At 34.2% G+C, this 115,343-nt stretch carries 103 protein-coding genes (1 of these 103 running past the window's edge); 72 read left to right on the top strand and 31 right to left on the bottom strand.

From position 1 onward, the window contains the following. A protein-coding gene (locus AA088_RS09190) for a hypothetical protein (RefSeq protein ID WP_046744697.1) crosses the window boundary here: on the top strand, positions 1–225 show its 3' portion. 81 nt of this gene lie to the left of the window's left edge; the window shows 225 of its 306 coding nt (coding positions 82–306); its start codon lies off the left edge, out of view; the stop codon is at positions 223–225. On the opposite strand, the gene AA088_RS09185 is transcribed toward AA088_RS09190, so the two are convergent. The 6 genes from AA088_RS09185 to AA088_RS09160 all read right to left on the bottom strand — a co-directional run bounded on the left by AA088_RS09185 (position 226) and on the right by AA088_RS09160 (position 5,565). After that, positions 226–753 carry a DUF6787 family protein gene (locus AA088_RS09185; RefSeq protein WP_046744696.1) on the bottom strand — a complete coding sequence of 176 codons (528 nt, stop codon included), beginning with the start codon at positions 751–753 and terminating at the stop codon, positions 226–228. A 38-nt stretch (positions 754–791) separates the two neighbouring features. After that, positions 792–1,226: a DUF6146 family protein gene (locus tag AA088_RS09180; RefSeq protein WP_046744695.1), complete on the bottom strand. Its 435-nt coding sequence runs from the start codon at positions 1,224–1,226 to the stop codon at positions 792–794. A gap of 186 nt (positions 1,227–1,412) precedes the next feature. Beyond that, positions 1,413–2,075 carry a DUF937 domain-containing protein gene (locus AA088_RS09175; RefSeq protein WP_046744694.1) on the bottom strand — a complete coding sequence of 221 codons (663 nt, stop codon included), beginning with the start codon at positions 2,073–2,075 and terminating at the stop codon, positions 1,413–1,415. Between the two features lie 280 nt (positions 2,076–2,355). After that, positions 2,356–3,315 (bottom strand): D-2-hydroxyacid dehydrogenase, encoded by a 960-nt coding sequence (locus AA088_RS09170; protein WP_046744693.1) that lies wholly within the window; start codon positions 3,313–3,315, stop codon positions 2,356–2,358. A gap of 40 nt (positions 3,316–3,355) precedes the next feature. Then, positions 3,356–4,420, bottom strand: coding sequence for a 3-phosphoserine/phosphohydroxythreonine transaminase (gene serC, locus AA088_RS09165; protein ID WP_046744692.1), 1,065 nt, complete (start codon positions 4,418–4,420; stop codon positions 3,356–3,358). Between the two features lie 86 nt (positions 4,421–4,506). Next, complete coding sequence (locus AA088_RS09160) at positions 4,507–5,565, bottom strand: acyl-CoA reductase (RefSeq protein ID WP_046744691.1); 1,059 nt, start codon at positions 5,563–5,565, stop codon at positions 4,507–4,509. Between the two features lie 135 nt (positions 5,566–5,700). Here AA088_RS09160 and AA088_RS09155 point away from each other — a divergent pair, with 135 nt between their 5' ends. Continuing rightward, positions 5,701–6,054, top strand: a complete 354-nt coding sequence (locus AA088_RS09155; RefSeq protein WP_046744690.1) for a 4Fe-4S dicluster domain-containing protein — start codon at positions 5,701–5,703, stop codon at positions 6,052–6,054. A 191-nt stretch (positions 6,055–6,245) separates the two neighbouring features. On the opposite strand, the gene AA088_RS09150 is transcribed toward AA088_RS09155, so the two are convergent. Beyond that, on the bottom strand, positions 6,246–6,623 hold the full coding sequence (locus AA088_RS09150) for a PUR family DNA/RNA-binding protein (protein WP_046744689.1): 378 nt from the start codon (positions 6,621–6,623) through the stop codon (positions 6,246–6,248). Between the two features lie 80 nt (positions 6,624–6,703). Continuing rightward, a complete protein-coding gene (locus AA088_RS09145) occupies positions 6,704–8,458 on the bottom strand; it encodes an ABC transporter ATP-binding protein (protein WP_046744688.1) in 1,755 nt (584 codons plus the stop codon). Positions 8,459–8,601: 143 nt separating this feature from the next. Between AA088_RS09145 and AA088_RS09140 the strand changes: the two genes are divergently transcribed. The 4 genes from AA088_RS09140 to yajC all read left to right on the top strand — a co-directional run bounded on the left by AA088_RS09140 (position 8,602) and on the right by yajC (position 11,659). Further along, positions 8,602–9,705 carry a Glu/Leu/Phe/Val family dehydrogenase gene (locus AA088_RS09140; protein ID WP_046744687.1) on the top strand — a complete coding sequence of 368 codons (1,104 nt, stop codon included), beginning with the start codon at positions 8,602–8,604 and terminating at the stop codon, positions 9,703–9,705. A gap of 92 nt (positions 9,706–9,797) precedes the next feature. Further along, positions 9,798–10,739: a transcription antitermination factor NusB gene (gene nusB / locus AA088_RS09135; RefSeq protein ID WP_046744686.1), complete on the top strand. Its 942-nt coding sequence runs from the start codon at positions 9,798–9,800 to the stop codon at positions 10,737–10,739. Between the two features lie 41 nt (positions 10,740–10,780). Next, entirely contained in the window at positions 10,781–11,368 is a 588-nt protein-coding gene (locus tag AA088_RS09130) for a DUF1573 domain-containing protein (protein ID WP_064972164.1), read from the top strand. A gap of 18 nt (positions 11,369–11,386) precedes the next feature. Beyond that, on the top strand, positions 11,387–11,659 hold the full coding sequence (gene yajC / locus AA088_RS09125; protein WP_262494933.1) for a preprotein translocase subunit YajC: 273 nt from the start codon (positions 11,387–11,389) through the stop codon (positions 11,657–11,659). Between the two features lie 66 nt (positions 11,660–11,725). Here yajC and AA088_RS09120 read toward each other — a convergent pair whose 3' ends face one another. The 3 genes from AA088_RS09120 to pepT form a co-directional block, all read right to left on the bottom strand. Next, positions 11,726–12,319 (bottom strand): YdeI/OmpD-associated family protein, encoded by a 594-nt coding sequence (locus tag AA088_RS09120; RefSeq protein WP_046744684.1) that lies wholly within the window; start codon positions 12,317–12,319, stop codon positions 11,726–11,728. A 280-nt stretch (positions 12,320–12,599) separates the two neighbouring features. Beyond that, positions 12,600–13,430: a mechanosensitive ion channel family protein gene (locus AA088_RS09115; RefSeq protein WP_046744683.1), complete on the bottom strand. Its 831-nt coding sequence runs from the start codon at positions 13,428–13,430 to the stop codon at positions 12,600–12,602. A gap of 124 nt (positions 13,431–13,554) precedes the next feature. Beyond that, positions 13,555–14,799, bottom strand: coding sequence for a peptidase T (pepT, locus tag AA088_RS09110; protein WP_046744921.1), 1,245 nt, complete (start codon positions 14,797–14,799; stop codon positions 13,555–13,557). A 173-nt stretch (positions 14,800–14,972) separates the two neighbouring features. On the opposite strand from pepT, the gene AA088_RS09105 reads away from it, so the two are divergent. From AA088_RS09105 to guaB, 7 genes are all read left to right on the top strand, one after another. After that, positions 14,973–15,992, top strand: a complete 1,020-nt coding sequence (locus AA088_RS09105; protein WP_046744682.1) for a quinone-dependent dihydroorotate dehydrogenase — start codon at positions 14,973–14,975, stop codon at positions 15,990–15,992. A gap of 2 nt (positions 15,993–15,994) precedes the next feature. Then, positions 15,995–16,615 carry a LysE family translocator gene (locus tag AA088_RS09100; protein ID WP_046744681.1) on the top strand — a complete coding sequence of 207 codons (621 nt, stop codon included), beginning with the start codon at positions 15,995–15,997 and terminating at the stop codon, positions 16,613–16,615. Between the two features lie 147 nt (positions 16,616–16,762). Next, positions 16,763–16,987: a hypothetical protein gene (locus AA088_RS18000; RefSeq protein ID WP_082106657.1), complete on the top strand. Its 225-nt coding sequence runs from the start codon at positions 16,763–16,765 to the stop codon at positions 16,985–16,987. A gap of 339 nt (positions 16,988–17,326) precedes the next feature. After that, entirely contained in the window at positions 17,327–17,542 is a 216-nt protein-coding gene (locus AA088_RS09095; protein ID WP_046744680.1) for a hypothetical protein, read from the top strand. 131 nt (positions 17,543–17,673) lie between these two features. Beyond that, positions 17,674–17,895, top strand: a complete 222-nt coding sequence (locus AA088_RS09090; RefSeq protein WP_046744679.1) for a hypothetical protein — start codon at positions 17,674–17,676, stop codon at positions 17,893–17,895. Positions 17,896–18,043: 148 nt separating this feature from the next. Next, entirely contained in the window at positions 18,044–18,907 is an 864-nt protein-coding gene (locus AA088_RS09085; RefSeq protein WP_046744678.1) for a hydroxymethylglutaryl-CoA lyase, read from the top strand. 133 nt (positions 18,908–19,040) lie between these two features. Then, positions 19,041–20,516 carry an IMP dehydrogenase gene (gene guaB, locus AA088_RS09080; RefSeq protein ID WP_046744677.1) on the top strand — a complete coding sequence of 492 codons (1,476 nt, stop codon included), beginning with the start codon at positions 19,041–19,043 and terminating at the stop codon, positions 20,514–20,516. A gap of 73 nt (positions 20,517–20,589) precedes the next feature. Here the strand turns inward: guaB and AA088_RS09075 are convergent, their stop codons facing one another. The 4 genes from AA088_RS09075 to AA088_RS09060 form a co-directional block, all read right to left on the bottom strand. Beyond that, on the bottom strand, positions 20,590–20,778 hold the full coding sequence (locus AA088_RS09075; RefSeq protein ID WP_157547129.1) for a hypothetical protein: 189 nt from the start codon (positions 20,776–20,778) through the stop codon (positions 20,590–20,592). A gap of 182 nt (positions 20,779–20,960) precedes the next feature. Then, positions 20,961–21,482 (bottom strand): OmpH family outer membrane protein, encoded by a 522-nt coding sequence (locus tag AA088_RS09070; RefSeq protein WP_046744675.1) that lies wholly within the window; start codon positions 21,480–21,482, stop codon positions 20,961–20,963. A 93-nt stretch (positions 21,483–21,575) separates the two neighbouring features. Beyond that, a complete protein-coding gene (locus AA088_RS09065; RefSeq protein WP_046744674.1) occupies positions 21,576–21,809 on the bottom strand; it encodes a hypothetical protein in 234 nt (77 codons plus the stop codon). 35 nt (positions 21,810–21,844) lie between these two features. Then, complete coding sequence (locus tag AA088_RS09060) at positions 21,845–22,195, bottom strand: T9SS type A sorting domain-containing protein (RefSeq protein ID WP_046744673.1); 351 nt, start codon at positions 22,193–22,195, stop codon at positions 21,845–21,847. A gap of 249 nt (positions 22,196–22,444) precedes the next feature. On the opposite strand from AA088_RS09060, the gene AA088_RS09055 reads away from it, so the two are divergent. The 9 genes from AA088_RS09055 to AA088_RS09015 all read left to right on the top strand — a co-directional run bounded on the left by AA088_RS09055 (position 22,445) and on the right by AA088_RS09015 (position 37,665). Then, the gene (locus AA088_RS09055) at positions 22,445–24,430 is read left to right on the top strand and encodes a peptidylprolyl isomerase (protein WP_046744672.1); all 1,986 of its coding nucleotides are present in this window, start codon (positions 22,445–22,447) and stop codon (positions 24,428–24,430) included. A gap of 7 nt (positions 24,431–24,437) precedes the next feature. Continuing rightward, on the top strand, positions 24,438–25,286 hold the full coding sequence (locus AA088_RS09050) for a peptidylprolyl isomerase (protein WP_046744671.1): 849 nt from the start codon (positions 24,438–24,440) through the stop codon (positions 25,284–25,286). 4 nt (positions 25,287–25,290) lie between these two features. Then, a complete protein-coding gene (locus tag AA088_RS09045; protein ID WP_241483399.1) occupies positions 25,291–26,712 on the top strand; it encodes a peptidylprolyl isomerase in 1,422 nt (473 codons plus the stop codon). A gap of 9 nt (positions 26,713–26,721) precedes the next feature. Further along, on the top strand, positions 26,722–27,675 hold the full coding sequence (locus AA088_RS09040; RefSeq protein WP_046744669.1) for an AAA family ATPase: 954 nt from the start codon (positions 26,722–26,724) through the stop codon (positions 27,673–27,675). 241 nt (positions 27,676–27,916) lie between these two features. Beyond that, positions 27,917–30,184: an aconitate hydratase gene (locus tag AA088_RS09035; protein WP_046744668.1), complete on the top strand. Its 2,268-nt coding sequence runs from the start codon at positions 27,917–27,919 to the stop codon at positions 30,182–30,184. Between the two features lie 384 nt (positions 30,185–30,568). Then, on the top strand, positions 30,569–31,882 hold the full coding sequence (gene pabB / locus AA088_RS09030) for an aminodeoxychorismate synthase component I (RefSeq protein WP_046744667.1): 1,314 nt from the start codon (positions 30,569–30,571) through the stop codon (positions 31,880–31,882). A gap of 93 nt (positions 31,883–31,975) precedes the next feature. Beyond that, the gene (tilS, locus tag AA088_RS09025; protein ID WP_046744666.1) at positions 31,976–33,286 is read left to right on the top strand and encodes a tRNA lysidine(34) synthetase TilS; all 1,311 of its coding nucleotides are present in this window, start codon (positions 31,976–31,978) and stop codon (positions 33,284–33,286) included. An 83-nt stretch (positions 33,287–33,369) separates the two neighbouring features. Next, positions 33,370–35,817, top strand: a complete 2,448-nt coding sequence (locus AA088_RS09020; protein ID WP_046744665.1) for a protein-disulfide reductase DsbD family protein — start codon at positions 33,370–33,372, stop codon at positions 35,815–35,817. A gap of 15 nt (positions 35,818–35,832) precedes the next feature. Further along, entirely contained in the window at positions 35,833–37,665 is a 1,833-nt protein-coding gene (locus tag AA088_RS09015; protein ID WP_046744664.1) for a DUF885 domain-containing protein, read from the top strand. A gap of 222 nt (positions 37,666–37,887) precedes the next feature. Here the strand turns inward: AA088_RS09015 and AA088_RS09010 are convergent, their stop codons facing one another. The 3 genes from AA088_RS09010 to AA088_RS09000 form a co-directional block, all read right to left on the bottom strand. Then, positions 37,888–38,856 carry a T9SS type A sorting domain-containing protein gene (locus AA088_RS09010; protein ID WP_046744663.1) on the bottom strand — a complete coding sequence of 323 codons (969 nt, stop codon included), beginning with the start codon at positions 38,854–38,856 and terminating at the stop codon, positions 37,888–37,890. Between the two features lie 82 nt (positions 38,857–38,938). Beyond that, entirely contained in the window at positions 38,939–39,517 is a 579-nt protein-coding gene (locus tag AA088_RS09005; protein WP_046744662.1) for a phage tail protein, read from the bottom strand. 52 nt (positions 39,518–39,569) lie between these two features. Further along, entirely contained in the window at positions 39,570–40,148 is a 579-nt protein-coding gene (locus tag AA088_RS09000) for a phage tail protein (protein ID WP_046744661.1), read from the bottom strand. Positions 40,149–40,381: 233 nt separating this feature from the next. Between AA088_RS09000 and AA088_RS08995 the strand changes: the two genes are divergently transcribed. The 32 genes from AA088_RS08995 (at position 40,382) to AA088_RS08840 (ending at position 83,467) form a co-directional block, all read left to right on the top strand. Beyond that, positions 40,382–40,732, top strand: a complete 351-nt coding sequence (locus AA088_RS08995; protein ID WP_046744660.1) for a hypothetical protein — start codon at positions 40,382–40,384, stop codon at positions 40,730–40,732. 8 nt (positions 40,733–40,740) lie between these two features. Beyond that, entirely contained in the window at positions 40,741–41,379 is a 639-nt protein-coding gene (locus AA088_RS08990) for a hypothetical protein (RefSeq protein WP_157547128.1), read from the top strand. Positions 41,380–41,385: 6 nt separating this feature from the next. Continuing rightward, positions 41,386–42,180 carry a sensor histidine kinase gene (locus tag AA088_RS08985; protein ID WP_046744658.1) on the top strand — a complete coding sequence of 265 codons (795 nt, stop codon included), beginning with the start codon at positions 41,386–41,388 and terminating at the stop codon, positions 42,178–42,180. A 12-nt stretch (positions 42,181–42,192) separates the two neighbouring features. Then, complete coding sequence (locus tag AA088_RS08980) at positions 42,193–42,873, top strand: response regulator transcription factor (protein ID WP_046744657.1); 681 nt, start codon at positions 42,193–42,195, stop codon at positions 42,871–42,873. 132 nt (positions 42,874–43,005) lie between these two features. Beyond that, a complete protein-coding gene (locus AA088_RS08975) occupies positions 43,006–43,194 on the top strand; it encodes a hypothetical protein (RefSeq protein ID WP_157547127.1) in 189 nt (62 codons plus the stop codon). Positions 43,195–43,238: 44 nt separating this feature from the next. Then, on the top strand, positions 43,239–43,427 hold the full coding sequence (locus AA088_RS08970; RefSeq protein ID WP_046744655.1) for a hypothetical protein: 189 nt from the start codon (positions 43,239–43,241) through the stop codon (positions 43,425–43,427). 91 nt (positions 43,428–43,518) lie between these two features. Beyond that, positions 43,519–44,145 (top strand): dTMP kinase, encoded by a 627-nt coding sequence (tmk, locus tag AA088_RS08965; protein ID WP_046744654.1) that lies wholly within the window; start codon positions 43,519–43,521, stop codon positions 44,143–44,145. Positions 44,146–44,401: 256 nt separating this feature from the next. Continuing rightward, a complete protein-coding gene (locus AA088_RS08960; RefSeq protein ID WP_046744653.1) occupies positions 44,402–44,968 on the top strand; it encodes a DUF4255 domain-containing protein in 567 nt (188 codons plus the stop codon). Next, positions 44,961–45,515: a hypothetical protein gene (locus tag AA088_RS08955; protein WP_046744652.1), complete on the top strand. Its 555-nt coding sequence runs from the start codon at positions 44,961–44,963 to the stop codon at positions 45,513–45,515. The genes AA088_RS08960 and AA088_RS08955 overlap by 8 nt, the downstream gene beginning before the upstream one ends. A gap of 77 nt (positions 45,516–45,592) precedes the next feature. Continuing rightward, on the top strand, positions 45,593–47,689 hold the full coding sequence (locus AA088_RS08950; protein ID WP_046744651.1) for a phage tail sheath C-terminal domain-containing protein: 2,097 nt from the start codon (positions 45,593–45,595) through the stop codon (positions 47,687–47,689). Positions 47,690–47,727: 38 nt separating this feature from the next. Continuing rightward, positions 47,728–48,165, top strand: a complete 438-nt coding sequence (locus AA088_RS08945) for a phage tail protein (protein WP_046744650.1) — start codon at positions 47,728–47,730, stop codon at positions 48,163–48,165. 5 nt (positions 48,166–48,170) lie between these two features. Beyond that, a complete protein-coding gene (locus tag AA088_RS08940) occupies positions 48,171–48,629 on the top strand; it encodes a phage tail protein (RefSeq protein WP_046744649.1) in 459 nt (152 codons plus the stop codon). Then, on the top strand, positions 48,629–48,784 hold the full coding sequence (locus AA088_RS18300; protein WP_157547126.1) for a hypothetical protein: 156 nt from the start codon (positions 48,629–48,631) through the stop codon (positions 48,782–48,784). Before AA088_RS08940 ends, AA088_RS18300 begins: the two co-directional genes overlap by 1 nt. Positions 48,785–48,786: 2 nt before the next feature. Continuing rightward, on the top strand, positions 48,787–49,542 hold the full coding sequence (locus AA088_RS08935) for a CIS tube protein (protein WP_052752840.1): 756 nt from the start codon (positions 48,787–48,789) through the stop codon (positions 49,540–49,542). Then, on the top strand, positions 49,539–51,281 hold the full coding sequence (vgrG, locus tag AA088_RS08930; RefSeq protein ID WP_046744648.1) for a type VI secretion system tip protein VgrG: 1,743 nt from the start codon (positions 49,539–49,541) through the stop codon (positions 51,279–51,281). Before AA088_RS08935 ends, vgrG begins: the two co-directional genes overlap by 4 nt. A gap of 12 nt (positions 51,282–51,293) precedes the next feature. Next, a complete protein-coding gene (locus AA088_RS08925) occupies positions 51,294–51,584 on the top strand; it encodes a PAAR domain-containing protein (RefSeq protein WP_046744647.1) in 291 nt (96 codons plus the stop codon). A 4-nt stretch (positions 51,585–51,588) separates the two neighbouring features. Beyond that, positions 51,589–52,002, top strand: coding sequence for a GPW/gp25 family protein (locus tag AA088_RS08920; protein WP_046744646.1), 414 nt, complete (start codon positions 51,589–51,591; stop codon positions 52,000–52,002). 2 nt (positions 52,003–52,004) lie between these two features. Next, positions 52,005–55,238, top strand: coding sequence for a baseplate J/gp47 family protein (locus AA088_RS17645; RefSeq protein WP_052752839.1), 3,234 nt, complete (start codon positions 52,005–52,007; stop codon positions 55,236–55,238). Next, entirely contained in the window at positions 55,232–58,087 is a 2,856-nt protein-coding gene (locus AA088_RS17640) for a hypothetical protein (RefSeq protein WP_052752838.1), read from the top strand. Before AA088_RS17645 ends, AA088_RS17640 begins: the two co-directional genes overlap by 7 nt. A gap of 181 nt (positions 58,088–58,268) precedes the next feature. Further along, positions 58,269–63,464, top strand: coding sequence for a hypothetical protein (locus tag AA088_RS08905; protein ID WP_046744645.1), 5,196 nt, complete (start codon positions 58,269–58,271; stop codon positions 63,462–63,464). Positions 63,465–63,472: 8 nt separating this feature from the next. Next, positions 63,473–65,125: a contractile injection system tape measure protein gene (locus tag AA088_RS08900; protein WP_046744644.1), complete on the top strand. Its 1,653-nt coding sequence runs from the start codon at positions 63,473–63,475 to the stop codon at positions 65,123–65,125. 28 nt (positions 65,126–65,153) lie between these two features. Further along, positions 65,154–69,047: a phage tail protein gene (locus AA088_RS08895; protein WP_046744643.1), complete on the top strand. Its 3,894-nt coding sequence runs from the start codon at positions 65,154–65,156 to the stop codon at positions 69,045–69,047. A 44-nt stretch (positions 69,048–69,091) separates the two neighbouring features. After that, complete coding sequence (locus AA088_RS08890; protein WP_046744642.1) at positions 69,092–70,441, top strand: hypothetical protein; 1,350 nt, start codon at positions 69,092–69,094, stop codon at positions 70,439–70,441. Between the two features lie 104 nt (positions 70,442–70,545). Further along, positions 70,546–71,850 (top strand): ATP-binding protein, encoded by a 1,305-nt coding sequence (locus AA088_RS08885; protein WP_046744641.1) that lies wholly within the window; start codon positions 70,546–70,548, stop codon positions 71,848–71,850. A gap of 200 nt (positions 71,851–72,050) precedes the next feature. Continuing rightward, the gene (locus AA088_RS17635; RefSeq protein ID WP_052752837.1) at positions 72,051–75,587 is read left to right on the top strand and encodes a T9SS type A sorting domain-containing protein; all 3,537 of its coding nucleotides are present in this window, start codon (positions 72,051–72,053) and stop codon (positions 75,585–75,587) included. Between the two features lie 174 nt (positions 75,588–75,761). Beyond that, complete coding sequence (locus AA088_RS08875; protein ID WP_046744640.1) at positions 75,762–77,300, top strand: YifB family Mg chelatase-like AAA ATPase; 1,539 nt, start codon at positions 75,762–75,764, stop codon at positions 77,298–77,300. 65 nt (positions 77,301–77,365) lie between these two features. Next, complete coding sequence (locus tag AA088_RS08870; protein WP_162199680.1) at positions 77,366–78,295, top strand: LytTR family DNA-binding domain-containing protein; 930 nt, start codon at positions 77,366–77,368, stop codon at positions 78,293–78,295. A gap of 154 nt (positions 78,296–78,449) precedes the next feature. After that, positions 78,450–78,665, top strand: a complete 216-nt coding sequence (locus tag AA088_RS08865) for a hypothetical protein (RefSeq protein WP_046744638.1) — start codon at positions 78,450–78,452, stop codon at positions 78,663–78,665. 140 nt (positions 78,666–78,805) lie between these two features. After that, complete coding sequence (locus tag AA088_RS08860; protein ID WP_046744637.1) at positions 78,806–79,954, top strand: DUF2891 domain-containing protein; 1,149 nt, start codon at positions 78,806–78,808, stop codon at positions 79,952–79,954. Beyond that, a complete protein-coding gene (locus tag AA088_RS08855) occupies positions 79,938–81,128 on the top strand; it encodes an Nramp family divalent metal transporter (protein WP_046744636.1) in 1,191 nt (396 codons plus the stop codon). Before AA088_RS08860 ends, AA088_RS08855 begins: the two co-directional genes overlap by 17 nt. Before the next feature lie 42 nt (positions 81,129–81,170). Next, the gene (gene pxpB / locus AA088_RS18800; RefSeq protein WP_316931679.1) at positions 81,171–82,622 is read left to right on the top strand and encodes a 5-oxoprolinase subunit PxpB; all 1,452 of its coding nucleotides are present in this window, start codon (positions 81,171–81,173) and stop codon (positions 82,620–82,622) included. After that, positions 82,619–83,467 carry a 5-oxoprolinase subunit C family protein gene (locus tag AA088_RS08840; RefSeq protein WP_046744635.1) on the top strand — a complete coding sequence of 283 codons (849 nt, stop codon included), beginning with the start codon at positions 82,619–82,621 and terminating at the stop codon, positions 83,465–83,467. The genes pxpB and AA088_RS08840 overlap by 4 nt, the downstream gene beginning before the upstream one ends. On the opposite strand, the gene AA088_RS08835 is transcribed toward AA088_RS08840, so the two are convergent. Further along, positions 83,445–83,702 carry a hypothetical protein gene (locus tag AA088_RS08835; RefSeq protein WP_046744634.1) on the bottom strand — a complete coding sequence of 86 codons (258 nt, stop codon included), beginning with the start codon at positions 83,700–83,702 and terminating at the stop codon, positions 83,445–83,447. The genes AA088_RS08840 and AA088_RS08835 overlap by 23 nt on opposite strands. Before the next feature lie 254 nt (positions 83,703–83,956). On the opposite strand from AA088_RS08835, the gene AA088_RS08830 reads away from it, so the two are divergent. From AA088_RS08830 to AA088_RS08815, 5 genes are read left to right on the top strand one after another with little or no spacing between them, the layout of a single operon-like run. After that, complete coding sequence (locus tag AA088_RS08830; protein ID WP_052752836.1) at positions 83,957–84,349, top strand: hypothetical protein; 393 nt, start codon at positions 83,957–83,959, stop codon at positions 84,347–84,349. A 6-nt stretch (positions 84,350–84,355) separates the two neighbouring features. Further along, a complete protein-coding gene (locus AA088_RS08825; protein WP_046744633.1) occupies positions 84,356–85,033 on the top strand; it encodes a hypothetical protein in 678 nt (225 codons plus the stop codon). 3 nt (positions 85,034–85,036) lie between these two features. Beyond that, a complete protein-coding gene (locus AA088_RS18295) occupies positions 85,037–85,186 on the top strand; it encodes a hypothetical protein (RefSeq protein ID WP_157547124.1) in 150 nt (49 codons plus the stop codon). Positions 85,187–85,209: 23 nt separating this feature from the next. Beyond that, the gene (locus AA088_RS08820; RefSeq protein ID WP_046744632.1) at positions 85,210–85,983 is read left to right on the top strand and encodes a sensor histidine kinase; all 774 of its coding nucleotides are present in this window, start codon (positions 85,210–85,212) and stop codon (positions 85,981–85,983) included. Between the two features lie 5 nt (positions 85,984–85,988). Further along, entirely contained in the window at positions 85,989–86,645 is a 657-nt protein-coding gene (locus tag AA088_RS08815; protein ID WP_046744631.1) for a response regulator, read from the top strand. Between the two features lie 22 nt (positions 86,646–86,667). Here AA088_RS08815 and AA088_RS08810 read toward each other — a convergent pair whose 3' ends face one another. From AA088_RS08810 to AA088_RS08780, 8 genes are all read right to left on the bottom strand, one after another. Beyond that, positions 86,668–87,402 carry a nitroreductase family protein gene (locus AA088_RS08810; RefSeq protein ID WP_046744630.1) on the bottom strand — a complete coding sequence of 245 codons (735 nt, stop codon included), beginning with the start codon at positions 87,400–87,402 and terminating at the stop codon, positions 86,668–86,670. Positions 87,403–87,417: 15 nt separating this feature from the next. Next, positions 87,418–88,797: an aldehyde dehydrogenase gene (locus AA088_RS08805; protein WP_046744629.1), complete on the bottom strand. Its 1,380-nt coding sequence runs from the start codon at positions 88,795–88,797 to the stop codon at positions 87,418–87,420. Then, positions 88,767–89,228, bottom strand: coding sequence for a DUF4252 domain-containing protein (locus tag AA088_RS08800; protein ID WP_046744628.1), 462 nt, complete (start codon positions 89,226–89,228; stop codon positions 88,767–88,769). Before AA088_RS08800 ends, AA088_RS08805 begins: the two co-directional genes overlap by 31 nt. A gap of 110 nt (positions 89,229–89,338) precedes the next feature. Continuing rightward, positions 89,339–91,711 carry a penicillin acylase family protein gene (locus AA088_RS08795; protein ID WP_046744627.1) on the bottom strand — a complete coding sequence of 791 codons (2,373 nt, stop codon included), beginning with the start codon at positions 91,709–91,711 and terminating at the stop codon, positions 89,339–89,341. A 100-nt stretch (positions 91,712–91,811) separates the two neighbouring features. Continuing rightward, the gene (locus tag AA088_RS08790) at positions 91,812–92,867 is read right to left on the bottom strand and encodes an endonuclease/exonuclease/phosphatase family protein (RefSeq protein WP_052752835.1); all 1,056 of its coding nucleotides are present in this window, start codon (positions 92,865–92,867) and stop codon (positions 91,812–91,814) included. A 176-nt stretch (positions 92,868–93,043) separates the two neighbouring features. Then, a complete protein-coding gene (locus tag AA088_RS18290; protein ID WP_157547123.1) occupies positions 93,044–93,232 on the bottom strand; it encodes a hypothetical protein in 189 nt (62 codons plus the stop codon). Positions 93,233–93,461: 229 nt separating this feature from the next. Then, on the bottom strand, positions 93,462–93,857 hold the full coding sequence (locus AA088_RS08785; protein ID WP_046744626.1) for a RidA family protein: 396 nt from the start codon (positions 93,855–93,857) through the stop codon (positions 93,462–93,464). 45 nt (positions 93,858–93,902) lie between these two features. After that, positions 93,903–96,584 carry a putative LPS assembly protein LptD gene (locus AA088_RS08780; protein WP_394332088.1) on the bottom strand — a complete coding sequence of 894 codons (2,682 nt, stop codon included), beginning with the start codon at positions 96,582–96,584 and terminating at the stop codon, positions 93,903–93,905. A 278-nt stretch (positions 96,585–96,862) separates the two neighbouring features. Here AA088_RS08780 and AA088_RS08775 point away from each other — a divergent pair, with 278 nt between their 5' ends. From AA088_RS08775 to AA088_RS08750, 6 genes are all read left to right on the top strand, one after another. Beyond that, positions 96,863–97,996, top strand: a complete 1,134-nt coding sequence (locus AA088_RS08775) for an N-acetylmuramoyl-L-alanine amidase (RefSeq protein ID WP_046744624.1) — start codon at positions 96,863–96,865, stop codon at positions 97,994–97,996. A gap of 64 nt (positions 97,997–98,060) precedes the next feature. After that, the gene (locus AA088_RS08770) at positions 98,061–99,029 is read left to right on the top strand and encodes an MlaD family protein (RefSeq protein WP_046744623.1); all 969 of its coding nucleotides are present in this window, start codon (positions 98,061–98,063) and stop codon (positions 99,027–99,029) included. A gap of 27 nt (positions 99,030–99,056) precedes the next feature. Beyond that, positions 99,057–100,367: a (Fe-S)-binding protein gene (locus AA088_RS08765; protein ID WP_046744622.1), complete on the top strand. Its 1,311-nt coding sequence runs from the start codon at positions 99,057–99,059 to the stop codon at positions 100,365–100,367. 39 nt (positions 100,368–100,406) lie between these two features. Next, positions 100,407–101,186 carry a (Fe-S)-binding protein gene (locus AA088_RS08760; RefSeq protein ID WP_046744621.1) on the top strand — a complete coding sequence of 260 codons (780 nt, stop codon included), beginning with the start codon at positions 100,407–100,409 and terminating at the stop codon, positions 101,184–101,186. A 2-nt stretch (positions 101,187–101,188) separates the two neighbouring features. Beyond that, positions 101,189–101,818 carry a hypothetical protein gene (locus AA088_RS08755; protein WP_046744620.1) on the top strand — a complete coding sequence of 210 codons (630 nt, stop codon included), beginning with the start codon at positions 101,189–101,191 and terminating at the stop codon, positions 101,816–101,818. A 6-nt stretch (positions 101,819–101,824) separates the two neighbouring features. After that, positions 101,825–102,307 carry a hypothetical protein gene (locus AA088_RS08750; RefSeq protein ID WP_046744619.1) on the top strand — a complete coding sequence of 161 codons (483 nt, stop codon included), beginning with the start codon at positions 101,825–101,827 and terminating at the stop codon, positions 102,305–102,307. A gap of 617 nt (positions 102,308–102,924) precedes the next feature. Here the strand turns inward: AA088_RS08750 and AA088_RS18285 are convergent. Continuing rightward, positions 102,925–103,095, bottom strand: coding sequence for a hypothetical protein (locus tag AA088_RS18285; RefSeq protein WP_157547122.1), 171 nt, complete (start codon positions 103,093–103,095; stop codon positions 102,925–102,927). A 381-nt stretch (positions 103,096–103,476) separates the two neighbouring features. On the opposite strand from AA088_RS18285, the gene AA088_RS08745 reads away from it, so the two are divergent. Next, positions 103,477–106,392 (top strand): glycoside hydrolase family 3 N-terminal domain-containing protein, encoded by a 2,916-nt coding sequence (locus AA088_RS08745; protein WP_046744618.1) that lies wholly within the window; start codon positions 103,477–103,479, stop codon positions 106,390–106,392. A gap of 11 nt (positions 106,393–106,403) precedes the next feature. Next, positions 106,404–107,531 (top strand): N-acetyl-alpha-D-glucosaminyl L-malate synthase BshA, encoded by a 1,128-nt coding sequence (gene bshA / locus AA088_RS08740; protein ID WP_046744617.1) that lies wholly within the window; start codon positions 106,404–106,406, stop codon positions 107,529–107,531. Positions 107,532–107,729: 198 nt separating this feature from the next. On the opposite strand, the gene AA088_RS08735 is transcribed toward bshA, so the two are convergent. Beyond that, on the bottom strand, positions 107,730–108,830 hold the full coding sequence (locus tag AA088_RS08735; protein ID WP_046744616.1) for a caspase family protein: 1,101 nt from the start codon (positions 108,828–108,830) through the stop codon (positions 107,730–107,732). Positions 108,831–108,950: 120 nt separating this feature from the next. On the opposite strand from AA088_RS08735, the gene AA088_RS08730 reads away from it, so the two are divergent. Continuing rightward, positions 108,951–109,697, top strand: coding sequence for a hypothetical protein (locus AA088_RS08730; protein WP_046744615.1), 747 nt, complete (start codon positions 108,951–108,953; stop codon positions 109,695–109,697). Next, complete coding sequence (locus tag AA088_RS08725; RefSeq protein WP_046744614.1) at positions 109,697–111,565, top strand: sensor histidine kinase; 1,869 nt, start codon at positions 109,697–109,699, stop codon at positions 111,563–111,565. Before AA088_RS08730 ends, AA088_RS08725 begins: the two co-directional genes overlap by 1 nt. 62 nt (positions 111,566–111,627) lie before the next feature. On the opposite strand, the gene msrB is transcribed toward AA088_RS08725, so the two are convergent. Further along, complete coding sequence (gene msrB / locus AA088_RS08720; protein ID WP_046744613.1) at positions 111,628–112,074, bottom strand: peptide-methionine (R)-S-oxide reductase MsrB; 447 nt, start codon at positions 112,072–112,074, stop codon at positions 111,628–111,630. A gap of 708 nt (positions 112,075–112,782) precedes the next feature. Here msrB and AA088_RS08710 point away from each other — a divergent pair. Then, a complete protein-coding gene (locus tag AA088_RS08710; RefSeq protein WP_082106647.1) occupies positions 112,783–113,487 on the top strand; it encodes a Bax inhibitor-1/YccA family protein in 705 nt (234 codons plus the stop codon). A 232-nt stretch (positions 113,488–113,719) separates the two neighbouring features. Here the strand turns inward: AA088_RS08710 and AA088_RS08705 are convergent, their stop codons facing one another. Continuing rightward, positions 113,720–113,941 carry a hypothetical protein gene (locus tag AA088_RS08705; protein ID WP_046744610.1) on the bottom strand — a complete coding sequence of 74 codons (222 nt, stop codon included), beginning with the start codon at positions 113,939–113,941 and terminating at the stop codon, positions 113,720–113,722. A gap of 79 nt (positions 113,942–114,020) precedes the next feature. Between AA088_RS08705 and AA088_RS08700 the strand changes: the two genes are divergently transcribed. Together AA088_RS08700 and AA088_RS08695 are read left to right on the top strand one after the other, a co-directional pair. Beyond that, a complete protein-coding gene (locus AA088_RS08700) occupies positions 114,021–114,782 on the top strand; it encodes a DUF6261 family protein (RefSeq protein ID WP_046744609.1) in 762 nt (253 codons plus the stop codon). A 231-nt stretch (positions 114,783–115,013) separates the two neighbouring features. After that, positions 115,014–115,319: a GIY-YIG nuclease family protein gene (locus tag AA088_RS08695; RefSeq protein WP_046744608.1), complete on the top strand. Its 306-nt coding sequence runs from the start codon at positions 115,014–115,016 to the stop codon at positions 115,317–115,319. Positions 115,320–115,343 lie beyond the last annotated feature (24 nt).

Raw genomic sequence — 115,343 nt, 5'->3', positions numbered from 1 at the left:
ATACTTCCTGGTTTTGCAGAAGTTTCGGATATTATTTGGGCTCCAGTTTCTGCTTGGTTAATGACTAAAATGTATAAAGGAGTACCAGGGAAGGTTGGTGCTGCGATTGCTTTTGTTGAAGAAATTTTGCCGTTTACAGATATAGTGCCATCATTTACATTAATGTGGTTGTACACGTATGTAATCCGTTCAGAAGAAGAAACAAATACAGTGAAAAAGTATTAATTATTTGATAAGTTTCATGCGTCGGAGCATTTTCTTTTCAAATTCCCAGAAAAATTTGAATTGTCCAAACAAGGTTCCAAAAATAATTAACAATATTTGGTATAATGGAAGGATGATAATGATGCGAATCATCCAATATAAAAAACCACCTAAAAAGCCTTCAGGAAAGATAATTCGTGTAAATCCAATCCATTCTAACAAAGGTTTAGCAATTCGTACAGAACTTGTTCCTGTAAGTGCAAATACAAGAAAAATTGCAATCATTTCCCAACGATAATTGGTTACCCATTTGTGTTCTAGTTTCTTAAAACACCAGAGAAAGAAACGTAGCATACCATAAAAGAATATAATGACCGCCAATAGGACTACGATATAATAAAGTAGTTTGTATTCTTGTCGATCAATGAAAGTACGAATGATTTTTTTTGAAAAAAGGTATGCAGTATAAAGTAACGCTGTGATTCCTAAAAAAGGAAAGATTAGTTGCCAGTTGTTTTTTATTTCCCAACGTTCTTTAAATGTGTTCATTTGCTAAATTTTCGGAGCAAAGATACACAACTTACTTTTTAAATCCGAACAGGAAATACCGCAAGTTTTTGATCGTATTTCTGTTGAAAGAATACAAAATAGTAATACAGTTGATAGTTTACTTCATATCCGTAATCTACATTTGGCTGATAATTGATTTCTTGTTGGTACAGTGAATTATTGTAGCGTGAAGGTTGAATGACACGCTGATTCCATTCAGTGACATACACACGATTTCTTGTTTCTAAAAAGTTTTGAGAGTAATATTGTCTTGGTCGTGCATAACTTTGCATCCAAGCGCTGAAACCAGGCTCAAAAATGATAATTTCGTATTCTAACTCTTCATTTACTATGCGAATCGTATCAGATATTTTTGTGATATCGTCTGATTTTTTAGTGATTGTTTTTCTTTGCCCCGTACAAGAATAGACGATACTTCCTGTTAAGACCAATAGAAAGAGAACTTTTTTCATATAAAATCATTTGATATAAAGATACGATATTTTAAAGAGTTGTCTAGTGAAGTTGGGTGAACTATGCGTAACAATGAGGAACTGTTATACCTCAATTAGCGAGATTTTATAAACGTTGTAAAAAACCATAAAAAAAAAGCATCAACTTTCGTCAATGCTTTTTTAGTTTGTATATTTTTTAGAGGATTATTTACCTCCAAATAATCCACCTAGCAAACCTCCAAGTCCGCCACTTTTACCGCTACCGCTGTTTTTGTCATTTCCTTTAAAAAACATACCCGCAATATCATCAATTACGCTTCCATCATTGTCAGCATCTAAAATTGACTCGATAAAACTTTGTTGTTGAGGAGCTTGATTAGATCCTCCGCCAAGTAATCCACCAAGAAGGTCTCCAAGACCATTTGAACTTTGTACATTTTGTTGACGTTTTTGTTTTCCTAAAACTCCCATTAATATTGGAGCAGCTACTTTTAAAATGTTAGTAATAGAAGACGTATCCATTCCAGATTGCTTACTAATTGCATTTTCTACATTTTGTCTACGATCTCCCAATACGTGACGTAAAATTCCATCACCATCATCTTTTACTTCTTGGTTTACACCACCACCGAATAAACTTCCTAGGTTATCTAAAATACTTCCGTCGTGTTTGTTCTCTAACGCTCTGTTCAATCCTTCAGCTCCTTCAGGAGAACTTGCGTTTCTTTTCATAGCGCCCATAAGTACAGGCAAAGCCATACTAAGAACAGAAGCTGTTTTGCTTTTATCTTCTCCAACTTCATTGCTGACTCCTCCAATAATTTGCTGTCCTAAGTCGCTATTTAATAAATCTAAAATTCCAGACATTTTTCTAAATGGTATTTATTGTTAATAATCTGAAAACAAGATAGGAATATTCTACAAGGAAGTAAAACAGTGTTTGCATTTTTTTTAAGATTCTTACGAAATGCAAAAATATCTGTTAAACGGATTTTTTTAACAAATAAAAACTAAAAAAAGAGGGTATCTGAATTAATTTTTACAATATCTCTGTCTTCATTAGACATATGATTAGTGTTAATCTAATCTTTGTAAAAACTTGTTTTTCAGATAATCTCTTTTTTAAAAAGACTCTTTTAATGAGCTCTTATTTTTCTGTTTTTAGGAGCGAACTGATTTGATCAGCTAATTCCAATCCAATTCTATCTTGTGCTTCATTTGTAGCAGCACCAATATGTGGCGTTAAAGAAACATTAGGATTCATTAATACTTTGATAGCAGGTGTTGGCTCGTTTTCAAACACATCCAAACCAGCAAAACTCAATTTTCCACTATCCAATGCATCAATTAGAGCAACTTCATCAATGATTCCTCCTCGTGCAGCATTGACAATTCCTGCACCGTCTTTCATGCGTTCTATTTCTTTTTTACCGATAATGTATTCTTTTTGAGCAGGAACATGTAACGTAATAAAATCCGCATGTTGTAAAACGTCTTCTACCGGTTCTGTTTCAATTTCGACGTTGATATATTGTCCGTTGTAAAAATCTACTTTTACCGTTGCTTTTCCAATGAATTTATCTGAAGCAATTACCTTCATTCCTAACCCTAGGGCAATTTTAGCTACTTCACGACCAATACGGCCAAAACCGATAATTCCGAGAGTTTTTCCTCGTAATTCAGTTCCTTTAGCATATGCTTTTTTGAGTTCTTTAAAACGTGAATCACCTTCTAAAGGCATATTTCTGTTTGCGTCATGTAAAAATCGAACTCCATTAAATAAGTGACCAAAAACCAATTCGGCCACAGAACTCGATGAAGCTGCAGGTGTGTTAATTACATGAATTCCTTTGGAACGAGCGTACTCAACATCAATATTATCCATTCCAACACCACCACGGCCAATAATTTTTAAGCTTTCACAAGCATCTATAATGTCTTTACGAACTTTTGTAGCGCTGCGTACTAAGAGTACGTTGATTTTATGTTCGTTTATATACTTGATAAGTTGTTCTTGCGCAACTTTTGTAGTTATTACTTCGAAACCGTCTTTTTCTAACGCGTCAATTCCACTTTGAGAAATTCCGTCGTTTGCTAATATTTTCATGGATAATGGAAAATTTAAAATTTGAATGATTGATAGTTTTTTAGGCTCTCTTTTCGAGTTGTTGCATTACGTCAACTAGTACTTGTACACTTTCTAGTGGAAGCGCATTGTACATAGAAGCTCTATAACCTCCAACACTTCGGTGTCCATTAAGCCCATTGACACCAGCTTCTTTCCACATTGTGTCAAATGTATCTTTTAGTTCATCTGTTGCTAAAGTAAATGTAGCATTCATATGACTTCGGTCTTCTGTGGCAACAACTCCATTAAATAACGGATTTCGATCAATTTCTCCGTATAGTAAAGCAGCTTTTTGTTCGTTTATCTTTTCGATAGCCGCAATTCCTCCTAAGTTTTTTAGCCATTCTAACGTTAGCATCGATACATATACAGGAAAAACGGGAGGTGTATTAAACATACTATCTTTACTTATGTGTACTTGATAATTAAGCATAGAAGGTATTGTTCTGCTTACTTTTCCTAAGGTTTCTTCCTTTACAACAACTAATGTAGCACCAGCAGGGCCCATATTTTTTTGAGCACCAGCATAAATTAAATCGAATTTTGAAAAATCAAGCTGACGCGAGAAAATATCAGAACTCATATCACAAACTACAGGAACATTTGTTTTTGGAAAATGCTTCATTTGTGTTCCAAAAATAGTATTGTTACTAGTGCAGTGAAAGTAATCAGCATCTGAAGGAATCGTATAGTCTTTAGGAATGTATGTAAAGTTTTTATCTTTTGAAGAAGCAACTTCTACAATTTCACCAAATAATTTAGCTTCTTTAATGGCTTTATCACTCCAAGTTCCTGTATTTAAATATGCAGCTTTCGTTTCTAGTAGATTATAAGCACTCATCAAAAATTGAGTACTTGCCCCACCTTGTAAAAATAATGCTTGATATCCTTTTCCTTCCAAACCGAGCAATTCCAAAGCCAAACTACGAGCTTTTTCCATTACATTGACAAATGGTTTGCTTCGGTGTGATATTTCAATTAAAGAGAGATTATCATTATTAAAATTTATAATTGCTTCAGAAGCTTTTTGAAGAACTTCTTGTGGTAGTATACAAGGACCAGCGCTAAAGTTATGTTTTTTCATCTTTTAAGGTTTGTCGTGTGTTGTTTTGATATACAAAGTTGCTAAATTATGAACGAATTGTTGTTATGAAAGTGCTAAATATTTTGTCACAAATTTGTGAGAAATTGTAAAGTATCTACACCATCAGCGTAATCATATAATTGTGGATGTTGAGTTTGTCCAAATTTAACCTCATTTGTAAGGTTTAAATCTGCAACAACACATTGAATAGATTCTTCTTCTAAGGTTAATTTTTCTTGTAATGAATCAAGATTGTCGTAATATTCATAAAAAACGGTGGCTATTGGTGACGCATATTGCGTATCTTCTTTAATCATCAAAAAACCATTTTCTAAAATATCGAATAAACTCATTAAATAGACTGCTTTGTTGTAATCGTAGTTATTAGCGTATTTCGCATTGTCCATAATATTACTTTTGGAGTACATTGCTTGAAAAAAGGCATCAAAATTATAATCTCTTGGAACAAAAAGTTTGGAAACACTGCGACAGCCTAAGCCAAAGTATGTGAAAATATCATCACTTAATCCTTCTAGTTGTTCAGTGGTTTCGTTTCCTGTTAGGATGGCAACAGAGTTTCTGTTTTTTCGAATGATACTTGGCTTGTCTTTAAAATAGTATTCAAAATAACGTGCAGTATTGTTGCTTCCAGTAGCAATTACTGCTTCAAAATCAGTTAGTTTTTCTTCTGTAAAAGAAATTTTTCCTTTAAATTTTGGTTCAACATATTCTAAATACTTAGCTAAATAGGGAAGAAGATGCTTATCATTTGATGACTGCTTAACTAATACTTCATGACCTGCAATTAATACAGATAAAAAATCGTGAAATCCTACCAATGGAATATTTCCTGCCATGATAATTGCTACTTTTTTAGAAGTAATAGCATGTATATCATAATTTTGTGTCCATGATTCTAGCGATTCTTTTTGCAATGCATTTGCCCAATTTGCAATAGCAAAGCGTAGATTTTCTTTGGTAAACCAACTATTATGCTCTTCAGCAAGTTTGAGTTGATGTCTCATACCTTCAAAAAAAAGATCATTGTATGCAATTTCTGCTTGCGGAATTAAATTTTCAGTTGAAAATTGCCTTAAAAAATCACTAAGTTTTACAAAAGCGTTAATTCTTTCTGCTAAAGTCATCTGAATTTGTTTATGAATAGTTTTGGCGTTATTTTTGTAAAAGTATCAGCCAATAATTAATTTTTGGCGAATTTATGAAACTTTTACCGCATACGTGGTAGATTGTAATAAGATTGTAAACGAAACGAAGAAAAAATGGCAATAATTATAACCGACGAATGTATCAACTGTGGCGCATGTGAACCAGAATGCCCTAATACTGCAATTTATGAAGGAGCAGATGATTGGCGTTATGCTGATGGAACTTCTCTTGAAGGAAAAGTGGTATTACCTAATGGAAAAGCTGTAGATGCAGAAGAAGCACAAGAACCTATTTCAGATGAAATTTATTACATTGTTCCTGATAAATGTACAGAATGTAAAGGATTTCATGAGGAACCACAATGTGCAGCTGTTTGCCCAGTTGATTGTTGTGTGCCAGATGAAGATGTTGTAGAAACAGAAGAAGAATTGTTATCTAAACAAGCATTTATGCATCCAGAAGACTAATGTTATGTTGTTTTTAGATTAATAATTTTCTTAAATAAAAATATTGAAAAGCTACGCAACCGTAGCTTTTTTTAATGTTAGTATAACGACATAAAGAATAATACTAATTTTTGACATTTAGTACATAAGTAAAAAGCCACTTACGATAATGTAAAGTGGCTTTTTTGGGTTTTGGGTTGGTTGTGGTATGATTAAATATCTTCAAAATTCACATCTGTAAAACTTTCAATATTGGAGTCTTGATCAGATGATTCATCTAAACTATATTCTCTTTTAAAATCTTTTTGGTGACGTTCAGAAATTACTTCTTCCCCTTTTTCATCAACAATATAACCAGTCATTTCGTCCAAAATTTCCGTAAATGCTGAGAAATCTTCTTTATAAAGATAAATTTTGTGTTTTTTGTAGTGGAAAGACCCGTCGTCGTTTGTGAATTTTTTGCTTTCTGTAATGGTTAGGTAATAATCGCCAGCTTTGGTAGCTCTGACATCAAAGAAATAAGTTCTCCTTCCTGCCCTCAATACCTTAGAGAAAATTTCTTCTTTCTCTAGTAATTCTTTTTCACTCATAATCCCTTTTTCTAAAAATTTTAGTTGTTTGTTAATCTCCCTCAAAAATGTAAAAAAAAAATTAACTGAACAACAAAATTTTACAAATCTTTTTCGGAAAGCTGTTTTAAATAAAGCTCTTTAAAGTAACCTTCTTGCTCAATAAGCTCATCATAAGTTCCATTTTGAATAATTTTTCCGTTGTCTAGGACCAGAATTTTGTCTGCATTTTTAGCAGAGGAAATTCGGTGACTTACAATGATAGTTGTTTTGTTTTTTGTAATACGTTCAATATTAGAAAGGATTTCTTCTTCTGTTTCTGTATCTACTGCAGATAAACAATCGTCCAATAAAAGAATATTAGGATTTTTAATAATGGCTCTTGCAATTGACACGCGTTGTTTTTGTCCGCCACTCAGTGTAATTCCTCGTTCGCCAAGAATTGTTTCGTATCCTTTTTTAAATCCGATGATATTATTGTGGACAGAGGCAAATTTGGCAGCTTCTATTACTTCATCATCAGTAGCATCTTCTTTGCCAAATTTTATATTTTCTTTGATACTTTCAGAGAACAAGAAAGCGTCTTGCGGTACTATACTGATAGCTTGTCGTAAACTATTTAAATTAAGTTGTTTGATAGGAGTTTGGTCAATTTCGACACTTCCTTGATTGGTGTCGTACATTCTGCTAATCAAGTCTAATATTGTTGTTTTTCCAGAACCTGTTTTTCCAACAATTGCCAACGTTTCTCCAGAAGAGAGAGAAAATGATACATTTTTTAAAGCAGTTATGTTAGTGTCATCGTAGGTAAACGACACATTTTTGAATTCAATGTCACCTTTAATAGGTGTAATTTCTTTTACTTCATTTCGAATTTCTGGTTTCACTTTTAAAAATTCATTGATACGTTGTTGTGACACTTCAGCTTGTTGTACAATAGATGTAACCCATCCAATAGTTGCGACAGGCCATGTAAGCATATTTACATACATAATAAACTCAGCCAATACACCAAATTCAATATCTCCATTAATAAATTGTCTGCCGCCAATATAAATTACCAAAATATTACTCGCTCCAATGAGTAAAATCATCATTGGGAAAAACCATGCTTGAACTTTAGCCAAATCCATGTTTTTGTTTTTTCCTTCTACAACCATTTCATCAAACGCTTCTTTAGTTTGTGGTTCAATTCCATAGGCTTTAATCACAGAAACTCCAGAAAACGATTCTTGTGTAAATGTGGAAAGTTTTGATAAAAATTGTTGAACAATTGCGCTTCTTTTTTGGATAGCACGGCTCAATTTATAGATTAGAAATGATAAAATAGGAAGCGGGACTAAAGTATAAATAGCAACTTTGGGAGCTGTAATAAACATTAATGGTACTAAACACGCAAAAAGTGTAATGGTACGAATACTGTACATAATGGCAGGTCCGGCATACATACGTACTTTTCCAACATCTTCGCTGATTCGATTCATCAAATCACCAGTTCGATTTTGCTTATAAAAATTTGTAGAAAGATTTTGATATTGTTGATAGACCTCATTTTTGAGATCAAATTCAATATAACGTGAAATATTGATAATTGTTTGTCGCATCAAAAAAGTAAAAAATCCTGCTAGAGCAGAAGCACCTACAATAATCAATATGTTAATTAATAGTTCATTTTTTACAATTGCAAGGTCTGTAATTTCTCCAGAAATATACTTTTCGACTTCTGTAAGTGAATTTCCAATCAGTTTTGGGGTAAAAAGGGCAAATATTTGTGCGATAATAGTAATAATAACTCCTAAAAGTAACTTTCCTTTATACTTTATGAAGTATTTATTTAAATGTTGTAATTCTTTCATGTAACGGTAATTCCTAGCTATTTTTTAAGTCTCTATTTTGAAAAATCTTCATTTTAACAACAAGTTTATTGCATACATTTGAATTATCACTATTTTTGCACTCAATTTTTTATATATTATATAAAAGTAACATAACATATTATATGGTTTCAGATGTCATCAACACCAGCGAATTGCATAAGATAGATCCAGTTTTTGGTCAACTATCATTTGATAATCACGAACAAGTTGTTTTTTGTAACGACAAAGATACAGGATTAAAAGCAATAATAGGAATCCATAACACAGTTTTAGGACCTGCTTTAGGAGGAACGCGAATGTGGCAGTATACAAATGAATGGGAAGCACTAAATGATGTATTGCGCTTGTCTCGTGGTATGACATTCAAGTCAGCAATTACTGGTTTGAATCTTGGAGGTGGAAAAGCCGTAATTATTGGTGATGCAAAAACACAAAAAACACCAGCATTAATGCGTAAGTTTGGAGAGTTTGTACATTCTCTTAGTGGACGCTATATTACTGCTGAAGATGTAGGAATGGAAACGAGTGATATGGATATTGTTCGTGATGTGACTCCTTACGTAACTGGAATTTCTGAGTCTAGAGGTGGCGCAGGAAATCCTTCTCCTATTACAGCGTATGGCGTTTTTATGGGAATGAAAGCTGCTGCTAGATATAAGTTTGGTTCGGATGTATTAGAGGACAAAACGGTTTATGTACAAGGAATCGGTCATGTAGGGGAAGCATTAGTTGAACATTTATCAAATGAAGGAGCGAATGTTGTAATTGCAGACATCAACGAAGAGCGTTTACAAGCCGTAAGTAAGGCGTATGGGGCAACAATTTATAGAGGTTCAGATATTTATGCTGAAGAAATGGATATATATGCGCCATGTGCACTAGGAGCTACAATCAATGACGATAGTATTTCAAAGTTAAAAGCACAAGTTATTGCAGGAGCTGCAAACAATCAATTGAAGGATGAGATTAAGCATGGAGCGATGTTACGAGATAGAGGTATTGCTTATGCACCAGATTTCCTAATCAACGCAGGAGGAATCATCAATGTATACGCCGAATTAGAAGGATATGGAAAGGCTGAGATTATGCGTAAAACAGAAAATATCTATAATACGACATTAGAAATTTTCAAGCACTCTGATGAGAATGATCTTACGTCTCATTACTCAGCATTGCGTATTGCTGTTGATAGAATTGAAGCAAGAAAAAAAGAAGCGAACAAATAGTAGCATTCTTTTAAAATAATTATATTTTTGCGGGGCGAAAGGAAAGATTCTTTTCGCCTTTCATATTTTTTATATTAAAGTTCTTATTTCAGATGCTAACAAGAAGACACATTCGAGTTAAAGTAATGCAATCAATTTACGCATTGTCTCAGTCACAAAGTGATCAAGTTGATAAAGAATTGAAATTCATCAACATGAGTATTGCGAATATGCACGATTTGTATATCCTTACTCTCGATTTGTTTGTAAAATTGAGCGAATACGCTCAAAATCAATTAGAATTGTCGCAAAAAAAATACCTGGCGACTTCTGAGGAAAAAAATCCGAATAAAAAATTTATACAGAATGCGATTATTCGCCATTTGTCGGAAAATGAAGCGTTAAAAGAAGCACTTCAAGATCGAAAATTGGACGACTGGGAATTGAATGATGAATATATTCGTGTCATTTTTGAGGAGATGCTTGCCAGTAATTTGTATAAAAAATATATGGCAGACACTGAAATGAGCTATGAAAATGATCGTTCATTTGCGGCAAAATTATTTTCAGAGATTATTGCGCCAAATGAAAAGTTGTATGAGTATTTTGAAGACAAAAAACTAACTTGGATAGATGACCTTCCTGTGGTAAACACATTAATTCTTAAATCTATCAAACAGGCAAAACAAGGAAAAGAACGAATCTTTCTTTCTGAATTATACAAAGACGATGAAGATAAAGCATTTGTCAAAGAATTATTCACAAAAACTGTATTGAATGATGAAATGCTAACTAAGGAAATTCAAGGAAAAACACCGAACTGGGATAAAGATCGTATCGCAAATTTAGACCTTATTCTTTTAAAAATGGCGATATGTGAATTCTTAAAATTTCCTTCAATACCTGTAAAAGTCACAATTAATGAATATATTGAGCTCGCAAAAGAGTATTCTACTTCTAAAAGTAGTATGTTCATCAATGGAATTTTAGATAAACTCATTAAAGAATATAAACAAGAAAATAAGTTAAATAAAATCGGTCGCGGTTTGATGTAACGAAAACAATTATTAAATTTACCACTCAAATTTTAAATACTATGATCAGAAAAGGATTAATTTTATTAGGAGCTATGTCGCTAGTAATGTTTACTTCATGTAAAGACGACGCAACAAAAAAAGTGAAAAGTGAAAATGTTGCACAAGCACAAGAAAGAGATGCAGTGGCAACTAATTTTGCTGAAATGACTTTTGATAAAACAGAACATGATTTTGGAACTATCAATGAAGGAGACCAAGTAGAAACTACATTCAAATTTACAAACACAGGAAAAGTGCCTTTATTAATCTCAGGTATAAAAGGAAGTTGTGGATGTACTGTTCCAAACGATTGGCCAAAAGAACCAATTGCTCCTGGAGATAGTGGAGAGTTTACTGTAAAATATAACTCTACAAACAAGCCTAACTTAAAAACGAATACTGTAACTATTACTGCCAACACTGAAAAAGGAAGAGAAATGGTTCGTATCAAAGCTTTTGCTACTCCAAATCCAGAGTTGGAAGCAAAAAGAGTAAAGGCTAGAGAAGAAAGAGAAGCACGTATGAAAGCTCAACAAGAAGCTCAGAAAAAAGCGGCTGCTAACAATACAGGATCTACACAAACAGGTCACGAAGGACACAATCATTAATCATATAAAAGCTAAAGATTGGAACAGTTTTTACCATTGTTGTTAATGTTGGTAGTTGTATATTTCTTTATACTAGCGCCTAGCATTAAACGACAAAAAAAAGAAAAGAATTTTATGCAATCTATCAAAAAAGGAGATCGAGTGATCACAAAAAGTGGAATGCATGGAAAGATTGTTGAGCTGAACGATAAAGACAATACTTGTGTGATTGAAACTGGTGCAGGAAAAATTAAATTTGAACGTGCCGCACTTTCAGCAGAAGCGTCTGCGAGACTCAGCAAAACAGTATAAAATACTTAGTTTAAGTAAAAAGCATCGTGAATAACGATGCTTTTTTTATGGAGTAAATCTTAGAAATTAACGATACTGATCACTTAAGCCTTTTCCTTCCATAATCATCGGAATAATTTTTTCTAGACGATTGTGCTTGGTAGCGACTCTTTTGGCAGTTGCAATATATTCAATGTATTCTTTTTGTTTATAATTGGGTAGTTCTTTAAACTTTTGCTCTAAAATCTTGTCTGCTTCAAAAGCAGAAGTCAATTCATTAGGAATAGGTAAGGGTTTCTTTTTTGTAAGTAAAACAGTTTTGTTTTCTAGTTGATTTTGTACAGCTCTATTAATGTAATCAGTAACTAATTTTTGAGGAATTGTTTCTTCAGCACTAAAGCGCCATTGTCGTAATGCTTGTGTTTTTCCTTCTTGCGCATTAATTAATACATTGGCTTGGTCACTTAATAAAGCTCCTTGAAAAAACCATAAACCTGCGTAGGATTTAAAAGCTCCCAAACCTATTACATTTTTACCATTTACAGTATATACTGGTGCTCCCCATTTAATGGTTTCTTTTACAGCAGTATTTTGTAAAATCAATGCGCGTAATGTTTGCAATTGTGATTTCCATTCAGGAAAGTTTTCAATAAATGCTTCAACAGTAGTATTTTTTTTCATTCCATTCAATTTCAGCTAAAATATGAAATTAATGTAAAAAAGGCTTATGCTAAGAGATTCCTCAAGTGTATCGCTATATTTAAATACTTTCAATTAAAATGTTGGTATCAATTTTACGTTCACTCGAAAATCTTGTACAAATTATTTTTTTGAAAATACACTAGTTATGATTTTGTTTAGATGCGTTTGTGTGCTATCATAAAAAGAGCCCAACCTTTTTAGAGTATTCTAAAGTTTGGGCTCTTTTATATTTTATATAGCAAATTTATTTTACTGTATGTTACGATTGTTTCATAGTTACAATTCGTTGCGCATATGGAGCGTCGTAATTAGCAGCTCCTAAAGCTTCTACAATCTTTTGACGTGTATCCCAATACACATCCCAATAGTTGTTACAATCTACATATGGCATGGCTAGTAACTCAACACCATTTGCGCCTAAATTGTTTACTGCAACTCTTGGGGCAGGCTCAGAGAGTACATTTTTATCGCTTTTTAAAACAGTATAAACAATTTCTTTAGCTTTTTCTATATCTGTACCATATTGAATTCCAAAAGGCATATCTATACGTAAGTTTCCTACTTTTGTCAGATTTATAATTTTATTTGCTGTAATTGCTCCATTTGGAATAATAACGGTTTCATTTTGAAAAGTCTCAATCACAGTTACAAATACAGAAATTTCTTTTACAAAACCAAAAGCATCGTTCGATTTGATTAAATCGCCTACTTTGAAAGGTCTAAAAATAAGCAACATAATTCCTGAAGCCAAATGACCTAATGATCCATTGAAAGCGGCTCCAATAGCTATCCCGATTCCAGCAATCAAAGCCGCAAAAGAAGCTGTTGGAATTCCAACAATCCCGGCAATTGAAATTAGTAGTACGAGCTTAAGAATAAACCCTATAAGTGTTAGCAGAAACGGACGTAGTGTTTCATCAATATGACGTGTTTCAAAAGTTTTAGCCACAGCTTTCATGATCATTCGGATGATCCAAAAACCAATAATTAATGCAGCTAATGCTCCAATTAGCTTCAATCCCCAATCACCAACACCTGCTGCAATAGTGTCATAAAATTTACCCAACGAATCTGTAATTGTGTTTCCCATAGTTAGTATGTATTTTAAGGTTATTTCCTTAAAATTAACTACTAGAACACAAGTTCAATTTTCACAAAACTATTAAGTTAAAACTATCGATATAGGATTGTGAAAAATCGATAAAAAGTAGCTTTTACACTTCTTTCTTGTATTTTTTTGCTGTAAGTTCTGCTATTTTCACAATTACTTCAATAGCGCTTAAAATACTTTCTACAGGAACGTATTCATAACGACCATGAAAATTATGCCCACCTGCAAAAATATTTGGGCAAGGTAAGCCCATGAACGAAAGTTGAGACCCATCAGTTCCACCACGAATAGGCTTGATAATTGGTGTAATTCCTAAATCTTTCATTGCCTCTTCTGCAATTTCTACAATATGAAAAACAGGTTCTACTTTCTCTTTCATGTTGTAATATTGATCTTTAAGAGTAAGTGTTACAGGATCATATGTATAGCGACTATTAATATCGTCGGCAATTTTTCCGAGTAATTCTTTTCGAGCTTCAAATTTGTCTCTATCGTGATCGCGAATAATATATTCTAAAGTAGATTCTTCTACACGTCCTTTTATAGTATGTAAATGATAAAACCCTTCACGACCAGTTGTTTCTTGAGGGATTTCGTGTTGTGGTAATGCATTTATAATCTCATTGGCAATCAAAATAGAATTAATCATTTTTCCTTTAGCATATCCAGGATGTACAATTTTACCTTTGATTGTAATTTTTGCACTAGCGGCATTAAAGTTTTCATATTCAAGCTCACCAATCTGACTTCCGTCCATTGTATATGCCCAATCAGCACCAAACTTTTCTACATTGAACTTGTGTGCACCACGACCAATTTCTTCATCAGGAGTAAATCCGACACGAATTTTACCATGTTTTATTTCTGGATGCTGAATTAAATACTCCATTGCAGACACAATTTCGCAAATACCAGCTTTGTCGTCGGCACCTAATAATGTAGTTCCATCAGTTGTAATCAGTGTTTGTCCTTTATAGAGTAACAAATCTTCAAAATAATCAGGAGAAAGAACAATATCTTGTTCAGCATTCAATACGATATCTTTTCCATCGTAATTTGGAATAATTTGTGGTTTTACATTGGCTCCTGTAAAATCTGGAGATGTGTCAAAATGTGATACAAATCCAATAGTAGGTACTTCATGATCTACATTGCTAGGTAATGTTGCCATAATATACGCATTGTCGTCAATTGTAACCTCTTGCATTCCAATTCGTTTCAATTCGTCGACTAACAAATTAGCAAGATTCCATTGTTTTTCAGTACTTGGAGTAGTGTTGGAAGTTGGATCAGATTCCGTATCAATAGTTACATAACTAATAAATCTATCTATAATATGTTGTTGCATTTTGTATCTTTTTTTCAAAAATAACTCTTTCTTAAAAAATATATTGATCGATGAAAATCTTTTTTTTAATACTTCAAATCTTTCTTTTACAACAACCAATGATTCTTTAAAATTACTGTACTAAAATATTTTAGCTTTTAAAAAATCCACTATTTTTGCACAAACTACACAACATGTATCAATTGATTGTAAAGCCTATACTTTTTTTGTTTGATCCAGAAAAAGTACATCATTTTACTTTTTCCCTCATCCGTACACTTTGTAAAATTCCTTTACTGCCTAATCTTTTCAGAAGTCTATATGTGGTAAATGATAAACGATTAGAACGAAAAGTTTTCGGTCTGACATTTAAAAACCCTGTTGGATTAGCGGCAGGATTCGACAAAGATGCCAAATTGTATAATGAACTTTCTAATTTTGGATTTGGATTTATTGAAATTGGAACGTTAACACCCAAACCGCAAGCAGGAAACCCAAAAAAGCGATTGTTTCGTTTACAAAAAGATGAAGCAATCATCAATCGTATGGGGTTTAATAATGGAGGCGTTGAAGAAGCAGTAAAACGTTTAAAAAAGAATAAAGGCGTATTGATTGGTGGAAATATTGGAAAAAATAAAGTCACTCCCAATGAAGAGGCTGTTGAAGATTATAAACTATGTTTTGAAGCATTATTTCCTTATGTTGATTACTTTGTAGTTAATGTAAGTTCTCCAAACACGCCTAATTTACGCGCTTTGCAAGATAGAGAACCTTTGACGAAGTTGTTAAGCACTTTACAAAAACTAAATGCCAAAAAGGAAACGGGCAAACCAATCTTGTTAAAAATTGCTCCTGATTTGACTAATGAACAATTGGAAGATATCATTGCGATTGTTGCAGAAACAAAAATAGCAGGAGTGATTGCTACAAATACCACAATTTCTCGTGAAGGTTTAGAATCTGATGATAAAGAAGAGGTTGGAGGATTAAGTGGAAAACCACTCACAAATCGCTCGACGGAAGTTATTCGATTTTTGGCGGAAAAGAGCAACAAAGCTTTTCCAATTATAGGTGTTGGCGGAATTCATTCAGCAAAAGATGCCTTAGAAAAATTAGAAGCAGGAGCTGACCTTGTTCAATTATATACAGGCTTTATTTATGAAGGGCCACAATTGGTAAAGAGCATCAATAAAGAACTTCTTAAACAAATGTAAATTTGGATCCAGAAAAAATCATAGGATTTATAACGGCAACGTCTTTACTGGCTATTTCTCCCGGACCAGACAATATTTATGTATTAATGCAAAGTATTGTAAATGGAAAAAAATATGGGATTGCTACCGTTTTAGGGCTTATGACAGGCTGTATTATTCACACCTCAATTGTTGCTTTTGGAGCTTCGACTGCCTTACAGCAAAATCCCACATTATTTTTTATCATTAAACTATTTGGAGCTTTGTATTTATTGTATTTAGCTTACAGTGTTTATAAGAGTTCAGGAACTATTGAGCTTAAAAATGATGCAGTGCCACAGAAAACAGTTTTTGAGCTTTTCAAGCAAGGATTTATTATGAATGTATTAAATCCGAAAGTAACCTTATTTTTTTTAGCGTTATTTCCAGGTTTCCTATTTAGTAACACTATGAATGAAGTAGTCCAATTTTATATTTTAGGGCTTCTATTTATACTTGTTTCATTCATAATATTCAGTACAATTGCTGTATTGGCAGGATCTATTGCAGATAAAATAAAGAAAAACAGAAATGTAGGTATCTACATGAAATGGTTGCAAATTATTGTTTTTATAGGAATAGCTATTTTCATTATGATTACATGAATATAGTTGTTTAACTCCTTTCAAAACGTACTCTCTTCATTGCATTTGACTTCTTACAATTCATAAATATAGAGTAGCTCTTCTTTTAAAAATTTCTATTTCTTAATAATTTCAATAACACAAAATTTATTAATACTATTAGAAATTATGAAGAAAAAAACCTTAAAGAGTCTGAAGTTATCTAAAAAGAGAATAAGTAATTTACAGAAATCGCTCCAAGGAGGATTGCAAGATGCACAATCTGAGATTTTATCTTGTTTACCACCGCCACCGCCGCCAGTTACAAAACCTTATGCTGGATGCAACGATACTGTAAACAATTGGTGTGATTCGAGGTTTGGAGGGTGTAATACCTATTACTGTCCAAACTAGATTCATTTATAATTCACATATGATGACAGCTTATCAAAAATTGATAAGCTGTTTTTTTATGAATACTTTTTGGATATAATTATTAAAAAAATAAGCATCTATTTAAGCTAATTTCAGTTGGTTATTACATAAGAAACGAGCTCTTATTTCGCGACAGAATCAAATGAATTCTAAATTGCTATTGTTGATGAATAAATGGTTTTTTTAGTAGGTAAAATTCAGATTATTAGTTTTTTATGAAGTAATTAAAAGAAGTGATATTTTATAAAAACTCACACAAAACAATTTTTTTTCTGCAAATTAAAGTGTTAGTTCGCTACATCAATTAAACATATAATTATGAAGAAAAAAAATCTAAAAGCGTTAACGCTTACGAAAAAAACAGTAAGTAACTTAAAAGAGTTATCATTAAACGGAGGAGCTAATTCAGGATACTTATCATGTAAGCCGCCAGCAGAACCAGTAACAATGGCAAACCAGGCAGGATGTAAAGACACTAAATACAACTGGTGTGATTCTCGTTTTGGAGGATGTCAAAGCTATTATTGTGGATAATAAGGATTAAGAATCCTTTTTTAACAAAAACAGCATTTTAACAGTGAAAATTTTTCACACAAATTGGAGAGTCTTTTTTTTAATACAAATAATCCCTATCTTTTGTTTTTATTAACTAAAATACCTAACCAATGAAAAAAAAGGATTTAAAAAACTTACGATTAACGAAAAAAACAATTAGTGGTTTTAATCAAAGACTAGTAGGTGGAGCTGAACAATCTGGATTTCTGTCATGTAAGCCTGCAGATCCAGAACCAGTGACACAATTAGGACAAACAGGTTGCGCAGATACACGTGTAAATTGGTGCGACTCTAGATTTGGAGGATGTCAGTCTTACTACTGTCCTAGATAAACATATCTTTTTCGAATCATAGAAACACAATTCTATACTGATAGCAGTTCATCAATTATTTGGTGAACTGTTTTTTTGAAAAAAAGACACACGAAATCTTCTAAAAAACGTTTCCTAAAACGTTTTCGTTGTTTATCTTTGGCAGTCTATGGAAAACATTAAATTAATAGAATGTCCTCGAGATGCCATGCAAGGCATCAAAATGTTTATTCCTACAGAAAAAAAGGTACAATACATTCAATCATTATTGCGTGTAGGCTTTGATACTATTGATTTTGGTAGCTTTGTATCACCAAAGGCAATACCACAAATGGTAGATACGGCAGATGTATTGGCTCGATTGGATTTATCAAACACAAAGAGTAAATTATTAGCAATTGTAGCGAATGTTAGAGGAGCTCAAGATGCTAGTAATCATCCCGAAATTCAATACTTAGGGTATCCTTTTTCTATCTCAGAAAACTTTCAAATGCGCAACACACATAAAACGATTGCGCAATCCATAGAAACATTACAAGAAATCCTCAACATTGCAGATAAAACCCACAAAGAAGTTGTAGCTTATTTATCAATGGGATTTGGAAATCCTTATGGAGATCCTTGGAATGTTGAAATTGTAGGAGAGTGGACAGAAAAACTTTCCAAATTAGGAGTAAGGATACTATCACTATCAGATACTGTAGGAACTTCTACACCAGAAGTAATTGATTACTTGTACTCAAATTTAATTCCGAAATATCCAACAATTGAGTTTGGAGCACATTTACACACAACTCCAAGTTCATGGCATGAAAAAATTGATGCAGCGTACAAAGCGGGTTGTAGACGTTTTGACGGAGCTATTCAAGGATTTGGAGGTTGTCCAATGGCAAAAGACGAATTAACAGGAAACATGCCAACCGAAAAGATGGTTTCTTATTTTACAGCTGTAAAAGCCGATTCAGGAATTCAAGCCATGAGTTTTGAATCTTCCTTCAATGAAGCTTCTAAAATTTTTCATCACTATCACTAGAAATAACAGGCGCATAAGTTCTCAAAACAACTAAGACAAGGATAATTATTAATAAATTGTTATCTGTAATTGTTTTAACTGTTAATTGGACAAAAAGTAGTATATTCGCATGCAATTATATTTTAATTGCACCATGACAGCACACAACAACAAAATTTTAGGCGAAGGATTAACGTATGACGATGTCCTCTTAGTGCCTGCGTATTCTGAAGTACTTCCTAGAGAAGTAAATATCCAAACAAAATTTACAAGAAACATAACAATAAACGTTCCAATCATCTCTGCAGCGATGGATACGGTTACCGAATCTGCAATGGCAATTGCAATGGCAAGAGAAGGCGGAATAGGTGTATTGCATAAAAACATGACGATTGAGCGTCAGGCGCAAAAAGTTAGAAAAGTAAAACGTGCTGAAAGCGGAATGATCATTGATCCAGTTACATTACCACTTACGGCAACAGTAGCTGATGCCAAAGCTAATATGCAAGAACATAGTATTGGAGGAATTCCAATAGTTTCGGAAGATGGAACGCTTAAAGGAATTGTTACCAATAGAGATTTACGTTTTGAGCACAATAATCAGCGTCCGATTGTAGAAGTAATGACGAGTAAAAATCTGGTAACTTCATCAGAAGGAACATCTTTAAAAGATGCGGAAGCAATCTTACAAAAAAATAAAATTGAAAAATTATTAATCGTTAACGATCAGTATAAACTGAAAGGGCTCATCACATTTCGAGATATAACAAAAGTAACACAAAAACCAATTGCAAATAAAGATTCGTATGGGCGTTTGCGTGTTGCTGCGGCATTAGGAGTTACCTTTGACGCTGTTGATAGAGCAGAAGCATTAGTAAAAGCTGGTGTAGATGCAGTTGTAATTGATACAGCGCATGGACATACCAAAGGTGTTGTGGAAGTATTAAAAGCAGTGAAAGCAAAATTCCCAACTCTTGAAGTAATTGTAGGGAACATTGCTACTGGATCGGCGGCAAAATACCTAGTAGAAGCTGGAGCAGATGCTGTAAAAGTAGGAATAGGTCCTGGGTCTATCTGTACAACAAGAGTTGTAGCAGGTGTAGGATTTCCTCAATTTTCTGCAGTATTGGAAGTTGCAGCGGCAATCAAAGGAAGCGGAGTTCCTGTAATTGCTGATGGAGGAATTCGTTATACAGGTGATATTCCAAAAGCAATTGCTGCCGGAGCCGATTCTGTAATGTTAGGTTCTTTATTGGCAGGAACTAAAGAATCTCCAGGAGAAACCATTATTTATGAAGGAAGAAAATTCAAAACGTATCGCGGGATGGGTTCTGTAGAAGCTATGAAACAAGGGTCTAAAGACCGTTATTTCCAAGATGTAGAGGCAGATATTAAAAAATTAGTACCAGAAGGGATTGTAGGTCGTGTTCCTTACAAAGGAAACTTAGATGAGAGTATTCATCAATTCATTGGCGGATTACGTGCAGGAATGGGATACTGTGGAGCAAAAGATATTGAAACACTTAAAGAAAACGGACAATTTGTGCGCATTACAGCAAGTGGAATTAATGAAAGTCATCCACATGATGTGGCTATTACCAAAGAAGCGCCAAATTATTCAAGAAGATAATAAAATCAGCGATTTTTTAAATATAAAAAGGCTGTTGTAATTTATACAACAGCCTTTTTCTTTACGCAATTTTCTATGGCTCAGTTGGAGCACATTGAATTGCACAAACGCCTTGATAACTTGTTTGAACACCATAACATAAGTCAACAAAGCGACTTGTGTAAATGTCTGAAAGTGTTCCTCCTTTGATAGCTTTCTCAGAAAGCGTGGAAATAGTTGTTTTTTTCAATTTCAGCGATTGTTGTAACTCTCTTTTTTTCATAATCATTTAAGTTTTGATTCTTATTTAAAGATATTAAACGCCTTATTTCCAATGAAGTACTATAACCTCAAAAGCATAAAAAAAACACCTCAAATTATTTAATTTGTGACTGTGTTGATCAATAAAAAAAGCCTTGTATTGACAATCAATACAAGGCCTTTATATCTTAAAATATAGTTTTTTTACTTTTTTGTTTCTATGTTCAATCCAAGCTTAGTAGCAACTTTAAGTGTAATGTCATATTGAGGATTTACATAGGCTAGCTCATTTCCATCAAGTGTAAATACTTGTGTATATTGCTCTTGTTTTGCAACTTCAGCTACAGCATTACTTACTTTTTGATACAATGGACGCATTAATTCGTCTTGTTTAATTTGAACTAATTGCACTGCATTTTGTCTGAATTTTTGAATATCAGCTTCTAATTCATAGATTTCTTGCTGTTTTTTCTTCTTGTCATCCTCTGTCATATCTTTAAAAGCCTTGTTCGCAGCTTCTACTTCTTTTCCATAGGCTTCCAATTTTGCTTTTAAATCATCTTGCAATTCTTTTTCATATGCTTGCATTCCTTTTTGAACGTCAGCAATTTCAGGCAATTTTGACACAAGAACGTTTACGTTTACAGTTCCTACTTTTGATTGAGCAGAAGCTGTAAAAGCACAACATACAATAGCGAGTGTGTAAAGTAAATGTTTAATTTTCATCGAATTAATTTTTTATTTTCAAAAGTTGGCTAATGTAATGAAAACATCATACCAAAAAACGAAATTTCTCAAAAAAAAGTTTTTATCACAAAATTATATGACACGTTGTCCGCGATGCGGCTTCAGTTTTTCACGCATAAAAGTAACATCTTCTTCATGAATAATCATTGTTGCGCACACATGCATTTCAGATAATTCTTCTACAGAAATCGATTCTCCATGAATTTGTTCAATGGTTATAAACTCTTTCAAATGGATACAATGATGAGCTGCTGTGCGTTGTGCTGCAGGACCTCTAAAGTCCCAAATGAGCTTAACTTTGGACATGATATGATAAAATTTGAGCAAAAATATAACTTTTGCTATTTAGCAACAATTTTAAATGCCTTTGTCAATGCTTTCGTAGAAATTTTTACGATATAAATATTATTTTTCGGCAGCGAAATATATTTAGAAAAAGAACCATTAATAGTCACATTTGTTAGATTGACTACTTGTTTTCCTAACAAATTATAAATTTCAATAGTGGCTTTATTTTTTTGCCCTATAACGATTAATTGCTCATTTGTATAACTCACTTTTAGAGTGTTTTTCTCTTGAAAATAAGTTTCTAAAGAGTATTGAATTGCATCCATTTGATGATTTATCCTTGAGGAAGCAATCATTCCTGTAGAAGTACACAATAGCAACAAAAAAAAGTACATTTGTTTCATCTGCATGGGTTTACAAAGGTTACACTTATTTTTTATACAATTCTTTATTAAGTATAAAATACCAACAATCAAGCCAAAAATTCATTAACATACAATAATCAACTTCGTTATAAGTTGTGAAATATTGATGAATTCTTATTTTTGTGAATCTCAAAAAAAAGAGATTAAAAAAAGTTATCTCAAAAAATAGAGTTGATAACAACAATATTGATAAACTTTTATTCAAAAGCATAAAAAAAAAAATGATCAATGAAAAATAGCATTCAATTTCTCATTTTATTAGTAAGCACATTGACTTGTTTTGCTCAATCTAAAAAAGATAAAGTATTATTTACAATAGAAGATGAGCCAACCTATGTGTCTGAGTTTTCTCGTGTGTACAAAAAAAATCTAGACATTATTGATGAAAAAGATCAAAAAGAGATTGAAGAATACTTTGATCTGTTTGTTGAATATAAATTAAAGCTAAAAGAAGCTAGAAATCTTCAACTAGATGAAAAAGACGCTTACAAAAAGGAGTTGGCGGGCTACAGAAAACAATTAGCACATAATTACTTAACAGATGATAATGCTACAGAAAAATTAGTGAAAGAAGCATACAACCGTATGCAAAAAGAGGTAAAAGCAAGTCACATATTGATAAAAGTCACTTTGGATGCGGCTCCAAAAGATACCATAGCAGCCTATGAAAAAATAATGGACATTCGTAAAAAGGTTGTAAATGGAGGTGATTTTGGAGAATTGGCTGTAAGCTATTCTGATGATCCTTCGGCTAAAGGCAATACACGAATGTCAGGAAATAAAGGAAATCTTGGATATTTTTCGGCCTTTAGAATGGTATATCCTTTCGAATCTGCAGCTTTCAATACCAAAATCGGTGATGTTTCTATGCCAGTGCGTACACAATTTGGATATCATTTAATTAAAGTAGAAGATGTTCGTGAAAATGTAGGCGAAGTTACAGTAGCACATATTTTGTTATTAGACAAAAAAGAAGAAGAAAACTCAGAAAATCCTGAGCAAAAAATCAAAGATATATATAGTCAAATTCAAAACGGAAGCGATTTTGGAACATTGGCCAAACGCTTCTCTGAAGATAGAAGTTCAGGAGTTAATAATGGGCGTTTGCCAAAATTTGGGCGAGGACGTTTGCGTTCTAAAGTGTTTGAAGATATAGCTTTTTCGCTTAAAGAGCCTAATGAAATCTCTAAACCGTTTAAGTCTGAATTTGGATGGCATATTGTTCAGTTGGTTTCTAAACATCCGATGAAAAGTTATGAGGAAGAAAAACCAGTGCTAGAACGAAAAATTAAAAATGATAAACGTTCAAATGTTATCAATTCATCCATACTTAAAAAAATAAAAAAACTCTATACAATAAATGAAGGAGTAACCGCTAGAAGTGATTTTTACCAATTAGCTTCTGACCCCTCTTTTTTTACAAGAAATTGGCAAAAACCTTCGGATACGTCTTTTTTACAAAAAACAGCATTTTCGGTTAAGGATACGGCGATCAATTATGACGAATTTATAACATACCTGTTAAAGCTAAGTGGTCGAATGACAGCTAAAAATCCTGATGCAAAAAGCTTTATCAATCATCACTACAAAGAATTTATGGATGCTCGATTATTAGCATTTTATGAAAACGATTTGGAAAACGTAAACGAAGAATTTGCAGCTATTTATGGTGAATATCGTGACGGACTTTTACTATTTGATTTGATGGAAGATCAAATATGGAATAAAGCAAAAACGGATACGATTGGCTTAGAAAAATTCTTTAATGCACATAAAGAAGATTATAAGTGGAACAAGCGAGTTGAAGCTGTGATTGCGTCTTGTACGCAAGAGACTGCTGCAAAAAAAGTGCAACAATTATTAAAAGAAGGGAAATCATTAGACGAAATCAAGAAAGAAGTAAATAAAAATGGGCAAGTCAATGTTATCTTTTCTCCAGGAGTTTATGAAGAAGGGCATAGAAATCTTCCAGAAGATTTTCAATTCAACATGGGGATTTCTAGTATATTTAAAGACGGTCAAGATGGTTTAACGATTGTTAAAGTGAATAACATCATTCCTGCAAGTTACAAGGAACTTTCTGAAGTAAAAGGGAAAGTAATCAGCGACTATCAGGTTTATCTTGAAAAGGAATGGATAAAAAACTTAAAGAAAAACTATAAAATCAAGATAAATAAAAAAACATATCGCAAACTAGAAAAATTAGTTAAGTAAAGTCAAATTGAAAAAAATAAGTATCATACTTGCTGTATTCTTATGTGTTTCGTGCGAATACTTTCAACCTTCAAATACGGGGGAAGCAATTGCTAGAGTGGGAGAAAGTTATTTGTATAAAAGCGATTTAGAACCATTTCTTTCAGATAATATGTCGCCAGAAGATAGCGCAGTTGTTGTAAATAACTATATCAATCGTTGGGCAAGCCAAGAACTATTCATTCAAGGTGCAAAAATCAATTTACCTCCAGAAAAGCAAGATGCTTTCGAAGAATTGGTAGAAGAATACCGCCGCGATTTATACATTGAAGCGTATAAAGAAGCGATTGTTAAAAAAAATATTGATACAACTGTCACTGCCGCAGATGAAAAAGCGTTTTATGAGGCAAACAAAGAAAACTTCAAACTAAATGAAGAGTTATTAAAATTGCGTTATATCAATATAGGTAAAGACAACTCAAATATCAAAAATATTACAGAACACTTTAAGCGTTTCAATACTGAAGATAAAACAGCATTAGATTCCCTAGCGATTCAATTTAAAAACTACTCATTAAATGATTCAATATGGGTAAAAGAAACTCAAGTGTTCAATAAAATTCCAGTCATTACCAGCGAAAACAAAGAGAAATACTTAAAAAAATCACAATTTTCTCAAATAGAAGATTCATTAGAAGTATATTTGGTGCAAATTGAGGATAAAGTAGGTAGAAATGATATTGCACCACTTGCATATGTACGTCCTACAGTACGGCAGATTATTCTCAACAAACGAAAGTTAGAATATATCAGAAAATTAGAAAAAGACATCACAAAAGATGCAATTAAGCAAAAACAGTTTGAAATATATAAATAATACAATGAAGCTAAGTATTTATGTACTTGTGCTGCTTGTTACATTGGGAATGCAAGCGCAAGAAATGGCAGATGAATCAATGGTAACAACTACCATGGAGGAAGTGAAAACGCAAGTAAAAGATTCTACTCAACCAACTTCTCAACGCATCAAAATTGATGGAGTAGCAGCAGTAGTTGGTGATTTTATCATTTTAGAATCAGATGTTGATAAGACATTCTTAGACTTACGACAACAAGGTCTTTCTATTGAAGGATTGACACGTTGTAAACTTCTAGGAAAACTCATGGAAGATAAATTATATGCACACCAAGCTATTCAGGATAGTATTGAGGTATCTCCAGGAGAAGTACAAGATCGTGTAAATCAAAACATTGAATATTTTAAACAACAAACAGGAGGTATGGAAGAGCTACTGAAATTCTATGCAATGGAAGATGAGGCTACCTTACGTGAACGTTTAACAGAAATTACTAAAATAAATATCTTAACACAGCGTATGCAGTCTAGAGTTGTGGAAGATGTAGAAATTACACCAGAAGAAGTGCGTCAGTTTTTTGAAAAAATTCCTGAAGATCAACGTCCAGTAATTGGTGTAGAGTTGGAAGTATCGCAAATTATTATAGCACCAGAACCTTCTCAAGAAGCAGTTGATAAGGTAGTCAATAAATTAAAAGAAATTAAAGCTGATGTTGAAGCTGGTTCTAGTTTTGGAACGAAAGCAATTTTATATTCAAAAGATAGAGCGTCTGGACGACAAGGAGGATTGATGCCAATCAATAAAAGGATGCCTTTGGCAAAAGAATTTAAAGATATGGCTTTCTCTTTGCAACAAGGCGAAATCTCTGATCCGTTTGAGACTGATTTTGGATGGCACATCGTGATGGTAGACAAAGTTCGTGGACAAGAAAGAGATGTACGTCATATTTTACTAATTCCAGAAATTACAAATGATCGTTTAGAAGCAGCTCGTAAGGAAATCGATACGCTGCGCCAACGAATTGTAGCGGGAGAACTTACATTTGAAGAAGCGGCGCGTTCTTTCTCTGACGACAAAGAAACACGAAACAATGGAGGAAAACTAATCAATCCTGCAACATTCGATACGCATTTTGAATTGACAAAAATGGATCCGGAGCAGTATGCACAAATTGAGCCACTTAAAGGAGATGAGGTTTCTATTCCGTTATTGGATGAAACTCGCACAGGACAAAAACGATTCAAGCTACTCAAAGTAACAAATCGTTATGATGAACATGTGGCGGATTATTCCAAAGACTACATCAAAATTAAAAGCTTGGCACTAAAAGAAAAGCAGTTAAAAGAAGTAGAAAAATGGATTACTCAAAAAATAAAAGATACATACATTAATGTAAACTCAGGAAATCGCGATTGCGAATTCCAAAATAACTGGCTAAAAAAATAAAGATTTCCTATGTCTGATGTTGCTGCTATTGAAAACCTTGTAATGAAACACAAGGAACTCAAAAACGAAATCTCCAAAATAATTGTAGGGCAAGAAACAGTAATAGACCAAATATTACTCTCTATATTTTCAGGAGGTCATGCTCTTTTAATTGGTGTTCCAGGATTAGCAAAAACATTAATGGTAAATACTATTGCAACAACCTTAGGACTAGACTTTAAACGTATTCAGTTTACACCAGATTTAATGCCTAGTGATATTCTAGGAAGTGAAATTTTAGATGAATCGCGCAATTTCAAGTTCATCAAAGGACCTATCTTTGCTAATATTATTTTGGCAGATGAAATCAATCGTACACCACCAAAAACGCAGGCAGCTTTACTAGAGGCCATGCAAGAACGTGCGGTAACTGTTGCTGGACATCATTACAAACTAGACTTACCATACTTTGTATTAGCAACGCAAAACCCAATTGAGCAAGAAGGCACGTATCCGTTACCAGAAGCGCAATTAGACCGTTTTATGTTTGCCATTCACTTAACATATCCAACGTTTGACGAAGAAGTACAAGTAGTAAAAGCCACGACTACTGATGTAGAAGCTTCTGTAAAAGCACTATTCAGCGCGCAAGAAATCATTACAATTCAAAAACTCATTCGTAAAATTCCTGTGGCGGATAATGTAATTGAATATGCAGTTCGTTTGGTATCGAAAACACGTCCTAAAGAAAGTGCAGCAACTGATGTTGTAAAACAATATGTAGATTGGGGAGCAGGACCAAGAGCTTCACAAAACCTCATTTTAGCGGCAAAAGCGCATGCGGCAATCAATGGGAAGTTTTCTCCAGACATTGAAGATGTGCAAGCGGTTGCTATCGGAATCTTATCACACAGAGTCATTAGAAATTACAAAGCCGAAGCAGAAGGCATCACGATTGAAAAGATTATTACGAGTTTATTTTAAAATAATGTTTTATAAATATTGATGTACAATGTTTATTTAAAATCAATTGCATCAAAAAAAAGCTTCAAATTATCAATTTCGTAATTTGAAGCTTTTTTTTTGTTTTATTTTAAATAAAATTCAATAAAATCTAAAAATCAATAAAAATTATAAGCTTAAAATAATGGTATATTGTTGATTTTTAAAAACAAAGATAATTTTGTAATTTCGCAGGACTTTCTAAACACTAAAAAAGAAATATATGGCCTTTGATATTGATATGATAAAAAAGGTTTACGAAACAATAGTAGAGCGTGTAGATAAAGCGCGTGAAATTACTGGTAAACCATTAACTCTTTCAGAAAAAATATTATACGCTCACTTGTGGGATGGAATGCCAAACAAGGCATTTGTACGAGGAAAAGATTATGTAGATTTTGCTCCAGACCGTATTGCATGTCAAGATGCAACTGCGCAAATGGCGTTATTGCAATTTATGCAAGCTGGAAAAAACAAAGTAGCAGTGCCTACTACGGTGCATTGTGATCACTTGATTCAAGCAAAAGTTGGTGCAAGTGCTGATTTACAGTCTGCCATGAACAATAGCAGTGAAGTATTCAATTTCTTAGAGTCAGTATCAAACAAATATGGAATAGGATTCTGGAAGCCAGGTGCAGGAATCATTCACCAAGTAGTTTTAGAAAACTATGCTTTTCCTGGTGGAATGATGATAGGAACCGATTCACACACCGTAAATGCTGGTGGATTAGGAATGGTAGCTGTTGGAGTTGGTGGTGCAGATGCAGTGGATGTAATGGCTGGAATGCCTTGGGAATTAAAGTTTCCTAAATTGATAGGTGTAAAGTTAACAGGAAAACTTTCGGGGTGGACTGCACCGAAAGATGTAATTTTAAAAGTAGCAGGTATTGTTTCTGCAAAAGGAGGAACAGGAGCTATTGTTGAATATTTTGGACCAGGAGCCGTTTCTATGTCATGTACAGGGAAAGGAACAATCTGTAATATGGGGGCTGAAATTGGAGCAACTACTTCTACTTTTGGATACGATGCGTCTATGGAGCGTTACTTGCGTGCTACTGATAGAGCAGAAGTCGCTGATGCTGCAAATGAGGTAAAAGACTATTTAACAGGAGATACTGAAGTATATGCAAACCCAGAGCAATATTTTGACCAAGTAATAGAAATTAACTTATCGGAATTATTACCTCACTTAAACGGACCATTTACTCCAGATTTGGCTACACCAGTAGGAACAATGACTGATAAGGCTATCAAAAATGATTGGCCATTGCAAGTAGAATGGGGATTAATAGGCTCTTGTACAAACTCTTCTTATGAAGATTTGTCTAGAGCAGCTTCTATTGCACAACAAGCATTAGATAAAGGACTAAAAACAAAAGCAGAATTTGGTATAAACCCTGGTTCTGAGCAAGTTAGATATACTGCCGAGCGTGATGGAATTTTAGATGTGTTTGAAAAATTAGATGCAAAAATATTTACCAATGCTTGTGGACCATGTATTGGACAATGGGCACGTTACAGTGATCCGAAAAATGCTCCAAAAAACAGTATTGTGCACTCGTTCAACAGAAACTTTGCAAAACGTGCTGATGGAAACCCAAATACACATGCATTCGTAGCTTCTCCAGAAATCACAGCTGCAATTGCAATTGCGGGACGATTAGATTTTAATCCAATTACAGATAAGCTAATCAACGAAAACGGAGAAGAAGTAATGTTAGATGAACCAACAGGTTGGGAATTACCTCCAAAAGGTTTTGATGTGGAAGATAATGGATACCTTGCCCCAGTTGAAGACGGAAGTAATGTAGTAGTTTCAGTAGCTGATGATTCTGAACGTCTACAATTGCTAACTCCTTTTGAACCAATTGGCAATGATATTACAGGCGCTAAATTATTGATTAAGGCGTTTGGGAAATGTACGACTGACCATATTTCAATGGCAGGACCTTGGTTGCGTTTCCGTGGGCATTTAGATAACATTGCAAATAACACGTTAATTGGGGCAGTAAATGCATTCAATAAAAAGACAAACTTTGTAAAAAGTCAATTAGACGGAGAATACGGAGGTGTTCCAGATGTGCAACGTGCTTACAAAGCTGCAGGAATCAAAACCATAGTAGTTGGAGATCACAACTATGGAGAGGGATCTTCTCGTGAGCATGCTGCAATGCAACCAAGACATTTAGGAGTAGCTGCTGTACTTGTAAAATCGTTTGCTCGTATTCACGAAACAAACTTGAAAAAACAAGGAATGTTGGCACTTACATTTGTTAATGAAAATGATTATAACCTTATTCAAGAAGATGATACTTTTAACTTCTTAGATCTAAATAAATTTGCTCCTGATACACCATTAACCATTGAAGTGGTACATGCAGATGGTAGTAAAGATATGATTAAGGCTAATCATACGTACAATCAAAGTCAAATTGATTGGTACAAAGCAGGTTCTGCATTAAACTTAATTAAAGAACAAAACGCTTCGTAACTAACAAAACACTATATAAAAAAAGCTCTGAATGAAAATTCAGAGCTTTTTTATACTTTTCTTCACCGCAGTACAGTATTCTTACACTGTTGCATAGGGTTTTGTATCATTTTGTGAATTTTTTCTAGTTTTCTATTCAAACTGGAACAGTTACTAAAGCTTTACTTGCATACGGTGCTTTTAAAAAGAGTACTTTTCTTCGGGATTTTAATACTCAATGAAAAATAAGGGCTGTTTTTAAAATATTGAAAATCAATTATTATTTTTTTTTAATGATATGTTGTATCGCCTATTATAAAGATTACATCTATAAAAATTAACTTGCAAACAAACATTTGGCAGTACGGACATTAATTAAGAAATTTGCATTTTAAATGTGCATACTTGAGAGTTACTAAAACAATTTCCCTTCAGAATCCTCAAAAAATAAAGCAGCAGTTACTGCTTTGGAGTCAGCAATTTGATGAAATAATTTGGCTTGATTCTAACGATTATCATTCAAAAAACAGTAACTATGATGCAATCTTAGCAGTAGAAGCGCTTACACTTTTGCAAACAGATTATGTAAACGCTTTTCAAAAATTACAAGAGTATCAACAGTTGACCAATGATTGGATTTTTGGCTACTTATCATATGACTTGAAAAATGATGTAGAAAAGAATTTAGTGTCTCAAAATTATGACGGACTTGAATTTCCAGAATTGTACTTTTTTCAACCTAAAAAATTATTTCTCTTAAAAAATAATACATTAGAAGTTCAGTATTTACCAATGGTTGATGATGAATTGGAAGATGATTTAAAAACTATTCTTTCAAGTGAAATTGACCAGTCTTTATTTTCACATTCTGCTTCCAATAAAGAAGAGCGTCCTAAAATAAAACTTCGTATTCATAAAGATGAATACTATGAGAAAGTGACGCAAATGTTAGCACATATTCATCGAGGGGATATTTATGAAGCTAATTTCTGTCAAGAGTTTTATGCTGAAAACGCTGAAATTGATCCACTTTCAACCTATATTCACTTAAATTCAATCTCAAAGCCTCCATTTGCTACATACATACGTTTAAATAATCAATTCATTTTATCAGCTTCTCCAGAACGGTATATTCAAAAAAAAGGAACCAAAGTCATTTCTCAACCCATTAAAGGAACCGCAAAACGATTGAAAAACCCTATGGAGGATCAAAAAATTGCAACCCAATTGCAGACAGATGAGAAAGAACGTGCGGAAAATATCATGATTGTTGATTTGGTACGAAATGATCTTTCTAAAACGGCAATGAAAGGAAGCGTAAAAGTAGAAGAACTTTGTAAAATATACTCTTTTCCGCAAGTTCATCAAATGATATCTACCGTAGTATCTGAAGTAGCAGAAACACAAAATCCAATAGAGATTCTGAAAACTACTTTTCCAATGGGAAGTATGACAGGTGCGCCAAAAATTTCTGCTATGCAGATTATTGAAAACTTAGAGGAAACCAAACGAGGAATTTACTCAGGTGCAATAGGATATTTTACTCCAAATAATGATTTTGACTTCAATGTAGTAATTCGTACAATTTTATATGACAAAATTAAAAAATATGTTTCCTATTCGGTTGGTGGAGCAATTACAGCAAAGTCTATTCCAGAGAAAGAATATGAGGAATGTTTGTTAAAAGCAAAAGCGATGCGTGAAGCATTAGAAAACTAACATTTCTAAGTCGTTTTATTTGAAAATTCGGCTATTTAATTATCTTTGGGAAACTAAGTATAATAAGGGATTTACTCTGTTAAGCCTATTCGTTTGCTAGAGAATTTTACAAAACATATTACAACACACTTTCCTTTTTTAACACAGAAAAAATTGCTAGTCGCTGTGAGTGGTGGATTGGATAGTGTTGTATTGGCAAAAATATGTTCTGAAGCTACTTTTTCTTTTGCGATAGCTCATTGTAACTTTCAATTGAGAGATGCCGAAAGTGATCAAGACGAAGTATTCGTTGCGACTTTAGCGAACGAACTGAAAGTGTTGACACATATACAAAGATTCAATACAGAAATGTATGCGAATGAGCATAAAATATCTATCCAAATGGCAGCTCGAAAATTGCGTTACGATTGGTTTCAAGAGCTTATCAAAGAATTTAATTATGATTTTATTCTTACAGCACATCATAAAGATGATATGCTAGAGACTTTTTTAATCAATTTGTCAAGAGGAACCGGAATAGAAGGGTTGACAGGAATTCCTGAGCAAAATGGAAATATAATACGTCCGTTATTAGCTTTTTCTCGAAGCGAAATTCAGAAATTTGCAGAAGCGAAGCAGTTATCATGGAGGGAAGATAGTAGTAATGCTTCCACTAAATATGTTCGTAATAAAATTCGTCATGAAATTGTTCCGAAATTAAAAGAATTGCATCCATCATTTTTGGCTAATTTTGAGAAAACTCAAGAGCATCTGCGTGAAAGTGAATTTATTATAAAGGATACAATTACAAAACTCAGAGAAAAACTCGTAAAAAAAATATCTGAAGATATATATCAAATAAAGATTGCTACAATCCATAATTTATCGCATCCTAAAGCGTATTTATACGAGTTGTTAAAAGTGTATGGATTTACTTCTTGGACTGATGTTATAGATTTATTAGAAGGACAAACAGGGAAGCAAATATTTTCAAAAGAATTTCGTTTAATCAAAAATAGAGAGTATTTACTGTTACAAAGACAATCAGAAAATGAACAATCGACGGAATTTTTAATTCCAAATTTAATATCAAGCATACAAAAACCTATTCAGTTACACATTGAAGAAGTAACTCAGATTACTAACACTTCAAACACCGTTCTTTATTTGGATAAAGAGATGTTAAAATTTCCTTTAATCGTAAGAAAATGGCAAAAAGGAGACTATTTTTATCCAGTGGGAATGAAGGGAAAAAAGAAATTGAGCAAGTACTTTAAAGATGAAAAGTATTCACTGATTGAAAAAGAACAACAATGGCTGCTTTGTAACGAAAATGATATTGTATGGATTATCGGGAAACGCTCAGATAATCGATATAAAATAACCCAACCAACTAACACTATTATTAAGCTAACATTGCAATGAAATGAGTCAAAAAGATGTTAAAAAATAAGAAACATGACGATTGACAAATTCCATCTGACAATTAGAAAAAAAAGTATCACCAGATGAAAAAATTACTCACACTTTTACTTTTATGTGTCATAACTTTTACAGTTAAAGCACAAGAAATTGATCCTGTAAAGTGGACTACAGAAATTGAACAACTCTCAGACACAGAATTTAATCTTATTTACAAAGCTGAAATAGATGAAAAATGGAGGTTGTACTCACAATATTTGGAAGAGAATAGTGGGTTTCCAACTGAATTTATGTACGATTCTATTCAGCAAATTAATGACTTTAAATTAATAGGGAAATCTCAAGAAAGTAAAGGTATTACTAAGTTTGATAAGGTTTTTCAAGCAGAGCTAACTTATTTTAAAGGAACAGCCACGTTTACTCAAAAAATAGAAGTGTTAAATCCTAAATTAGCCAGTATTACTTCAGAGGTAATTTATCAATCTTGTGATGACGAAAAATGTGTACTTGGAGATAAAGAATTTACATTTCAACTACCAGGACGCGTAGAGGAGAGCAAAGGACTTTTTCAAAATGAAAAATCCAAAGTATTTGACCCTGTACAGTGGAAAACATCGGTAAAGAAATTATCAGATACTGAATATGAGGTTGTTTTTAAAGCTTCTATAGAAGATAAATGGCACTTATATTCACAACGCAATTATGGAGACTTAGGTCCTTTTCCTACAGAGTTTACTTTTGAAAATACAGGAGAAGCATATGAGTTAGTGGATACTGTTCAGGAATCTCCTACCAAAGATGTATTTGACAAGGTTTTTCAAATGAATATTTCTTTTTATGAAAAGGAAGCTACATTTACTCAAAAAATTAAGCTAAATGATGCCAATACAAAGGTAATTAACGCAGAAGTTGTTTACATGGTATGTGATGACGAAAAGTGTTTACCTCCTACAGGAGTTGAGTTTTCAATTCCTTTAGACAACTCTACAGTTGTTGCTAAACAACATGTAGAACTTACAGAAAAAGACATTCAGTTATCTAATGAGTTAGACTTAGGTGTAACAGGGAAAGAAGATTTTAAAGATGAATCTGAAATAGGAGAAAAGAGTAATTTGACAATTTTCTTCTTAGGATTTTTAGGAGGGTTAATTGCTTTATTGACGCCATGTGTATTCCCAATGATTCCTTTAACGGTTTCATTTTTTACAAAAAGTGGAGCCAATACACAAAAAGGACTATTCAATTCAATGTTGTATGGTTTCTTTATCTTCTTGATTTACTTTTTATTAAGTTTACCATTTCACGTATTAGATTCTTTAGATCCGGAAATTTTGAATAACGTATCGACAAATGCGACACTAAATGTCGTATTCTTCGTGGTTTTTGTAGTTTTTGCATTTTCCTTCTTTGGATACTTTGAACTTACATTGCCAGCTTCGTGGAGTAACTCATTAGACTCTAAAGCAAATACAATTGGTGGCGCAATTGGAATTTTCTTAATGGCTTTGGTATTGGTTATTGTTTCATTTTCATGTACAGGGCCAATTTTGGGAGCTTTATTAGGAAGTACAACGCTTGCAGCAGGAGATCCAGCTATGAAATTGACTATGGGAATGAGTGGATTTGGTTTGGCTTTAGCATTACCTTTTACGCTATTTGCTATGTTTCCTAAATGGTTAAATTCTCTACCGCGTTCTGGAGGTTGGTTGAATTCGGTAAAAGTAGTATTAGGGTTTATTGAATTGGCGTTGGCGATGAAATTCTTATCTAATGCAGATTTAGTATCGCATTGGGGAATTTTAAAAAGAGAAATATTTATAGGAATTTGGGTTGTATTAGGCATTGGCTTAGTATTATACATTTTTGGAAAACTTAAATTCCCACATGATAGTCCTCTCAAAAAGTTAAGCTTTGGAAGAATTTCGTTTGGAATTTTGGTAGTAGCATTAGTACTATATCTAATTCCTGGGTTGACCAATACAAAGTATGCTAACTTAAAATTGCTTAGCGGATTTCCTCCTCCGTTATTCTATAGCTTATACGATCAACAAGCAGGAGTTGAAAACACTGAACATGGCGATTGTCCGTTAGGATTGCCATGCTATAAAGATTTAGACGAAGGAATTGCAGTAGCAAAAAAAGAGAACAAGCCTATTATGCTTGATTTTACAGGTTGGGCATGTGTGAACTGTCGTAAAATGGAAGAACAAGTTTGGAGTCAGCCAGACGTATTCAATATTTTAAATGAAGACTATATATTAATTTCTCTTTATGTAGATGATAGAAAACCATTGCCTGAAGATAAAAAATTCAAGTTTGATAAAGGAAACGGAAATATCAAAAAGATTAAAACATATGGAGATAAACTGTCTACATTACAAACATTAAACTTTAATAACAACTCACAACCCTATTATGTATTACTATCACCAAATATGGAAATGTTGCAAAAACCTGTAGGATACACGCCAGATAGTGAAAAATATAAAAACTGGTTAGAAAAGGGTATTGAGAATTTTGAAAAGAAAAAATAACGAAGCTTCAATTCTATGAAAAATATAATAAAAGGCATAGTTGTATGGTTTGTGTTGATAGGTTTGGCTTCTTGCGAAAAAAAAGTAAAAACAGTTCAGGATACAAACACAAATGATGAAATTGCACAACATTCTGCATTTCTCAATAATTGGTTTCATGAGCAATTTAAAGAAGACCTAAAAGACTCTCCTGAGATGCAAACCAGAATAGGTGATAGGACTGACTATGGTAAATGGGATGATATTTCTCCTGAAGCAGCAGAAAAACATTTGCAAAAGGCAAAAGAACGATTAAAGTGGCTTGATGCAAATATCAATACTGCTAAATTAGATGAATCTTCAGTGTTAAGTTTGCAATTATATAAGCAGCAATTACAAAACCACATTGAAGATGATAACTACAGATTATACAATTATCCTTTGAATCAAATGCATGGAATGCAAGCTGAAATTCCTGCTTTTTTAATCAATATGCATCAAATCAATAGTAAAAGTGATGCAGAAGCGTATATTTCTCGTTTAAATGGATTAAAAGAACTGTTTGCTCAATTAGAACAAAACTTAAAAGCACGTGAAGAAGCAGGGATTATGCCTCCTAAATTTGTATTTGAACATGTAATTAATGATTCAAGAAATATCATTCAAGGAAAGCCTTTCGATACAAGTTCGAAGAACAGTACGCTTTGGGAAGATTTCACCACTAAAGTAGCCAACTTAGATGTGAATGCTATAGAAAAAGAACAGCTTAAAGAAAAAGCTAAAAGCGCATTATTACAGTCAGTACAACCAGCCTATAGCGCTTTAATTTCATTACTAGAAGAGCAAAAAAAGAGAGCTACAATGGATGATGGTGTATGGAAGTTTCCAAACGGAGCGGCATTTTATGAAACAGCGTTGCAGCGTACAACAACCACTGACATGACCGCCGAAGAAATTCACCAATTAGGACTGCGTGAAGTAGAGCGTATTCATCATGAAATGGATCTCATAAAAAATAAGGTTGGATTTAAAGGTTCATTGAAAGAGTTTTTTGCTTTCATGAAAAAGGATTCACAGTTTTACTATCCTGCAACTCTTGAAGGGAAAAAAGCATACATGGATAAAGCTACAGCAATTATTGATAGTATGAAATCTCGTTTAAACGAGTTATTTATTACAAAACCTAGAGCTGATATTCAAGTTAAAGCAGTAGAAGCGTTTCGCGAAAAATCTGCAGGAAAAGCATTTTATCAACAACCTGCATTAGATGGCTCAAGACCGGGAACCTATTATGCAAATATGTACGCAATGGAAGCAATGCCTAGCTACCAAATGGAAGCATTGGCATATCATGAGGGAATTCCGGGACATCATATGCAAATTGCTATTGCGCAAGAACTTCAAAATGTTCCTATGTTTAGAAAATTTGGACGTTACACAGCCTATGTAGAAGGTTGGGGACTATATTCTGAATTGATTCCAAAAGAAATGGGCTTTTACGGTGATCCATATTCAGATTTTGGTCGTTTAGCAATGGAACTTTGGCGTGCTTGCCGATTAGTGGTTGATACTGGAATTCATGCTAAAAAATGGACGCGTCAACAAGGAATTGATTATTATGTAAACAATACGCCAAATGCGAAGTCAGACGCTATAAAAATGGTGGAAAGACACATTGTAATGCCAAGTCAAGCAACAGCCTATAAAGTAGGAATGAATAAAATTATTGAATTGAGAAAGTATGCTAATGAAAAACTAGGTAACAAGTTTGATATTCGTGAATTTCATGAAGTTGTATTAAGCAATGGTGCTGTGCCTCTCAATGTTTTAAGCAATTTGGTAGACGAATGGATTGACAGTAAACAATAATTTCATAAATTTATTAAAACCTCAAAGTGAGTACTGTACATAGATATTGAGAATTCAAATCCTTAAAGCAGCTACAAATTGAGTTTTTTATCTAATTCCTTAATAGGAGGATAAAAGGAAGTAAGTTGCAAGAAATATTAATGAAATCATATAGATATAAAAAAGCGAATCATAAGAGGTGATTCGCTTTTAATTTATATAAATTTTAAAATACTAATATTTTTATTCAATAACCACTTTCTTAGTTACAGAAGCATTATCAGAATTCATTTGCATAAAATAAACTCCAGCTCTAAGGTGTAAATTTATATCCTTATTCTGAGTAATACCCTCCATATCTAAAGTTTTTAAAATACGACCGTTTACATCAGAAATAATAATTTCTTGTAGTGGTATGCCTGTATTTTTAATGGTTATATTTCCATTTGAGGGATTTGGATAAATTGCAAATGGCTCTTCTGATCCAAATACTATAGTCGATAAAGTAGTACATGATAATGTACAAGGAGCAGGTTGATCAAAAGGAGTTGCATTGTCAACTAGCCAATTAGCCTCATTATGGAAAGCAGCTCTTAGCACACTTACATCATCACTTTCTGTAGTAGAACAATCGTAAATAGCGTTATCAATCTCAGTAGTAATTGCAATAGAAGAGTTTGCTAACGTTGAAAAAATAGCTGGATGAGCAGAAGTTGTAGAATCTATAGCATCTGCATCCCATCCACCGTTCATTTGAATAGCAGCAATAAATCCAGATTCATTTCCAGTACTAGGTGTGTTGCTAGGATCGTAAGCAAAAATTTGATCTCCACTTACAGATAAAGCTAATGCAGTTCCAGTTAAATTTCCAGCACTCATACCACCTCCATCTTCAATAGCTACAAAAGGAGTAGCAGAAATTGAAATTTGAGTTCCACAATTTAATGCAGAAGTAAATTCTAAAGTAACAGTATTTTCTCCTGTTCTAAACCCGCCAGCAGCAAACCAACCATTTTCAGTAAAACTGATTTGCTCTCCTGCAGTTACATCTCTTAACAATACAAAAGTAAATTGATCATTTTCTCCACTAGGATTGCCAGTACTATCAGATTGATATCCAGTAAAGGCAATATCTCCAAGTGACCACTGCGCGAAAGATATTTGAGTAGAAAAAGCCATTAAAAAGGCTATAAAAAGTAGTTTTTTATTCATAATTGTGTAGTTTATTTTCGTGCAAAATACGAAAAAAAGTTTGCATTAAGATACTGTTTACAATATCTTAATGCATTTAAAATTAACTTCTAGAAGGAAAAACTCCTTGTAAAGCTATAATATAGTTAATACCCAAAAATGGATTTCTAATATTGAATGGTTGCTGATTTCCTGTTGGTAGAGAATTTACACTTCCGCTTAAGGCAGCAGGTGAAGGAGCAAGATTTGTATCCGCTGCACTAGGAGTAGCGTAAAGCTTGTCTATACCACTTGCTAAGATATTACCAGAAGCTTCATCTGTAGTACCTTCATCAGCTACAGCTGGAAGACTTACCGATGCACTTACAGAAGATCCTCCGAAGGATACCGTATGAAAGTGATTTGGTAATTCAGTAATAGTTAGTGTTTTGGTTTCCATACCACCTCTTTGTCCTAATTTGATGTCTGATAGACCTGGTCCATGACCTTGTTGTATAGGACTTCTTCCTCTTAGGTCAGGTAAAGCAAAGGTTGTTCTGCCATCACCACCATAAGTGGTTCCTAAAAGCGAAAACAGTGCTTGGTTTTGGTTAATTGGCAATAATTGTCCGTCACAAAGAGCCCAACCCCTAGGAGCAAAGTTTCCTGCAAACATGACTATTTGCGCTAAAAATGGATTCATAATATATTTTTTTAATTAATTAAATCGATTTAAGTAAAGCTAATGACTAATTTTAGCTTCTAGATGGATATACTCCTACCATTGCGATGATAAAATTCACTCCTTCAAATGGATTTCTGATATAAAAAGATTGATTTCCTCCCGTAGCTAATGTATTAACACTTCCTGAAATTGCAGCATTTGCTGGTGCTAAAGTGGCATCAGCAGCACTAGGAGAAGCATATAAATTTGTAATCCCACTTGCTAAAATATTTCCTGAAGCTTCGTCAGAAGTACCTTCGTCCGCAACAGCAGGCAAGCTTACAGCAGCATTAACACCACCGCCACTAAAAGAAACAGTATGCGAGTGATTTGGCATTTCCAATACATTCAATGTATGATATTCTGCACCACCTCGTTGACCAAGTTTAATAGTAGATAAACCTGGACCAGTTCCTGGGTGAATAGCGCTTCTTCCTCGTAAGTCAGGCAAAGCAAAAGTAGTTCTACCATCACCTCCGTACGTTGTTCCTAAAATGGAAAACAACGCAGTGTTTTGCGAGATAGCTAATAATTGTCCTTGGCAAAATGCCCAACCTCTTGGTGCAAAATTCCCTCCGAACATAACAATTTCTCCGATAAATGGATCCATAATAATATAGTTTATAAGGTTAAAAGAATAAATATAACATTTTTATGACAAATGATATAACATCAAAAATAGATGCATTATATAAGAGTTTTACTGTGTTATTCACGTAAAATTAAAAACACGTAGAAGTACGTAATTCTAAATGAAAAAGTTTTTTTGAGTAAGAATTGTAGAAAATAGGTTGATATATTTACTATTTTTAAGCCATACTAACTAGAAAATTTATTATTATTATGGATTCAAAATTTGGAGAAGTTAACGGTAAAATTGTTTATCCACCTAACACAATTCCCGTATCAGTAGCTTCAGGTTGGACAGAAGCTTGGAGGAATAGAACAGGAGAAGAACAAATCAATGGTTTTTTTATACCTATGACAGATATTAATGAAGTTATGGTTGAAAAAGGAATTGAAAATATTAGAGGATATTTAGGAATTGATGAAAACGGAACTGTCCATATGCTTATTGTAGGTGTTGATAGTAAAGGAAATGATATGATTGATGAAGCTAGTGGTCAATTCGTATATGATTATACAAAACCATGTCCTCAACAGTGTGGAAATAAAAATGTGTTAAATAGCTAATAAGGTTAATGTCATTATTAGATATTTTTTCTGACTCTTCCACAGTTGTTTTGATTGTAAATGCTGTTTTATACGCAAAGCATAGTACATCGAAGGATTTAGCATATCGATATTTTTCAATATACCTGATTTTGATGGCAATCAATCAAATTTTAGTGACTGTGTTTTTCGAATTGGTAATTGATAATACATTCCTAGCAAATACATACATGATAGCACAATTTGTAATGCTAAGCTTGTTTTATTATGCTATTTTCAAAACCAAGAGTTTACGAAAATATATTCTAATGGTCTTAACTATAGTCTCAATATTACTAGGGGTTCAGTATGCATGGACTCCTAGTTTATTTTTTAATTACAATACCATAGGAATTATTACCACGTCTTCAATACTTATATTTTATTCAATTACTTATTTTTTTCATCATATTGGAGACAAAGAATTGAAATTATACTTAGTTAATAGTGGTATTTTGTTCTACTTATTAGGTACTATATTGTTGTTTTCAATAGCAAAAGCAGGATTAGAAATTGAAGCTAATATAGAAATTGCCTTGTGGATATTGAATGCTTTTATTTTTCTTGTATTCCAAATCACTATTCTCATTCAATGGATATACGATCGTAAAAAGATAAACTCAAAATAACACAGTATGAATTCACTTTTAATTGAAGATAATGGTGTCATCACAGTGGTTATTTTTGGCGTAATACTGTTGTTAGTAATGGCACTAACACTTATTTTATTTTTTTATCTGTCGCGAAAAAAGATTATTCAAAAAGAATTAGAAAAGAAAACATTAGAACTAAATCACCAAAAGGAAATGCTTGAGGCTACAATTGTAGCACAAGAAGCAGAACGCAATCGAATAGCGCAGGACTTACATGATGCAATTAGCGCTAAACTTAATGTAGTATCACTTAGTGCTAATTTTTTATTGGAAGAAGAAAACATTTCATCCAAAGAAACTGAAGAAATCATAACGCACATGTTGCGTGTAACGAATAAAACGATTGAAAGTTCTCGAAAAATTGCTCATAATTTATTGCCTCCAATTTTAGAAAAATTTGGACTCGGAGCTGCCTTAGAAGAATTGTGTGATGAATTTAGCAATAGTAAAAAAGTAAATGTAACTTCTCATATAGAATATAATGTTGGAGCACTCACACAAGATAATGAGTTGCATGTATTCAGAATTGTACAAGAACTTATGAATAATTCTCTGCGTCATGGCAAAGCAAAGAGCATTGAATTGAATTTTAAGGCACAAAACAAAAACTTATCCTTATCTTACAGAGACAATGGAAAAGGGTTTGATGTCAATGAAATTGGCACTCAAAAGGGATTAGGGTTACGAAATATAGAAAGTAGGGTTTCTCTCCTTAAAGGGACCATTGCTTATACAAGTGAACCATCAAAAGGAGTCAACGTAGAAATTACCATATAAAACGAACTTACCATGGAAACACCAATCATTAAAATAGCAATCGCGGATGATGAAGCGCTTTTCAGAGCCGGTATGTCATTCATCCTTACACGAGTCAAAAATTTTGAAATCGTTTTTGAAGCCGAAAATGGTTCCGATCTTATTGATAAATTAAAAAAAGCACCGGAAAAACCAGATGTGGTATTGATGGATTTAAAAATGCCTTTATTAAATGGTGTTGAAAGCACAAAAATTCTACAAAAAGACTATCCTGATATCAAAGTAATCGCAGTAACAAGTTACGACGGAAAGTCATTCATTACAAATATGATTGATGTAGGAGCTTCTTCCTACTTATTAAAAAATACTTCGCCAAAAGTTGTAGTCCATACAATCAATGAAGTATATGATAAAGGGTTTTACTATGATGAACGCGTATTACAAATTATTCATGAAAACCTTCTTTCTGCTAAAAGTAAGCGTATTAAAAGTGATTTAGATAATAATTTACTTACCAAACGTGAAAAAGAGATTTTAGAACTTATTTGCAATCAATATACGACCAATGAAATTGCAGAAAAACTTTTTATCAGTCCTCGAACTGTAGAAGGACATCGAAACAATTTGCTGCTTAAGACAGAGTCTAAAAACGTGGCAGGATTGGTCATATATGGAATTCAGAAAAAATTGATTGAACTTTCTCCTGATTTCTAAATAAAACTTTTTTTTAAAAAAATATTGGGTAACGAATTTTGATTGTCCGAACTCTATCATTGAATTGCGCATTCAATGGTGGTATCCGAAAAACCAATTAATAACAGAGTAGGACTTAAACTCTTTTTAAACATGAAGAAAAAAGAAAATCAAAGATTCGCATTGAAACTTAACAAAAAAGCGGTTGCCAATATTAAAGGTGGTGCTACTAGTGACGCTGATGCAGATGCAGCAGCAGCAGCAGGTTCTGGGCAAGCTAAAAATACATGTCAATGGTCTTCTTGTGACAATTGCCACTCGTGGAAATGTAACATCAGCTAGTAGATTGCTTTAAAAATTAATTTAAAAAACTAAAACCCAATATTATGAAAAAACATAAAAAGCTAAAACTTAATAAAATCAACTTAGCAAAGTTTACTAATATTAACGAATTGAAAGGAGGAGCCGATTCAGCATATTGTTGGACAAAGCCAATTAAATATTGTTTATTATCGGATAAAGATATTGACTGTTCACCACAAGAACCCATCAATCTTTCTTTAAATGGTTGTTAAAACTAAAAATGCAAAGGCTCAGAATTAATTTCTGGGCTTTTTTAGTTTACTAAATATTATCTTTACTTTTGGCGGAGATAATCACACATACATGAAGAAAAATCTTTTCATTGCCATAGAAGGAATAGACGGAAGTGGAAAAAGCACACAAGCCAAAAACATAGCAAAACGCCTAGAAGCTGAAGGGCACAAAGTATACCTTACATTTGAACCTACTGATATGCGTATTGGTAAAATGATTAGAAACATATTGGGAGGAAAAGAAACTGCAGATGAAAAAGTAATTGCAGCACTGTTTGCTGCCGATAGACTAGATCATATTCTTCATGAAACGAACGGGATTCTTAAAAAACTTGAAGAAGGATACACGGTAATTACTGATAGATATTATTTTTCTTCTTATGCATATCATGGAGTACATTGTGATTTGGATTGGGTAATTGATTCAAACAAAATGGCAGCTACAATTTTAAAACCTTCGGTAAATATTTTTGTTGATGTATCTCCCGAAGTTGCGATGAAACGAATCAATGCTAACAGGGAACATGTTGAAATTTATGAAACATTAGATAATTTAAAAGCGGTTCAATCTAAATATTTTGAAGCCTTTGAAAAATTAAAAGAAACAGAAAATATTATATCAATCAATGGTAATAATACACCAACAGATGTAACCGAGGCTCTCTGGCAAGTAATTCAATCGACACTACAATCTTAGTACATACACAAATATTTGATTATCAATCTCTTCTATACGAAGAGATTTTTTTTCATAAGAGTATACGTAGTTTCCAATTAATTATATCATTCAGAAAAAAGAGACAAAAAGAGTGTTTTTCCTGAAAAAAAGTGTTTTTCTCCTAATCTATAAAAAGTGTTTTTCCCATATCAAATTAGCTAATTGACTCTATTAAAAGGCTTGTATGATCCATAGTTTTGTTTTGTATTGAATAAAAGCAATTGAATAAAACAACATGATCAACAAGTTTGTAGATAAATTGAATGCTGACGGATTGGCAACTTACATTAATACCTTAGCAGGAATTACGGTAAAAATTGGTGCGCAAAATGTAGCAGATATTCAATCGGAAGAAAATGATATAGATGGAGACAGTCTATTGGTTACAATTGTGCGAATTGAAGAAGAAAGTACTCTGAAAAACTTTCCTAATCAGCGACTTGTTGAAAATGCAGGAACTTTCAAGTTAGACAAACGGTTTCCCAAAATTCATCTCAACTATTATTTGCTTTTTTCCTGCACACTTCAATATGATAAAGCAGTAGCGGTAATCTATAAAACGATTAAGTTTTTTCAACATCAACGAAAATTTGCCTTTACGGCAGATGAAGACGATATAGAACTCAATATGGAGCTCTGCTCTCCAAGTTTTGAACAACTCAACAATATATGGGGAATGCTTGGAGGAAAACAAGTGCCAAGTGTATTGTATAAAGCGAGAGTTTCAGCTTTAGAAAGAGACATTGAAAAGTTAGCAGCTGTAATTACTACAATAGGATCTGAAAATACACATTATGAGTAGATTTAGTTACACATACGCTCCATTGATCATTGTAAAATTGCAACACGAAAGCGAATTGGAAGCAGCAAAATATGTAACCATATATCCTAATGAGAAAACAGCACAATTAATTGAAAAACACAAGTTAGTGGTAAAAATCATTCCAGAAGGATTTGTGGTATTGTTCAAAAAACAAGAAGAATTTGTTGCAGAAACCGTAGATGAAGTATTGGTAATTGATGGTGTAGAAGTAACAGATAAGCGTATTGTTGGATATGCGTCTACTTTGCCTGATCGAACATTTTCCAATTGGTTGCCACAAGTGATTGATATTGATTTGGAGTTTTATGCTAAAGCAACTCAAAAATATCGAGAAAACACTGCTTGGAATGATTTAGCATTAGACGAATTTGTTGTATACAACGCAGGAGATCTAGAAGGAACAGTCTCTCAAAACACCAACATACGCGAACGGACACAACCAGACGCTATTTTTCAACTCAACATACAAGAAGCTAATATAACGACACCAGTAACGCTCACATTTGAAGTAAATCTAAATACCTAACCGGTTACTTTACAAAGCAGCGTATGAACAAAATATAAAAAACAAACACTAACAAAACTTTTTAAATCATACATATTATGCCTAGTACATTAAAAACACCAGGAGTTTACGTAGAGGAAATTGTTAAATTTCCACCTTCCGTAGCGCAAGTTGAAACGGCGATACCTGCATTTATTGGATACACAGAAAAAGCTACTAAAAAAATTGATGGAGACCTAAGTATGGTTCCTACTCGAATTACATCATTATTAGAGTATGAAACTTTCTTCGGAGGAGCCAGAGCAGAAACTACAATAGAAGTAACTGTAACGGATGATAAAGATGGCAATCAATCGATTGTAGTTTCACAACCAAAAAGCAAAGAGCCATTTTTAATGTATTATTCCATGCAATTATACTTTGCAAATGGTGGAGGTCCGTGCTATATTACTTCTGTAGGAGATTACAGTGGCATTGTAAGTTTAGACGTGCTGGAAGATGGTTTAGATGAGGTTGCAAAAGTTGATGAACCGACGCTTATCTTATTTCCAGATGCGACAAGGGCTAGTGGAGTTACAAGAGACACATTTTACGCTCTTTATGATCAGGCATTAAAACAATGTCAAAAACTTCAAGATCGATTCACTATTATTGATACATTAAGCTATGACGGAACATCTAGTGTTGATCAAAATGTTATTGACTTAAGAGAAAAAATAAGCTCTGAAAAAGATGTTGTAAAATATGGAGCGGCATACTATCCTCATTTAGAAACAATCTTAAACTATACAATTGACCCTGAAAGAATCATAATTACACACGTAGACAATGGAAGTTCTCCTGAAGCTGCAGATACAATTACTGGAAATGTAACAAGTATTGACACAAGTTTTAGTGGAAAAGTAGATGATGTAGTAGCTAACTTGGGAACATTTGCTACAGATGGCTTTACAGGTTTATTAGCAGATGTATTAGACTACCTATATAATGACGATTCAGTTCCAGCCAATGAAGGTTTCAATATTGGAGATGCAGATGATAATAACAAAAATTTTGACGCACCAAGACCAGCTACATTAGTTGAAAAATTAGAAGACTTATTAGATGGTTTAGAAGATTTAGTTACTCTAAAAGATAAAGCGAAAGTTGAAGGGAATGCTACAAAATCTGCTTTAGTTGGAGAACTAACCGTAGGAGAATTAACCACGATTCAAACAAATATTGATGCCTTAGTAAATCTATTTGAAGGAGATGACAAAATAGAAGATAAGATTGAAGCATTATCTAAACTAACGAATTCTCTAAAAAAAGCTATTGCTGATGGAACAGATGCAGAAGGCTTAAAAGATATTATAGAAGACAATGATTCTAATATTTTAGACGCTTTAGAAGGGTTTTTGGATGCAGCTTTTGACTATGAAACACCTGCAGATGCACTTCCTACTTCTTTTGATGACATCATTACTAACTGGGAAACTTTAAGAGATAACATTAATGCGCAAATCATAAAAGACACCAATAATGGGTCAATGCATGGAAGAAGCTTAAGCACACTTGAAGCTGAAGATAACAGTACATATAATTTAATAAAAGTAGCAATTAACAACTTGCCAATGGAATTGCCTCCTAGTAGTGCAATTGCAGGAGTATATGCTCGTATTGACAGTACAAGAGGAGTTTGGAAAGCTCCAGCAAATGTGTCACTTAGCTATGTAATAAAGCCTACAGTGCGAGTTACAAACGACATTCAAGATGGACTAAATGTAGACACTACTGCAGGAAAATCTATCAATGCAATTCGTTCATTTACAGGAAAAGGAGTAATGGTTTGGGGAGCAAGAACATTAGCTGGAAACGATAACGAATGGCGTTATGTTTCGGTAAGACGTTTCTTTAATATGGTAGAAGAGTCTGTTAAAAAAGCAAGTGATCAGTTTGTATTTGAAGCTAATGATGCCAATACTTGGGTAAGAATACGCTCTATGATTGAAAATTTCTTAACCAATCAATGGAAAGCAGGAGCTTTAGCAGGAGCTACTACTGATGAAGCTTACTATGTAAAAGTAGGACTAAATCAAACAATGACCGCAGACGATATTTTGAACGGAATTATGAATATTGAAATTGGAATGGCAGTTGTGCGTCCAGCAGAATTTATTGTGTTGAAATTCTCTCACAAAATGCAAGAATCATAAAAAATAATTGAAACAAAATCATTTAAAAAAATAAAATTATGTCAGCAGTATATCCATTGCCAAAGTTTCATTTTCAAGTAGAATGGGGAGGAACTAAGATTGGCTTTCAAGAAGTTACCGGACTCGATAAAGAATTCGAAATGCTAGAATATAGAGAAGGATCAAGTCCAGAATATAGCAAAATAAACATGCCTGGAATGGTAAAATATACCGACATCGTATTAAAACGTGGTGTATTTAAAGGAGATAACGAATTCTTTGAGTGGATGAAATCCAACAAATTAAATACAGCAGAACGTCGTGATATTACCATTAGTCTGTTAGATGAAACACACGCACCAGTAGTTGTTTGGAAAGTATTAAATGCTTGGGCAAAAAAGATCCAATCGACCGATTTAAAAGCTGAAGCAAATGAAGTAGCAGTAGAATCAATCACACTTGCTCACGAAGGTTTAACAGTTGTTAACGAAGGATAAAAAACATGGCGCTTTTTGATAGTTTTAAATATCCTGTTTCAGGCTTTCACTTTGTAGTCTATTTTAACGGACTCTTACCCAATCCAGTTGACATGAGTTTTCAGTCAGTATCTGGTCTAAGTGTAACCGTAGAAACAGAAAGTTATGCAGAAGGTGGAGAAAATCGGTTTGTTCATGAAATACCTAAAGGACTTAAATTTAGTACGCTAACACTCAAAAGAGGATTAAAAAGTGTTCCATCTTCTGTAGCCAAATGGTGTGAAGATGCTTACGAAAAATTCAAATTCAAGCGGCTTAACTTAATCGTGGTATTATTAAGTGAAAACCATATTCCTATCAAAACTTGGAACGTAGTCGGCGCCTATCCTATCAAATACGAATTGGGAGAATTTAATGCAGAAACGCAAAGTATTCTTATCGAAACCTTAGAACTCAAGTATGACTATTTTAAACTCTTATTATAATGGGAATTGAAATAAAAAACTTGCGTATCAAAGTCAATGTAAATGCTCAAAAAGAAGAAGAGGTATCACTAGTTGAAGAAAAACGAAGCAATTGGTCATCTCAAGAAATCTTAACAGCTGTATCTAACATGATGAAAAACAAAAAAGAACGCTGATTATGTCTATACTGGGTGAATTGGAAAAAATGCTCATCTATAAGTTAGATGATAAAGGGAATAGAAGTGGCGAACCAATTACAGTAACCATTAATCCTGAAGGGTATAAAGAAACGTTTGCGGTTGAATATAACCAAGATCAACCTACAAATTCTAGTGGAACGAAACCCAAATTTGTTAAAGTAAAACCTGGTGATTTTACCTTTAAATTATTATTTGATAGTACAGGCATTTTTGATATTGTAGGGTTAGATATTTCAGAAACACTCGATAGTATAGCAGCTGATATTGCAGGTTTTAATCCTTTTAAAGATGATGAAGCCGACGAAAGTAACATTGTGGATGAAATTAATAAGATAAAAGAACTAGTGACCTACAAAGGTGAAATGCACATGCCGTATGAATTGGAAATCGCTTGGGGATCACTAAACTTAAAATGCTTCTTAATTAAACTTGACATTGATTACAAACTTTTTAACTCAAAAGGATATCCAATTCGCGCCGTTGCAACACTAACGTGTAAAGATAGTACTGCCGATAAATTACGAGAAGCTGAAGTCAACAAACAATCTCCAGACTTAACTCACATTCGACGTGTAAAAGAAGGAGATACGTTACCGCTCATGACATACCGCATTTATGGTGATTCAAAATACTATTTGGAAGTAGCTAGAGTAAACAACTTGCTTAATTTCAGAACACTAGAGCCGGGAACAGAATTATTTTTTCCACCATTAAACAAAACACAAACAGTATGAGTTTAGTCGGAGACATATCGACAGAACAACAAAACTTAGTCACATTTACGGTACTCATTGGTGATGCAGAAGAAGAAGTAAGTGCTACCTATGGTGTTAAAACCATTACTGTAGAACGCACATGTAACCGAATTCCAACGGCAACCTTAGTTATTGTAGATGGTAATGGTGTTACACAAGAATTTGAAGCTAGCAATGCAGCATCATTTGCACCTGGAGAAAAAATTCATATAAAAACAGGATATGACTTTGAAAATAAAACCATTTTTAAAGGAATTATTACCAAACATGCTATTAAATCATCAGGGAATACAAACTATTTAATCATTGAATGCAAAGATGAAGCATTCAAAATGACACAAGCACGAAAAAATAAAATTTTCTATGAAGTAACCGAAAGTGATGTAGTTGATGATATCATTAAAGAAAATGGGTTAAAAGGGGCTATGACAACAACGTCTCATACACATCATGAAATTGTACAGTATCAGGCTACTGACTGGGATTTTATTCAATGTCGCGCACAAATCAACAATATGTTGTGCTTTATAGAAGATGGCTCACTTGACATCAAAGCTCCTGAATTTGGCGCAAGTGTATTAACAGCCACATTTGGAGACAACATTTTCAGTTTTGATGCTGAAATTGATGCTCGCAGTCAATATGAAACATTTGAAGCCTCTGCTTGGAACTATTCCAATCAAGAAATAGTTACCAAAACAGCAGAAAATAGAAATCTAAATACTGCGGGTAACCTCGATGCAGCAACGTTGGCACAAGCAGCAGGAAATAATAGTATCACACTATCACATACAGGAGATATTCCAGACGAAATTCTAACCTCTTGGGTAGAGTCAAAAAGCATGTATCAGCAGCTGGCAAAAATATGCGGAACAGTCAAAGTTCAAGGAAGTGAAGTTGTGTTGCCGGGAACTATGATTACACTAGCAGGAATGAGTGATCGCTTTAATGGAGATGTTTTTGTTTGCGCAGTGCATCACACCATTACCGATGGAAATTGGGTAACAACCATACAATTCGGACTTAATCCAGAATGGTTTGCCGAAACATATGAAGTAAGTCAATTGCCAGCTTCAGGAATGCTCCCTGCGATTAGCGGATTACAAATAGGTGTCGTTTCTGCCTTAGAAGGCGATCCAAAAGAAGAACATAGAATACAAGTGAAGTTGCCTATTATTAGTGCTGAAGAAGAAGGCGTTTGGGCGCGCGTGCTAACGATGCATGCAGGTGAAGAATATGGCGTACACTTTTTGCCTGAAATTGGTAATGAAGTCTTAGTAGGCTTTTTAAATGACGATCCCAATCAAGCAATTGTACTAGGTTCTTTATTCAGTAATACAAATGTTTCTCCTGTGGAATATTCAGATGATAATTATGAAAAAGTCATCAAAACCAAAAGTGAAATTAAGATCACAATGAATGATGAACTGAAAAGCATTACGCTTGAAACACCAGCAGAAAAAATCATCACGATTGATGACGATGAAGGTGTCATCACTCTAAAAGATGAAAACAGCAATACGCTTACACTCAATAGTGATGGAATTACGATAGAATCAGGAAAAGATATCATTATGAAAGCAACGGGCGATATAAAAATGGAAGGTATCAATGTTGAAATTGCCGCTTCCGCAGAATTTAAAGCCGAAGGTGCTACGGCAACGGTAGAAGGTTCTGCTACAACAACCATAAAAGGAGGAATGGTTCAAATCAATTAAAAAAAGAAAGCAATGTCATTAGCAGCAAGAATTACAGATATGCATGTTTGCCCCATGGTAACGGGAGTGGTTCCACATGTAGGCGGACCAATTTTACCACCAGGCGCACCAACAGTATTAATAGGAGGGCAACCTGCTGCAAAAGTAGGAGATATGTGTGTATGTACAGGACCACCAGATACCATTATAGCAGGTTCAGGAACGGTGATGATTGAAGGTATGCCAGCTGCACGAATGGGGGATTCTACCGCACATGGAGGTAGTATTGTACTAGGATGTCCAACCGTACTAATAGGAGGATAAAACTATGGATTCATCAATAGCAACATACTTAGGAAAAGGGTGGGATTTTCCGCCAACATTTCTCGAAAAACAAGGGGAAGTAAAAATTATATCTGACATAGAAGATATTGAAAAAAGCCTACATATCATTATCACAACAAGACAAGGAGAACGCTTGATGCGCCCAAAATTTGGATGTGACTTGACAGATAAAATCTTTGAAAACCTCAGTGCAACACAAACTACAATCATGAAAAATCAAATAAAAGAAGCCATTGTGTTGTATGAACCAAGAATTGAAGTACTCAAAATAGCATTAGATACCCAAAACTTTTTAGAAGGAAAGTTTTTAATAAAAATTGACTATTTGATACGCGCAACAAATACAAGAAGAAATATTGTATTTCCGTATTACATAACTGAAGCAACAGACATATAATCATGCAAAACGATTGTACAGAAAATACACTCATTAAGTCACGCGAAGGCACTACACAGCAAGAACGTTACAAGACTTTACTCAACCCTGAGAATGTACAACTTATGGGATTTGATGTAAAAGATTGGATGCGCTTTGCTGAAGAGTTTTCAAAGCATGTACAATTATTTTCAGGGAAAAACTATACAACGGCTACTGGAACCTGGGAGCCTTTTCACAACGCTTCCGCAGAAATAAAAGAAGTTATTGAAACTTATGCTGAAGGCGACATTACGCCGCAATTAGCACTATTTATTACGTTTTTAAAACTCTTAAACAAAAGCAAAGAACGGTTCAATCAAATTACCAAACGTCATCTAGATTTTTATTACAAAGAAGTATTACAGTTTGATAAAAACGATGAAACTGCCGATCATGCCTACGTCGTTTTTGAACTCGCTAAAAATGCTAATGAACAGTTTCTAAATGATGAAACATTACTAAAAGCAGGAAAAGATGGTGAAGGAAATACAATTCACTACAAAATAGATGAAGAAATCGTTATCAACAAAGCAAAAGTTGCGGCAATACGAAATACCTATGTTACTCCAGATGAAACCAACTGGTACGCATCTTCCATAGCAAACTCTGCCGATGGAGAAGGAGGAACAGATGAAAACGGCGGAACTTCTTGGTTGCCATTCGGCAATACAGATCGCACGTTGGCAAAAAAAGGGTTTTCTGTAAGTTCGCCATCATTGCTATTAACAGAAGGAAAACGAACTATCCATATCACAGCTACATTTAATAATCTTAACGGACAAGAAAACTTACTTTCCTTATTAAACATTGAGCATTCAGGTGAAAAAGGATGGGTAACTTTAGCATCAACAGCAATCAAAAATGCAGAAATAAAAAATAAAAAACTTTTTATAGAACTTGAGCTTTCTGAAGATGATGACAAAATAACCAATTACAATGCAACAATACATGAAGGAGCTTATGACACAACCAATCCAATCATTCGTGTATTATTTTCTCCAGATGAAACTTCGTTGGCAGCCTACAAAACTTATGTAAACATTGCAGAAGCAACACTTATAAGTGTAGATATTGTAACTACTGGCGAATATTCGGAAGGACTTACAGTAAAGAATGATTTAGGAAAAATCAAAACCGATAATCCATTTTATCCATTTGGCCCTTTGGCAAAAAAGCATGCCAAGCTTAAAATAGCTGCAGATGAATGGATTGGGAAACGGATTCAAGATGTATCTGTTTCTCTTAATTGGAAAGAGTATCCAGAAAACTTTGAAGAGTACTACCAACATTACATCAAAGAATACCTGAACATACAACCGCCAAATACGTTCAAATCAATCTACCAAGACAACAGCGCTACCAAAACACCAATAGTAGAAGGAATCAATGGTGCTAAGCGTTTTAGAGTATTAGCGAGTTATATAGGCAATTTTAAATCGATTACTGAAAGCGTTGCAAGTGCAGAAACAGCAGAAGCTATTGCCGCAAAAGAAAACAAAGCCGCTAAGGAAAAAGAATTAGCAGACCAATTTCCAAAAGAAGATATAAAAAGAACAACCGATAAAAGGAAGTTTGGAAGCAAAAAAATGGAAAGACGTGAGCATACAAAAGAAGAAATGCAAGCAATGCGACACGTGCATGAAGAGAGAGAACGCAAAGCAGCATCCGCAGCGGCAAAAAGCGAAACTACTGAAGCATCAGATATTATGCCGGGTTCTATTCCTGCAGATCAACAAATGTTTACGGGTTCTGAAAATGTTCAATTCCAACATTTTTTACCACCAAACACAACGTATGTTCCAAAAACATCTGATGAATATTTTATTCAACTTTCTTTACAAAATAATTTTCTTCACGATGCTTTTGCCAAGCTTTACACGTACTATGCGATTAACGAACTAGCTTTACCAAACAATGCATATGCACCGTTTGCAGAAGACTTAAAAGTTACGATTACCACAAAAGAAACCATATCAGCAAGTAAAAACCAACTTGCTATATATCACGAATCACCTTTTGGAATTGAAAAAATAACACGTTCTAACTTGGCACTTGTACCTACACCAGAAATAGGAGGACAATTGTTTATAGGAATTGATCAGGTAGTTTCAGATCAAAATATCCAATTACTATGTCAAATAGAAGAAGGTTCTGAAAACCCAGATGCAATCGAAATGTATGGAAAGGCAACGGTTACATGGCAATATCTATATAAAAATACGTGGAATAATCTCAAACCAACATACTTACTCAAAGACCAAACCGACGACTTTTTAAAAGCAGGATTGGTAGCCTTTACGGTGCCCAAAACATTTGGTGATACCACACTTTTTGCAGAAAACTATTTGTGGATACGCGCAACAATAGCAACTCCATTTGACACAGTTTCAAAGTTTACAAACATTCATGCACAAGCTGTAGAAGTCGTATTTCAAAATGACAATAATACACTTGAACATTTAGACAATGGAATGCCAGCAGAAACTATTACCAAACTAGAAGATCGCTTGGCAACCGTAAAAAAAGTAATGCAACCGTATGCTTCTTTTGGTGGTGCTCCCAAAGAAAGTGATGTGAATTTTTATAGAAGAGTTAGCGAACGATTACGTCATAAGAACAGAGCCATAACGCTGTGGGATTATGAACATCTCGTACTACAAGAATTCAACTATCTACACAAAATTAAATGTCTAAATCACAGCACAAGCACCAGTTTTAAAGCGCCAGGAGAAGTAGTATTGGTTGCGATTCCAAATATTATCGATCAAAATGTGTATGATATTTATAAGCCAAAACTAAGTCAAACAAAGCTTAATGCAATTGAAAACTATGTGAATAAACTCAATACACTTCATGTAGAAGCTAAAGTAACATCTCCCGTTTATGAACCTGTGAAAATTACAGTAAGTGCTCGTTTTTATGAAGGTTTGGATGCAAACTATTATAAAAAACAACTTAAAAATGATTTGGCGCAATACTTAGCTCCTTGGGCTTTTGATAAAAACCAACCAATATCATTTGGAAATGCACTCTATGCAAGTGAAGTAATTTATTACATAGAAAATCTAAACTATGTTGATTATATCAAAGACTTCAAAATGTTGCACGAAGGTGAAGAAAAAGATGAAATCATCCCAACAGATCAAAAAAGTATATTAACCACGGTTGTACCCGAAACACACGACGTGACCGCATTAACAGGAACCGCATGCTAAATCTAGACGAACATATCACCATACCGAGCAATGTAAGCTATGAAAACGATCTCGATTTTCAACATTTAAGAGACGCGGGACAAACATATATTGAACAACTTAGTCGCAAATTGTGGACAGATTACAATATTCACGATCCAGGAATTACCATCATGGAATTGCTATGCTATGCCATTACCGATCTTGGGTTGCGCATTGATCAACCGATTGAAAATTTGGTCGCTTCCGCAGAAAATAACTTTGAAAAAATGCACGAGCAGTTCAAATCGGCAAAAAATATACTGACGTGTCGACCTGTAACTGCATTGGACTATAGAAAACTCTTTATCGATATAAAAGGAGTAAAAAACTGTTGGTTGACAATTCATAAATTACCATTGTATGCTGAATGTAATGTGTCAGATCCCAAACTGAGTTTTACACCATTTGATGAATCTGAGTACAAATCAGAAACATTCAATATAAAAGGCTTATACACCATTTTAGTCGATTTTGATGATGACGAAGCATACGTAGAAGAAGATATCATTGCTGCGATTTTTACTAAATATCATGAAAACAGAAATCTTTGTGAAGACTTGGTTGAGGTAAAAAAAGTTCCGAAACAATGTATTCGTGTATGTGCCGAAGTACAGTTAGAAAATGATGCGAATGAAGAAAAAGTACATGCAACAATTCAATGGGAAATTGCTCAATACTTATCACCAAGCGTTCGCGCCAATTCACTTACTGAAATGTTAGACATGGGACTTTCGTCAGATGAAATCTTTCAAGGACCTATTTTAGAAAATGGTTTCTTAACGCCAGAAGCACTCGAAAAATCTGAATTACGTACACAAGTTCGTTTATCAGATATCATGAATATCATTATGAAAATTGATGGTGTAAAACTGATTGAAGACATTAGCATTGATAACTGTCCGCCAAAAAAAGAAGAAGGCTCTGATTGCAATGAAGGTATTACCGCAAAAAGTGATGCATGGCTCATTTGTGTTGAAGAAAATCACTTGCCAATTTTATGTGACCAAAGCACATTTAGCTACAAAAAAGGATTCTTACCAGTTGGCTTAAACCAAGAAATGGTAAATGAATTTACGGCAGAATTAGAAGCTGCTGACAAAGCTAGTCAGGAAAAATCGTTTGATGATTTGCCAATGCCGCTAGGTGTATACAGCAAAATTAAATATGACACAGTACAACATCATTTACCAGAAAACTACGGAATTTCAAAATATGGCTTGTCTAATACAGTTTCTGACGAACGAAAAGTAAAAGCAAAACAATTGCAAGGATATTTACTATTCTTTGATCAAGTATTAAGCACCTATTTTTCTCATTTAGAGCATACGAAAACGTTACTTTCTGCTGATGAGAACTTACAACAAACCTATTTTTTTAAGGCAGTAGAAGGAATTAACGGTATAGAAAATTTACTCGACAATTTTTCAGATTACAAAGAAAATGTTGAAAACATTATTGACAAGTTGGAAGATTTCAATGAGCGTAGAAATGAACTTTTAGACCACTTAATTGCTCGATTTGCGGAAGTATTTGAAAATTATACCAACACAATGTATAAGTTGTTCGGGAAAGAGAAAGACAGTGTTGAAAAGAACATCATTACCACCAAAAATAAATTCATAAAAGCATACGATACAATCAGTTCAGAGCGAGGACTAGCCTTTAATTATAGAGAGTCAAAACAATGGAACACCAATAATGTTTCTGGTTTTCAAAAACGAATTGCTCTCTTAGCAGGGTTAGACGATTATTCACGCCGCAACTTGTTCAATGATCATATTAGTATTGACACGCTCAAACGAGTTTCGGTTGAAGATGGGATTTATTTTGAATATCGTTGGAAAATCAAAGACGACTCAAAAGTATACTTATCCTCACAAAAAGATTTCATTTCCAAACAAAAAGCAATCAATGAATTGTTACAGGTCTTAAAACTGGCAACAAATCAAGAAAACTACGTATTGCGTCAAACAGAAACAGAATCACAACGCTATTATGTTGCTTTGGTCAATGAAGAAGGAACAGTAATAGGTCGTCAATACAATCATTACTACGCTTCTCAAGCTACTGCAGAGCAAAAACGATTGGAAACAATTGCATTTATTGACAAATTATTATTTGATGAAGGTTTTTATTTGATTGAAAATATATTAACACTTCCATATCATACACAAAAATTGGACGATTTAAACGATTGCCTGCCATTATGTATTGATGAAGGATGTAATACTTGCCTCAAAATGGATCCTTTCTCTTATCAGGTAACCATCATATTTCCTGGATATACATCGCGATTCTCCAATATCGATTTTCGCATTTTTATGGAAAATTTAATTCGAAGAGAATTACCAGCACACATTTTACCTAGAATTTGTTGGGTTGGACATATTGATGGTGCGCTATCTCGTATTGAAGAAGATACTGTATTAGTAAATGATAATATCAATATGGATGTATCTGTAACAGATGTTGCCATCAGTGATGTTGTAGTAGATATGGCGGCTGAGGAAAAAGAAAAATCAGTAAAGAGTAAAGGAAGTAAAAAAACTATTGAAGAACTCAAAGCAGAAGATTCATACATAATTGTAGATAATGATGCAGATTATGACATGAAACAAATTCAAAAAGTGTGGAAACAATTTTTAGAATCTAAAAAAAGAAAAGCAAACAAATATATGGCTTCACATACAGCAACGAAAGAATTGCTTTGTGCTATGAACCAAATGAATACAATTTACGCTACCGGAACACTACATGATTGTAATGATGATGACGGCGAAAATAAAAATAGAATCATACTGAATAGAAGTGCGTTAGGCTCACTTTAACAGGAAACATGTATAAAAATTATGAAGAATCATTGAACGAACACATAGAATGAAAAAGTTAGAAGCTTTCAAAAGGAATAAATAGTAAATCAAGAAAAGAAGCATGGAATTCCCATATCGAGCTTGCTTGAGCCACAAAACAGAGCATATCTAACAATAGCATCCAAAAAATAGCATACAGATGAAAACAATAGAAAAAAAAGAACCGTTTTTACATACGTTGAATACACAAGGCAATATTTATGAAGAATTTTTGCCAGATCAAGTATTAACACACAAAAATCTAAATAAAGTTGTAAATTACTTCGAAGATCAAGACCGGTTAAGTCGTGTGTATTTAATTGGAGTGGGGATTGGTTGCGGAATTGATATTGTTTCATATTCTGAAAGCGAAATTGTAATTGGACAAGGCGTTGGTATTACCACCGACGGCGATATTATAAAAACAGAAACACGTAGATTTCAATATTATGGCGAACTAACGGATAGAGCGAACTACGCATTATTTGAAGGGAAACAGGTGTATGAGGTCTACGAACAAGAGGAAGCGGGGCGTCTAACAGACGAGCTTCCGCTTTCCTCTTTTACTAGTACAGAACCAGGATCACTCAAAGAGTATATTTTGGTAGCATATGTTGAAAATTACACAGAAGATGAAGGGTTGTGTGGCGGATCTGGTTGTGATGAAACAGGAAATAAAGTGTATAGCAATCTAAAATTCCTTCTCATTCACAAAAATAATTACAACGATCTCATCTCTGAAGACACGATTTATAGAAGTCATGATGTATTGGCGTATTACGATTCGTTACCAGAATTGTGTTTGCCACGCTTATTACTTACAAAAGATAATACGACTTCCGGAATATCCATTCATAATCAATTCAAAGATAGTTTCTTCCTCAAAGCCGATCTCTACAACGGAATTAGTACCATTATCAATAAATTTCAGCATCGTATCAACTTTGCAAAATTTGGTGTTACTATTGCCCAAATAGCCAACTATTTAGACGATATCTTTACTGTTGGAGAAGAACAATTTATCCAATACAAATACGATCTCTTAAAAGATTTAATTGATACCTATCAAGAAATCAGAGATTTGGTTTTGCATACACGATTTGAATGTGTTGCCAACATCAATGCATTTCCCAAACACTTACTTTTAGGAACGCTCGAATCTCAAACACGCTTACAAACGCGCCACAATTTCTATCCATCACCAACAGTTTCTGAAAATGAAGAAAATCTATTGGCAATCAGAGCATTGTGTATTCGTTTTTTTAATCAATTAAAAGAATACAAAATACCAAATGTAAGTACTGCAGCAATCAAAGTTACACCGTCAAGAAGCTACGAATTCAAACTTAGTGAACGAAGCATTCCTTATTATTACGAAACTAAAAATTCGCTAATTTCCAATTGGAACCCAATCGCTATACAACAACGCAAATCAAAACATCAATTAGGGTATCATGTATCTAACTTGGCAAATATTCCATGTGTACAAAAACCTTTAGAATATAATCATTTAGGGAAAGATTTCTATCGAATAGAAGGTCATTTAGGAAAAGACTTTCGCTTGGCATTGCGAAAAATAAACAGTTTAAAATCAAAATATAACTTAGCGTTTGATGTAAAAGCGGTTAGTATCGGTTTTCCTGTAAACAAAGTTACTTTAGACGATGATAAATGTGAAACGAAAGACTATTCCATCTTACTAAAAACTTGGGAGCAAGAATTTAACTGTACTGCAGAAAGCGCAACAGAATTTTTTCAAAAATATCAATACGACAATTTAGGTGATAATGATACAAGTACATCTGTATACTATGGATATGCAAATTACCAACCAATGTATGTACTTGAATTATTGAACAAAAGAAAAAAGAAAGCAAACGCAACCGAAGAAACTACAAATATTGACAAACTTGCAGCTAGAACAATAAACACAAATGTAGCGTCTGCAGAAGCGCAAGTAGAAGCTAGGTATGAATCGTCTATACAATATGCGATGGATCAAGCATACCAATATATTGGAAACCAAAATGTACCAGCAGGATACGTTTCGGGAGTTGCTTTGGGCATTATTGATGAAATTTTAGGGAATGTAAATCGTGACGATGACTATTTTTTCTATACAGAATCTGCCGTAAAAATTGTAGCAGGATTATCTGAAATCAAACGACTCTTTTTACAATCGTTAGATGAAATTTACATCACAGAAAAATGGACCGCACTTAACAATGCAATCGATGTATTATGTGCCGATGTTGACCAAGTATTATTTGCAATCTCTGAAGCTGGAGAAAACTCAACTTTTGGAAGCAGAACGCATGATAAAATGTATGAATATTTTATTTATGACCTTTCTAAATTATGTTGTTTAAAAGACAAATTTGCGTGGTTAAAAACTCAAATTGATGCTATTCGTTATGATATTTACAAAGAATTAATTCTATCTCGACTAATAGAAAAACATCCAGGAGCCGAACACATGGCAGGAGTACCAAAAGGAGGAACCTTTTTAATGGTGTACTTGGGAGGAACAGAAGAACTATTGGAAGATGATAGTATCCTACGTCAATTTAATGGAATTGTACAATTTGACTTTGCGTTACCTTACATGTGTTGCTCAGATTGCCCGCCCGAAACAATTGTATACAATCTAGAGCCCGAAACTACACTTACAATTGCAAAAACAAAGTATTGTTTACCTTTAGACGAAGGTCAAATAGATTTTATAATACAATCTTCAGGTGATGGTGTCGTAACTTCTCCACAAGGAGATGCATTCATCGTTGAAACTGAAAATGGGTACGCTTTTAATCCTGCCGCAGTTCCAGCAGAACTTACAGGAATAGCACTAACCTTTTTAGTTGATGGCAAAACACCTGTTACACCTGTAGAAATATATGTATATAGATTTCCGTCGGATATTGATGCTACCTATACACTCTTAAGTTGGACAGATACTGGGATTAAACTGGATTTATCAGTAGCTCATGAGGCTTTGGCATACCCGTATAATTTTACCTATTATTGGCAGCGTGAAGATGACTCTGAAATAGGTTTTGGAACTCATATTTCAGAACTTTTCTTTGAAACGGTTGACGAAACTTTTGTTGAAACATTCAAAGTAACTATTGGTATTGAAGGTGAACCAGATGCATGTTCTGTATTCGATACAACCACGGTAGAAGAAGCAAGACCTATAGAAATTAGTGTGTCGGTACCAGAAATTATTTGTCACAATTTGATGGAAACATCACCAGAATGGACGCAAGTACTTATTACTCCTTCTAATGGAATACTAACTTCTCCACAAGAAACCGTACAAGGACAAAGCTTTATTCTCCAAAATCAAAACGGAGAATATTTTATTGATCCTGCCAGAGTACCTAATGAATTAGCTGGAGAAGAAATTACATTTGCTGTTAACGGAACCAATGTATCTGGAGTTTCTACTCGTGTGGCAAAATTGCCTGTAGTTATAAATATTGATGAGCAAGGGGCGCCATTACAACCATATCTAGTTCAAGGTTGGGATGATACTGGTGTAAAGGTTAGTATCAGAGCAGCTCATCAATTTCAAGACAAAACATATATTGAATATCGATGGACAAACACTGATACTGGAGAAGTTATAGGGAATACACGATTTATTTCAGATATTATCATTCCAGCAGAAGAAATAGCGACAGCAAACTTAGAGCTACAAATGCGTGTCATTGGATTGGAAGATTCATGTACAGCATCTTTTTCAGTAAACTTTACCATTCCTCGTCCAACGCTAGATATTCCGACGGCAATATGTTTTGGAAGATCCATAAGCCTAGACGTAAGTACCGATACTAATATTACGTCTGAACAAGGAGATTTCTTCGAAAATATATCTGGAACTATCACTTTTGTGTCTACACTAGTACCAGATGAATTAATCGGGCAACCTATAGAAATTTTCATAGATAATGTATCTGTAGCAACAACGATTGTATATAAAATACCAGAAACGGTAACTGCTGACGCAGAAGTCGTAGGATGGGAAGGAACAGATTTAATTGTTAATCTTGTGGCAAATTACGAATTGCCAAACGTAAGTAATCCTGAAAATTATCTAGAGATCATATGGTTGAATGAATCAGGAAATCAACTATCTACAATTAATGAACACCGAATTCCTTCTACCAATGGAAATGTACAGCGAACATATATGGTAAAAGTGAGTGTACGAGCAGACTTAGGCATACAAAATCCTTGTGAAACAGATATGATTCCTGTGACTATCAATGAAGATGTACCTGTTACAATACCACCAAATCTTGGTTTACGAGAGAGTTATTGCTGGCAAAATGGAGAAATAAATGTTACCATTCCTGTAGTTCCAAGTCAATCTAGGATCGTATCTCCTCAAGGAAGTGTGTTTATTCAAGAAAATGCACAATCATACACATTCTTAGGGCATAATGTACCTGATAATTTAGCAGGTGATCCAATTGAATTTAGAATTGAAGGAAGTGTAACTGTTGTAGGCACAACTAGAGTTTATAAAATTCCTACTGAAAACTCAATTCAACATGATCGAGAAAATTCGCTATGGGGAAATGGTGTATACTTGATACGATTGAAGCATACATATAGTTCAGAAAACTATTTGAGCTATGAAGTGATTCGTAATGAAACAGGAGAACCACTAGAGCAAGACGTAAATGGAAGATTTATAATTCCAGCAGATACAAGTATCAACGAATCAGTAAAAGTGAGGGTATTTGTAGAAGGTGAGTGTAGTACAGATTCAATTCTTGTACCAATTGAAGATGCTAGAAATACAGACGAACCAGTAACAGATCCAACAACTCCTCAAGAACGTTTGGATTGTACTAAAACATACCAAGATCGACTTGATATTTTAGAAATATCTTTAGCATTGACCAACATTGAACAAAAGATTAAAAGTACAGCTTTTGAAGGTCAACTCAGAAGAGATATCATCGATCCATTTAATAATCTTAAAAACTTATTAACGAAATCAAGCAACTTGGACGCAGATATAGACAATGCAATCTCTGCAATTAATGAAATGCGTAGACGATTACAAGGAGAATTCCTATCTAAACCTGAGTTAATTAGTTTCAGAAAGCAATTTTTATTATTAGATGAATTAATGGAATTATTAACCTTAGAAATGCTGCGATGCACGGATGCCGTTACCGATAATAATATCGGATTAATTAATGAATTTTTTGACGCCTCTTTAGAAATCAATGGCGCCTATGATACCAACAGTCGAAGCAAAATAAATGATGTATATATTGAAAATTATACTTCAGGTTCTTCATTTGTAAGTGATAGATTCTTATTGAGTTTTAACAAATAAAAATGTAGATGCATACAATCCACGACATCGTATTTGAAGTTGATATTCAGGCAAATAACCACATGAATTCATGGGAAAAATACTATGTTGACTTTTTTCAGGATCAATTATTGCCTCGAGTTGAAGTTATATTTGATCAATGGAGTGCCAAATTCTCTAATATGGATTGTTCTATTGACACGTTGGACATAGCTGTTGAAACCAATAGTTTGAATTTGGAAGAACTACAAAAAGAAATCGTTCAACAAATTACTCAGCAATTACAAGAAATTCAGTTAGATGGGCGCTCATTTGATGGGACGCTTATCGCTGAATTTACTCGCAAAGATTCTCCTTTTGAGGCCTTACTAAGTTATCTTTCTAGTGGAATTTTGCCAAAACACATCTCTGTAAAAAAATTCAAAGAGTGGTTACAAACAATTAATGAATTTTCGGCGGAAGAAAAAACGAAGCTAACAGAATTATTAGCAGATGATTCGCAAGCTACATTGAGGTTACTATCATTACTGCGAAATGATTATGAAAAACTTTTTAAAGTAGTAAAAACAGCACAACAAATCAATTCACAATATGTGCAATTGCAAGAAAGTTTCTTCCTAACATTTATGCAAACCATGTGTAAAGTTCTCCAAATATCTTATTCTTATGAGGAAGCAAAAATTTGGTATATATCATTAGGTAAAAGCTCTTCTCTAAAACAGTTTGTAAACACATGGGTTCAGTTACTTACTTCTAAAGTACAAGTAGAGAATAAACAAATAGTACAAAAAAACACGAGTCAAATTCTAAAAGTATTGGTACAGTCAATAATTTGCTATGAGGTTAAAAAAAGCATCCAAATATCTAATACATCTATTGGGATCACGATTCATGATATTAGCTCGCCATTGAGCAAAAAAGAAGATAAAATTATTACAAAAGCAGTATCATCTGAAGAAATTGTCTCAAAATTAGCAAAAGACAAAATAGAGGATGAAACAAAGCAAAAAGAGGAAAATGCGACTCAAAAAAATACGGAATCATCAAACTCTATTAAGAAAAAAACAACTAGCATATCTTCATTAAAAGAAATACGCAACACTTCTGATTCCCATGCTAACAAAACCATAAAATCACTAGAGGAAAATAAACAAATAAAAAAATATCAATCAACTAGAAGTATGACAAATACTTTGTTAACTACCGAAAAATCAGGACTTATTCTATTGCATCCTTTTCTTGTTACTTTCTTGAAAGGAGCTGAATTAGTATCAGAAGAAAACAAAATTACTCATATAGAAAAGGCTTGTGTGTTGTTACATTATTTGGCAACCGAAAATGAAGAAGTAACCGATGTAGAACTTTCTCTTGAAAAAATCATGTTGGGGATTCCTGTAGAAACAGTCATTAACTATGAAGGAGCGCTATCTGACCAAGACAAAAAACTATGTGTAGAATTGCTTGAAGCTGTATTGCAACATTGGGTGGTTTTGAAAAAAAGTACAATCAATACATTGCGCGATATGTTTTTAAAACGCGAAGGTGAGCTAAAGTATACAAAAGATGATATACACCTAAAAGTTGAACGCGCTGCGCAAGATATTTTACTCGAAAAAATACCTTGGAATATTAGCCTCATCCGACTCAAATGGATGGAAAAAATTATGCACATCGAATGGTAACAAACCCTACTAATACTCTCTAAAATACATGAATACGGCGCGCGCTCAAAAGAAAAATAATACAAATTCGGGAAAATCTACTACTTCCGGAACGTTCATTGCGCCTAAGAAAAAGCAAAAAAAAGAACAAAAAGCAACTGACGATAAAAAAGCAGACATGTTTATCGTTGGAAAAGCAACAACACCTGCAACGACTTCCAAAACAAATGATGCAGTACAATCCAAAGGGAAAAAATCTGCTGGAACAGAAATTAAGGAAAAACAATCAAAAACACCTTTGACTATCGCAACAAAAGGAAAGCAAAATGTTGTTGCAGGAAAAAAGAAAAAAGACGAGCACAAAAAGGGTAAAGACAAAAAAGGAAAAACTCCAGAAGGCAAAGAAGCTGCAAAAAAAGAGTATAAGGTAATCAAAACACCTACAAAACCTGAAAATGACAAGGCATTTAAAGATACCATAAAGCATGTTAAAAATGTCAAAGAAGAACAGGAAACACACCCAAAATCAGAAACAAAAGCAGAAGAGGTAAAAGCTGCGGCTGTGTTACCTGCACAAGATCAGCAACAAGTAAACGATAGAGCAGCACATTATGGAAGCATGGAAGCGACTTCCAAAGAAGCTAGCAAAAAGAAATTTACGAAAGAAACTTTTAAAGAAGCACTCAAAAAAGAATTAGATACTTTAGAATCTAATTTGCCAACAGATGAAGCAAGTGCTAAGGAATTTGAAAAGAAAAAACCACTTGATAAGGTAAAAAATAATGTAAACAGTAATGTTTCTGAAGAAAAAGACAAACTTGCTGGACCATTAGCAGCCAATGCAAAAGACCCAAATCCGCCAAAAAGTACAGCAAAAACGGTAGAAGCAAAGCCAATTCCAGCAGAAAATATTGGAAAAACACCCAAACCAATCAATAAAAAGGCTGCAACGGTAAAACCAAAGCACAAAACGGAAATTTCCATGCAAAAAGAAAGCGATTCGCTCGACGATTACATGGAAGATAATAAAGTTACAGATACACAACTTCAAAAAGCAAACGAACCTAAATTTACCGAAGCACTCGACTCTAAAAACAAAGCAAAGGAAGAAGCTAAAAAAGCACCGCAAACCTATCGTAAAAAAGAAAATGTTATTCTCGGAGATGCGCGAACACAAGCAGAACAAGGAGGACAAGACAAGCTTGGAGCAATGTTCAATACGCGTAAAACCAACTTCAATGACGTTATGTCTGCACAAAATTCCAATGAAAGTGCCGATAAACAAGAACAGAAACGCATCAACAAAGAGTTTACGAAGATTTATGATAAAACCAAAGAAGCTGTAGGAAAACGTTTGGACAAAATATCAACAGATGTAGATGCGTATTTTGATGAAGGTGGCGAAGTGGATAAAGCTAAAAAATCATTCGAAAAACGAGTAGAAAAGAAATTGAGCGACATTTACGGTTGGACAACGATTGATGATAGTATTGCGAGTTTCTTTGCTGGAGAAGATGTCAACGCAGGTGCTGTGGAAGGTGTATTCCAAACGGAGAAAAAAGTATTTATCGACAAGTTAGATAAAATCTTTGATAAGATTTCAGGAGTCATAGCAAAAGGGTTAAACGAATCAATGACCTTAATTGAAAACGGTAGAAAAGAAATGAACGTTTTCTATGAAAGTTTAGACAGCAAACAAAAAGAGCTTGCCAAAGATTCGTTGGATACGTTTAATGACAAATATGCAGACCTTGAAGAAACTGTAGCTTCTAAAGAGCAGGAATTAGCACAAGATTTAGCGAGTAAATACAAGGAAAACGTTGACAGCTTGCGTGAAACGTTTGATGAAATCAAAGAACGTGTAAGTTCGTCGTGGCTAGAAGCAGCATTCAATTTCTTAAAAGGAATTGTAGAAACAATCTTGAAGATTAAAGATATGTTGTTCTCGTTAATAGCTGCGTTAGTTGATGCAATTACCGCAATTATCACAGATCCGATAGGTTTCTTGAAAAACTTATTCATGGGAATCAAACTTGGGTTTGAATATTTCTTTACCAACATCAAAACACATTTAATCACAGGATTAATAGAATGGTTGACAGGTTCGCTTGGCGGCGTTGGTATCACCATTCCAGACAATTTATTCAGCCTCAAAGGTATTTTTAATCTTGTGATGCAAATTCTTGGACTTACATGGGATTACTTTAGAAGTAAAGCAGTCAAACTCCTTGGAGAACCAATGGTTGCTGGTATGGAAAAAGCTGTAGAAGTATTTACAATTGTCAAAGAAAAAGGAGTAGAAGGCTTGTGGGAACATGTCAAAGAACAATTCAACGATCTCAAAGAAGTGGTCATGGATGCCATTCGTGACATGGTCATTACCAAAGTAGTAGAAGCAGGAATCAAGTGGATTATGGGACTATTAAGTCCTGCAGGAGCTTTTGTCAAAGCAGCAATGCTCATAATAGACGTTATTCGATTTTTTGTAGAACGTGCTGCACAAATATTTGAACTTGTTACAGCTTTCATCAATGGAATCAAGGCATTGGCTTCTGGTGGTATTGAAACCCTAGCAAAATCTATTGAAAAAGCTTTGGCAAAAACACTACCAATACTCATCGGTTTCTTAGCCGCTTTAGTTGGAATCACTGGCCTTACAGGCAAAGTACAGAAGATTATCAAGCGTATCCGCAAACGCATTGATAAAGCCATTAACAAAGTCATCAAGAAAGCAAAAAAAGCGTTCAAAGGCTTGGTGAAAAAAGGAAAAGCAAAAGCAAAAGGCGCTATTTCAAAAGTATTAGAATGGTGGAAAAAGAAGAAAAAATTCAAAACTTCCGACGGAAAGAAACATACGTTATACTTTAAAGGAAAAGGTAAGAATGCTAAACTCATGCGTGCAAGTAGCAATCCTAAAGAACTGACAGATTTCTTAGCTTCGTTAAAATTGGCAGACGACGATCCGCGTAAAGCAAAAGAAACTCGCGTTTTACAATTGGTTAGTGAACTCAAACTAATCACAAGAACTCAAGGAGTTTCAGGGAAAGCAGAAAATACAGATTCAAAAGTAGAAAGAGAGATCACTCAAAAAATGACAGATATTAGTGTTCTTTTAGTTGATTTGGTTGGGTTATCTGCTGCTGATACGCCTGCTACTGCAGATTGGAAATTTACAAAATCAGGAGGCAAGAAAAGAGCTCAAGTAGACCAATTAAGCCACAAAACAGCTACAGGTGGTGGAGCCGCCGCTGGTGATACGCCAGAAATGACATTCGTAAAAGGGCAACCTTGGGTACGAATGCATTTAATTGCCAATTCAATAGGAGGTAAAGGAAAAATTGCAAATTGGGTGCCAGCGCCTATTTCAATCAATTCAGGAGACGCTATTCTACATAGTTTTGAGAAATCATCGGAAGATTTGGTAAGAGCTAAAGAAATACCTAAATCAGCAGGAGTTCGATATAAACCGCCTAGAGATAAACAGCCCAATGTAATTTGGGTTGATGTAAGAGTAGTCACAAACCATCCGCCAAAACCAGAATATGATAACTTGACAGAGTTTGCACATAAAATATTATTCAAATTTGGAGTATATATTCCGCCGCAACCAGGAGCTACAAAGTGGACTAAAGTGCCAAAAGCATTATCAACACAATATGTTGAAGTAGATCCGCCTCCAACAACAACGAGTGGTATAAAAATCAGCTCGAAAGCTGTAGGTAGAACAGAAATGCTTAAATCAGGGAATAGTCATTTTAAAAATTCAACCTATGGACAAAGGTTAATGGAATATATAAAAGCTGTTAAACCATTTACTACTTGGGATCAATTAGAGCAAAAATTAAAAGAAAAAAATGGAAGAGCTAGAACAGCGCTACTCACGGATTCACTAATCGAAACAATCATAAACGATCTAAAAGGTGATGACAATATCTCTATTTGATTTTTGTAGCGTATTTTTAGTAAGAATATAAATTTACATGCAATATGGAAGTATATATTGAGAAGTTTGAAGCAATGCATAATACTATTTATAATCTTGTCCTAGAAGATGATATTGACATACTATCTGGAGAAGGGATAAATATGGAATACATTGAAAAGTATGAAAAAGAGTTTAATATTACCTTGCCCAAAGACTTAAAAGAGTATTACTATTACTTCAATCATCAACGAGTAATTTGGTCAAAAGAACTTGTAGTTGATGGACAAAACATGGTAGCAAAAGGTCATTTTGAAACTTTAGATATTGAGAATGCATTAGCGAAAAAAACGTATTTTAAAAATGCTCATGGAGAAGAAGATTTAGATTTTTTTTGGCCAGAAAACTTGAATGAAGAAACGATACAAAAACTAAACAACTATTTTCCTTTTGACGATTTAGGGTTAGGATATTTTACACTTTTCACAGTGCAAAACAATAGTTACAGTCTACACTTATTTGAACCCAATGGTGAAATTACCCCTTTGAAGCTTGATATTTATCAATACATGGATTACGTACTTGATAATTATGGACTTAATATGTGGACACACTTCATCAAAGAAAATACAAGTGAGCACACGTTAGACTTTTACAATACATTCTTTATAAGCCAACTCCAAACGATTAATAAGGAGGTAAAAATTTCTAATTATAAGCAAACAGAAAAAGAATTAAAAAGAAGCGAAGAAAAATATACAGAGTTATGGGATGAGCTTCAAAGCACATTGGTGAACAATGAAAACATCATGATTCCACATATCGAAAAAAATCCACCCATAGGGATATTATCATTATTAAAATCTGAACAAGTTATAGGTTTTAGTTTGCCGAAAGAGATAAAAGAACTCTATTTAACAATGAATGGATTTGAATTCTCCTACTTTTTTGATGAAGAAACCTATATAGAAGGAAACGCACGAATATTGAAGTTGGAAGAATTAATGGGTGGTTTACACGGAACATACCGAAGAACTTGGGGAGAACATTCAGGTGAAAATTTGGTATGGCAGTCCAATTTCGTAGTGGAAGATCCGTCGTATGTGGAAGCAGTGCAAAACTTGAAAGTGCTAGAATACATTACACCGACTCTTTTTTTATGCGTAAAATTTGACAAAGTTCATGAATCGTATAATTTATACTTATGTCAATATGATGATCCTATGCGCATTGAGCTGAGTTTTGAAGAATATATACAAACGCTTTTTGAGATAAAAGGAATTAAACATTGGCAATATTATTATACACATAAAAATGATTTTCCTTCTTTAGACTCTTTAAATCATGTACAAAAAGAGTACCTAACAGTTTTTAGAAAAGAACCAGAATTAACACATACGATGCGTATGGATTGAATTTAAAAACAGAACATTAAAAAGGAAAAACACTCTTTTATAAAACACACAAATCCGTTTATTTTATGGAAAACAATGATTGCAAAAGCAAAAATTACTAAAAAATGACAACCGAACTTATAGCATACATCAAACAAGCCGTACGATTCCGTTTGGTAAATATCTCTGGAAGTGATGAAGAAATTCAATTCCCAACCTTTGACTTTGCCAATGACGACTCAGAATTCTCAAAATTTGTGACTGAAAACAATTTTCAAATCTTTGAGATATTAATTTTATTGATATCCATGCTTCCTTATATTGCGCCTGGCTTTTTAACGAATATTCTTTCTGAGTTCTTTCCAGATGGAAGCGATTTTCCAGAATTTGGTGGTGTAAAAGGAAAACAATATCGCGGCATCATTCCTACAGGCGAAACTGCAATTTTCATTGTAGTGGGCGATAATTATCGTGCACGAAATCACATCATTTCAATTTTTAATAAAGAACATGTTTTTTACAAAAACTCTATTCTTAGTTTAGGAAATGTGCCTGAAGGCGAACCGAAAATTAGTGGCGCTTTATTATTAGATATAGAATATGTAGAACTCTTTGTATACGGTGCAGTTTCCAAACCCAAACTTAGCCAAGATTTTCCAGCAGAACTGTTAGAAACCGAATTAGAATGGGACGATCTGGTATTGAATGAAAAAACACAAAAAGAAATCAACAATGTGTTGGTATGGATGGAACATAACAATCGATTGCTAAATGAATTCAATATGAGTGGAAAAATCAAACCTGGTTATAAAGTCATGTTTTTTGGTGCGCCAGGTGTTGGAAAAACACTCACTGCAAGCTTAATGGGAAAACATACAGGAAAAGATGTGTATCGAATTGATCTTTCACTCGTAATCTCAAAATACATTGGAGAAACCGAAAAAAACCTTTCACAACTCTTCAACAAAGCCAAAAACAAAGATTGGATTCTTTTCTTTGATGAAGCAGACGCCATTTTTGGAAAACGTACTGGCGTACGGGATGCACATGACAAATATGCCAATCAAGAAGTATCCTTTTTACTACAACGAATAGAATCTCACTCTGGATTAGTGATTTTGGCTTCTAACTATCGAAGTAATATTGACAAAGCCTTTACCAGAAGGTTTCAATCCATTATTGACTTTGAAAATCCTGGAGTGCCAGAACGCATTGAATTATGGCAAAAAAACATTCCTGCTGCCTTTATGAGTGAAGAACTAGATATTCAGAAAATTGCAGAAACACACGAAGTTACAGGCGCAAACATTGTCAACATTGTGCAATATGCCTGTTTGCAAGTCTTAGCGGAAGGCGGGACACAACTCACTAATGACATTCTAACTCAATCCATTCAGAGAGAATTCATCAAAGAAGGAAGAATGGTATAAGAATCACATAAAATCTACTTACTAATACGAAAATATTCTACTATTAAAGTCACTAAATCAATGATTGGTTTTTGTGATAACTTCGATTTTTTATAAAATAACTTACTGACGCTATCTAAAATACTCTGATTTTAGTATACTTGTATGAAAATAATTTATTAAGTAGTCAATTACTATTCAAATAGAAAAAATCATATTTAATGACAAAAAAATTACCCTTAATCTTTTTATTATTTATTGCAAAGTACAGTATCGCTCAAATTGGATTTGAAGAAAATTTTATTTCTGATGTAAGTTTACATCAAATACAATCCACATTCGTAGCTGATTTGGATGGCGATGGTGATATGGATATCATTTCCAATAACCGAAATGAAATTGGATGGCATGAAAATTTAGGAAATGTAGATAGTTTTTCTTCCCTTCGAATTATTACTACAGAAATAACAAATCTAAATGAAGGAACATATCATTCATCAACAATATTTGCAACTGACATTGACGGCGATGGCGATATAGATGTAATTTCAGCTTCTTCTGGCGATGATAAAATTGCTTGGTATGAAAATATTGATGGACAAGGAAATTTTGGAGCGCAACAAATTATCTCTACAAATGTTTATGGGGCAAGTGCTGTATTTTCTGCAGATATTGATAACGATGGAGACATGGACGTATTATCGGCGTCTTGGTTTGATGATAAAATAGCATGGTATGAAAATATAGATGGACAGGGATTATTTGGTGTCCAGCAAATTATAAGTACAAATGCAGATTATGCCAATTCGGTTTATGCAGCGGATGTTGATGGTGACGGATTTATAGACGTTTTATCTGCTTCTCCAAATGATGACAAAATAGCATGGTATAAAAATATGGACGGACAAGGAAGTTTCGGACCAGAACAAGTAATTGATACATTGAGTTTTGCTTATGCTGTAGTATCTGGGGATATAGATGGTGATGGAGATAATGACATGATTGCAGCATCTCGCTACAATGATATTGTTTGGTATGAAAACCTAGATGGTAATGGCAACTTTGGCTCAGCACAAGTTATTGCTTCCTCTAATTTTGCCTATTCAGTAGCTGTAAAAGATATTGATAGTGATGGAGATTTAGATGTTACGTGGACCAATCAAACTTTTACTAATAATGTTGGTTGGGCGAAAAATACGGATGGACAAGGATCTTTTAGTAGTGCAATATCAATTTCAAACATACAAGGTTTTAGAAGTGTTGTCGCAGAAGATATTGATAATGATGGAAATATAGATATCGTTGCAGCTAATATTAATAGAGACGAAGTAATCTTTTACCGAAATATTGATGGACAGGGAAGTTTTGCATCTGGAATTGTAATGCCGCTAGATGTAGATGAACCAAGATCAATCTTTAGTGCTGATTTAGATGGTGATGGCGATATGGATGTTATATCCGCCTCTTCGGCAGATGGAAAAATAGCTTGGTTTGAGAACGAAAATGGAAGCTTTAATCTACAACGCGCATTAACAATGAGTGCTCCTGGTGCTTACAGTGTTTTTGCAGATGATTTAGATGGAGACGGAGACATGGATATATTATCAGCCTCAGTAACAGACGGAGTTACTCGTTGGTTTGAAAATATAGATGGACTAGGAACTTTTGGTGCTCCACAAACAATAGGAATTGGAGCAAATACATTTACTGTGTATGCAGATGATATTGATAATGACGGAGATAAAGATGTTTTTGTTGGAAGATATAACAGACTAGTTTGGTATGAAAACGTAGATGGTTTAGGAAATTTTGGCACTTCTCAAGTTATTAGTACAACTATAAACTATGTATTGTCAATCCATTCGGGAGATATTGATAATGATGGAGATAAAGACATCATTTCAATATCGAGATTTAACAATATGGTGGCATGGTTTGAAAATATAGATGGACAAGGAACCTTTGGTCCAAGACAAATAATTACTACGCAGGCGACAATAGCTACTGCTGCTCGTGCTGCCGACTTTGATAATGATGGTGATTTAGATGTAGTTTCTTCGTCATCAAATGATGATAAAATTGCATGGTACGAAAATACAGATGGACAAGGTGCTTTTGGACCACAACAAATTATTTCTACAACGGCAAGTGAAGCGACAAATGTTTACACAGCAGATGTAGACAGCGATGGGGACATTGATGTATTATCTGCTTGTTTTGGAAGTAATCAAATTGTTTTATACGAAAATCTAAATGGACTTGGGAGTTTTAGTTCAGGACAAATCATCTCATCAACAGCTAATTCTGTAAGTTCAGTAATATGTGCAGATATCGATAATGACAACGATTTAGATGTTTTAGGAGCTTTGACTGGAAGCAAAAAACTAGTTTGGTTCAACAATTTAGGAGAACTTGGAAATGAAATCAACGGAACAGTTATTTTAGATGAAAATGCTGATGGCTGTGATACAAATGATATATTCGTATCTAACGTGTTGGTAGGCTCAACAAATGGAATCAATGAATTCTCGACTTTTACAACAAATGGTTCTTTTCAAATTCCGGTAAATGACGGAGCTTTCACAACTACAATTATGTCACTGCCTAGTTACTATACTTCCACTCCTGTTACACATACAACTAGCTTTACTGGACAAGGAAATACAGATACTGTTGACTTTTGTTTAACAACATCAACAAGTGTTAATGATTTAGTCATTACGGTATATCCATCAATTGAAGACCCGAGACCAGGTTTTGATACAACATATCAAATAGTTTACAGAAATATAGGAACTACACAATTGAGCGGAGATGTTACCTTTCAATTCGACAACAGTAAAATTCAATTCTTAAATGCGAGTCAAACAGTAGCGGCACAAACAGCCAACACGCTTACATTTAATTATTCAAATTTGAATCCTTTTGAAATCAGAACCATAGACTTGAATTTCAACGTATTTACTCCACCTGTAACTAATATAGATGATACTCTGACTACTACTGTTACTATTAATCCAACAACAGCAGACGCAACTCCAGAAGACAATATATTTACGCTTAATCAAACTGTAATAGGTTCCTATGATCCAAATGATATTGCAGTTTTAGAAGGCGATAGAATTTTAATTGATGATATTGACAAATATTTGCACTACATTATTCGCTTTCAAAATACAGGAACAGCAAGTGCCACCAATGTTCGTGTGGATCATGTGTTAGACAATAAGCTAGATTGGACAACAATACAACTAGAAAGCCTTAGTCATCAAGGAAGAGTTGAAATAATAGATGGGAATAACGTAAGCTTTATATTCAAAAATATCAACTTACCAGATAGTACCAATGACGAACCAAACTCTCACGGATATATCACATTTAAAATAAAACCCAAAAACACAGTTGCTATTGGGGATATTGTCGATGCTGTTGCAGAAATCTATTTCGATTTTAATCCAGCAATAATAACAAATACTGCGAGTACAGAAATCGTTGAAACATTATCTGTCACAGAATTCGATAAAAATGCTATTTCAATGTATCCAAATCCTGCAAAAGAAAAAGTAATTATAAAAAGTAAGTTTTCTATTCAAAATATAATGATAGTTGATATGAACGGTAGAGAATTAAAAACTCAATTGCTATCTAGTTCTTCAACTGAATATCAATTAGATATAAATAATCTCTCAACAGGTATGTATTTTGTCAAAATAGAAACGAGTTCAGGTACATTGACACAAAAACTCATTAAACATTAAAAAATAAATAAGAAGTAATTTAAACCTCAATTTTCATCTAAAATTGAGGTTTTTTTGTTGAAAACCATCACTCACAAAAAAATCACAACGCTTACACAATAATTTTGACGCTTATTAAATAATTCAGCTAATTTTTAGAATAATAGCATAGCTTTATGAAAAAGTCATACTGATATGCTCAAAAAAGTCTATGGAAGTGCCGTATTTGGAATTGAAGCAACTACCATTACTGTAGAAGTAAACATTGCCAAAGGAATTGGGTATCATTTGGTAGGTTTGCCCGATAATGCCATTCGTGAAAGCAACTATCGTATTGCTTCTGCCTTGCAAAATAATGGTTACAAAATTCCAGGAAAAAAAATTACGATTAATATGGCTCCTGCCGATTTACGAAAAGAAGGCAGTGCATATGATTTGACATTAGCTTTGGGAATTTTGGCAGCTTCCAATCAAATTCAATCAGAAAATATCGAAAAGTATTTAATAATGGGCGAACTTTCTTTAGATGGAGGATTACAACCTATCAATGGAGTTCTTCCAATTGCTATAAAAGCACGCGAAGAAGGTTTTACTGGATTCATATTACCAGAACAAAATGCAAAAGAAGCGGCGGTTGTTAATAATTTAGAAGTTTATGGAGTAAATAATATCAAGCAAGTCATTGATTTTTTTGACAAAAATGAACCACTAGAACCCACAATTATTGACACACGTGCAGAGTTCTTAAAAAGTGCTTCCTCACCAGAATTTGATTTTTCTGATGTAAAAGGACAAGAAAGCATCAAACGTTGTATGGAAATTGCAGCAGCTGGCGGACATAATATTATTTTAATTGGACCACCAGGTTCAGGAAAAACAATGTTAGCCAAGCGCCTACCTTCAATTCTTCCTCCATTAACACTTCATGAAGCATTAGAAACTACTAAAATTCATTCGGTAGTTGGAAACATAAAAGAAAAATCTGGATTGATTGCAGAGAGACCTTTTCGAAATCCACATCATACCATTTCTGACGTTGCTTTAGTTGGTGGCGGCAGTTATCCGCAACCAGGAGAAATATCCTTAGCACATAATGGCGTATTATTTTTGGATGAATTGCCAGAATTCAAGCGCAGTGTCTTAGAAGTCATGCGACAACCTTTAGAAGACCGAGAAGTAACGATTTCCAGAGCGCGATTTACCATAACGTATCCAAGCAGTTTCATGTTGGTTGCTAGTATGAATCCGAGTCCAAGCGGTTTTTTCAATGATCCAAATTCGCCCATATCGTCTTCTCCAATGGAAATGCAACGGTATATGGGAAAAATTTCAGGACCTTTGCTAGATAGAATTGACATTCATATAGAAGTCACACCTGTTCCTTTTGAAAAACTTTCGGAAGAGCGCAAAGGCGAAACAAGTGCAATTATTCGTGAGCGAGTTATAAAAGCTAGAGAAATTCAAACATATCGTTTCAAAAACTCAGAAATCTTACATTACAATGCACAAATGAACACGAAGCAAATTCGGGAGTATTGTAAATTAGACAAAGAAGCTTTGAATTTACTGAAAAATGCTATGGAACGATTGAGTTTATCCGCAAGAGCGTACGACAGAATTTTAAAAGTTGCCAGAACTATTGCCGATTTAGCTCAAGAAACAGACATTTCACCCAATCACATCGCAGAAGCTATTCAGTATCGAAGCTTGGACAGAGAAGGTTGGTTGGGTTAAAATATCATTTTCATAAAGGTAAAAGGATAAAAATTGAGATTAATTTGGTGTAAAAAGAAACAAATTTGTACATTAATGTCGCCTTTTACGTAAGAAATGTGATACTGGAAAACTTAAAAACCTACTTTCAAAAAAAATACATACTTATTAATGATCAAAAGTATTACTTAAAACTATCAATGGTTATTGGTATAGCATTGACAATTTTTGTGTACATTTTTGATCCGTATGATAATTATTTAGCAACTCCAAAATATAACATTCCTATTCGGATTATTCAATTAGGGTACGGAATAAATACGGCAGTGGTAATTTACTCATTGTATTGGTTATTATTCAAAAAGTTAGGATTTGCAAGTAAAAAGCGTCCATGGCAAAATTATCATCATTGGCTGTTACTAATTGCTATCTTAAGCATTGCGGGTTTTACGGGAACGGTTTATCATCGATTACTGATGGATGTTGGAGAAGTTGAAACCAGTTATTATGTTCTAATTACAATTCCTAGGTCTATAAGCATTGCTATTCCTTTATTTATAATCACTATTCTATTAGATGAACGGTATGTATATCAGTCTGTCCAAAGTAAATCAGTATCCCATGTCTCAAAGAAAACAGAAATTGTTCAGCAAAAATTGCCTTCAACAATTGTTTTAAAATCTCCTGTGATTAATCAAACCATAGAAACTGAAATTTCAAAAATTCAATACATTAAGGCTTCAGGAAACTATGTTGAAGTTTACATAGAAGGTATTCATAAAGCCCAATTACTAAGAGCGTCTTTAAGTTACATCGCTCATTGTTTAAAAAAGTATGATTTTATCAAAAAATGCCATCGTAAATACTATGTAAACCTTTCTAAGGTTCAAAAATATCATGGAAATTCTCAGCGTTTATTACTTCATTTACAGTTGGTTGATGAAAAAATACCAGTAAGTAAAAGCTATGCAAAAGCCATTCTTTCCTATTTAAAAAATGATGAAAAATACTCCTAACTCATTCGTCACAAAAGCATATACATTCGTCACATTTTTTTTCAAATCACTTGAAAACAGGCTAATATTGAACGTGTTTTTCAACCAGACCTTACTTAGTGCTGGTATGAAATAAACTCAATAATTAATCAATAACCACTTAAAATTTTCAATCATGAAAAAAAAGAAAATTAGCAAATTAGCGCTGAACAAAAGTGCTGTGTCTAACCTTGAAAAAGTAAATGGGGGAAATCCAGTGCCTGTTGGAACGAATGTTGCTTCAGGTTGCCCAGTTTGTGCACCATTAACAAATAATAATTGTGCCACTCAAAATAACCAATGTGCAAGTAGCGTATATGTTTGGTGTAATGTTTCTTGCTTCATTTGTTAACCAAGTTTAACGATTTACATTGAAAGCGAGCGTGAGCTCGCTTTTTTTGTTGAGGTAAATGAATATTTCAAGAGCGTCAAACTAGTTAGAATTACATAAGAAATTCCTATATTGAACCTCCAACCAAAACCTAACTATATTTGAAAAAGACACTATATCTGCTGATTATTTTTGTATTTATTCAATGTCAACCTAATAAAAACAAAGAATCATCATCTACTACAGATGAAAAAAACGTTGTTACGGAGCAGCAGGAAGCAATTTCAACAGAGATTACGACATTATCATTAGAAGAAGCGAATCGATTAGCAGCATTGCCACTGCATTGCATGCAAGAAGAATATCCTAACAAACTCAATCAAACCATAGGAAGTGATAGTGATTTGCAATCACCTAAAAAACTGCATCCAGCGTTTTATGGTTGTTTTGATTGGCATTCATCTGTTCATGGACATTGGTCATTGGTAAGTTTATTGAAACAATTTCCAAATCTGGATAAAAAAGAAGAAATCATAAACAAACTCACAGAGAATATATCTCAAGAACATATAGCAATTGAAATTGCCTATTTTAAAGGAAAATATAACAAATCTTTTGAACGTACTTATGGTTGGGCTTGGTTATTGAAGCTTGCCGAAGAGCTACATACTTGGGATAATCCTCTAGCTCGTAAATTAGAAGAAAATCTACAACCATTAACAGATGTCATTGTACAAGGGTATATGGAGTTTCTTCCAAAGCTGAATTATCCGATACGAGTAGGAGAACATACAAACACAGCATTTGGACTCACGTTTGCATATGATTATGCCCAAACTGTTAAAAATGAATCATTGGAAAATCTCATTAAAGCACGTGCCAAAGATTTTTACATGAACGATAAAAATTGCCCAATATCATGGGAACCGAGTGGTTTTGACTTTCTATCGCCGTGTTTGGAAGAAGCAGACATTATGCGAAGAGTCTTATCAAAAACAGAATTTAAAAATTGGTTGAATAACTTTTTACCACAATTAGCAGATACACATTTTGAGCTAGCTACAGGAAAGGTCTCTGATCGTACCGATGGCAAATTAGTACACTTAGACGGAGTTAACTTTAGTAGAGCCTGGTGTTTGTATGGAATTGCTAATGAATTTCCTGCATATGCTCACTTAAAGAATGTTGCCAACAAACATATAAATTATTCTTTACCTAGTATCGTAGATGATAACTATGAAGGAACGCATTGGTTGGGTTCTTTTGCAATTTACGCTTTAAATACTGCAGCAAATGTTCAAGTGGATTAAGCACATCGGACCAGGAACACTAGTGGCAGCAGCATTTATAGGGCCAGGAACAGTCACAGTGTGTACCAAAGCAGGTGTGCAATTTGGGTATAGTTTGCTTTGGGCAATGCTACTGTCTATCATAGCTACACTTGTTTTACAAGAAATGGCAGCTCGCACAGGAATTATAACTCAGAAAGGATTGGCAGAAGTTATCAAAGGCGAAATTACGAGTCAGTTATTACGAAATCTCTCCATTTTTCTCATCTTAGGAGCAATTGTAATAGGAAATGCAGCGTATGAAGCTGGAAACATTAGTGGAGCAGCGTTGGGCATGCAGGTTTTTGGAGAAGCAAATCATATCTTTTATCCAATTTTGATTGGTTGCATTGCTTTTAGTATTCTTTTTATAGGTAATTATAAAATATTAGAACGAAGTTTGGTAGCTTTAGTGTTGCTCATGAGTCTATCATTCTTAATCACAGCAGTGATGACTAAACCTGCTATTGGCGAAATAGTAAAAGGAACTCTTATTCCGTCAATGCCTAAAAATACAATCTTGATTATCATTGGGCTAATAGGAACAACGGTAGTTCCTTATAACTTATTTCTACACGCTTCTTTAGTTAAAGAAAAATGGAAATCAGCAATGGATTTGTCGGCAGTGCGGAAAGATACCTTCATATCTATTATTTTGGGAGGAATCGTATCTATGGCAATCATCATAACGGCTGCCGCAAGTACAAGTAACGATGTGACCAATGCATTTGACTTAGCCAAAGGGTTAGAACCATTATATGGAGAATATGCATCTTATCTACTAGGAATTGGCTTATTTGCTGCTGGGATAACGTCTGCAATTACAGCTCCACTCGCAGCAGCTTACGTAGCAAAAAGTTGTTTTGGCTGGGAAGGCACTTTAAAAGATAAGCGTTTTAGACTTGTTTGGATGTTAATTTTAGCATTAGGAGTTCTCTTCTCTTCGATGCAATTCAAACCAGTAGAAGTAATCACCTTTGCGCAAGTGGCAAACGGTTTGGTATTGCCTATCGTAGCAATATTTCTCGTATGGATTGTAAATAAAGCCAATATTTTAGGGGTTCATAAAAATACGTTGTTTCAAAACATATTGGCAATCTGTATCATTGTTATAACAGTAATCTTGGGAGTAAAAGGAATCTTTAGTGTATTTTAAATTGCTCCAATACTTTAAGTTTTTTGAATAGAATTTAGAAAAATGATTCATATCAATTGTGATGTCGGAGAAGGAGTAGGGAATGAGGAAATACTCATGCCTTATATCAATGCTTGTAATATTGCTTGCGGAGGACATGCAGGCAATGCAGAAATCATGGATTATGTAGTTCGCTTAGCAAAAAAGCATGCTGTTGAAATTGGAGCGCATCCGTCGTATCCAGATCGTGAAAATTTTGGTCGCTTATCGATGGATATATCTCCAGAAAAACTTATTCAAACGATTCAAGAACAGATTTCAAATTTGGAAAAAATTGCTGCGTTTCACAAAGTAAAAATTACTCACATTAAACCACATGGAGCCTTGTATAATGATATTGCCAAAAACAAAAATAAAGCACAACTTTTTTTACAAGCAATTTCAAAATACAAACAAAAATATACACTATATGTTCCTTACAATTCGACAATAGAAAAAGAAGCAATTCAACAACAATTTAAAGTAATATATGAAGCGTTTGCTGATCGAAATTATGAGGATAATTCAACATTAGTTTCACGTCAAAAAAGCAATGCTGTTCTCACAAAAGAAGAGGAAGTTTTATCGCATGTTTTTACCTTAAAAAATGAGCAAAAAGTACAAACGATTTCGGGTAAAAAAATACCTTTAAAGTGTGATACATTTTGTGTGCATTCTGACACCTTAAAAGCTGTTGAAATAGTTCAAAAATTACATACATGTTTTAACGAAAAAAAAAGTATTCAACCAACTAGTTTTCCATCTTACAAAGCTTATGGAGATCAGGGGATATTACTCACATGGGAGGCAAAAATGACAGATGAAATCCTCTTTTGTGTGTTGGAATTCTATAAAATTATTAAATATTTTAATGTTAAAGTTATACTTGATGTAATTCAATCAAACAACTCGATATTAGTTATTTATAATAAAAATAAAATTACTTATAAAGCACTCCAACATTTGTTGGAACGTCTATTTTCGATAAAATATAAGAAAATAAAAATTCCAAAAAGTACCTGTTGGGAAATTCCGGTATGTTATGATCTTCATTTTGGAATTGATTTAGAAGAAATTGCTCAAAAAAAAGGGATATCTATTACCGAAATCATTTCCATTCATACAACGTCTATTTATCGTGTTTTTTCCATAGGTTTTTTACCTGGTTTTTTGTACTTAGGCGGACTTGACAAAAGGCTCCATATTGAACGAAAATCGACACCGAGATTGGAAGTAAAAAAAGGAGCGGTAGGTATTGGAGGAATGCAAACAGGAATCTATCCAAAAACAAGTCCTGGAGGTTGGCAAATTTTGGGAAATTCGCCCATCAATTTTTTTGATGTAACGGCTCAAAAACCATGCTTTGCTAGCGCAGGTGATTTGATTCAATTTAAAGCTATTTCAATAGAAGATTATAATGAAATAGCTGCCCGCATTTTCAAAGGAAATTACCAATTAAATTATACAAAAATATGATGGAAGTGATACATCCAGGATTGTATTCTTCCATTCAAGATTTGGGAAGATATAGTTTTCGAAATATTGGTGTGCCTGTCTCGGGTGTAATGGATGAATTTCACGGCAAATTAGCAAATAGGTTGTTGGGAAATGATGAAAATAAAGCAGTTCTAGAACTGACGTTGCAAGGAGGAAGTTTTCGTTTTCATAAACCCACTCAAATTGCGATAACAGGCGCAGGATTATCTCCTTTACTCAACAATCATTTGGTTCGTTTAAATTCTGTTATTTCAGTTACAGAAAATGATGTTTTACAATTTGGTAAACCAACGTATGGAGTTCGAGCTTACATAGCTGTTAAAGGAGGTTTTCAAACAGAAGAAGTTTTACAAAGTAGAAGTTTTTATGAAGGAATCACTCAAAAAGGAGTGATTGAAAAAGGAGATACTCTCTCGTATTTAGAAGAAACCAAACATATCCATACATTAACACATGTAGCTATTCGTTCAGATATTTTTAAAGAAATAGCGATAGAAGTTTATGAAGGTCCAGAGTTTGAATTGTTAACTAAAAAACAACAGCAAAAACTATTCAATACAGAGTTTACCATTGGCTTAAACAATCGTATGGCGTATCAACTAGAGGAAACCATCGAGAATGCTATTCCATCAATTATAACTTCTGCTGTATTGCCTGGAACCATTCAATTAACCCCATCAGGAAAGCTAATTATTCTCATGAAAGATTGCCAAACGACGGGAGGTTATCCGCGAATTTTACAATTGAGCGACAAAAGTATTTCAGTACTTTCTCAAAAACACGCAAAAAATGCCGTTCGATTTACGAAGCTTTCAGTTTTGTAATATCAATTTCATCGGCAAGTAATTGCAATGCCTCATCATGGCTGAGTTGTTCTAAAATAGTCTGTGTTTCTAACTTAAAACGGTCATTATTCAAAAACAAACGCCACAGAGCTTGGATAAATTCTGTATAATTTAATCCATCGTTCCACTGTACCAATTTTTCAGAAAGTGCTTTATTGATGTGCGATTGAATAATCAAACGTGCTGCATCATGATGTTTATGTAAGGAAGTCATGTGGAGGTTGCTAATAATTAATAAGAACGAAAGTACTATGTTGAAAAATAGCTTACAAGAGGAAAGTGCCTTAAAAAAAGGGGATTTTTCCCCTTAACAGAAGGAAAAGTCCTGATATTTAAAGATGTGAATGGTTGTAATATGCTGGTTTTCAGTTTTTAATAATACAGAAGGTGATTATGTAGGTTTCTCAAATTTTTAAATCTAATACTTTATGAATACCTTGGTAGACATAATTAATAATATTAGTAAGTATGAGTGACTACAAAACCCCTAAAGAAAAACTTATCAGTAGTGAACAAGCACTGGAATTAAACGAATGCTACAAGGCAAAACAAAATAGTTTTGGAGCAGAAAATGACAGTAATTTTTCATGTTCAAGCTGGTACTCATTAGAAGACTTGGAAGGTTACATAAACTATGTAAAACAACAAGCATTACAAAAAAAGATCAATGTGGATGGAATTCGATTTTATTTTGGCGTGTATCCAGAAAACACGAACGATAAAACTAAAGCAGGACAAAATACTATGTTTTTGTGCCCTACAAGCCCATCTGTCGAAAATTGCAGTAAAGATGTAACTTCTATTAGTGCAATGAATTTTGGCAGTACAGGCAATCCGCCACAGAATGACTATGGAGAATAGAACATAATGATAGCATTAGAAGAACTAAGAACTTTTACAGGATATTTGGCGTTAGCTACCTTAATTTTTGCTATTATAGCTTATAAAAATTATGCTACAACTAATGCCAAATATTTTATTTATAGCATTATTATTTCTGTTGTAACAGAATTTACAAGCTTGTATTTTGAATCTTTTGGAACTCTATATTCTAATATTTTTGGAAAAACGAACTATCCAATAGCTAATATTTTTATCATAGTCCAAATAACATTTTACTTATGGTGGATTCGATTAATTTTAAATTCAAAGAATAGAAAGCGAATTGTTAGTGCTTTTATCATATTGTATCTTGTTTTTGCGGCTTTTAACCTAGCGTATATTCAAGTTTTTATGACTGGTTTACAAACTAATACATACGCTATAGGCGTAATCTTCTTATTAATTACTATTAGTTTTTATTTCATAGAATCTTTTAATAAAGAAACTATTTTTAATGTTACTGATTCTATCAAATTCTGGTTCATTTTAGGAGTATTACTTTTTTACGGCACCTTTATGCCCTTTATGTTTGCCTTTCAAGTTTTTTTGAAAGGAGATCAGCGTATATTTAGTTTGGTAACATTTATGCTAAATGCCATCATGTATGTTTGTTTTACCATTGGTATTTATAAGAGTTACAAAATAAAAGGTCAAAAAATATAACAAATGACTGCAACAGAGGTACGTACATTAGCATTTATTTGCGCTTCAACGATTTTTGTTGTAGGAATATTAGTAGTGATTACTTTCGTGTTTTTGCACAAAAAGAAGAAAAAATACATTCAATTAGAATCTCAATTGAAAACGTTTCCTTAATACTCATTATTTGAAGAAAAAATATGAACGATCAAGAAATACAAATGTTAGTAGCAGCAACATCAATGGTGTTGCTTATTTTGTTAGTAACCGTCATTATTTTGTTCGTTTTCTTTCAAAAGCGAAAGCTAAAATTTATCCTTGAAAAAAAGGAAGCAGAGAAACGTTACATGGAAGAGATTGCTAAATCACAAATAGAAATACAAGAACAAGCGTTGCAAAATATGAGTTGGGAATTGCACGATAATATTGGACAGTTGTTATCGGTAGCCCGTATGCATATTAATATTTTGGGGACACAATTGCCAGCAGAAAATAAAGAGAAACTAGGAGATATAAGTGAAATTGTTGGTAAAAGTCTGCAAGAAATTCGCCTACTTTCTAAAACCATGAACACCGAGATTATTCAAAACATGGGATTGGTCAAATCAATTGAAGTAGAGTTGGAGCGTTTTAATAAACTCAACTTTTTAGCAGCTAGTTTACAAGTGTTAGGAGAGGAGCAAGAATTAGATATTAAAGAAGAAATTATCTTATTTCGAATTTTACAAGAGTTTTTCTCTAATGCTATCAAACATTCCAAAGCCAAAAATTTATCAGTAACACTTCATTATGAAGAAAATCGTTTATTGGTAACAGCAGAAGATGATGGAGTTGGGTTTGATGAAGAAACCATAGAAAAAGGTTCAGGATTAATCAATATGAAAAGCCGTGCAGCAATCATAAATGCAGAATTTAGTATGAAATCTGCAAAAAATAAAGGAGTTTCCTTAACTTTATCCTATCCCTATAAATAATCATAATGAAAAAGCATTCCGTTGTAATTGTAGATGATCATTTACTTTTTGCACAATCGTTGCAAGGGTTGGTCAATGCATTTGATGAGTTTGAGGTTTTGTACCATGTAAAGAATGGAAGTGAACTGATAAAAAAATTATTAGAATCTGAAAATGTCCCTGATATAATTCTGTTAGATATCAATATGCCTGTAATGAATGGCTTTGAAACAATGGAATGGATTAAAGAAAATCGTCCAAGCATTCAAGTGTTGGCATTATCTATGGATGATCATGAAGAAACAATTATAAAAATGCTACGTTTAGGAGCTAAAGGGTATTTGTTAAAAGATATTCATCCAGAAAGCTTTTACAAGGCACTGAATGAAGTGATTTCTAATGGAATTTACTATTCAGAGCGTGTTGCAACCACTTTACTGAATTCGCTTCATGGAAATGATGAAAAAGACTCAAATAGTGGAAAACAGCTAAAAGATACAGAACTTACCTTTTTAAAATTGGCTTGTACTGAAATGACTTATAAGGAAATTGCGCAAGAAATGTGTTTAAGTCCTAAAACTATTGATGGTTACAGAGAAGCCTTATTTAAACATTTCAAAGTTAAGAGCAGAATCGGATTAGTTCTATACGCTATTCGAAATAATTTGGTCAATAGTAAATAGCTTCACATGCTACAATTCGCTGTTAAATTTTATGGTAGGTAGTTTCAAAAGGAACGCGAAACTGCGGACCGTAGATTCCGTTTTCACTTCGTACTCCGCAGCCAATGACCATATTAATTTCGGCTCCTCTGGGTAAATTAAGTATTTTTTTAACTTGTAAGGTATCGCTTCCTTCCATAGGACATGTATCATACCCAATGGCAGCCATACTAATCATAAAATTTTGCGCTGCCAAACCGGCACTTTTATGTGCAACAATACGAAGGTCGCTTTTTCGTACTTGCCTGTACACAGGACGAAAGAGTCCAATGATATTAAAAATAGCATATTGCAACCAACCATATAGACCAAGCAGTTCAAAATATACAGTAGGAATTAATTTTTGATAATAATTTAAAGCAAATTTTTCTCTACGAGAATATTCACTCTTAGGTTTGTCTCCGTACACACTTTTTAAAAATGAAACATTGGCTTTGGCTCGTTGTCTCCATAAATCTTTTCTAGCAACAACGACTACCAATTGTTTGGCAGTTTTGGCAGCATTTTGTCCCAAGCAAGCTTTGGTTAGTTGCTTTAAAGTCTGGTCGTCAGTAACATGATAAAACTCCCAAAGTTGTAAATTGCTGCTTGTGGGCGCTAATACTGCATTTTTAATACAGTCTTTCACTTTCTCGGTATCAATAGCAATGTTCTCATCAAAAACGCGAACAGAGCGTCTGTATTGAATTGCTTCGGTAACGGATTTTTCTATGCTCATAGATTGTTATTTAGGCTAAAACCATTTTAGGAAAATTTTCAACCACTTGAGTTTTCCCTTGTATGGTGCATATCGAATAGGAATGTCTAACCATGTTTTTTTATTGGTTATAGATTTTTGGTGTGAAAATGTATCGAATGAATGTTTTCCGTGATAGGCTCCAATTCCACTATGTCCTACACCACCAAAAGGCATACGATGATTTATAAAGTGAGTAACCGTATCATTAATTGCTCCGCCGCCAAATGAATAACGTTGAATCATACGATTTGCAAATTTTCGATCGTTTGAAAAAACATATAAGGCCAACGGTTTTTCATATCGTTCTATCATTTGTGTGATATCATCTAAGCTACTATATATCTGAATCGGTAGAATAGGGCCAAAAATTTCTTCTTGCATTACTTCGCTTTCAAGAGCAGGTTCGTCCAAAAGTGTAGGTGCTATAAATAAATCACTCTTGTCAACAGTTCCTCCATGCAAAATTTCTTCATCTTCGAGCATTTGTGCTAGTCGGTCAAAATTTTTACCATTAATGATTCGTGCATAATCAGGGGATTCTTGCGGATTACTACCGTAGGCACTTTCTATTTCGGAGATTAGAGCTTTGGTAAAGTCAAACTTTGCTTGTGCGTGAACTATAATATAATCTGGAGCAATGCACGTTTGACCAGCATTGATAAATTTTCCCCAAACAATTCGTTTGGCAGCTAATTGATAATTTGAGTGCAAATCAACGATGCAAGGATTTTTTCCGCCTAGTTCCAAAGTGACTGGAGTCAAATTGGGAGCTGCCGCTTTTGCTACAATTTTACCAACGTGCACACTTCCTGTAAAAAAGATATAGTCCCATCGTTGTGCAAGTAAATTTTGAGAAACTTCAACACCACCTTGCATAACTTTTACATGATTTTCATCAAATACTAAAGAAACAATTTCTTCAACAATTTGGGATGTATTTGGTGTTAACTCTGAAGGTTTTAAAACGACTGTGTTTCCAGCAGCTATTGCTCCAACTAAAGGCGCTAAGGCCAATTGGTATGGGTAATTCCACGGAGCAATGATTAATACAGTTCCATACGGTTCTGAAATAATATAATCACTAGATGGAAAATTAAGCATTGATGGAAATACGCGCTTAGGTTTCCCCCATTTTTTTACGTTCTTAATGGCACGTTTCAACTCAGAAATTACAATACCAGTCTCTGTACTAACAGATTCAAAGACTGGTTTTTTAAAATCAGCATACAACGCATCAATGATATCTTGTTCGCGTTTTTTTACCTCTTTCAAAAGCTTTTTCAAAACAGTTTTTCGATAACTTAAAGAAAAGGTCTTTTGGGTTTTAAAAAAACTTCGCTGTGTTAATAGGATATCGGAGTAGTTGTATTCCATGAGTTTTGTTGTGTGATCGATTGTATTAAAGTATCAAATTTTCCTTGTTCGGCAAAATCACGAATTTGACGAGGGTTAAAACGTCCTTGTAAGTACAAAACTGTATGTTTTTGAGTAGTGCTGGAATGAACGATGATTTCTCGAATTGTATTTTGCTGTTCCCGAACAGAGATTAAAGTATTGTTAACGCCAACATTACGTCTGTAAATATCAGTAAAGCGTTCATTTGTTAACAAATTAATCTCATTTTGAATTTTTGACTGATCTATTGCATTTTCTGGGTTCAACTGAATATAACGCAAACTAGATACAGTGTTTAGTGCGGTGTTCATTTCTGGAGAAAGCCCTTTCAAAAGTCCCAACATAAAACGAGGTATTTCAATAGCTGTTACATTTGAATCGTGTTTGTGTGCATTGTAAAAGCTGTTCATTGTGTAGTAACTTTTACATGATGTGATAAGCAAAAAGCTCAGTATCAACGTAATTTTCTTCATCTTGTATATGTAAGTTTCAGAAGTGAAATTATAAAAAAATAAAGCTTTTATTTAAGAATCAAGGTGTTTTTTGCGGTACGTTTTATTTCTTCCGTATTCATCATCATTTTTCTAAATTCCCCTTTTACATACATAGCGGCCTGATCTTGATAGTGTTCACTAAAAGGATTTCCAGATTGTCCAGTAGGAAGTATACTCATACAATTTTCTATATCTGAGAAGTCAATAACTCTACGGGTTGAAGGACCAAAATATACTTCATAAGTACTCGTATTTTCGTTATAATGAAACCCTAAATTATTAATTACCTCTCGAGAACCCGCTATTTCATAAGGTCCTACATTAAAGTAGGGACGTAACAGTTCTTTTTTACCCATAGCATGTGGATGTTCAACAATATGAACATTGTTCCATGTCCACAAATTTAAGTTATCTCCAAATTGTTTTTGCAAACTAGCTACAGCTTCTTTAAATGACTTTAACAAAATGTCTTTTCGAGTTTCATAGGTTGGTGTACGCTTATCGTCATACCATACAGATTCTTTTTGCAACAAAGGAATTGTAAAACGCTTTAATACGTGTGTCTTAGTAAGCATTTCAAAGGTTTCGGGTTCTAATTCATCGGAAAAAGTATTTTTTAAATAATGATGAATAAAACGATGGTAAATAGTAGGAGCAACGTCAGATAAACGGTTTTCACCATTCCAACTTTGTAAAATGTGTATCGCCTCTTGCTCTTTAGGTGAAAAATTAAATTTCCCAATCAGGCTAAAAACTTCCGAAATAGCATCTGCGTCTTCATGAGAAGTAACATCTAGAATCATTTGCATCATGTCTTCTTTAGTCCATTGTTCTTTTGATTCAATTAGATTCACAATTCGCTTTGCTCTATTTTCAGGTAAATAATATCCTGGGTACAAACTGCCGTTAATAGAATCGGGCTGATTATTCGCAGAATACACATAATGCCATGGCGGATTGGTGGCATGAGGATTTTCTGAAGCGTCTAAAAATCGTATAGGTTCATCTTTCCCAGAAACACCATTCAAAATTAATTTGGAATTGACATGTGAAGGACGTTCAAATAATTTTCCAACAGCGTACCAACCAATTTTATCGTTAGCATCTCCATACATTAAATTAAGTCCTGGAGCATGTATTTTGGGCAAACTTTTCTCAAACATTGTCTGATTTTCTGCATGCGACATGAGGTAACACGCTTCAAGTAGTTGATTTTTATGCTGGGTATAAACCCACGACATTGCGACAGGTTGCTCAAAGTCAATACCATCTGCAATTCCATTCATGATAGGACCGTGATGTGTTTTTTTGATTTTTACAGTAATATCATCAGCGCCTTTAACGTTGATTGTTTTTGTTACAATCTCATACGGCTTATATCCAGACGCAGTTTTATATTGTTGTGAATTGGACGGATTGTCTTGTTCCCAGTAGAAATCTAAATCGTCGTTTTGGAACATGGTCATTCCATATGCAATTTTTCTATTGTGAGCGAGTAAAGGAAAAGGTGTTCCTGCCAAATGGTATCCATATATTTCATAGGTTGGAGTATGTATATGTGCTTCATACCAAACTGATGGTTGTGAAAAACCTATATGTGGATCATTCGCAAAAAGCACTTTTCCAGAAGCTGTTTTTTGAGGAGCTAACACCCAACTATTACTGCCAATAAATTGAGGAATTGGAAGTGGACGCAATGCCTTATCTACAGCAGTAACTAAAGTGTTTTTGATAGCAGTAGTGTCTTTAGGATAATTATGTAAAAGAGTAGTATGTGGATCGGATTTCATTCCCAAATCTGCTAAATACTCTTTGCCGAGTTTTTCCTGAATGCTCGTTAATAAGGGATCGGTTTTATGAGCCATAGCAAAGCTAAAAGCCATATATCCAAAAATATTATGAATGTCTTTAATTGTAAACGGAGTTTTGTTTAAACCGACCAAATGATACTCAATAGGAGTAGGGCCAGTAGCCACAAATTGATTAATGCCATTAATATACGCTTGCGCCAATTGATAGCTTTCAGAATTTGGATCCAATTCCTTAATTGTTTGTTCTGAAGCTTCATCAATTCCAAGAGTTGCAAAAAACTTGTCCGTATCAATAGTTGTTTCTCCAAATACTTCAGATAATCTTGCTGGGGCAATGCGGCGAATTAATTCCATTTGCCATAAACGATCTTGGGCATGTACATATCCTAATGCTGTAAAAGCGTCAGCCTCGTTAGTAGCATAAATATGAGGAATTCCATACGTGTCATAATGTACAGTAACGTCGTCTTTTAAGTAATCAATATCAAGAGTTCCATTGTATGTAGGTAATAAGGTTCTATAAAACCAAAACCCTGCAATAAAAATAAGAAGCAGGAGAATACCTATAATTTTAAGCGCTTTTTTCACGTGATTGGTTTTTCTAAAACTACAAAAATTTATTCAGAGTTGTATACCTCTTTTTTTATCGTAAAAGAGAGTTTCTTTCCTGTGTAAAGGAATCAAGTTTTTACTCTTCTTCCTCGGCTGCTTTTTCTCCTTCTTCAATAATGTCGTTAGCGTGTTCTTTTAGCTCAGAGTTTAATGATGTCGGTTTGGAATAATTGGATTTTACAACAGAAAATTTAGCAAAAAAAGGCAAATGATCAGAACCCACATCACGAAGTGTTTTAATTTCATGTACTTGAATTTCTTTAGAAGAAAATAAAAGATCTAACGGAAAGCGCATAAAACTTGGGCGAACAGGAAATGTTCCGTGAATACCTTTTCCAATTCGTGAATCTTGCAAATTAGAAACTTTTGCAAACATACGGGCACTTCTTGACCAACAAACATTATTAAAGTCGCCAGTTACCAAGCTAGGAGAATGTAATTTTCGAATAAGTTGTGCTGCTTTCATGAATTCAGCATCTTTTTGTTTGGAAGTTGGCTTTTCTGTTGGACTTGGCGGAGGCGGATGGATTCCTAAAAACACAAAATCATTTCCTTCGTAATCGAACAAATGTGCTTCTATAGCTGGTCTGTCGTCCGTAATAAAATAATGTTCTTTACTTTTTTTGACTTCTAATTTAGTGTAAAAGTGAAGCCCATATCTGTTTTCTAGTGGAATTTTATGAGTGTACGAATAGTGTTTTTCAATGGCTTGCAATGCATTTTCCCATTCCTTATTGGTTTCAAGTGTCAACAAAATGTCTGGTTGTACTTCATTAATCAATTCGATTAACCGATTGTACTGAGAATTTTTCTGTAATACATTTACGCTAATCACTGTTAATACATTGGAAGGATTTTTTGGGTTTTTAAATAAGTTAAAAGTTGGTAAGTACGGAAAAATAATGGTTGCTTGATAGATGATGGTTCCCGTTAAAAAAATCTGTGAGACAAGTAATATCGAAGGGTATTTGTCAAACAAAAAAAAGCTTACGATTACTAAAAGAATCTGCAATACCAGTATTTGAATTCGGATATAATCAAAAACTCTGAAGGTCCAATGTGTAATAGGTGTAGCCGGAAAATAACTGACCACAGAAAAAATAAAAGCTAATATGGCAAATGTTAGAATCAAAAGTATTCTTGGCTTTTGGATAAAGTTATGCAAACTTTAGCGCAAAGAAAGTATTTTGATGAAGAATATTGGAAATTTGTCATAAAACATTCAATCTATTTTTTTTGATGGTTTTAGATATCATTTTATACACAAACTAAGTTTCAATAAAGATTTAGGGAAGTCCTTTTTACTTATTAATACCAGAAGCAGTAACCGTTGCTGTTACATCTTCCTGCATCACAAAAAGTAAAACCGCCACTGTACGGTTGGCAACAAGTATTTCCCGATTGTTGGTAACAACCTCTTACAGGGCGTCCGCCATTAATGTTTTGTTGTTCAGCTTTTGACAACACGTTTCCTAATTTTGAAATGTTTTTTAACATGATTAAAGGTTTTTGGTTAATACTTTTTAAAGGTAGTTAACTTCATCACCAGTAAGTTATGTGTTATCCGTACTTTGTGTAGGTTTTTTCGCAAAAGGGTTTTGTTGCAATCACACAGATAAAAAAAAGAAAAACAGTCTTAACAAATGTATATGCTAGTCAAATAAGACGTAAGGAGCGAGAACATTTTTTGAGACTGTTTTTATATCGGTAAAAGTAGCTTTGCTACTTATGATACTGCATTTTCTATAGCAATCATAGAAATTTCTACATTGACAAATTTTGGAAGATTTGCTACTTCAACAGTTTCACGAGCAGGCGCATTATCATCATTAAAATATTCGCTATATACTGCGTTAATTTTGCTAAAGTTATTCATATCACTAATAAAAATAGACGTTTTCACAACATGGTCAAATGTCATATTTGCAGCAGCCAATACTGCTTTCATATTTTCCATGACTTGTTTGGTTTCTATTTCTATAGAATCTTGTACTAAATCACCTGTGTTAGGATCTATAGCAATTTGTCCTGAAGTGTATAAAGTTCCATTAATTAAAACTGCTTGGTTGTATGGACCAATAGGAGCAGGAGCATTAGGTGTGTGAATGATTTTTTTTGCCATTTTATGGTTGATTTATTGGTTATGTAACGAAAAAAATACAATTGGCTATAATCGTCTATCAGGCTCACTTCGCTGTTCCCATTTCACATCACGTAAGATAGAAGCTTTAATTCCAATAAAGAAATACCAAGACGCTCTTGAGCTGAAAGGAACCCAATTAAAATTGATTCGCCAACTCTTCAAGTCGCGCTCAAAACGCATTTGAGTAAAAGTAAATCCTTTGTTCTTAAAATCATATCCTGACGAAACACCAACCTTCCATTGAGGTGTTAATTCTACATTCCCCGAAAACATCAATGAATTATTCGAAATTTCGCTTTGTCGGTTGTTATTTGCATAAGTTAGGGAGTAAGCTACACGCAAATCCCACGGAATTTTAGCACGATATGCTTTTACATCTTCTTTTTCCTCGTCATCATCGTCGTCGTCAAAAGTTCTATTATCGCTAAAATCTTGTGCCTGTCCAAATAAATCATCATCACGACCACCGCTTCGAGTATTGTCTGTATTTCCGCCGCCTTTTCCATCAAAACTTTTACTGGAAAAAGAATAGTTCATATTGATATTGGCGCTTGTTAAGCGGAATAAACTTCCGCCGTTGTCAATATTAAATTTGTTGATACGTAACCCTTGATTGTCAATTGCGTACGGATCTAGGTTTGCGCCAAAGTTAACACTCAGTTTATTATTAAAAAGTTGGGTGCTTCCAGTAACTCGTACAGGTGACCACGCAAGAGAATCGGCAGCGATATTATAGCTTGTAGAAAAGTTCAAGCTATTCAATAACATAACTTTTTTAGGTTCCGTTTGTGTAGAATCTTTTGAGCGTACTTTTGCTTCAACCGTATTGGCAACATTGATTCCTATGGAGCTGGCATACGTCCTGCTTGGTACACCAAACAATCCATCTTCAAAACGAGTATATTCTCGCTTAGTATTATTTTCTGCATCAATAATATATTCATCATAATATTGATCAAATGCCGGATTGTAGCTATAACTTATAGAAGGTCGTAATGTATGTCGTATTGCCTGGATTTTTTTGTCTTCTCCACGTGTAAATGTACCGTAAAGTGTTGTACCAATACTTGCACTAAAATTATATTGTCTAAACGAGTCAAACCCATTAATGGTATCTTTTACCGATGCAATTTGTCGTGTAGGATCGTCTGGAGTCGGGTCTAACACTGCATCTGTACGGTTGGTTGTTTTGAATGTCCAAACTTCATCATAATTTCCACCCAAACTTACACTTAAATAATTAAACAATTTAAAGTTTGTATTGATAGGAATACTTTGTCTAATTCCCATCTTGGCGTCATCAAACATTTCTTTGGTAAAAAACAATGAATCTGTTGTATTAATACGATTCTCTCCACGTAAATTATATTGAAAGTTGATATTTTCAATAATTCCTTTTTTAGTACCATCTCTCTTAGCAAAAGGATAAATACGTTCTACGCTGGCTTGTAGTGTAGGAAGTGTTAAATTGATACTTTCTGTATTGGTGTTTTGTGAGTGTGTAGCAGTTAGCGATACATTCACAGAAGGATACGAAGGAAATGTTTTGGAATAGGAAACGGACGAATTTAATGTGTTATTCAAAAAATTCGGCGTATTCAATTGGTTGATAGATGCTTGATAATATTGACTACTCCCTAAGTTTACCGAAGCCGAAAATCGCGAATTTGGATTCGCTTTTGGATCTTGATTGTGTGACCAACGAATATTATAAATATTAGATTTGCTATAATCAGGAAAGCCACGTTGACTATTAATTACGGCTTCAAAGCGTACGCTTAAATTTCCACGGAAGCGATAACGTAAAGCATAATTGGATTCTCCCCGAAGCGCATAACTTCCATTTGTGTAATAATCACCAAGTAATGCGAGGTCAAAGTAATCACTAATGGCAAAATAATATCCACCATTTTGGAAAAAATAACCACGGCTACTATTTTCCCCAAAAGTTGGAAAAATAAATCCTGACGCTCTGTCGTCTGTTAGCGGGAAATAGGCAAATGGAAATCCAATAGGAGTTGGCACATCGGCGATATACATATTGGTAACACCAGAAACAATCTTTTTATTAGGAACTAACTTAATTTTTCGAGCTAAAAAATAGTATTCTGGGTTTTCAATGTCTTTGGAGGTTGTAAACTTGGCATTTTTAATAAAGATGACAGAATCGTTTTCTTTTTTTGTCAACTCTCCGGCAATCTTAGTACCATTTTGCTCGGTTCTGGAATTCCAAATCAACGCTTTTTCTGTATCAAAATTAAATCGAATGGAATCTGGCTCAACAATATTAGTTCCTTGTTTAAAATAAGGAGCCTGTGAGTACACACCTGCAGAGTCCTTTAATCGTCCAGCATACACTTCATTTTTTTCATAATCTAAAATGATAATTCCAGACTTTAATTCTGTATCTTGATAATACAATTCGGCCTCATTATACAAATAAATCTTCTTGGTACGTTGGCTGATTTTTACATAATCCTTTGATTTGTATTTTACTTGATCAAGAAGAACTGGCGGTTTTTCAGGAATAGAATCCTTGCGGATGGAATCATTTTTAATAGAATCAGTAACTTTCCGAGTTCCAATCTTGATAGAATCTCTAAGTTGGACCTTCAGTGTATCCAATTTTTGCCCGTTTTCAGGCTTAAAAGGTAGCTTTTTCCTTTCGGGAAGTTCTTGTGAAAATGCGAAAGAACTCACGAGTATGAGCAAAAGCTGAATACTTATATACAATTTATTTGTTTGCAATGGTCTATCCGATATTCTTTAATCTACCACAAAAGAAAGATTTCTTTTATGAATAATCAACTAACTTTTATATTTTCGTTCCAAATAGGAAAGCCGTAAAAGTATGGCTCAATATTTGAAGTGCCAAAACATGGCACGTATTTTTATCATACATTTATGATAATTTAATTATAATTAACACAATAAGAAATGCATAACACGCATTATGTGCTTATAAACGTATAGAAATTGAATTTATGCAAAAATATTTTTCCATATTTATTATCCTCTTAACGGTTCATTTTTTAACAGCATCTACTGAAACTATTGAAACAGGACTTCCTAAAAAGAAGAAAAAAGAGTTTGTAGTAATGATTGACCCAGGACATGGAGGAAGTGATACAGGAACACCGGGTACAGGTCGTTACAAAACAACCGAGAAGGACATTGCCTTAGATGTTTCGTTGGCTTTAGGAAAAAAATTGAGCCAACTGCCAAATGTAAAAGTCATTTATACACGTACAAAAGATACTTATCCAACACTCAATGAGCGTGCTGTAATGACCAATAAGAAAAAAGCAGATTTATTTATCTCTATACACTGTAATGCGCAACCAGGAAGCAAAGGAACGGCTTATGGCTCAGAAACATTTGTGCTAGGTTTGAGTAAAAACAAAACAAACCTAGAGGTTGCCAAACGAGAAAACTCGGTAATTTATTTGGAAGATAATTATGAAGAAACATATGAAGGTTTTGATCCCAACTCACCAGAATCACTAATCAGTTTAATCATTTTACAAGAAGAATACTTAAATCAAAGTATTGAGATTGCTTCTTATATTCAAAATGAATTCAAAGTAACAGCAAAGCGTAAAGATAGAGGTGTGAAACAGGCAGGTTTTTGGGTGCTTTCAAAAACATACATGCCTAGTGTATTAGTTGAGTTAGGCTTTTTGACGCATAAAAAAGAAGAAGATTTTCTGAACTCTAAAAAAGGAAAAAAAGTAATGACAGAGTCTTTATACAATGCTGTGAAAAAATACATTTCCAGACATATGGAGACTGTTGATAACCATCAAGATGTTCAAATAGTTGAAGAAGAAACAACAGAAAAGCCAACATCGAGAGTATTTCCAGACGTAACCTTCAAAGTACAATTGGCGGCAAGCTCTAAAAAGATAGCAACCAAGGCATACAACTTCAAAGGACTGCAACAGATTTCCAGAGAAAAATCAGGAAGCATTTACCGTTATTTTTACGGAGAAACCTCTGATTATGAAGAAATAAAACGTTTAAAAGAAAAAGCCAAACAAAAAGGATATACAACATGTTACATTGTTGCCTACAAAAAAGGAAAAAAAGTATCTTTGTCTGAAGTGCTAAAACAATAGTAAATTAGAAGTATTCTTAGTAAAAAAATGGCTAATTTTGTCAAGTTCATAAATTACCAAAAAATTGAAAATATCTAGAGAAATTAAAACCGCATTGCTAGCGATTATAGCGTTAGTTCTCTTTTACTTCGGAGTAAGCTACTTGATGTCAAGTTCGGTACTATCAACAGATAGAATCTTTTATGCTAAATACAATAACGTAGGTGGTATTGTTCCTGCAACGAGAGTCATGATTAATGGGTTTCAGGTTGGAAAAGTACAAGATATTCAACTACAACCTACGGGACAATCAGTAGTAACCTTAGCGTTAAATCACGATTTTAAGTTTTCCAAAAACAGTACAATCCAGCTTCAAGAAAACGGATTTATAGGTGCTAAAACACTAGCGATTCTTGTAAAACAAGATGGTGCTTCTTTTGCTGTTTCTGGTGATACGCTTCAAGCGGCTACACAACCCGGAATGATTGATGAGTTTAAAAAACAACTCATTCCGCTTCAATCCAAAATAGAACGCATGTTGGTTAGTGCAGATTCCTTATTAACTTCTGTGAACATGATTCTTAATGAAGAGTCTCGAAACAATATCAAAAATAGTATTCGCGATTTAAACACAACAGTAGCAAACTTTAAGCAGGCGTCAGGTACATTTAATTCATTAATTGCGACCAACAAGGAAAAGTTAGACAATACATTTGCAAATGTAGATAATATCTCTGCCAATCTATCCAAAGTGTCCGACTCACTAGCGGCTATTGAGGTAAATAAAACTATCAAACAATTACAATCTACTATATCAGACTTCGATAAAATCATTGCAGGAATTAAAAACGGAGAAGGCTCTGTTGGCAAGCTCTTAAAAGATGAAGAACTATACGACAACTTAAGTGGTGCTTCGTTGCAACTAGAACAATTGTTGGAAGATATGAAGTTAAATCCGAAACGTTACGTACATTTTTCACTCTTTGGAAAACGTCCGAAACAATACGAGCCACCTAAAGAAAACGAGAAAGAGAACGAAGAAAAGAAAAACTAAGCACAACCTCAAAAAGATTCACTACTTATGGAATATATTCCTAATATTTTATTTGCCATTCTGCTCATCGCAGGTGTTGGTTACTTTGCAAAAAATGTAAAAAAACTTCGCAGAAACATCAAATTAGGAAAAGATGTAGATCGTTCCGACAATCCGTCCGAACGTTGGAAGAATATGGCGATGATTGCCTTAGGACAGTCCAAAATGGTGCGTCGTCCCATAGCAGGATTTTTACACGTTGTAGTATACATAGGTTTCATCATCATCAATATTGAAGTATTAGAAATCATTATTGATGGTCTATTTGGTACACACAGAATATTTTCGAAAATCTTACCAGACAGTATATATGGTTTCTTGATAGGAACCTTTGAAGTACTGGCAATTTTGGTATTAGTATCTGTCATCGTTTTTTGGTTGCGACGAAATGTAATCAAATTAAAACGTTTCCTAAGTGCTGAAATGAAAGGTTGGCCAAAAAGTGACGGAAATATCATTTTGTACTTTGAAGTGGTGTTAATGACACTATTTTTAGTGATGAATGCTACTGATGTACAATTCCAAGATATGGAAACAGGAAACATCATTAGTAAACACATTGCGGGACTTTTCGGTTCTGGAGAACATTTGCATATCATTGAGAGAGTCGCTTGGTGGTTACACATTGCAGGAATCTTAGTATTTCTAAACTATTTATACTTCTCAAAACACTTACACATTCTGTTAGCGTTTCCAAATACATGGTATGCAAACTTAAATCCGAAAGGACAATTTAAAAATGATGCCAATGTAACCAAAGAAGTAATGTTGATGATGGATCCAAATGCTGACCCATTTGCAGCTCCTGCAGAAGCCGATGAAGAAGGCGAACCAGAAAAATTTGGAGCTTCAGATGTGCAAGATTTGAATTGGGTTCAGCTAATGAATGCATATACCTGTACCGAATGCGGTCGTTGTACAAGTGAATGTCCTGCCAATCAAACAGGTAAAAAACTCTCTCCACGTAAAATTATGATGGATACGCGTGATCGTTTGGAAGAAGTAGGGAAAAACATTGATGCCAACAAAGGGACTTTTGTTGACGATGGCAAATCATTACTTAATGACTACATCACACCAGAGGAATTATGGGCTTGTACTTCGTGTAATGCTTGTGTGGAAGCGTGTCCTGTAAACATTGACCCATTATCCATCATTATGGAAATGCGTAAATACCTAGTTATGGAACAATCGGCAGCTCCTACAGAGCTAAATGTCATGATGGGTAACATTGAAAACAATGGAGCGCCTTGGCCGTATAATCAAATGGATAGATTAAACTGGAAAGACGAAAACTAATCAAAATAAACTAACGTTTTAACGAAAACATATACAGAGATGAAAGTACCTACAATGGCAGAATACATGGCGGAAGGAAAACAACCAGAAGTACTCTTTTGGGTAGGTTGTGCTGGAAGTTTTGACGACAGAGCCAAAAAAATAACAAAAGCTTTCGTAAAAATATTGAACAATGCAAATGTAGAATTTGCAGTATTAGGTGCAGAAGAAAGCTGTACAGGCGATCCTGCCAAACGTTCTGGAAACGAGTTTCTATTTCAAATGCAAGCAGTGACTAATATCGAAGTCATGAATGCCTATGAAATCAAGAAAGTAGTAACTGCATGTCCGCACTGCTTCAATACAATCAAAAATGAATATCCTTCTTTGGGAGGAAATTATGAAGTGATGCATCACACCCAATTCTTAAAATCGTTGTTAGACGAAGGACGTCTTACCATTGAAGGTGGTAACTTTAAAGGGAAGCGTATCACTTTTCACGATCCTTGTTACTTAGGGCGTGCAAACGACGTGTATGAAGCGCCTAGAGATTTGATACGCAAACTTGATGTAGAATTGGTTGAAATGCGCAAATGCAAAAAAAATGGTCTTTGTTGTGGTGCAGGTGGTGCGCAAATGTTTAAAGAACCTGAGCCAGGAAACAAAGATGTAAACATTGAACGTACTGAGCAAGCATTGGAAACAACACCAGATATCATTGCAACAGGTTGCCCGTTCTGTAATACGATGATGACAGATGGTATCAAGAACAAAGAAAAGGAAGATAGTATCGTAGTACAAGACATCGCTGAATTGATTGCTAACGCACAAGATCTATAACAATGAAAAAAACAATAAGTACGCTCATCCTATTATGTGTTATAAGCATAGGGTTTGCACAAAGTAAAAAAGATAAAGCACTCACATTAGTAACGGAAGACGTGTGCAAATGCATCAATGAACAAGACACTTCCAAAATGAGTAGAAACCAATTGGAAATTCAGCTTGGTGTATGTATAGCCAAAGCCTATGCAAAGCACCAAGAAATATTAAAAGATACATACAATATATCATTTAGTGATGAAAAAGCAATGGAAGCCTTTGGAGAAGAAATAGGGATGAAAATGCTAGAAGTTTGTCCAGAAACATTAATGTTGATTGCTCAAGAATACATTGGCGATGATATGGAAGAAACACTTTCTACAGAAAGCGAAAGTGTTACGGTTGTATCAGGATATATAACAGATATTCAAGCAGAACTATTCAATGTAGTAACTTTCAAAGATGAAAACAAACGTAGCTACAAACTATTGTGGTTAGAATACTTTCAAGGGCAAGAATTGCTTTCAGACATCAAATCACTTAAAAAGAAACAAATAAAGCTCTCGTATGCTAATAGGGAAATGTACGATCCGCAACTAAAAGATTACCGTACGTACCGAGTTTTACAAAAAATAGAAGTAGAAAACTAAACATCTATGTACGTAGCATTTGACAAACTATCGGACGAAGCTCGCGTTTGGATTTATCAAGCAAATCGTTCTTTCACAGATGAAGAGTTGCAAGAAATCAAAACGAAACTAGCAAACTTTATTGGGCAATGGGCGGCTCACGGAAGTGATTTAGAAGCTTCTTTTGAAATCAAATACAAACGTTTTATCATTATTGCTGTAGATCAATCCAAGCAAATGGCAACAGGTTGTTCTATAGATGCTTCTGTTCATTTCATTCAACAACTAGAAAAAGAATACAATGTGGATTTAATGGACAAAATGAATGTGTCCTACAAACAGGGAGAATACATTGCTTACAAAGACTTAAAAGCGTTTCGAAAAATGGCTAAGGATAGAGCAGTAACAGGAAATACAATTGTATTCAACAATTTAGTAACAACAAAGGCTGAATTTTTAGAAAATTGGGAAGTACCCGCAAAAGAAAGTTGGCACGGACGATTCTTATAAAAACACCAAAAAATAAAGTATAAAGGTAAGCGAATAGCTTGCCTTTCTTTTTTTATACCCACATTAAAATGATTCCTTATCAATCATTTTTCTTAAAAACTGTTAATATCGTACCATTCCTATGGGGAATCCGTAACGTGTTGACATTCAAGGTAATTATATTTACAATCTAAAAAAAAGCTATGAAAAAGAAAAATGACAACCCAATATTGATGTAGGTAAAAAAAGGAGTGAATTCTACAGGTAACAATGTGTAGAATTGTAGAGGTTGGTACATGTCTATAAAACACAAAAATACATTTACTATAAAAAACGAAATCAACAAAATCCTATGTCCATGACACCATACGTTGACTTGGATATAGTACGGTTGTAAAAAGTACTATTTTACAACATGCCTCAATATGTTTTACTATAGTTTATAAAAGTGAAAGCCTTGCTATTCAAATAGCAAGGCTTTCTTATGAAACGACCTCGCAGATAACACAACACAAAAAATACAAAAGTATGCTCAACCACTTTTATATTGCTGTGTGCTTTTTAATAACTAATTATGAGTTTGCCCTTTTACATAGAGATGCTAAGAAAAGGATACACATATATTAAACTCAAAATAACTAGTTATAATTGGCTAATTGTTCGTTGCCAAATTGATAATAAGGATCATTGCGCATTCGGTGATAGATATCACTATCTACAGTAACGGGAATTTCTAAATGAGGTAACTTAATTTGATAACTTTTCCCTCTCTTTTTTACCACTTGAACTCTTAAAGGTTGTTTCTCCATAATTCAAAAAATTAAAAAGTTAAACCATATAAAAATGCAACAGTACAATGGCAAAATGCATACCATTTTCCACTGTCTAAATTAGGAAATGATTTCAAAAAAATCAAGAGCAGAAAAACTGTCAACATGACACTGCAATTTTATGCGAGTAACGCGCTATTAGGGTATGTATGACAAAAATAACACACTACTACATCAAAAAAGAATTTGTTCCAAAAAAGAAACTATAATAGCATACAAAATGCAAAAGTCTTGTTAATTTTTAGCAAGACTTTTTTGTATGCAATAAAGTCTGTACATTTAATCTATATTGTGAATACGAGCTAAAATTGGCATCTTTTTTGTCATTAACACTCTCGTCATGTTAGTTGATTGTACCCTATGAATAAATATCTTATAAGCATACTGGTTGCTGTTTCTCTTCTCATAATTAGTGCAAAGCAGCCTAATTTTTCAACTGTTAAAAATTTAGCACAGCAAAAATGGGTTGATAGTGTATATACACACATGACGCTGTCTGAAAAAATAGGGCAATTATTCAGTGTGGGAGCTTATTCCGATAAGGGATTAGCGCATGACAATCGTATCAAGCAATTAGTGATGCGGTATAAAATAGGAGGTGTAACGTTTTTGGGCGGACATCCTACGCATCAAGCCACATTGACCAATCAACTTCAGCGATTATCAGAAATTCCTTTGCTTATCTCAATGGATGCGGAAGAAGTATACGGAACCAAACTCGACTCTACCTTGAGGTATCCCTATCCTATGATGTTGGGCGCTGTCCAAAATGATACAATCATACAACAAATAGGAACGCAAATAGGTGAACATTACAAACAGTTGGGCGTACACGTAAGTTTTATGCCACTATCAACTATATATACCGACACAGATAATCGTCACGTAGGAAATCGTTCTTTTGGTGCAAACATGTCCAATGTACAGCGTAAAGCATATGCATTACTACAAGGGGTACAACATACAGGAACCATAGTAGCACTCAAAAACTTTCCAACGGTAGGAAAGGTATCAATGGAAACTACCGACAAATTTCCAGTTTCAGACCTCACAGCAATCGAATGGGATAGTATTCAATTGCCTTCGTTAAAACAATTACTCGCAACTCAAGCAATACAAGCAGTGCAAACTACTCATGTGCAAATACCAGACATTCAAACAGAAGATGGGCTGTCGGCTTCCTTATCACATGCAATAGTTACCCGAAAACTTCAACAAGAACTAGGCTTTCAAGGATTAATTTTTTCTGATCGACTAGACATAGAGAGCAGCAATCAAACAGCACAAATAGGAGATACAGAACTGGCGGCTTTCTTAGCAGGCAATGATGTATTGCTACTGCCAACACATGTACCTGTAGTAATAGAAAAATTTGAACAAGCTATTGCAGATGGTCGCATTACTGAAGCACGCTTGGAACAATCAGTTAAAAAAATACTCGGGGTTAAATATCTAGTAAACTCTCAAAAAACAAAAACAACGGTCAAAGATCCACGAGCTTCACAATCACGAGCAATCAAAGCACAACTAGCACACAGAGAAGCTATCAAGCAAGCTATTACAGCGATTAAAGTAAATGAAGAGCACCTACCTATCAAAAACTTAGAATTGCAAAAAATAGCCTATGTTGCCATGGGCGATGCAGATGGAAGTGTATTTGAGCAAACATTACGTCATTATGCCTCAGTAACGTTCATTCAAGAAAAAGATCTCGATCAATTAATTGCAAAATTAGCTCCTTATACAACAGTCATTATTGGGTTTCACCAATCAGAAGCTTCTCCAACTGCCGATTATAAATTTACAGATCGAGAAATTGTTTGGTTACAAGAAATTGCGCGTACCAATAATGTAATTTTGGATGTATTTGCACATCCGGCAAGTTTGCAAAAGGTAAAAAGTTTTACCAATATAGATACAATTCTTGTTTCTTATGAAAACAGTCCTGCAGCACAAGAAATCTCTGCTCAAATCATCTTTGGAGCGTTACCTGCAAAAGGCAAATTACCTATCCACATCAAAGAAGACTTTGTTGCAGGAACAGGAATCTCCACGCAAACACTACCACGCTTGGGGTACGATCTTCCAGAAACGGTAGGAATCAATTCAATAAAGCTTCAAAAAATTGATTCATTAGCGCAACTTGTAGTTTCTGAAGAAATGGCACCAGGAGTGCAACTCTTAGTAGCTCGCAGAGGAAAAATTATTTACACTAAAAATTTTGGGTATCATACATACGACAAAAAACATAAGGTAACAGACAATGATATATATGATGTAGCTTCCATGACAAAAATCTTGGCAACATTGCCTATTGTCATGAAATTGGAAGAGAGTAAAAAAATATCGCTTACTTCTGAGCTTGCTCAACTTTCTGAAAAGTTCAAAAACACCAACAAAGACACGTTGAACATCAAAGAGATTTTATCACATTATGCGCGTTTAAAACCTTGGATTCCTTTCTATATAAATACTTTAGACAGTGTAACCAAGAAACCTGCAAAAGAGTGGTACAGTAAAAAGAAGTCAAAAAAATATGCAATTCAGGTAGCAGACAGATTGTATATGAATGTGGCATACAAAGACTCTATCATGCAACGTATTATTGACAGTGATTTGCTAGAAAAACATCAATACCGCTACAGCGATCTTCCTTTTTACATACTAAAAGATTATATAGAAAGTACGTATAACTTAGACTTAAACACACTTACACAGCAATACTTCTATCAATCTATAGGTGCACATAGCACTACCTACAACCCGTTGGAAAAATTTTCAAAAAAAATGATAGTTCCTTCTGAAAAAGACGACTACTACCGAAATCAGACGTTGCAAGGATATGTACATGACATGGGCGCGGCGATGCAAGGAGGAATAGGAGGACATGCGGGACTTTTTAGCAATGCGAACGATGTAGCAAAAATGATGCAAATGTACCTGCAAGGAGGGCGCTATGGAGACAAGCAATACTTACTTGCAGAAACTATAGAAAAGTTTAACAATTGTTATTTCTGCGAGCAAGACAATCGTCGTGGTGTTGGGTTTGACAAACCGCAATTAGGAGATGCAGGCCCTACCTGTGGTTGCTTATCAATGAACAGCTTTGGGCATTCAGGATTTACAGGAACCTACACATGGGCCGATCCAGATGAAGAAATTGTGTATGTATTTCTGTCAAATAGAACCTTTCCAACTATGACGAATCGCAAACTGATCAAAACAAATATACGAACTCAAATTCAACAGCTTATTTATGAAGCTATTGAAGACTAAACCAACTCATTTTGAAAATAGCCATCGTTTGTTATCCTACTTTTGGCGGTAGTGGTGTAGTAGCTACCGAACTTGGAATTGCACTTGCCAATCGCGGGCATGAAATTCATTTTATCACCTACAAACAACCTGTACGTTTGGCATTGCTAAGTGAAAACATTCACTTTCATGAAGTAAATGTGCCTGAATATCCATTGTTTCATTACCAACCATATGAATTGGCATTGTCGAGCAAGTTGGTAGATATGGTAAAGCTTCACAAAATTGACTTATTGCATGTACACTATGCCATTCCGCATGCCTATGCCGGGTATATGGCTAAAAAAATGTTGGCAGAAGAAGGCATTTCCATTCCTATGGTTACCACATTACACGGAACAGATATTACGCTTGTAGGAAGTCATCCGTTCTACAAACCGGCAGTGACCTTTAGTATCAACAAATCAGATGTAGTGACGTCGGTATCTGAAAGTTTAAAGCAAGACACCTTACGTTTGTTTGATATCAAACGAGACATTGATGTAGTTCCCAACTTTATTGATGTAACGAAATACGATCATGGATTTACGGATTGCCAACGTAGTATGATGGCACATGAAGAAGAAAAAATCATTACGCATATCAGTAACTTCCGTAAAGTAAAGCGTATCAGTGATGTTATAAAAATCTTTTACGAAATTCAAAAAGAAATCCCAGCTAAGTTGATGATGGTAGGAGAAGGGCCTGAAAAAGAGCCTGCAGAGCTATTGTGTGAGCAACTAGGCATTGCCAACAAGGTTATCTTTTTTGGAAACAGCAACGAAATTGAAAAGATTCTATGCTTTTCAGATCTATTTTTGCTTCCGTCGGAAACCGAAAGTTTCGGATTGGCAGCTTTGGAAGCTATGATTTCTTCAGTACCGGTCATTTCTAGTAATACGGGAGGAATTCCTGAAGTAAACAAGCACGGTGTGTCAGGGTATTTAAGTGAAGTAGGTGATGTGCAAGACATGTCGAGGAATGCAATCAAAATATTAAAAGACGATAAAGAGCTCCACAAATTTAAAGCAGCTGCCCAGCAACAAGCATTGCAGTTTGACATCAACAAAATTGTACCGTTATATGAGGCTATTTACCAAAAAGCATTTGAAATGGCGTGATTTCGACAAGCTCAATCACCACGACAAGCTCAATCACCACGACAAGCTCAATCACCACGACAAGCTCAATCACCACGACAAGCTCTGTCATATAGAAGTTTAGATGCTTTGCTTTTGAACTTTATAACTAATAAATAAAAATAAAAAACCTCAATCTATACTACAAGATTGAGGTTTTGTTTTGGTATGTGTATTGTTTTAGGTGAATAGTTTGCGGTTCCATTTGGTATTGCCAGAAGCTAAAGCCATTTGTTGTTTTTTAATATCATCATCTTCAGTTTCTTGATGTTTAAATGAATTATTAACTTTTACAAGAAGTTTTCTATAGGTAATGTTAGGTATTTCACGTATTTTTTGAGTTGCATAGTAGCTAAATACACCGTAATATGATAATTTGTCATTAATTTCAAAAATCTTTTCATGAGCGTTTTTCGCAGATTCTTTTTCAGCCACGACAAATGTTACATTAGATAGTTCAGATAATTTGATAGGAGCGGTCTTAGGAGGTTTAGGTTCATTGAATATGTGTCTACTATCTTTTAAGCCTCTTTTATTGACTTTGTTTTTAATATGATTTGAATCAAATAAATTTTTCTGAACTGATTTATTTTTTTTGGAACTTATGTAACTATGTTTGAGTGAATTTCCTATTTCTTGTAGAATAACCTCTCGCACCTCATTCTCATTGCGAACAGAATCAGGGACAAAAATATTCCTTGGAATGTTTTTTTCATTATCTATAAGTTGACTTGTGGGAATAATAAGAGTAACATTTTCCTTAATATTACCTTGACTATATTCATATTGTAACTCTATTTTTTCAGTATCCTTGATATTATTTAATAATTTTTCAGATAAATTTTTTAATACATATATTTTATCTGGTACACCTCCAGAATGACATGAATCTAATATAATAATAAGTTGTATAGAAGGTTTATCTTTTAAAGTTTTGATGACATTTAAAAATTCGTAATCATAAAGGATTTCTCCACAATTAAACATAATACCTTCATGTTTTCCTCCAGTTGAACTATCTACCCTTTGTACTCCATGTCCTGAGAAGAATAGCACCCCCACACACGTTTCATTTTCTTTTAGTTTACAGACAAAATCTTCTATTTTTTCTAGAGCAGAAAATCGATTCTCATTATGATAAATATCAGAATCGGATATTTCAAATTCCAAACTCTCTAGTGTTTTTCTCCAAATGATGGTATCATTAATACATCCTTCTAATTTCCATATTTCCTCAGTAGGGAAGTTTTGTGCCGAAAATAGTTTTGCTAGTTTTTTCATAAGAATAAGTTTCTTCAAAAGTAATAGTCTTTGTTTTTAAGGAAATACCTAAGTATAGGTATTATTAACTTGGAATGTATATGCTAGATTTGATGTATTAACAAACATAAAAAATTTATAATGGGTAAATTAAGTATTTCAGGAACAGTTTCCTTCAAGAAAGATTGTCAAGATAGGTGGCAAACTGTATATACAAGTTCTTTATACGGAACTATGTTTAGTATTTTTGGTAAATTTACTTACAATGAAGTTGATGGGAAATTATCAATTAAGTTAAAATTGATTAATTATAAAGGTATAATTAACTTAGGTATTCACAGTGCTGATTTTCAAAAACTCAGAAGGAGAATAGAAGTGTATGACAATTCTATTGATAAAAAAATTATTAGAGTAATCTCATTAAAAGTTAATTTAAAAGGCGTACATGAGAATAAAACGTATGATCTCGAAATTGATCCTACACTATCTGAAGATGATTTTAAGAAAGACATCTATTTAGAAATAGATAGAGAGTTATTACCCTTAGAAAATGATATTTGTAATGAACTGAAAGATGATATATTTGATACTGAATTTTATTATCGTGATGGAGAGAGACCTAACTATGTTTTTGAGAGTGATTATTTAAATTACAGACAAGGAAGGTTTCTTAATTTAGCTCTAGATGATAACAACAACTATATAAACAGTGATGGACATTTAATTGATTTACGTGGAAGGAGAGTCGATTCGCAACGAAGATTGATAGATGAATTTGAAGAATTAATTCCAGATTGTAAAGGAAACCCTAAATATGGAGATTTTAAGTCAAGAAAAAGATCCCCAGGAGCCGTATGTCCTAAAGGATACAGTAAAATCATATTTTAATGTATAAAATAGTTTTATTCCTTGCAGTACTAGGTGTGACGCATACCCTAAAAGCGCAAGACAACAAAGTAACCGAAGCATTTGTAGCAGAAGTATTCAATATCGAATACAAAGCTGCGGGTGCTTTGGCTACATATGCGACAGATGCAGACTTGCGACTAGAATTGCAAACCTTGGCAAATACCATGTACTATGCAGGACAGGAAGAAAACTACATACCGTATACACTTACGGCAAGCAAACAAAAAACCACCACCTATTGCGTCGCACTGCTCAACCAAGGATTTGACCAATTGTATCACCATCCTAATGAAGTAGACTCGTTTGAAGCCTTCTTTGAAGCATACACACTATCCAAAACACTCGAAAGCATTCCTTTGCAAAAGCTCTGCTTGTATGGTATTTTAGAGTTTTACCACTTTCAGTATTCGTTGACGCATGAGCAGTATGTAGGTTATTTAGAGGAATTTAATAGTCTGGCATCGTCTCCGATAGAAAACTGTTGGTACTTGCAATATAAAACCTATTTGGCATTAGAAAATATCTACAAAGACTTAAATGTAACATTACTCATAGAAGAGTTTGAAAAGGCAACCAAACAACTTCCAGCAACCCATAAATTCTTGCCGTTATTTTACTCGTTGAAAGCTGTTTTCTTTGAAACAAAAGATATGTATCGCAATGCCAAAGAATACCATCAAAAAGTATTGGCAGAAACTGAACTCACACCGCATACCAACTATTTATTTTTTAGAACGCACGTACGACTAGCGTATATAAGTTTGCCCTCTAAAGAGTTTGATCAAGGATTAAACCATATTGAAGAAGCTAATAATTACATTGACAGGTCTGACAGTCTTAAAAGCCAATTACATATTGAAAATTATAAGGCAGTATTTTATAAAGCGAAAGAGGAGTGCCAGAAAGCACACTATCATCTTGAAAAATCTATAGCACTAGAAAGAAAAACGAATTATGTCAATAACAATATTAAAAACTCGATGTTAGAGAGTGAGTTGCAAGTTGATACTATTCGAAAAGCGTTAAGTTACACAAAAGAAAAAACAGAAAACCAAGCCACCATCATCATCATTCTGGCTATTGTACTAAGTTTGGGAAGTGTCATTGCTTTGTTATACTACCGAAACTCCAAGCGGAAACAGCGCATCATTTCTCAACAACTGGAAATAGAAGCGCAAAAGCTGGAAAAAGCACAACGCGAACAAGAAATTGCAGCGATTGATGCGATGATTCTCGGGCAAGAACGCGAACGAGAAGCCATTGCGAGCGATTTGCACGACAACGTATGTGCACTATTGTCTGCCGCCAAAATGCAATTTGAACACCTAAATGAACGGAAAGACACTGCCGATCCACAAAAAATAGAAGCGCTCTTTGGGAAAACCAAACAACTCCTAGAAAATGCGTACGATGAAGTGCATGCCATGGCATACCAAAAAAATAGTGGCGTCATGGCAAAAAAAGCCTTGTTGCCTGCTATTGAAAACCTCATTCAAAACAGCAATGGCATCAACGGTATTGTGATTTCACTACAACATCATGGATTGGAAGAACGCTTAGAAAGTACTCGTGAAATCTTCATCTTTCGAATCATTCAAGAATTGATTGCCAATGTCATCAAACATGCGCAAGCTACCCGAGCAAATGTATCTATTACCGTACATCAAAAAATAATCTCTGTCATTGTGGAAGACAACGGAGTTGGCATTTCAGAAGTCGTTCTTCTCAGCAGTAAAGGCATGGGCATCAGAGGGATTCAAAAGCGAATTCTTGCCGTAGGCGGAAAAATGAACATTGACACCTTTCAGAGCAAAGGCACCTCTGTGGTCATAGAAATTCCACGCTAAGTCAAAACTCCCTTACTTCAGCATTCCCACACTCAACATTTAAAATAAAGCATTCCACACATCTATTCATCTATCAGTACCAACGACTCCGAATTGATACAAAAGCGCAAGCCACTTGGTGCTGGTCCGTCAGGAAACACATGTCCCAAATGTGCATCGCAGGTACTACAGGTAACTTCTACTCGTACCATGCCATGAGAAGTATCCTTTATATAATCAATTACATTGTTCTTTACAGGTTCGGTAAAGCTAGGCCAACCACTACTCGAACTAAATTTTAAATTAGAATCAAACAACGGTGTTTTACAACATACACAAGCATACACACCCGGATCGTAACGACTGCAATGTTCTCCAGAAAAAGGGCGTTCTGTCCCTTTTTGGCGGGTAATATAAAACTGTTCAGGTGTTAACAGGGCTTTCCATTCAGCTTCCGTTTTTTCAACTCTACGGTCAGGGGTATTATTTCCGTGGGTTGCATGATGAATCACATCTTTCCAAGTAAGCATATATTTTCTTTTTTTTGTACTGTAAAGATAAGGAATCTTGGAATTATGAATGCTGAATGCTGAATACTGAATGTTGAATGTTGAATACTGAATGTTGAATGTTGAATGCTGAATGCTGAATGTTGAATGTTGAATGTTGAATGCTGAAGGGTAAATAAAAAAGAGTAGTTTTTAATCCTGCATAATTCAGAAAACATCTCTCTACTTGCCATCAGTCGAATACTTTAAAAACTACTCAGCGCGTTCTAATCTTACTAAAAAAACTTTTAATTCGGCGAACATTCTTTTGATGCTGCTTTCGGATTTTACTAGTATTCACTCGTTGTCGAATCTGTTGTGTTTGTTCCTTGTGTTGTTTCAAAATCTTACTATCCTTTACCAAATTTCGAATCTTATTCGTTTGTCGTTGATGTTGTCTACGTATCTTACTTCCTGCTGTTGCCATACTATATATGTTTTTCTGTACAGTAAAATACAAAAAAATAAAGTAAATAGTTGTATTTAAGTGGGTTAAAGGGTTGTTTTTGAACACAGAACACAGAACACAGAACACAGAACACAGAACACTAAATACTGAATACTAAATACTGAATACTGAATATTGCCTCCATCACCTTAACACACAATTAACAGCGTACAGCAAGCCATTACTATTGCAGAGTTAAAAACTTAATGGTACATTTGAGAATAATAAAAACACATAACAATATGGAAGAATTCAATCAAGCGCTCCCAGTAAGTGCATTGCACCAAGAAGCTAGAGTAGCCTTTTACAAAAAAACATATACCTATTTAGCCTTTGCTGTATTACTATTTGTGGTTGTAGAATATTTATTTCTTCAATCGGAATTTATCGTAAACATCGGATTGCAAATGACGCAAGGATGGACGTGGTTACTTGTTCTTGGAGGTTTTATGCTTATTACCAACTATGCCGAGCGTACGGCATTGCGTAGTAAAGACAAAACAGTACACAACGTCATGCTATTTCTATATGTGGTTGCAGAAGCGTTTATCTTTGTCCCGTTAATTTTCATTGCAATGCGTTTTTCAGAGGCAACGCAAACGGACGTACTTACACAAGCTGGTGTCATGACCTTGGCGTTATTTGCAGGGTTGTCGGCAGTTGTATTTATAACCAATAAAGATTTCTCTTTCTTAAAATCAATCCTAACAATAGGTGGTTTCTTAGCCATCGGGTTGGTGGTTGCCGGAACACTATTTGGAGGATTTACCTTAGGATTATGGTTTAGTGTCGGAATGGTCGTATTGGCTTCTGGTTCTATTTTATACCAAACGTCTAATATGATTCACAGATATGAAGAAGAGCAATACGTTGCGGCTTCTTTAGGACTCTTTGCTTCATTAATGTTACTATTTTGGTATATCATTAGCATCTTTTTAAACGAATAGATAGTAAATACATAATATATCCAAAACCGCTTTGCATTTCTGTAAGGCGGTTTTTTTTTTTTTACACTGAGCCTGTCGAAGTGTTACACTGAGTTTATCGAAGTGAGCCTGTCGAAGTGTTTACACTGAGTTTATCGAAGTGAACGCTTATTAATTAATTTCGACGCTTATACATTAATTATCGGTTTCTATTGATTTTTTTTAGAGATTCATAGTATCAAACAGCAATGTTTTATGCTTTCCAAGACACATAAAAGCGAGTTGCACGCTTGCGAGATGGTTTTGTTACTGTTGGAAAGTCTATTGCAAGTCTGCGAGATGTTTTCCAACGCATTTGAAAGCTTCCTGCACGTCTGCGAGACGTTTTCCAACACGTTTGAAAGCTTCCTTCAGGTCTGCGAGACCGTTTCCAACGTGTTGGAAAGCTTGTTGCATTGCTGCGAGACTGTTTCAAACGGTATTTTATTGCGAATTCTTCAATAAAAAACCATGAAATGATAAAATATTTATGAATTCTTTAAAATGAGCGTATTATGGAAATACCTGTTTTTTCTCGCTACAGAAATAGCGAATTTTTACAATACATGAAAGATGTATTAGAATTGGTCAACGCACAAGATGTTGACGTATTGCAGCTCACGGCACAACGTGATGCATTAGCAACCGTGACAAATCAGATAGATGATTTGTTTCAACAAGAAAAGAGTAGTGGCATTACGCAAGAGCTGATTAACCTTGATGCCCGACGCGATAGAGCCTTTATGGGAATTAAGGCAAACTTGGAAGCGCATAGCTATCATTATGATGACCGATTGCAATCGGCGGCAAACAGTTTGTTGTTTAATTTGAACAATTACGGTACGAACATTCCACGAATGAATTACCAAGCGGAAACTGCCGTGATTGATAGCATGATTTCCGATTGGGAAACTGAAACCGATTTGATAAGTGCCGTAACAACTGTAGGACTTACCAATTGGGTAGCAGAACTAAAAACAGCCAATCAAGCTTTTAATCAACGGTATTTGGCACGTGTCTCAGAGTCGGCAGCCAATCCTGCCACGAGTTTTACTTCCATCAGAGAGGTAGCTACAAATGCATACAAAAGTTTAACAGCACATGTACAAGCGCATGCCACACTAGGTAGTAATGCTATACATCAAGAATTGGTAAACGAATTTAGTGTACTAGCAAAGCAGTATAACCAAACCGTAGGATTGCGATTAAATTCGGGTACTGAGACTGATGAGGAAGCTCCTTTGGATGAGGAGAGTACGGGTACAAGTGATGTATAATGTAGTCTTCACTTCGGCTATGCTCAGTATAAACACTTTGGCTATGGTCAGTGTAAACACTCAGGCGACTGGTTCGAGAGCTTCAGACTTTTAATCCTTAATATTATTACGAAGATTGAGGGCTGAGGCACTCGAAGTCCGAAATCCGTAGCCCGGATTTCTACTTGAGTTTATATTGAGATTAGTTGAAATACTCAATCCTCATTCTTGTAAAATAAATTAAAAAACACCATGCCCAAAGGATATATGTACATATTAGAGTGTAGTGACGGAAGTTACTATACAGGAAGTACTAAGTATTTGGCAAAACGTTTTATGCAACATGCACGAGGAGAAGGTGCCAATCATACCAAAAAGCGGTTGCCTGTAAAACTGGTGTATGTAGAGGAATATGATAGGATTGACACTGCTTTTTACCGAGAAAAGCAAGTACAAGGTTGGAGCAGGAAAAAGAAAGAAGCGTTGATTACAGGGATGCCAGAGCGTTTGCATGAATTAGCAAAGTGTATTAATGAGACACATTATAGTAATAAGTGAGTCTTCGGCTCCGCTCAGACTCCT

Source organism: Kordia zhangzhouensis, assembly GCF_001005305.1.
GTDB classification, from domain to species: domain Bacteria; phylum Bacteroidota; class Bacteroidia; order Flavobacteriales; family Flavobacteriaceae; genus Kordia; species Kordia zhangzhouensis.
Note: the sequence above shows the minus strand (reverse complement) of the source record. Positions and strands in the feature narration are given on the sequence as shown.

What these genes read in the sequence shown, in the direction of transcription:
- AA088_RS09185 (WP_046744696.1), bottom strand. Translation starts at nt 753, where the DNA reads ATGAACACATTTAAAGAACGTTGGGAAATAAAAAACAACTGGCAACTA.
- AA088_RS09180 (WP_046744695.1), bottom strand. Translation starts at nt 1,226, where the DNA reads ATGAAAAAAGTTCTCTTTCTATTGGTCTTAACAGGAAGTATCGTCTAT.
- AA088_RS09175 (WP_046744694.1), bottom strand. Translation starts at nt 2,075, where the DNA reads ATGTCTGGAATTTTAGATTTATTAAATAGCGACTTAGGACAGCAAATT.
- AA088_RS09170 (WP_046744693.1), bottom strand. Translation starts at nt 3,315, where the DNA reads ATGAAAATATTAGCAAACGACGGAATTTCTCAAAGTGGAATTGACGCG.
- serC (WP_046744692.1), bottom strand. Translation starts at nt 4,420, where the DNA reads ATGAAAAAACATAACTTTAGCGCTGGTCCTTGTATACTACCACAAGAA.
- AA088_RS09160 (WP_046744691.1), bottom strand. Translation starts at nt 5,565, where the DNA reads ATGACTTTAGCAGAAAGAATTAACGCTTTTGTAAAACTTAGTGATTTT.
- AA088_RS09155 (WP_046744690.1), top strand. Translation starts at nt 5,701, where the DNA reads ATGGCAATAATTATAACCGACGAATGTATCAACTGTGGCGCATGTGAA.
- AA088_RS09150 (WP_046744689.1), bottom strand. Translation starts at nt 6,623, where the DNA reads ATGAGTGAAAAAGAATTACTAGAGAAAGAAGAAATTTTCTCTAAGGTA.
- AA088_RS09145 (WP_046744688.1), bottom strand. Translation starts at nt 8,458, where the DNA reads ATGAAAGAATTACAACATTTAAATAAATACTTCATAAAGTATAAAGGA.
- AA088_RS09140 (WP_046744687.1), top strand. Translation starts at nt 8,602, where the DNA reads ATGGTTTCAGATGTCATCAACACCAGCGAATTGCATAAGATAGATCCA.
- nusB (WP_046744686.1), top strand. Translation starts at nt 9,798, where the DNA reads ATGCTAACAAGAAGACACATTCGAGTTAAAGTAATGCAATCAATTTAC.
- AA088_RS09130 (WP_064972164.1), top strand. Translation starts at nt 10,781, where the DNA reads ATGATCAGAAAAGGATTAATTTTATTAGGAGCTATGTCGCTAGTAATG.
- AA088_RS09120 (WP_046744684.1), bottom strand. Translation starts at nt 12,319, where the DNA reads ATGAAAAAAAATACTACTGTTGAAGCATTTATTGAAAACTTTCCTGAA.
- AA088_RS09115 (WP_046744683.1), bottom strand. Translation starts at nt 13,430, where the DNA reads ATGGGAAACACAATTACAGATTCGTTGGGTAAATTTTATGACACTATT.
- pepT (WP_046744921.1), bottom strand. Translation starts at nt 14,799, where the DNA reads ATGCAACAACATATTATAGATAGATTTATTAGTTATGTAACTATTGAT.
- AA088_RS09105 (WP_046744682.1), top strand. Translation starts at nt 14,973, where the DNA reads ATGTATCAATTGATTGTAAAGCCTATACTTTTTTTGTTTGATCCAGAA.
- AA088_RS18000 (WP_082106657.1), top strand. Translation starts at nt 16,763, where the DNA reads ATGAAGAAAAAAACCTTAAAGAGTCTGAAGTTATCTAAAAAGAGAATA.
- AA088_RS09095 (WP_046744680.1), top strand. Translation starts at nt 17,327, where the DNA reads ATGAAGAAAAAAAATCTAAAAGCGTTAACGCTTACGAAAAAAACAGTA.
- AA088_RS09090 (WP_046744679.1), top strand. Translation starts at nt 17,674, where the DNA reads ATGAAAAAAAAGGATTTAAAAAACTTACGATTAACGAAAAAAACAATT.
- AA088_RS09085 (WP_046744678.1), top strand. Translation starts at nt 18,044, where the DNA reads ATGGAAAACATTAAATTAATAGAATGTCCTCGAGATGCCATGCAAGGC.
- guaB (WP_046744677.1), top strand. Translation starts at nt 19,041, where the DNA reads ATGACAGCACACAACAACAAAATTTTAGGCGAAGGATTAACGTATGAC.
- AA088_RS09075 (WP_157547129.1), bottom strand. Translation starts at nt 20,778, where the DNA reads ATGAAAAAAAGAGAGTTACAACAATCGCTGAAATTGAAAAAAACAACT.
- AA088_RS09070 (WP_046744675.1), bottom strand. Translation starts at nt 21,482, where the DNA reads ATGAAAATTAAACATTTACTTTACACACTCGCTATTGTATGTTGTGCT.
- AA088_RS09065 (WP_046744674.1), bottom strand. Translation starts at nt 21,809, where the DNA reads ATGTCCAAAGTTAAGCTCATTTGGGACTTTAGAGGTCCTGCAGCACAA.
- AA088_RS09060 (WP_046744673.1), bottom strand. Translation starts at nt 22,195, where the DNA reads ATGAAACAAATGTACTTTTTTTTGTTGCTATTGTGTACTTCTACAGGA.
- AA088_RS09055 (WP_046744672.1), top strand. Translation starts at nt 22,445, where the DNA reads ATGAAAAATAGCATTCAATTTCTCATTTTATTAGTAAGCACATTGACT.
- AA088_RS09045 (WP_241483399.1), top strand. Translation starts at nt 25,291, where the DNA reads ATGAAGCTAAGTATTTATGTACTTGTGCTGCTTGTTACATTGGGAATG.
- AA088_RS09040 (WP_046744669.1), top strand. Translation starts at nt 26,722, where the DNA reads ATGTCTGATGTTGCTGCTATTGAAAACCTTGTAATGAAACACAAGGAA.
- AA088_RS09035 (WP_046744668.1), top strand. Translation starts at nt 27,917, where the DNA reads ATGGCCTTTGATATTGATATGATAAAAAAGGTTTACGAAACAATAGTA.
- AA088_RS09020 (WP_046744665.1), top strand. Translation starts at nt 33,370, where the DNA reads ATGAAAAAATTACTCACACTTTTACTTTTATGTGTCATAACTTTTACA.
- AA088_RS09015 (WP_046744664.1), top strand. Translation starts at nt 35,833, where the DNA reads ATGAAAAATATAATAAAAGGCATAGTTGTATGGTTTGTGTTGATAGGT.
- AA088_RS09010 (WP_046744663.1), bottom strand. Translation starts at nt 38,856, where the DNA reads ATGAATAAAAAACTACTTTTTATAGCCTTTTTAATGGCTTTTTCTACT.
- AA088_RS09005 (WP_046744662.1), bottom strand. Translation starts at nt 39,517, where the DNA reads ATGAATCCATTTTTAGCGCAAATAGTCATGTTTGCAGGAAACTTTGCT.
- AA088_RS09000 (WP_046744661.1), bottom strand. Translation starts at nt 40,148, where the DNA reads ATGGATCCATTTATCGGAGAAATTGTTATGTTCGGAGGGAATTTTGCA.
- AA088_RS08995 (WP_046744660.1), top strand. Translation starts at nt 40,382, where the DNA reads ATGGATTCAAAATTTGGAGAAGTTAACGGTAAAATTGTTTATCCACCT.
- AA088_RS08990 (WP_157547128.1), top strand. Translation starts at nt 40,741, where the DNA reads ATGTCATTATTAGATATTTTTTCTGACTCTTCCACAGTTGTTTTGATT.
- AA088_RS08985 (WP_046744658.1), top strand. Translation starts at nt 41,386, where the DNA reads ATGAATTCACTTTTAATTGAAGATAATGGTGTCATCACAGTGGTTATT.
- AA088_RS08980 (WP_046744657.1), top strand. Translation starts at nt 42,193, where the DNA reads ATGGAAACACCAATCATTAAAATAGCAATCGCGGATGATGAAGCGCTT.
- AA088_RS08975 (WP_157547127.1), top strand. Translation starts at nt 43,006, where the DNA reads ATGAAGAAAAAAGAAAATCAAAGATTCGCATTGAAACTTAACAAAAAA.
- AA088_RS08970 (WP_046744655.1), top strand. Translation starts at nt 43,239, where the DNA reads ATGAAAAAACATAAAAAGCTAAAACTTAATAAAATCAACTTAGCAAAG.
- tmk (WP_046744654.1), top strand. Translation starts at nt 43,519, where the DNA reads ATGAAGAAAAATCTTTTCATTGCCATAGAAGGAATAGACGGAAGTGGA.
- AA088_RS08960 (WP_046744653.1), top strand. Translation starts at nt 44,402, where the DNA reads ATGATCAACAAGTTTGTAGATAAATTGAATGCTGACGGATTGGCAACT.
- AA088_RS08955 (WP_046744652.1), top strand. Translation starts at nt 44,961, where the DNA reads ATGAGTAGATTTAGTTACACATACGCTCCATTGATCATTGTAAAATTG.
- AA088_RS08950 (WP_046744651.1), top strand. Translation starts at nt 45,593, where the DNA reads ATGCCTAGTACATTAAAAACACCAGGAGTTTACGTAGAGGAAATTGTT.
- AA088_RS08945 (WP_046744650.1), top strand. Translation starts at nt 47,728, where the DNA reads ATGTCAGCAGTATATCCATTGCCAAAGTTTCATTTTCAAGTAGAATGG.
- AA088_RS08940 (WP_046744649.1), top strand. Translation starts at nt 48,171, where the DNA reads ATGGCGCTTTTTGATAGTTTTAAATATCCTGTTTCAGGCTTTCACTTT.
- AA088_RS18300 (WP_157547126.1), top strand. Translation starts at nt 48,629, where the DNA reads ATGGGAATTGAAATAAAAAACTTGCGTATCAAAGTCAATGTAAATGCT.
- AA088_RS08935 (WP_052752840.1), top strand. Translation starts at nt 48,787, where the DNA reads ATGTCTATACTGGGTGAATTGGAAAAAATGCTCATCTATAAGTTAGAT.
- vgrG (WP_046744648.1), top strand. Translation starts at nt 49,539, where the DNA reads ATGAGTTTAGTCGGAGACATATCGACAGAACAACAAAACTTAGTCACA.
- AA088_RS08925 (WP_046744647.1), top strand. Translation starts at nt 51,294, where the DNA reads ATGTCATTAGCAGCAAGAATTACAGATATGCATGTTTGCCCCATGGTA.
- AA088_RS08920 (WP_046744646.1), top strand. Translation starts at nt 51,589, where the DNA reads ATGGATTCATCAATAGCAACATACTTAGGAAAAGGGTGGGATTTTCCG.
- AA088_RS17645 (WP_052752839.1), top strand. Translation starts at nt 52,005, where the DNA reads ATGCAAAACGATTGTACAGAAAATACACTCATTAAGTCACGCGAAGGC.
- AA088_RS17640 (WP_052752838.1), top strand. Translation starts at nt 55,232, where the DNA reads ATGCTAAATCTAGACGAACATATCACCATACCGAGCAATGTAAGCTAT.
- AA088_RS08905 (WP_046744645.1), top strand. Translation starts at nt 58,269, where the DNA reads ATGAAAACAATAGAAAAAAAAGAACCGTTTTTACATACGTTGAATACA.
- AA088_RS08900 (WP_046744644.1), top strand. Translation starts at nt 63,473, where the DNA reads ATGCATACAATCCACGACATCGTATTTGAAGTTGATATTCAGGCAAAT.
- AA088_RS08895 (WP_046744643.1), top strand. Translation starts at nt 65,154, where the DNA reads ATGAATACGGCGCGCGCTCAAAAGAAAAATAATACAAATTCGGGAAAA.
- AA088_RS08890 (WP_046744642.1), top strand. Translation starts at nt 69,092, where the DNA reads ATGGAAGTATATATTGAGAAGTTTGAAGCAATGCATAATACTATTTAT.
- AA088_RS08885 (WP_046744641.1), top strand. Translation starts at nt 70,546, where the DNA reads ATGACAACCGAACTTATAGCATACATCAAACAAGCCGTACGATTCCGT.
- AA088_RS17635 (WP_052752837.1), top strand. Translation starts at nt 72,051, where the DNA reads ATGACAAAAAAATTACCCTTAATCTTTTTATTATTTATTGCAAAGTAC.
- AA088_RS08875 (WP_046744640.1), top strand. Translation starts at nt 75,762, where the DNA reads ATGCTCAAAAAAGTCTATGGAAGTGCCGTATTTGGAATTGAAGCAACT.
- AA088_RS08865 (WP_046744638.1), top strand. Translation starts at nt 78,450, where the DNA reads ATGAAAAAAAAGAAAATTAGCAAATTAGCGCTGAACAAAAGTGCTGTG.
- AA088_RS08855 (WP_046744636.1), top strand. Translation starts at nt 79,938, where the DNA reads ATGTTCAAGTGGATTAAGCACATCGGACCAGGAACACTAGTGGCAGCA.
- pxpB (WP_316931679.1), top strand. Translation starts at nt 81,171, where the DNA reads ATGATTCATATCAATTGTGATGTCGGAGAAGGAGTAGGGAATGAGGAA.
- AA088_RS08840 (WP_046744635.1), top strand. Translation starts at nt 82,619, where the DNA reads ATGATGGAAGTGATACATCCAGGATTGTATTCTTCCATTCAAGATTTG.
- AA088_RS08835 (WP_046744634.1), bottom strand. Translation starts at nt 83,702, where the DNA reads ATGACTTCCTTACATAAACATCATGATGCAGCACGTTTGATTATTCAA.
- AA088_RS08830 (WP_052752836.1), top strand. Translation starts at nt 83,957, where the DNA reads ATGAGTGACTACAAAACCCCTAAAGAAAAACTTATCAGTAGTGAACAA.
- AA088_RS08825 (WP_046744633.1), top strand. Translation starts at nt 84,356, where the DNA reads ATGATAGCATTAGAAGAACTAAGAACTTTTACAGGATATTTGGCGTTA.
- AA088_RS18295 (WP_157547124.1), top strand. Translation starts at nt 85,037, where the DNA reads ATGACTGCAACAGAGGTACGTACATTAGCATTTATTTGCGCTTCAACG.
- AA088_RS08820 (WP_046744632.1), top strand. Translation starts at nt 85,210, where the DNA reads ATGAACGATCAAGAAATACAAATGTTAGTAGCAGCAACATCAATGGTG.
- AA088_RS08815 (WP_046744631.1), top strand. Translation starts at nt 85,989, where the DNA reads ATGAAAAAGCATTCCGTTGTAATTGTAGATGATCATTTACTTTTTGCA.
- AA088_RS08810 (WP_046744630.1), bottom strand. Translation starts at nt 87,402, where the DNA reads ATGAGCATAGAAAAATCCGTTACCGAAGCAATTCAATACAGACGCTCT.
- AA088_RS08805 (WP_046744629.1), bottom strand. Translation starts at nt 88,797, where the DNA reads ATGGAATACAACTACTCCGATATCCTATTAACACAGCGAAGTTTTTTT.
- AA088_RS08800 (WP_046744628.1), bottom strand. Translation starts at nt 89,228, where the DNA reads ATGAACAGCTTTTACAATGCACACAAACACGATTCAAATGTAACAGCT.
- AA088_RS18290 (WP_157547123.1), bottom strand. Translation starts at nt 93,232, where the DNA reads ATGTTAAAAAACATTTCAAAATTAGGAAACGTGTTGTCAAAAGCTGAA.
- AA088_RS08785 (WP_046744626.1), bottom strand. Translation starts at nt 93,857, where the DNA reads ATGGCAAAAAAAATCATTCACACACCTAATGCTCCTGCTCCTATTGGT.
- AA088_RS08775 (WP_046744624.1), top strand. Translation starts at nt 96,863, where the DNA reads ATGCAAAAATATTTTTCCATATTTATTATCCTCTTAACGGTTCATTTT.
- AA088_RS08765 (WP_046744622.1), top strand. Translation starts at nt 99,057, where the DNA reads ATGGAATATATTCCTAATATTTTATTTGCCATTCTGCTCATCGCAGGT.
- AA088_RS08760 (WP_046744621.1), top strand. Translation starts at nt 100,407, where the DNA reads ATGAAAGTACCTACAATGGCAGAATACATGGCGGAAGGAAAACAACCA.
- AA088_RS08755 (WP_046744620.1), top strand. Translation starts at nt 101,189, where the DNA reads ATGAAAAAAACAATAAGTACGCTCATCCTATTATGTGTTATAAGCATA.
- AA088_RS08750 (WP_046744619.1), top strand. Translation starts at nt 101,825, where the DNA reads ATGTACGTAGCATTTGACAAACTATCGGACGAAGCTCGCGTTTGGATT.
- AA088_RS18285 (WP_157547122.1), bottom strand. Translation starts at nt 103,095, where the DNA reads ATGGAGAAACAACCTTTAAGAGTTCAAGTGGTAAAAAAGAGAGGGAAA.
- AA088_RS08745 (WP_046744618.1), top strand. Translation starts at nt 103,477, where the DNA reads ATGAATAAATATCTTATAAGCATACTGGTTGCTGTTTCTCTTCTCATA.
- AA088_RS08735 (WP_046744616.1), bottom strand. Translation starts at nt 108,830, where the DNA reads ATGAAAAAACTAGCAAAACTATTTTCGGCACAAAACTTCCCTACTGAG.
- AA088_RS08730 (WP_046744615.1), top strand. Translation starts at nt 108,951, where the DNA reads ATGGGTAAATTAAGTATTTCAGGAACAGTTTCCTTCAAGAAAGATTGT.
- AA088_RS08725 (WP_046744614.1), top strand. Translation starts at nt 109,697, where the DNA reads ATGTATAAAATAGTTTTATTCCTTGCAGTACTAGGTGTGACGCATACC.
- msrB (WP_046744613.1), bottom strand. Translation starts at nt 112,074, where the DNA reads ATGCTTACTTGGAAAGATGTGATTCATCATGCAACCCACGGAAATAAT.
- AA088_RS08710 (WP_082106647.1), top strand. Translation starts at nt 112,783, where the DNA reads ATGGAAGAATTCAATCAAGCGCTCCCAGTAAGTGCATTGCACCAAGAA.
- AA088_RS08700 (WP_046744609.1), top strand. Translation starts at nt 114,021, where the DNA reads ATGGAAATACCTGTTTTTTCTCGCTACAGAAATAGCGAATTTTTACAA.
- AA088_RS08695 (WP_046744608.1), top strand. Translation starts at nt 115,014, where the DNA reads ATGCCCAAAGGATATATGTACATATTAGAGTGTAGTGACGGAAGTTAC.